Consider the following 115,343-nt stretch of genomic DNA (forward strand, 5'->3'; position numbering starts at 1 on the left):
TGTCGCCTGCGCTAGGCGCCTGGCGCGTCAGTTCGGCTTGCGGCATCAAGTCTTGCAGTACCGTGAGGCAACTGAAGCGGAGGCGGATCTTTGGCGGTTTAGAGCTGGTCACTGCGTTGGCGGCAACAACGTCAAGATGCACCCGAGCGTCAAGCCGCTCGAGGGACGACCCTTTGTAGGCGGCCTTGGGGGAGAAGTGGGCCGCGGCTTCCTCTGGCTAAATGCCAGACCTGACACAGTCATAGACGCCAAAGGTCTGGTGGCTAGGTTGAAGTTGTCACGGACCGCCGAGGTGGTAAGCAAGGTGGATAACTGGCTTGCCCCCCTTGCCCATTTCGACGCTTTTTTCATATTGGATCTTGCCTACCTTGAATTGCGGATGAGCACGTGGGGATTTTGCGATTCGTACGTAAAACCAAAGCAACTCGAAATTCACCCCATGATATCCAGAGCAAATTATGTGGACATGCTGTCCCTTCCGCCGGAGGTGAGACGCAAGGGCGACATATATTTCCAGGCCATCGAAGCCCTCTGGAAAGAGGTGTCGGAGGTTCCAATAAACAAATACGGGAACTACAGAGACATGCTACGGCCGGCCAAGGAGGCGATCCGACATCCAAAGCGAGCATCAAGGAAAGTGATGCAGATCGTCGGGGCCTGGAGATCGGGGACGGCTGAAAAGAGCCGGACGTGAACACTGCGGCGTTCATCGCAGGCGGTACTTCGGGTCATTGAGTCAGCGTGAGGCGCGGCTTTCAAAGGTGTGCTGGGGGAAGCGCTCGAGAGTCATTCAACAGGCTGAGCGTCAGAATTGACTCGGCACGGAAAACGCATCCGAACAAACCGAACCGAAGCGCTCTGCCTTCACCGGCAGGTCGGTCTCTCGGCAACCTTCGCTCCGTTTCGTGATTCAAGTTGATGATCCTGTCGAGCCTGGACAGGAACAGATCTTGCTCCCTTGGATCACTTGGTTTTGGCATCCGAGTGCCGGCGAGATCCGCATGACCGCTCAATTTGCTGAACTTGACGCATATAACCAGGCCCGCGGTTATATCCGTCAACCAGATGGCCGTTTCGCGGCCGCTTACGCCATTATAGATCGCTCAGCGCGTCGCCCAACAAGGACGGCAGTTCGACCGTCGATCTCATCCAGCCTGCCCGACCAGCCGCTGTTCAACGCGTCCAAAAGAGGTAGGATCTTGTGACACTTTCCGGCTAGGCCGAATAGAAGGGGTCAGTGAACGCCTGAAGACTGTTTGCAATGACAACTGAATCTCGCCACCAGGCCAACGGGGGGTGCGTAGCATCGGGCAAGAACGCCCAGGCAGTTCGAGAGCACTTTGGAGTCGCTCCTGCCCCATCGTGGATTGGTGCACAGTGCAGCGGTTCCACTCACGAATACTTCAAACCGATATCAGCGTCATCGGAGCAGCTGCTTTCTGCCTAAGTGGAGGCGGCGGCGATCTACTGCCTAATCCTAGGTTTGTGCCTGCGCCACAGCGCTTCGAGCTTGCGATCGCCCTGCACAACACGATAGCGGGCCCGCGGCTTGCGAACATTGCCATTATGAAGTTCTGGTTGCTGGCTGCGGCTGCAATCGAGAATCCACACACCGGAGCCGACTAGGAAGAAAAACCAAACGTATGCGGCCACCCAGAAATGCACGGTTGAGCCAACGAAGACAAGGGCTACCATGCAAATGAGATAGGACGTCCTGCAAACATCAATATCAGGATCGACATCTGTTTTCTTCGCGACAGAGAGCCAGATAGAAAGCAGGGATAGCACCATGAACAGGAAACCAGGCAGGCCATGCCGCATAGCCATCAATAGCCAGAAGTTGTCAACACTGTCTCCTGGCATCCATAGTGGCCGCGCCCAATCACCCAGCCCAATTCCAAAAATTGGATGATTTGCGACCGATGCAGACCCATACTCCCAGATCCAAAGCCGATACCATCCCGTCTGCTGATCAAACGTGAAATGCGAAATATAGAACTGCGCCGGTGTTTGATTGGAGCCAAGCTCAACAATGAGATAACCGACAAATGCGACTGCCCAAAGCAGCTTCCAGCGAGCGGTGAAGCCGCCAAGAACCTTGTTCCACTGCAGCAAGGCAATTTGGAAAACCACCCCGGCCAGCGGCGCAGAAGACATCGACAGGAACGCGGAAAATCCCACCAAAACGGTTAAAACGCCGCGCGAAATACCCGACACCTTTCCCTTCGTCGCTAGGTATGTCAACGCGAGCATGCTTCCGCAGAAGGTACCAAATAATATCGAATGGTTAAAAGGTCCCTGGACGCGCGAAAAGCCCATCCGGGGCGCCATCCATGTTATTGCCTCCGTCCGGAATACTGATCCAAATGCGAGAAGCAGCAAGTTGGTCCCCGTCACCCATTCATAAACGGTGAATGGCAGCAGGCATATGATCAGTTTGGCGACAAACACCACCATATTGCGGAAGTCGTCAGCATTGCGAATGCAAACCCGAGCCAGGAGGTACGAACCGATCGTTTCTATGAAAAGAATGCCCGAGGGCTCAATGGCCTGGTCGCTACCCTGCACGACCACAAAGGAAATTGCTGCCCACAAACAAAAAAGAATGAGGCCGAAATCGGCCACTCTTTTTTTCCCCGCTTTCCCCTGCGACCACTTGACGATGCACGGCAGGAGCGCGAGCAGGAGGATAATCCGATAGACAGAAAGATTGAGCGGCCCAATTGGAAGTACCCACGGGACCAGCAGGCCCGCAAGGAAAACCTTGACCGGCCACGCCAAGCGCGTCTCGTCTGCTTGGTCGGAAGCTAATTTCCGGGTCGCGGCGATGAGATTGCCTGGCCGCCGTGCGCCTTGATCGATTGTCGAGCTGCGTAGGTTTGTCTGCCCTGAGCGAGGTCCGTGGTCGTTGCTTGCTATCATTTTCTGCCCGGTCTCACTCGCGCTCGACAGCCATTTGGAAATCAATCAATGACCAGGCCAAATAATAGTCACTATTACCTCCGACCGCGATTAATACTTCTGATATTTGCGTCGTCCAAATTGACTAACGTATAGTGATTTCGACAGCCAGTCTCCGAGAGCTCTGCTGCCGCTCTCCAACCCGAGCGTAGCCGTTCAACTCCGCACTCGGCCATCGTTCATAAGATCGGCATAAATTGAGTCCATGCGGTCAAGTTTGGAGGACCACAAAGCAGTTTGCGTCGCGTGGGCGTAAGATGCAGCACCCATACGCGCACGCAACTCGTGGCTTACGACAAGCCTGCGTACGGCATCGGCAATGTCGACCGCAAGTGCGTCCGGCGTAGAGATGCCAAGCTTAATTGCACAGAGATCCGACGTCGCACTCCCGGGACCGCCGCGATCAACCACGACCAGCGGCAGTGAAAAACTCATGGCTTCGAGTGCAACGTTTCCGCCCGGCTCACGGTAGCTTGGGAAGACAAAAACATCTGCATTTCGATAGAATCCGGGAAGCTCATTTTTGGGACGCCACCCCAAGAGGGAAACCCGCTCGGAAAGACCCAGAGACGCTATCAATGCCTCGCATGCTCCGCGATCGGGTCCATCTCCGACAATAGCAAGCTCTACGGGCAAATCACGCAACAGCGCCATGGCGTTAATAATGTCTCGCGCGCCCTTCGTCCGGATTAGACGCCCCGCGTATAACAGCTTCACCGGACCTGATTGTCCGGATTTGACTATCGCGGGAGGCATCGCGTCGATACCCGTCTCACTCATGACTTCGAAACGCCGAACGGGAACGGCAGACAACTGCTCCTCAACATATCCAGCGATGCCGAGAACGCAGTCGGCGCTTCCGTACGTTCGCCTTAGGAGTGGGTCCCAGCGAAGACGATGGCGATCGAGATTGCGCAACCGAGTGTACCACGGTGCCGAGCTATCCTCGCCAACAAATCCCGGGGGGGTATTGAGGCCACCTCCAACCGGCCCAATGACCAGTGGCAAACCGAGATTTGCCGCTGGCGAGGGATACCGCATGGCGACTGGCACGGGCTGATGCACAATATCGAACCTCATGCCGTCGGTAAGTGCTTGGCGTATCCAACGTCGCGCACGGTAGTAAAATGGGATGTAACCAGGCTTCAGAATGCTGTTCAGCCGCTCTGCCCGACCAAGGACCGGTGGCTCGCTCCACTCCACGATTTTCATGTTACTAAGTTGGCGAGCGGCAGGCGTTGCACCTTTCTTATGATAGGTCAGCAACGTCACATCGTGACGCTCACCGAGCCGCCGAGCCCACTGATATGCGACCCATGCCTCGCCAACATCTTCACCATTGCATGTGGGTGCCACCAGCAGCAACCTTGCCATCTCAGTCTCTCCGACCTTCCAAACCCTGATGCGCTGATTCTTACACTCGAAACTTCGTCCGCGCGGCGTTACGAAGCTTTCTCCAGAAAGGGATCTTTCCTGACAGAACATCGTCTAGCCAGCTGTCAGCGGTCTCTGATCGCACCGAGTTTCGAGGCTTGAGGAAGCCCTCCACTTTAGCGCTCCCTCCCCCGCTTGAGTAAGCCGCCCTGTATCCCGCATTTCGTATCTGCTTCAGAACAGCGCCATTGTACCATCCAAACGGCATCGAAGCTGTGTTGACGGGACAACCACATATCTCTTCCAGCTGCGCTTTTGACGCTTCGAGTTCGTAGTGAAGTTCGCCGGTCGTCAGTCGTGTCCAGTCGCGATGACCAATGCCGTGGCTACCGATACGCATTCCCAGAGCAATAAGGGTACGGATGTCATCTGCGCTAAGAGAACCCGCCTGTCCTATGCGCCCGGTCAAGACAAAAAACTCCGCGCGAAGACCGCGCCGTCGAAGTTCGGGTGCTGCGATCAAGAGATCGGAGGCATTTCCGTCATCGAACGTGATGTATATTCGTTGGCGCGCGGGATGACCTGCGATGCGATCGAGGATCGCCAGAAAGCGATCACGGCTAAGCCAGTAGTCGGCTTCGCCGGGCTCAAGCTCACGCAGTGGCGCTCCAATCCCATGAAAATTAACGATACGGTACTCGCCTCCCCTCGCCATCTTAGCCCCGCGTACTTTCCACAAATGCAGCAGCAGATCGAAGGGGAGAAACTGCGCTCATCAGTGCGGCGCGATGGGTTGCTCCGCGCCAGGATCTGACCGCATGTCCGAGGATCACGCCGAACTTGAAAACCGAGGTTCGCAGCGCGCCGTGGTGACGGGCGTAATAGCGAATTCTGTTGGCGGTCAACAACGCGAACAGACGAGGTCCTCCGCCACTGCCGCCGCCGGCATGCATCACCTTGGATCGCGGTTCATAGACGATGTCAAACCCGGCTTGGCGAATCCTTCGCTGATAGTCTACCTCTTCACTGTACAGAAAAAACGTTTCATCCCACGTACCGACAACTTTTCGGGCTCTGGCCGCAACAAGGAGCGCGGATCCGGTTGCCCATTGCACGCACTGTCGCCGATCGTAGTGACGTAGCTCGCCCACGATCTCCCCCAGCCCAAGCCGCGCGGCAAGATTGCCGCCTAGAATAGCATCAGCCCAGGCGGTGATGATGGACGGCTCGCGTCGTAAGGTGGGGTCGATGCTTCCGTCTTCCTTGTAATTGATAGGAACGACTACCCCTACTGTCGACGTTGCGAGTTGTTCGACGAGTGGCCCGACCGCACCTGGAAAGAGCCGAAGATCGGGATTCAAAATCAGCAGATGGGCTCCGATATCAGCTCGGCGGGCAGCAATATTGATTGCCGCTGCATAACCGGCGTTGCGACCCGTGCGTATGACGGTAGGGCGCAACGGATGCGTCTCAGCGATTTCAGCCGATCCATCTTTTGAATCGTTATCGACAACAATGATCTCGAAACGATCCACGCCCTGCAAACCATCAACAAGGGAATCCAATAACGGCGGCAGGGCACCGGCACTGTTGAACGTGACGATGACGACAGCGACGCTCGTCCCGGTTTCCCTGGTGCGGAGCGGAAGAACATTGTCTGCTAGTGCTGTCATTGTTTCCCTCGCCTACTTTAGTTCGCCTCATTCGATGGAGCCAAAAGCCATCGCGAATTCCTCTGCTTGGCGCTTGTCTTCCTGAGGTCGCTAGCCGACTGCGATCCCCGCCTTCGGACGATGCCGGTCTACGAAGGACGCAAGCGATCCGACCGTTTCGAAGAGTTCAGCGCTGAAATCATCGTCGTCGATGTGAATCCCAAACCGCGATTCGAGAGCTGCCGCCAGGCTGAGCACGGCGAATGAATCAAGTTCCGGCAAATTGCCGAACAGCGGGGTTGATGGGTCCGCGATGCGGGCCCTATCCTCGATGCCGAGGGTCTCGGCGATGACGTCTTTCACAGATTCGAGTGTTGAAGAACTCATGATGCCTCACAATGAAAGTGGATAGTGGTAACGACGTTTCAGACGAGCACCTCCGGCGGCATGGGATGCCCAAGAAATGCGGTAGGACTAGCGGTCAGGCCATAGGCACCGGCTTGGAAGATAACGACGAGATCGCCCACGTCTGCGGGTGGTAAACAGACGTTGTCACCGAGCAGATCGAGTGGGGTGCAAAGGCAACCGACTACCGAAACTGTCTCCCGCTCAAGCCTATTCATCTTGTTGCCGATGACGATGGGATAGTTGCGGCGGATCACCTGGCCAAAATTGCCCGATGCGGCCAATTGATGGTGAAGCCCTCCGTCGACCACCAGATAGACCCGGCCCCGCGACACCTTCCGGTCAACCACTCTCGTAACATAGACGCCAGACTCGCCGACAAGGTAGCGGCCGAGCTCAATGACAATTTTCGCACTAGGCAATACAGGGCGGATTGTGTTTTCAACCAGCTCGGAAAGCCTTTTCCCTACAGGAACGAGATCGAGAGAGCGGTCCTTTTCAAAGTACGGGATCCCGAAACCGCCACCGAGATTGAGGTAGCGAACGGACTGCCCATACTTTCCGGAAAGCTCCAGCAGCAGTTCGACATTGCGAGAGAGAGCTTCGCAAAGAATATCCGAGTGAAGATTTTGGGAACCTGCGAATACGTGGAATCCGAGGAAATCCAGATCTGCACTTGCCAGTTTTCCAAGCAGAGACGGCACCTCTTCGGCATCAACGCCGAACTGTTGCGGCCCCCCTCCCATCTTCATCCCGGAACCCTTGACCTGGAAATTTGGGTTTACTCGCAAAGCCACCCTTGGTCGGATGCCGAGGCGGTTTCCAGCTTCGATAATGCGGGACGCCTCTGACTCCGATTCCATCTCGATCGTCACGCCAGCGGCGATGGCCTGAGCTAATTCGATCGACGTTTTCCCGGGACCTGCAAAACTGATGTTGGAGGGAGGCACCACGGTGTCTAGCGCGGTCTTCATTTCGAATGCGGAAGCAACGTCGAACGCATCGACAAGCCCGGCCATATGCTGGACCACTGCCGGCATCGGGTTGGCCTTGACGGCATAGCTCAACTTGACGTCCTTTGGCAGAACTGAGCGGAGATAGGCCACTCTGGCGGTTATCAATCGGCGATCATAGGCGAAGAAGGGTGTCGTTCCGACGCGATCCGCGAGACGATCCAGGCGAACTCCGCCGACAGCCAGGCAGTCTTCAGCGACGTCGAACATGTCAATGGAAGGATGTTCACTCACTGTCCAATTGCTCCCTCAAGAGAACGCGGTCGAACTTGCCGTTTGGGTTGGTTGGAATGGACGCCATCTCGATGACCTTCGAGGGCACCATGTATTGCGGCAACCGATGTCTGAATGCTGTCAGCAAGGCGCCAACATCCAGCGTTTCGGCAACCGGACTTGCAACAAGAACGATACGCTGCCCAAGGGCGTTGTCATCTATCCCCATGGCAACGGCGTCGCGCGCCAGACCCGTGGCATAGGCCACTTCCTCGATTTCGGTTGGACTGACACGATACCCAGACGTCTTGATCATTTCGTCGCGCCGGCCGACGAAGTACAAGAACCCCTCTTCGTCCCGGACCACCGTATCTCCGGAAAACACGGCCAATTCGGGTTGCCGCCATGCGGCGCCGGTTCCTGGCCACGGCCGAAAGCGTTCGCTGGTGCGGGCGGGATCGTTCCAATACCCCAGCGCCACAAGCGGACCTCTGTGGACCAACTCCCCCGGCTCGCCCGGACCACAGAGCGTTCCGTCGGGCCGCACGACAAGGATTTCTGCATTGGGGATCGCCTTGCCGATCGAATCCGGCCGCCGGTCGATCTCCGACGGGTCGAGATAGGTCGATCGAAAAGCCTCTGTCAGTCCATACATCAGATAGGGAAGCGCATCGGGAAATGAAGCGCGCAGTCGGTCGAGTGTTGCCTTGGGCATCCTCCCGCCTGTATTTGCAAAGTAGCGCAGCCGAGCGCCGACTTCGGTTGGCCAGCTAAGGCCAGCGACCTGAATCCAAAAAGGTGGAACGCCGGTAATCCCCGTCACCTTGTGCTTCTCGCATAGTCGCACAACGTCAAGAGGCAGGAGGTAATTCATAAGCACGACATGGGCGCCGGAATTGAACGCCGTCGTCAACTGGCTCAACCCCGCGTCGAAACTCAGTGGCAGCACCGACAGGATCGTGTCGTGCGGACCGTTTCCGAGATAGTGACTTACGCTCTCAGCGCCCACGATCATGTTGCGATGACTGAGGACCACGCCCTTTGGCTTTCCCGTACTTCCGGAGGTGTAGAGGATCGCCGCAACATCACAGTCGACGCCTGCACAGGGAGGTTCGTCTGCTTCTGTTGGAACCAATTCGACCCACGAATGGGTGGCCGGAGATTGTTTATCATTCTCAATCTCTGATCCCGGCCCGTCGACAAGGACGACATGTTCCAGCGATGGAATGTCAGCGAGGTGGCCCTGGAGTTGGGCCAGGCGATCTGCCGATGTAACCAATATCCTGACATCGCAGTCGGCCAGTATGTAGGCGACTTGCTGTGACCTCAGTACGGGATTGATGGGCACCGTCACGCAACGTGCCGCCGCCGTTCCGAATATCGAAACGATGGTCTCCAACCGCTTATCGAGGAGAACCGCCACGCGGTCGCCTGGTCTCGTTTCGAGGGAGCCAAGGACTGAAGCAAATCCGCAGGCGTTTTGCCATAGCTCAGCGTAGCTATTGGTGATGTTCTTGTAGGTCAGCGCAGGAGAATTGCCGAACGAAGCTGCCCCGTGGCGAAGCAGATCGGAAATATTGCTCTTGATCGGCGGCTGCATTGATGTCCAAACTCCTCACTACCAAGGTACGCAGGTAAGTTCGCTGTAGAGATAATCGACCTCGCTCGGAGACACTCGATCGCTCAAGAACATCTTTGGGCGCGGCGATCGAAGCGAGATGGACAGTTTTGGGTGCACGTCGGCAAAGCGGTCTTCGACAAAGGTCGCGACAACACCAAAGCGCGTTAGCAGGTAGCTGTAGATGTGGTGAGCAGTCTCCGCGAAAAGGCCGCGGTCCCCTACATGCAAGATCGACGCAAACACCCGCAGCCTTTTGCGCGTATCCTTGCGGAATATGACGTAGCAGCAGCGATCGCGCTTTATCACAGCGAGATGATGTGCGGCGGGGGCAAGGGCATGGTCCTTGTAGATACCGAGGTTGCGTTCGTCGAGATGACGCTCGATTAGACGTGGATCGGTGACAATCGAAACGCCGCTTCCCCAACTCGGCCGAGGAAGGTTTATTACCAGGGCAGCGGCTGTGTCGATTTGCTGGAACTTGAGCCGACGATTGAGCGGAACGACATTCCCGCTTGGCGACAGATCGGTGAACGTGTAGCCACCCTGATCAAGGAGTGCCTTTAAGAGTCGCAGGCCATGCGCTCGATAGCCATCCAGGACGCACCAGGCACTCAAGTTGCAGAACTTCTCGACACTTTCTCCGACGCGTCGCGCCGAATAAAAGGCAACATACACACCGACTATGCGCTCTCCACTGACCAGCATGTAGCCGTGATTGGGAGACGTTGCCTGCCATGATGGCCGTATTGCAGATGCCCATGTCGCTGGTGACAGCCGCCCATTCAGCTCTGCATGAAGGAAGTCTGCCACTCGCTGCACGTCGCCAGAAGAAATCGGACGAAGCAATGTACTTCCATCTCTTTCTCGGGAAATTTCCTCCGGCACCGACGTGTTTTCCTTTTGCTACTCATGTAAACAAGCAAATCTCAAAATATCTTTACATACAATACTATCCAGATTCATAGATACCCATATGGTTGAACCACGGATCAACCAAAAGCCACCCTTTTTAACCGGTTTGATAACTAGAGTGGCGTGGCGGCAGGACCGTATCATCGAGCCTTGATGTGTTTTCAACACACGGGAGGCTGTCATTCCTAGCAACCATCACATTCTGATCCTGGTCGAGAATCTGCCGGTCCCGTTCGATCGTAGGGTCTGGCAGGAAGCGAAAGCGCTAATTGAGGCCGGCTATGAGGTGTCGGTGATATGCCCCAAGGGAAAGGGACACGAAAAGAGCTACGAAGTCCTGGAGGGTGTCCATATATACCGGCACGCTCTTCGCGAGGCCTCTAGTGCAGCTGGATACTTGAGAGAGTATTGCCTTGCGCTTTTTCACCAGACCTGTCTCTCTTTCCGCGTTCGCCGGCGCCAGTCAATCGACGCCATTCAGGCGTGCAATCCCCCCGACCTGATGTTCCTGGTGGCGCTGATCCACAAATTGCTATTCGGCACACGCTTTGTATTCGACCACCACGATCTCAGCCCGGAACTCTATGTTACCAAGTTTGGGCGCAAGGACATATTTCACCGGTTGCTCTGCTTCTTTGAACGGCAGACATTCCGGATGGCGGATGCCAGCATTGCGACGAACGAGACCTTCCGTGACATTGCCGTCGCACGAGGCGGCATGGCTCCCGATCGCGTCGTCGTTGTCAAGAGTTATCCGGAAGCATCGCGGTTCCGGCGCACCCTTGCTGATCAGTCGCTCATTGTCCCAGGCAAGCACCTGATTGGCTATCTCGGTATCATGGGTGAGCAGGATGGCGTGGAGACCATGGTGCGCGCCCTCGCCGAGATTATCCACGTGCGCAAGCGAAGCGACGTCCATGGCCTCATCATTGGCGATGGTCCCGAACTTGGTCGGTTGAAAAAGCTCGCAGCCGACCTGAACCTTGGCGATTCCTTAAGCTTCAGCGGCTACCTGAGCGGTCAGCCACTCATGGCGCATCTGTCTGCGCTCAACATCGGTGTCATTCCCGATCCGCCCAACGAATTCAACGACAAGCTCTCAATGAACAAGGTCTTTGAATACATGATGCTGGGCCTCCCCATCGTTCAGTTCAACCTTCGGCAAGCGACGCGCGATGCTGCAGAAGCGGCCCTTGTGGTTCCGGAGCATTCGCCAGAAGGCCTCGCGGACGGAATTCTTGCGCTTGTGGATGATCCGCAGCGGTGCATGGAGATGTCAGCTGTGGGACGAGCCGTCGCCGAGCGTGAGTTCCAGTGGGCAAACGAAGCTCGCCGCTATTTGACTGCCTACCGCACGGTGTTTCGCAGGAGGTTGGACGTCAATGATAAGCGTCATTATCCCGCATCTTGACCAGTCCGAAATGCTCCGAAGGTGCTTGGCTTCGCTGACACGCGAGGTTAACCCGAGGCTCTCGGTGGAGATAATCGTGGTGGATAACGGGTCGAAACAGATGCCCGTGGAGGTCTGCGCGTCCTTTCCAAATGTCAAGCTTCTGTCCCAATCGGTGCCCGGTCCAGGTCCGGCCCGTAATCTCGGTGTAGCAAACGCGGCCGGAGACACCCTTGCTTTCATCGATGCTGACTGTGTTGCCGCAGATGGGTGGTTAGATGAAATCGAGCACCAGTTTTCCTCGGATCCAAGTAAGTCCATCCTTGGCGGAGACGTGCGGATCGGTTGCGAAAATCCAAGCCACCCGACGCTTTTGGAAGCCTATGAAAGCGTGTTCGCCTATCGCATGAAGGAGTACATAGCAAAGCAGGGATTTACGGGAACCGGCAACCTGGCAGTGCGCGCGGAGGTCTTCGCCTCGGTCGGTGAATTTGGGGGCATCGATATCGCCGAAGATCGTGATTGGGGTCAGCGAGCTTTAAAAGGAGGCTATCGAACGCATTATTGCGAGAAAATGATTGCCTACCATCCCGCTCGCAAGAGTTTTTCGGAATTGGCCTTAAAGTGGCAGCGACACACTGCCCATGATCTTGCCCGTGTAAAGGGCAGGCGCGGCTGGAGGTTGCGCTGGATCGTGCGGGCCGCCGCTGTTGCTCTTTCACCCGTTGCAGAAGTGACACGGATTTGCAGCTCAGCGCGCCTGAGCGGTTGGAGGGCGCGTGGACTGGCTTTTGTTGGCCTCGTACTTATCCGCGGCTACAGAACCGCTATCATGGTTTTACTTGCCTGCGGCGCGACTGATGCAACGACGCTCAGCCGTCGCTGGAACCCGCGGTCCATAGCTGGAACTCCTTCAAAGAATAGGTGAGCCATCGTTCATCGCGCCGAACATCGCAGATGACATCCAGAAGACGCGAAAATCCGGCCAAGTTGACGCCGCTCGAAAGGGTGAAAAACCTGCAAAAGCAGACTGAAGCAGTGATTGCGTTGCTTTGCCTGTCGGTTCTGACCGTCAGTAGCAGCGCGCAGGCAATCGACCTTAGCCCGTTTCCTGGCCCGAACCATACCGGCGTGCCGAAGGGCACTGAGCTTACGCCCTACACGGGTCCATTGCGGAATTACCGAACCGAACGATTGCGCGGATTACGGGCCAACCACGTCGTTCGACGCTGGGGGTGAAGTCATGTCCCACGCTCCGTGCTGGACGCCCAGAATATCGCAGTCGGTGCCGCGACCGCTCATCCAGACAATGTGCAAATTGCCCTCCTCATTCAATGTGCAGCCCTCACGCGCCGCGACCGCGTCAGCGATCCCGCCGCGAGGCCCTTTCAAATTGCCGCATTGAGATTTATGGAAGTCTCCCATACTGACGTCGTGTCAGGGAGAATGAGGTTGAGAGCCAGGCAAGCGAAAATCACGCAATGGATGGTACGCATGACCTGCGCCATCGCGCTGCTGCTTGTCGGCTTCGCTCATCAAGCGCCATCCTTTGCCAAGGGCGCCCTCGTTCCCGCCGAATTTGCTGAATACGTTCTGCCGGACGGCACGCTTCCCGTTATCTGCGTAGCTGGCAAAGCTGGTGGGATGCACAAGCATGAAAAGGCACAAATGCATGGCTGCGAGGCCTGCCGGATCGGCGCCTCGGTCTTGCTGCCTGTTCCTGAGAACTCTGGCACGAAGCATATTTGGCCCTCAACCGCTGCAAGGCCGGTCTACGACACCGGGATATCTCCACGGCGAACACTCCCGCCAAATACCGGCCCGCGGGCACCTCCCCGCAATTGGGCATTTGCTTGACAGCGCATCCCGCAATGCTTGCGGTTAAGGTGGTCGCCCCTCTGGGATCCGTTTAACCCCGAAGCAGAGCGTTTCCACATCGCATTTTCATTTCGCAAGGGAGCTCGTTGACGCCGCGGTTTTTCGTGCCGTTCAGGAGCCTGTCCTGTTGGAGAACATTATGAAGCAGCTTTTGAGACTCGTCATAGCCCTATTGTTTGCCGGCTTGTTCGCCGCAATCGCCAATGCCCATGACTTCAAGGCCGGGGACATCACAATTGGCCACCCGCATGCACGCGCCATGGTGCCAAGCGCCAAGGTCGGCGGCGGATACCTCAAACTTACCAACACCGGTTCGACCGACGACAAGCTTATCAGCATCACGTCCAAGCGGGCAGCAAAGACGGAAGTCCATCAGATGAGCGTCAACAACGGCGTGATGACAATGCGCCCCGTCGCCGGTGGGCTCGTCATTCCAGCCGGTCAAACCGTCGAGCTGAAGCCAGGCGGCTTCCACATCATGTTCATGGACGTGACAGAACCCTTCAAGGAGGGCGAGATGATCAAGGCGACGCTGACATTCGAAAAGGCGGGCTCCGTCGACGTCGAATTTGAAGTTGGTAGCGCTGGCGGAACCGGTGCCAAGGACCACCACTCCGACATGGACGGCATGGATATGTCCAAACCGCAATAGGCTCCTGCCCCTTACGAAACCATCGCCTGAATTTAGAAAGTAAGATCATGCCGACACTTTCCCGCCTTGTCGCATTGTCCACCGTTGTGATCCTCAGCGTTGCCGGGCAGGCCCTCGCCCATGCACAGCTGACGAAAAGCGTGCCTGCCGACAAGGCAACGGTCGCGACTTCCCCTGCCGAACTCGACCTGCACTTCTCCGAAGAACTCGACATCAAGTTCTCCGGCGTGAAAATCACCGGTCCGGACAAGGTTATGGTGAAACCCGGCGACGCAATGCTGATGGATGAAGGCAAAACCTTGATGGTCCCTCTTCCCGAAGGGCTTGGCCCCGGCGCCTACGCCGTGGAATGGCACGTCCTTTCAACGGACGGCCACAAGACCAATGGTGCTTACGGTTTCACGGTCAAGCCGTGACACCAGATGCCGCACTCATCCTGTGCCGCTTCCTGTTTGATGCCGCCGCCGTGTTTCTATGGGGCGCATCGGCCTATCTCTGCTGGGTCGTGCCTGCAGACCTGGCGGCACAGGTGAGCCGACGGCTCCGCAACTGGTACATCCTCGCTCTTCTTCTCGTCATCGGCACGACCGCATCGCTGCTCCCGTTGCGGGCGGCAACGATCGGGGAAGGCTGGAGCGATGCGCTCGTGCCCGAGATGATGCGAACCATTCTTTCAGGAACAACCGTCGGGCAGGCCTGGATTGCCCAGGCTGGTGCCACCGTTCTCCTGGCAATTTCGCGCCTTGCGCCACTCCCGTTCAGAGACCGCGCCCGGGCGATCATCGCCGGATTGCTGTTGCTCAGTCTGACGATCAGTGGTCATGCAGCGATGAACAGTGGTGCGTTGCGGGCACCGCAGCGCCTTAACGACGGCCTTCACCTCCTGTCCGGTGGCGCCTGGCTCGGGGCCCTGGTGCCTGTCATCGTCATCTTGGCGATGCTGCGCGACGCACGATGGCAGAATGATGCGCGGGCAGCGCTGATGCGGTTTTCGACTGCGGGCCATGTTGCGGTCGCAGTCGTGATCGCGACTGGTATCATCAATACGTTCCTGATCATCGGATCGCCTCCGCTGAATTGGCGGCTCGATTATCAGTTCCTGCTCAGCGTCAAGATCGTGATCGTGTTTGTCTTGGTCGCGCTTGCGATCACCAATCGCTACATTCTTGTCCCGCGGCTCGCCCGCAGCCCATCGCTGCAGCTGCTGAAATGGGCAACTGGCGCAGAAATGGTCTTGGGCTTGGCGGTGCTAGGCCTTGTTTCGGTGTTTGGCACGATGCCGCCAACCTGAGGGGCACGACGCTTCGCAAGCGATCTACGTCAAATGCCGGTGTCGACCGATTTTTTGCTTTATCCTCCTGATCCGGCATGCCATTTTTCGGCGTCAACATTGCACACAAACGGGGGCATCCATGTTTTCAAAGAGCATCAAATTTAACATCCTGCTCGCGGCTGGCGCCCTTGCTCCGTCGCTCGCCTTCGCCCACACCGGCGTTGGACAAACGGTTGGCTTCCTCCATGGCTTCAGCCATCCGGTTTCGGGTCTCGATCACATGCTCGCCATGGTTCTGGTCGGCCTTATCGCCTGGCAGATTGGCGGCCGTGCACTTTGGCTGGTTCCTTTGACCTTCGTCTTGGTGATGGCGATCGGCGGCGCCCTCGGTATGATGGGGATCGCAGTGCCCTTTGTCGAAGCCGGAATTGCTCTTTCCGTGATCGTCCTGGGCGCTGTCGTTGCGCTAGGCATCCAGGCTCCGGTCGCCATCGCGGCAGGTCTCGTCGGCCTGTTTGCGATCTTTCATGGACACGCGCACGGCTCTGAGATGCCGGCAGCGGCAGGCGGCGTCGCTTATGCGGCGGGTTTCATGCTGGCGACCGCAGCACTGCACCTTGCCGGCATTGGCCTTGGCTATCTGATCGGCAAAGTGAGCGAACGGCGGGGCGCAGTTATCGCACGCTCGGCCGGCGGCATTGCCGCGCTGGCCGGCGTAGCCTTCCTCACCGGTCTTGTCTGACGTTTGGTGGCGTGCAGCTAGGGACCGGGGCCAACGCAAGGGGATTTTGAAAATAGGCTTCAACGCACGCCAATACCGGCCGTCAACCCGCCATCGATCCGGTGATCCGATCCGGTAATGAAGGCAGCCTTGTCCGAAGCGAGGAAGGCAGCAAGCGCGGCCACCTCCTCGGGCTCGCCAATGCGGCCAAGCGGATGCGCTTTTCCGAAACGCCGAAAGACGGCATCGACATCGGGATCGGCTCCTTCGAACGTGCGCGCGGCGAGTTCCAGGATCGGTGTGCGCACCGAACCCGGGCTGATCGATACGACGCGAATCTTGTCTGCGGCGAAGTCGATCGCCATCGCTCGCGTCAACGCATGGATCGCGCCCTTCGAGGCGACGTAGGCTGAGACGCCGGGCTGGCAGGCGAAGCCTTGCACGCTCGAGATATTGATGATGACGCCGCCGCAGCGCTTGCGCATTTCTGGCACGCCATGCTCCGCCGTCAGATGGATCGAGCCGACGTTCACCGCCATGCAGCGCATGAAGGTCTCGAAGGGTGTATCCGTGGCATTGCCATAGGGATGCACTGCCGCTGAATTGACGATGATATCGAGGCCTCCGTACACAGCGATGGTCTGGGCAAAGGCATCACGCACGCTGGCGGGAATGGAGACATCCGTATGGATGACGCGCAGGGCCAGTCCGTCTGCAGCAGCGATCTCGGCAAGCTCAGCATTGGCCTTTTCATCGATGCCGAGGGCGGCAACGGCGGCGCCTTCTCGCGCCAAATGCAATGCGATCGCGCGTCCGATCCCGGTCGTGCCCGTGACAACTGCGGTCTTTCCAGCGAATTCTCCCATCAGTCTTCTCCACCTGTTGCCGCATTCATTCAGAAATGAATTCAAGACCGGCGCTCAGATGCCGATCCATGTGATAGATGAAAGCAATCCGGTTGCGATCGCGCAGCGCTTGAAGAATGTCGCTGTGCTCGCTCACAACCGTCTGCAGCGTCAATCGTTGCGATTTACCCGCAAGCATCAAGCGCTGAATGACCGGCTTCAGCATGCCATAGGTTTCCGACAATGTGCGATTGCCCGCGCCATCCACCAGCATGCGGTGAAACTGGAAGTCGAGTTCGGAGGCACGCTCGGCGCTTTGCGCTGTCAGAATGGTCGCATTGACCGCCTCCATTTCGGCAAGAGCCTGTTCCGTAAGGCGCTCAGCAAGCACATCGAACAGGTTCATTTCCGTCAGCCGCCGATACCCCTGTATGTCGCGGAAAGCATCGACGGAAATCTCCATGGCAAAAGAAAAGAGATCGCGCATCGCGTCTTGATGCTGGTCTGTCAGGACGGCGCCGACCTTTTGCCTGGATTCAGCGACACCATACGCCTTCAACGTGCGGAAGGCCTCACGCACCGTATTCCGACTGGACTCGAACATCGTCGCCAGTTCGACCTCGCTCGGCAAGACGTCACCTACGCCAAGCCCACGCTCGCGGATCAGAAGGCGGATTTGGCGCACGACGTCATCGACTGCCGAAGCGCGATTGCCTGACTCCACTCCAATCACCTCCGTTTCCATACTATCAGCCTAATATGTTGGGTTTAATTTCACAATGATCGATTTCTTCTTGCCTCAAGGCGATGAGATTGCGATGAATTGTCCAACATTTCGAGGAGATGTCCTATGTTGGAAAGTTGGCGCTGGTTCGGGCCTCAGGACCCGGTTACATTGTCCCATGCCCGTCAGGCGGGCGCACAGGGTATCGTGACGGCCCTCCACCATATCTATGACGGCCGCGTCTGGAGGCCGGAGGACGTGGCCGAACGAATGGCACTCGTGAGAGATGCCGGCATGGTCTGGTCGGTCTGCGAGTCCATTCCCGTCAATTCGGCGATCAAACTGCGAAACGAAAACTGGCGGGGTTATGTCGACGCATGGAAGCAGAGCCTCGCCAATCTCGGCAAAGGCGGCGTGCCTATTGTCTGCTACAACTTCATGCCGGTCGTGGACTGGACGCGCACAAACCTCCTTTACCCAACCCCCGTCGGCGGTCTGGCGCTGCGCTTCGACATGATCGACTTCATCGCCTATGACGTCTTTGTCTTGAAGCGTGTGGCAGCCGAAGACAGCTACGACGCCGCACTCGTCGAGGCGGCGCGAAAGCGATTGGCGTCCATGAGCGAGGAGGATGTGCAAACCCTCGAAAAAAATATTATCGCCGGCCTGCCCGGCGGCGAGGACAGCCACACGCGCGAAACCATCCGCACGCACATTGCAGCGTTCGACGAGCTCTCAGACGACGACATGCGCAGCAATCTGGTCGACTTTCTCAAGGAGGTCGTGCCGGTGGCCGTCGAAAACAATGTCCGTCTTGCAATTCACCCCGACGACCCTCCGTTCTCGTTGTTCGGGTTGCCGCGCGTCGTATCAAGGGCGGAAGATATCGAGACCATTTTCGCGGCGGTCGATCACACCGCCAATGGTATAACCCTTTGCGCCGGGTCCTACGGCTCGCGTCACGGAAACGACGTCGTCGACCTGGCGAGCCGCTTTGCCGAGCGCATCCACTTCGCGCACCTGCGAAATGTGAGCAAGGAACCAGATGGTTCCTTCGTCGAAGCCGAGCACCTTGGTGGAGACGTCAACATGGTTTCACTGATTTCGGTCCTGCGCCGAGAAGAACGTCGCCGGGCCGCAGTCGGCAGGACCGACAGCATTATTCCAATGCGTCCCGACCACGGCCATCTCCTGATCGACGACCAGACGAAGACGGTCAATCCAGGCTATTCCTGCATCGGCCGGCTGAAGGGACTGGCGGAGCTCAGAGGCGTGATCGCAGCGGTAGATCAGCTGGACGTTCGAGCAGCCTGACGATGACCACGTCGTGACGTTGACGGTTGGTGCACCGGTCATGCGGGAATTCACATCGCAGCGTCAGGCGCTCCGGCGCACATCGAGCGCATGGCGCAAAGAGGTCTGCACAATCGATGGCGAGGCCGGCTTGCTGAGGATGTCCAGCGCGCCCTCAACACGCCCGACGACCGCTTCAGGATTGCCCGTCATGAAAACCACGGTTACGCCAAATTCCTCGACGAGACGTTCTCCAATCTCTGGCCCCGTTGCACCGTCGGCCAGGTTGACATCCACAAATGCAATGTCAGCCAGCGGCGCCAGCGTCAGCGCCTGCTCCTTGTCGCGGGCAACACCGGCCACGTCGAGCCCCATTTCCTTGATGGTCGATTCAAGGTCGAGGGCAATCAGGAATTCATCCTCAACGATCAAGACGCTTTGACGCGCAACGCCGTGTGTCGGCCGCTTGGTTTCGACATCGCTGGCCATGAAATGTCCCTTGCTTTACTCATTTTACAACTACGCTCAACATGTTGGTTGGCGCCGGGGTAACGAATGCCAGGACGATATGTTCCGGGTTGGGGCGGAATAACTTACAGCCAAAATACTGTTAACATTGACAAATCGTTAACAACGCAACCACAGTGCATGTAAGATGCCAGGTTTTATTCGGGGATATCAACCCTTTGCCTTGAGAACGAGGACAGGTCGGCTGCGAAAGTTGCGCGGAAACACCGACCTCAGGTTTTCGATTTTCGGCAAGTCGTTGATGACGATGTACGGATTTGTCGGATGGAGAGCGAGAAAATCCTGATGGTAGCGCTCAGCCGGGTAGAAGCCCTCCAGATTGTCGACGTCGGTCACGATCGGGTCCGGAAAGATGCCGGCCCGGCCGAGTTGCGCAATGTAGCTCTCCGCGATCCGACGCTGCTGCGCGCTCGCCACAAACAATGCCGATCGGTACTGTGTGCCTGTATCGGGACCCTGGTGGTTTAGCTCTGTCGGATTGTGGGCGACCGAAAAGAAAATCTGCAACAGCGTCCCGTAGCTGACCTCGGACGGATCGAAGATCACCTCTACCGACTCGGCGTGGCCTGTCGTTCCGGTGCTGACCGTCTCGTAGATCGCCGTATTGCTTGTTCCTCCTGCGTAGCCAGAGACAGCCGATTTCACGCCCTTCACGTGCTGGAAGACACCTTGAATGCCCCAAAAGCATCCGCCTGCGAACACAGCGGTTTCCGCGTTTGCCTTGATGGGCTCGTCGATCACCGGCGGCGGGAGGACAACAGCTCTCTCGGCGGCCGAGACGGGTGATCCCAACAACGTCACGACAGCCAGAATGAACCGAAAATCAAACCTTCGGAGAAGAAAAGCGGAACACATCGAAGTCTCCCCATTTCATGACGCAACGATGGTGCACGGCGCTCTATCAAGCAAATCAAAACCCAGCACCTCACGCCGATGTGACAGCGCTGCGGCAGCACCTGGCTCATTGCGAAACAGCGCATTTGTTCGAGTTGACAACCGGACGTGGAGTGCGGAGAGTGCAGCCGGATCAGCGCCAGCATCTCGGGGGGACCTATGTCTGTACGCGCGTTTTTCGCTATCGTCGCCGTTGCTGTCGCGTCAATCATCGCAAGCCTTCCTGCCCTGGCGGCGGATACGAAGCGCCAGATCCAGACGATCCAGGACGCCGATTATTTCGGCTTCGATCTGCGCACCGAACAGAATGTCACGTTGGATCAGTGTAAAACGTCCTGCATCGGCGACAAATCCTGCAAGGCGTTCACCTACAATCCGAAGGTGAAGTGGTGCTTCCTGAAGTCCGATTTCAAGACGATGAATGCCTTCCCGGGCGCCATTGCCGGCAGGATCGTCGAGACAGCCATGCAGCAGGAGCCGGACATCGGCGCAGCCCCTCGCCTCACCTTCCTCTCCGGCGACGTGATCCAGCAGGCGCGCGACGACAAGGCCAATCTTGACGTGGCCGATGATCAGCAGGGCCAGAGCGCTGACAGTCTGATTGCCGATGCCCGCCTCGACCTGACGGCGGGCAATGTCATCGACGCGATGAAGTCCTTCCGCAGTGCGCTTGCTCTTTCGCCGGAGAATGCGGATCTCTGGCTGGAAGCGGCACGTGCCGGGGACAGCTTTGTCAAGACCGACGACAATAACGGCAGCGAGATCTACGGACAGGCTGTTCTTGCCGCTGTGAACGGCTACGAGTTGACCCGGACGACGTCGAGCCGTGCCGAGGCGCTCTCCGTGCTGGCCGCCGCACTCGAAAAGAACACCAATTATCGCGCCGCCCTCAACGCCTACAAGGCAAGCCTGGCGCTCGTGAACGCCAAGGACGTTCAGGCGGCGTTCTTGCAGCTCAAATCGACGCAAGGATTTCGCATTACCGAACATACGGTCGACGCAGACAGTGCAAATCCGCGCACCTGCGCGACATTTTCGGAGTCCCTGGTCAAGACTGTGGACTATACGCCTTTCGTGACGCTGAACGGTGCCGCCCCCAAAGCGCTCGAAACCAAAGACAAGCAGATCTGCGTCGAGGGGCTGACGCATGGCGAAAATTACAAGATCACCTTCCGTACGGGCTTGCCTTCTTCCGTCGATGAAGTCCTGGAGGCTCCGGTCAGCCTCGATATCTACGTCAAGGATCGCACCGCCAGCGTGCGCTTCACCGGCGACAGCTTCGTGCTGCCGTCGACCGCGCGTCGCGGAATTCCGATCGTTTCCGTCAACATGGCCTCCGCCAATCTCAAGCTCTACCGTATCGGTGATCGCGGCATCGCGCCGCTGTTGACGAGCTCGCAATTCCTGACCCAGCTCGATGGTTACAGCGCACAACGGATCGAAGACGAAAGCGGTGAACTCGTCTGGCAAGGATCTATCGACGTCGCGAGCGATCTCAACAAGGACGTCGTCACCAGTTTTCCGGTGGATGAGGCACTGCCCGAGCGCAAGCCGGGCGTCTATGTGTTAACGGCAACCGCCCCGAACGCCCCGGACCAGGACTGGAATGCCCAGGCGACGCAATGGTTTGTCGTCTCCGATATTGGTGTCACCACCTACGCAGGCACCGATGGCCTCAACGTGTTCACCCGCTCGCTTGCATCGGCAAAACCGATCGCCGGCGTCGAGCTGCAGCTTCTCGCGAAGAACAATGAGGTGCTGGGAACCGCTACGACCGACGAGAATGGTCGGGCGACCTTTACCGCCGGTCTGATGCGTGCCACGGCAGCGCTCACGCCCGCGGTCATCACCGCTAAGCGAGGCACCGCCGACTACGTCTTCCTCGACATGACCCGTGCTGGTTTCGACCTGTCCGATCGCGGCGTAACGGGACGCGCTTCGCCAGGTGCGATCGATGTTTTGACCTGGACGGAGCGCGGCATCTACCGCGCCGGTGAGACGGTGCATGCTGCGGCACTCGCCCGCGATACCGATGGGAACGCCCTCGAGAACCTGCCACTCACCTTCATCTTTCTGCGTCCCGATGGTGTCGAGGACCGCCGAATCGTCAGTCAGACCATCAATGTTGGCGGCTACTCCGTCGATCTTCCTGTTCAGGAAAGCGCCATGCGCGGCACCTGGACGATGAACATTCACACCGATCCGAAAGGCTCACCAATTGCGACGAAGACATTCCTTGTCGATGACTTCGTGCCGGATCGCACCGACATGGAGCTCAAGACCGAAGCGAAGGTTATCGGTCCGGACACTCCGGCAACCATCAACATCAGCGGCAAGTATCTGTACGGCGCGCCAGCCGCAGGGCTTTCGCTCGAAGGCGATGTCGTCATCAAGCCGACACGGCAGGCGGAGGCATTCCCTGGCTACGTCTTCGGCCTCGCCGATGAGGAAGCCAGTGAAGACACACGCCAGACCATTGAAGGACTTCCCGAACTCGATGAGAACGGCGAGGGCATCACGCAGTTGACTGTCGGCGATCTGCCGGCGACGACGCAGCTTCTCAACGCGACGGTCTACATCCGGATGCAGGAAGCCGGCGGTCGCGCGATCGAGCGCTCGCTCGCCCTTCCGGTCAAAAACCAAGGCCCGATGATCGGCATCAAACCGGAATTCTCCGGCGACCTTGGGGAGAATTCGATCGCCAACTTCGCCGTCATCGGCGTTGGAGCGGACGGCGAGAAGCAGGCGATGAGCGGACTGCGCTGGAAGCTCTACAAGCTCAACCGCGGCTACCAATGGTATCGCGACGGTACTGCCTGGAAATACGAGCCGATCTTCACAGCGGAGCAGGTTGGCACGGGCAGTGTCAGCGCGACCGAGGACGGGGCGAGAATTTCCTCTGCAGTCGCTTGGGGGCGCTACCGCCTTGAAGTGGAAAGCACCGAGACCGACGGCCCGGCGTCCAGCGTCGAGTTCGACGCCGGCTGGTTTGTCCAGGCGACGTCGACGGAGACCCCTGACGGGCTTGAGATCGCATTGGACAAGGACAGCTACAAGGTCGGCGAAACAGCCAAGCTCAAGGTCTCTTCGCGCTATGCCGGTGAGTTGATGATCGCGGCCGGCACGGAAAACCTCGTTGCCATCCAGAACGCTACGGTTGGTGAGAACGGCGGCGAAGTCGACATCCCGGTCACCGCTGATTGGGGCGCTGGCGCCTATGTGACTGCGACCTTGTTCCGCCCCGGCGACGCACGAGAGAGCCATATGCCAATGCGCGCCATTGGCGTCAAATGGCTGAAGGTCGACCCCGCCGACCGCGCACTGCAGGTCAAGATCGACGCGCCGGAAAAGATGCTGCCGCGCGCACCGCTTCCGATTACGCTGGCCGTTGCAGGTGCAGGTGTTACCGAGGATGCTTATGTCACCGTTGCTGCCGTCGATGTCGGCATTCTCAATCTCACCCGATACGAGCCGCCGAACCCGGAAGATTGGTACTTCGGCCAGCGACAGCTCGGTCTCGAGATCCGCGACCTTTACGGACGGCTGATCGACGGTTCGCTCGGCGCTACCGGCAAGCTCAGGACAGGCGGTGATGGCGGTAGCGCGGCGCTTGAGGGAAGCCCACCGACGCAAAAGCTCGTCGCCTTCTTCTCCGGTCCGGTAAAGCTCGATGCTAAGGGCAAGGCAACCGTCAGCTTCGACATCCCGCAGTTCAACGGCACAGCCCGCGTGATGGCGGTTGCCTGGTCGAAGGCCGGCGTTGGTCATGGCACGAAGGATGTCATCATCCGCGATCCTGTCGTCGTGACGGCGAGCCTGCCACGCTTCCTCGCGCCCGGTGATGCGTCCGAGCTTCGCCTCGATATTGCCAACACCGACGCCCCAGCAGGCGATTATAAGCTGACCGTTACCGGCAACGACGCGGTGAGTTTGAACCAGGCTTCGCAGACGATCCGCCTTGAATCCGGCGCCAAATCCGCCCTGACACTTGCAGTAACGGCAAAGCAGCCGGGCACCGGCGGCGTTTCGATCAATCTCTCGGACGCGGGAGGCCTGTCGCTGGATCAAACGGTTGACGTTCCTGTCCGACCGGCTGTTTTGCCGATGACCGAACGCCGCGTGCTGGCGCTTAATCCAGGCGCCAAGCTGACAGTCGACAAGGCGCTATTGGCAGACAGTGTGCTGCCAGGTGCCTCCGTGAGTGTCAGCGTCACGCGCTCGGCGGCCTTTGACATTCCGGCCCTGTTGATGTCCCTCGATCGCTACCCGTTCGGCTGCGCCGAGCAGACGACGAGCCGTGCCCTGCCGCTGCTCTATCTGAGCGAGCTTGCCAGGCAAGCTGGCCTTGAAGATGACACCGATGTGAAGAAACGCGTTCAGGACGCAATCTACCGGGTGCTTTCCTACCAGGCCTCGGCCGGAAGCTTCGGCCTCTGGGGACCTGACAGTGGTGATCTCTGGCTTGATTCTTATGTCACCGATTTCCTGACCCGCGCTCGCGAGCAGAAATACGACGTACCGGATCGCGCCTTCGCGCAAGCGCTCGAGAACCTGCAGAACGCCTTGAGCTATGACGTCAATGTCAAGGAGCAGGGCGATCAGATTGCCTATGCGCTTTACGTTCTCGCCCGCAATAAGAAGGCCGCGATCAGCGACCTTCGATATTATGCCGATACGATGATCAACGACTTTCCAACGCCGCTTGCCAAGGCCCATATCGCGGCGGCACTGGCGCTCTATGGCGATGCGATCCGCTCGAAGAACATCTTCGTCGACGCCTTGCAGATGTCCGAGCAATCGATGGTCACGAGGGTCAATCTTTCGAGGACTGACTACGGCTCGGTCCTGCGGGATGGCGCCGCGATCCTTGCCCTCGCAGCCGAAAGCCGTCCGGTCCCGCCAGTGGTTCAGGAGCTGGCGAAGGCTGTCGCCAAGGAATGGAACCGCAGCAAATATACCAGCACCCAGGAACAGGCATGGATGCTGCTTGCCGCACGCGCCATTCAGGGCGGCGACGACTCGATCAAGATCGACGTCAACGGCGCGCTGCACAACGGCGCCTATATGGCGAAAATGACTGGAGACGCCTTGATCGGCAATGCGCTTGCCCTCACCAACCAGACAAACGATCCGGTCTCGGCTGTCGTGACGACGGTCGCCGCTCCCGTTGTGCCGCCGCCGGCAGGCGGCGACGGTTTTGCCATCGAGCGTACCTACTACACGATGGATGGCGAGCAGACGAATGTGACCGAGGCAAAGCAGAACGAGCGTTATGTCGTCGTTTTGCACATCACGGAAAGCAACAGCTGGCCGTCGCGCATCGTCGTGACGGATCTGCTGCCGGCCGGCTTCCAGATCGACAATCCAAGCCTTGTAGACAGCGCTCAACTGACCAACTTCGAGTGGATCGGCGAGGTCACGGCCGCCCATACAGAATTCCGCAATGACCGCTTCGTGGCCGCGTTCAACCGCTCGGCGGACGACAACCGCGAAATCAATGTCGCCTATGTCGTGCGCGCCGTCACACCCGGCACTTATGATCATCCCGCCGCCGTCGTTGAGGACATGTATCGCCCACAGCTTTCTGCCCGCACGGCGACCGGCAAGATGGAGGTCACTGCAGCACCGAAATGAGACTGACAAGGAAGCTCGCGATTGGAAGCGTTGCCGGCATCATCCTTGCCGGTGCTGGGCTGGTCTTGCTCCACGCCGCCGACCGGGCCTATCCGCCACCGCTCGACAAGGCCGATATGGTGTCTGCGGAAATGCTCGATGCGGACGGTCAGTTGCTGCGGGCCTTTGCAACACCGGACGGTCTCTGGCGTCTCAAGACCACTGGCGCCGATGTCGATCCACAATTCCTCAAGATGCTTGTCGCCTACGAGGATCGGCGGTTTTACACCCATGGCGGCATCGATCTACGAGCGATCGCACGTGCCGCCGTCCAGCTCGTCACCAATGGCCGCATCGTCTCCGGCGCATCGACGCTGTCGATGCAGGTCGCGCGGCTGATTGAACCACGCCAAGGCCGCTCTCTATCGGCGAAGCTCTTGCAGATGGCACGTGCGATCCAGATCGAGCGGCGGCTATCGAAGGATGAGATCCTAGATCTCTATTTGACGCATGCACCCTATGGCGGCAATCTCGAGGGCGCGCGGGCTGCAAGCCTTGCGTATTTCGGCAAAGAGCCGCGGCGGCTGACGGTCGCTGAGGCCGCCCTCCTCGTCGCGCTGCCGCAGCTGCCGGAGAAGCGCCGCCCGGACCGCAATCTTGCGGCCGCGGAGACGGCTCGCAAACGGGTGCTGGAGCGTGTCGCCGTCGCCGAGGCTGTTGGAGAGGGTGAGGCGGCACGCGCTGAAGTCGTTCCGGTGCCGGCACGACGCATGCAGCTCCCGGCGCTCGCCGCCCATGTGGCCGAGGCGGCCCGCCGCAAGGATTTGAAAGCGCTGCAATACCAGACGACCCTGAAGAAGACGGTACAGACGGGATTGGAAGCCGTTGCCCGCGCCGCCGCATTGAAACTCGGTCCGAAGCTGTCGATCGCTATGGTGATGGCGGATGCGCAGACGGGCGATATCGTCGGCGAAGTCGGTTCAGCCGATTACTTCGATGCCAGCCGCTCTGGCTGGATTGACATGACGCGCGCCAGCCGCTCGCCGGGCTCGACGCTGAAACCGTTCATCTACGGTCTCGCATTCGAGGAAGGTCTCGTCAGCCAGGAGACGATCATCGAGGATCGCCCCGCCGATTTCTTCGGCTACCGCCCACGGAATTTCGACATGAGCTATCAGGGCGACGTCACGGTGCGCGAGGCACTGCAGTTGTCCCTGAACGTGCCGGCCGTAAAGCTGCTTGATGCCGTCAATCCGGCAAAGCTGCTGATCCGCTTTCGCCGCGCCGAGGTGCGGCCTCTTTTGCCAGCGAACGAAACGCCGGGTCTCGCAATCGGTCTCGGGGGCCTCGGCATCACGCTGAAGGATCTCGTCCAGCTCTACACCGCGCTCGCCAATCGTGGCCGGCCTGTGCGCATCGGCGATGACGTCAACGAGCGGCCAGGCAAGATCGATGGTGAGGGCCTGCTTGACCCGGTGGCCGTCTGGAATGTCGCCGACATCCTCTCCGGTGTCATTCCACCGCCCGGCGCTCCCAAACGAGGGATCGCTTACAAGACCGGTACGAGCTACGGCTACCGCGATGCGTGGTCGGTTGGTTATGACGGGCGCTATGTTCTTGGTGTCTGGGTCGGTCGCCCTGACAACGGCGCTGTGCCGGGATTGACGGGGTACGGGACTGCGGCCCCTATCCTCTTTGAGGGCTTTGCAAAATCGGGGATCGCAACCACGCCCCTCCCCCGCCCGCCATCAGGAGCAATGCGGATCGCACAGGCCGATCTGGCGATCAGTCAACGTCGCTTCGCCATCAATCCAAGTGGCCTGTTGACAACCTCCGGCCGCGAGCCGGCACCGCAGATCGTCTATCCGCCTGAGGGCGCGCATGTCGATCTTGGCGCAAGACGTGGCGACCTATCGCCATTGATGCTGAAGTTGCAAGGCGGACGGGCCCCTTTCCGATGGCTTGCCAACGGCAAGCCATTGCCCGACGTCTCTCGGCGGCGCACCAATCAGTGGATGCCGGATGGCAGCGGTTACTCGAAGCTCACAGTGATTGACGCCATGGGCCGGGCCGCAAGCGTCGGTGTCTTCGTCGATTGATCACCTGAAAGGAAATCGCCAAGGCTGTCTCCAGATGTGTTTTTCGGCGTCCAGGAAATTTCCTGCCCTCAGCCTCAAAAGCAATTGGCCCCAGTTGGGCTGCCCGATCGAAACCCAGGCCCCTGGAGATGGTTCTTCCGCATGGAGGCAAAAGCACGCCTTGACGGAAGGCACGACCAGATCACGAGAGAAGGTGTTATTCCGAGCCGCTCAAAAACGACCTGGATTCGATCCATAACGAGTTGACCAGCCATCTGAAATGGTTCGGCCGGAAATTTGACTGACCTTTGCAGCAGACTAGCTCGATCGCGGCCGACGGATCCAGTTTGCTGCAAACCCCAGAGCCACGCCGATTGTTGCACCGACAGCTTTTACAGAAGCGTCCTCAAGCCGCGCATGGCGGGTTGGTGAGAAATACTGGAGGAGTTCTATTGTGGCCGCTCCGAGTATGACCAGGATAGCGCAAGCCCAGAAGTGACGGGGATAGGCTAACACGAACAGGAGAGCCATTGCTGTGAAGGCGAGTGCTCGGTCATAGCGCACGGACATGACGTCGTGCGGTCGTATACCGATCGGCGAGACGGTCACGAACAGGATCGCGGCAAGCGACAACCACGCGGCGATCTTCAGGAGTCGGTCAAGAACCATGTGCGAAGGATAGCTAATCGTAGTGTTTGTATCCAGTCGGTTGTTTGGTTCGGTGATGCACTTCATTGTAGCGAAGGGGTACCCCCGCCGGGGTTGCGAGCCGGCGCCGTGGCCAGGAGAACAAGACCCGCGGCTTGCTGGCAATTCGGTGGAGGACTGGTCATCGCATCGAACCAGGCAACATCTATGAACCAGCTTCTTCCCGCCCGCAACGCGTCCTGCCACCCGATCTCCGCCGTACCTGCACTCAGCGGGGTAACTGTTGACCTGAGCTGCACGAGTACAGTCCCAACCACCATATTACGATGCTTGAATATACAACTTTTGAGCGATGAAACCGGCCAATTGGGGAAATAGCAGCTTCGACTGCCCTCGTTCAAAATGACAGATGTCGAAAAATGGGGATTGTCGATGGCCGAAGAATATCGTCTCCGTATGGAAGGCTCAGGTTGGTCTATCATTGATCAAGCAACGCATGAGCCAGCGCGCCTGGATGGCGTTCCTCTTGCCGCGATGGAAGCTGAGGAAGCGAAGCATATGTTAGCCATTCTCAGGAGCATCGATCGCGTGCGGACTGCTTCGAAACGATTGGCATCCGCGAACAGGAAGCGCTCCGATACGACGCAAATTGCGGCCAATCCTCAGATCGATGCCGCTTTTGAAGCGCTGAGACCATTCAAAACCGGCTGCGCGCGCTGCGGCAGCTGCACGGGAATATGCAGAAAAGCACCGGCTGAAGCCGATGCAGCAATTGGCTGAAGCGTCGATGGCGCGTCAGGGGGCGTGGAACTGTTGTGGCGTTTCCCGTAAGCATGCGGGCAGCGGCTGGAAATCGGACCAAGAAATGTGCGGACCGGAAGGTTCACCTTTCGGACCCCACGCTACCTGCTCGCGGGGGTCGCCTTGGCAGGTCAAGAGGTCCCCTGGACTGACGGGGGACATCGCCCGGTAACCTGCCGAGCATTCTGCTATGGGCACCACAGAGGCAATCTGCGACTTGGCCTGAATGCATTGGTTTAAAGGGCTCGAAACCTCGTTGGTCCTTTGCCGCCATCCTTCACAAGGTCTCAAAAAGCGACGGAGATCTGTGACGATACGACTTCCGTTTGCCGAGTTTCTCCTGCAAAGGCACCCAGCCTGCGCCGGTTCCGGCCTCTATTCGGCTAAGTTTTCATCGATTGGTTCGCGTCTCACTTTGGCCGAAAAATTCGAAGACTATGCACGACGATCACAAGGAGATGCGGCGACCCGACCTCCACTGGTCCCTTGTTGATCGGCAAATACTGGCCGGGGCACCATGCCCCGGCCAGCGCACCTTTCGCTCGCAGACATGACTCGAGTCCGACCAACCGCACACGTTGGCGTCATGGACAGGCTGTGGCGGCTGCACGACCGTGCTTTCCGCGATGAATTCGTCGATTAAAAGATCGAGCATCTTTGGAGATCAGTTCCAAGGTGGCTACGTCCAAGTGAGTACGTGCCATCAAAGAGAAGTTGCGACAATATTGGCCATCCTAAATCGAACGGTTGTGTCGAATAGGGCCATCAATCATCGTCGGCTTTCTCTTGTTTTGCGTCGTCGGCAATCCGCGACTGCATCTTGCACGATGCGATCACCAAGAGGCGAGCATGACCAACAGCGGGGAACCTCAGTGGGAACTCGACGACGAGTTTAAGACCTTGACGATCACGTTTCCGACTGACCCGCCGGTCGCGTTCGTGCTTGACGCAACTTCTGTCTCAAATCTGATCGAAGGCGCCGGCCAGATCAGGGCTGAGATGCCGCCGCCTCATGACGAGAATTGGGAAGGTGGGCAAATGGTCGACGCCGTGCTTGATCCACGTTGGTACTCAGAATCCGACGCACTGCTTGGAGACTCGCTTCTTCACATTCGCGATCCTCGCTTTGGGTGGCTGCACTATGCCTTGACGCGAGAGTCTGCCAGAGCGCTCGGAACCCTTCTCATCCTGCAGGCTGATGACCTGCCCGCCGATAAAGAAGGACACCATCGCAAGAACTGAGCTTCGTCATGGACCAAAAGCCCAAGTTACCGCTTTTTCCTAACGTGCGAGCGGCAGGCGGATGTGCTTTCATACCTGCAAGGTGCGGAATTTGTCGTAATTAGTATTTCAGTATCTGCCAGTAACAATGCAACCTGCTAAAGGCCTGCCCCGGCGGGCCCTTTGTTTCAGTGCGCCACTCCTTAAGCGTCAGGCGAGCGCGCTCACCGCTGCCTCAACCATGCAACCGTCGTTGCCGCCTGACGCCGCTTTGTGCCCCAGGGCGCCGTCTCCTGTCCGATTGCCGATTTGGCCGAACATCTTCAGAGGATCCGAACCTGCCTTCTCGCCTGAAGACATGCTGTTTCAGCCTCGTCCAGCGATCTGGCGTGACAAGGCGTGGAGATCCTTTCGAAAAAGCAGTCGCAAGTTACGTTGCACTATTCCACCCGCCTTACATGATGCCGAACTTTTCCCCTTGACCTTCCAGGTGCTGGAAGGTTCATAAGAGTCTCCGCTGCCCTATTAGGCAAAGGAGGCACGGATGGATAGAACGCACAACCATCACAACCACGAAGAACACGGTCATGACCAGGCTGGGGCTGCCGACGACGTCGTGCGTGATCCTGTCTGCGCAATGACGGTCGATCCCAAGGCCGGCAAGCCTTCGCTCCAGTATGCCGGGCATGTCTATCATTTCTGCTCGGATGGCTGCCGGCGAAAGTTCGAAGCTGCGCCACAGGACTATCTGACGGCGACGGATCCGGTCTGCGGCATGGCCGTCGATCGCGCGACTGCCAAGCACTTCCTAAAGCGCGAGGGCGAAAAATTCTACTTCTGCTCGGCCGGCTGCAAGGCGAAGTTCGAGGCCGATCCCGCCGCCTATCGCGACGGAAATAGACCTGCCCCAAAGCCGATGCCGAAAGGGACCCTTTATACCTGCCCGATGCATCCCGAGGTCGTCAGCGATCATCCGGGCGACTGCCCGAAATGCGGCATGGCGCTGGAACCGATGGGCATTCCACCGGCAGATGCAGGTCCGAATCCGGAACTGGTGGATTTCACCCGCCGGCTCTGGGTGAGCGCTGCACTCTCAATCCCGCTGCTTGTAATCAGTATGGGACCGATGATCGGTCTGCCGCTGCGTGACTGGATTGGCGAAGCGCAAGCCATGTGGATAGAGCTGCTCCTTGCCACGCCGGTCGTCCTTTGGGCCGCCCTGCCTTTCTTCCGCCGCGCCTTTGCTTCCGTTGTCAACCGCAGCCCGAACATGTGGACGCTGATTGGACTGGGCGTTGGCACGGCCTATCTTTATAGCGTCGTCGCAGCGATGGCGCCCGGCCTCTTCCCGCATACCTTCCGCGGCCATGGTGATGCCGTTCCTGTGTATTTCGAAGCGGCGGCCGTCATTGTCGCTCTCGTATTCGTCGGCCAGGTTCTGGAACTGAAGGCAAGAGAAAGAACCGGCTCGGCCATACGCGCATTGCTTGACCTTGCGCCGAAGAGCGCACGGCGCATCAATGCAGACGGCTCGGAGACCGACGTCGCCATTGATGAGATACGGGTCGGCGAGCGTGTGCGGGTTCGTCCGGGCGAGCGCATCCCGATTGACGGTTCCGTCAGCGAAGGGCAATCGACTGTCGACGAGTCCATGATAACAGGCGAACCGATTCCGGTCGAAAAGCGGACGGGCGACGCGGTCACCGGCGGCACGATCAACAAGAACGGAATGCTGGTCATGATCGCCGAGAAGGTCGGCGCCGACACGACTTTGTCGCGCATCGTCGACTTGGTCGCAAGAGCGCAGCGTTCGCGCGCGCCCATCCAGGGCGCCGTCGACCGCGTTTCGGCAATATTCGTTCCCGCCGTCATTGCTGCTGCTGTCATGGCCTTCGTCGTCTGGAGCTTTGTCGGCCCGGAGCCCCGCATGGCGCATGCGTTGCTTGCCGCCGTTGCCGTACTCATTATCGCATGCCCTTGCGCACTCGGCCTGGCGACACCAATGTCGATCATGATCGCGACCGGCCGCGGCGCTCATGAAGGCGTTCTGATCAAGGACGCGGAAGCGCTTGAACGCTTCGCTCGCGTCGACACGCTGATCGTCGACAAGACGGGCACCCTGACTGAAGGAAAGCCCAGACTTACAGATGTAGTTCCCCTTGCCGGCATCGAGGACACTCGCCTGCTGAAGCTGGCCGCGAGCCTTGAGCGCGCATCCGAGCATCCGCTTGCCGAGGCAATCGTATCCGGCGCGCAGGGGCGCGGCATCGATCCGAGCGATGTCAGCGACTTCGAAGCAAGAACCGGCAAAGGCGTCCTGGGCAAGGCCGATGGGACAATTGTCGCGCTCGGCAACGCCGCAATGATGGATGATCTCGGTATCGACGTTACCCCCCTTGCCGAACAGGTTCGGTCGCTGCGTGACGACGGCAAGACGGTCATGTTCGTGGTCATCGATGGCCGTCTCGCCGGTTTCGTGGCGGTTGCCGATCAGATCAAGCAGACGACGGCGGCTGCCATCAAGGCGCTGCACGACAACGGGCTGACGATCATCATGGCCACGGGCGACAATGAACGCACCGCGCGCGCTGTGGCAAAGAGCCTCGGCATCGACGAGGTACGCGCCGACATCCTGCCCGAAGGCAAGAAGACCTTGGTCGATGAGCTGCGTGCCAAGGGTGCGGTCGTCGCCATGGCAGGCGATGGCGTCAACGATGCGCCCGCGCTCGCCGCAGCCGACGTGGGTATCGCGATGGGCACGGGCGCTGATGTTGCCATGGAAAGTGCCGGCCTGACGCTGGTGAAAGGTGATCTGAATGGGATCGTTCGCGCGAGGCGGCTGGCGATGGCCACGATGCTCAACATCCGACAGAACCTCACCTTTGCTTTCGGCTATAACGCGCTTGGCGTGCCGCTGGCGGCCGGTGTGCTCTATCCCGTGTTCGGATTGTTGCTGTCGCCGATGATTGCTGCCGCCGCCATGAGCCTGTCGTCCGTCTCGGTCATCGCCAATGCGCTGCGACTGCGGTTCGTCAAGCTATCGGAGATCGGATGAATATCGGGCAAGCCTCGCAACGCTCCGGATTGGCGCCGAAGACGATCCGCTACTATGAGGATATCGGCTTGATCCGCCCCGAGAGGAGCGGAAATGGCTACCGTGACTATGCCGAAACCGATGTCCACAAACTGCGCTTTCTGCAGAGATCGCGCGGCCTCGGCTTTTCTGTCGAAGAATGTCGCCAGCTGCTGGCCCTCTACGAAGACAAGAGCCGGGCAAGTGCGGATGTCAAAGAACTGACGCAGGCGAAGTTGACGGAAATCGATCGCAAGATCCAGGAACTCACCGGACTGCGTCGCACACTGGAGCATCTGATCCACGCATGCCACGGCAACGACAGACCCGATTGTCCCATCCTTGAGGAGCTGTCGGACGGTCGACCTGAATAAGCCTGCGCATCGTTCCCGCGGTTTTGCCGCCGGTATCGTCCCGATGTCAGCCTGTCGGCTTCCCATCTATGACCGAACGCTCACTCGAATTTTTTGCTGACCGCTGGAATAACTCTTCGCTCAAATCCGTATACTCAATCATGGAACGCAAAGAACGCCCATTCGACGTCATAGGCCAGCTGGCAGCGCTTCGGCGCTATGCGCGTTCGCTGGTGCGCAATTCGGATGATGCGGAAGATCTCGTTCATGACGCCCTGCTGCGGGCCTACGAGAAGAAGCAGAGCTTCCGCCGCGGTGGCAACCTGCGCACCTGGCTGCTCTCGATCCTGCACAATGCTCACATCGATCGCGTACGCCAGGATCGATCCTTGGCGCGGCGACACGAAGAAGCCGCCGTCGAGACGGAACAGTCGCTGCAGGCCGGCCAGGAGCATGCCGTTCGCCTCCAGCAGGTACGAGACGCGTTCTTCCATCTTCCGGAGGAACAGCGCGAGGCACTGCATCTGGTTGCGATCGAGGATCTTTCCTACCAGGAAGCGGCAACGGCGCTCGGCATTCCGATGGGCACCTTGATGTCGCGCATTTCGCGCGCCCGCACGCAGCTTCGCGAGTTCGAGGAGAAGACGCCGCGCGCATCGCGTCTGAGACTAATCGGAGGCAACGGCAATGAAGGCAATTGATCCTATCATCGACGCTGATCTCGATGCTTATGTCGACGGCGAACTCGACGTGGCGCGTCGCATTCAGGTCGAATCCTTCCTGTCAGAGAACCCCGCTATTGCGGCGAAAGTCATGGCTGATCTCAGCATGAGGGGTGAATTGCGCCTAGCGCTCGCCGGCGAAAGCGCGTTCGGCCGTCCAGATACGCGCGACGCTGCGCGACGTTTGGAACGCGGCCTCGCCTATGGCCGAATCCTTCATTCGGTGCAGCGCATCGCAGCCGTCGGCGTTCTTGTCGCTGCAGGCTGGGTCGCCCATACTTCCTTCGGCGCATTTACGGCGACTGAAGTTGCCGCCTCTGTGCCTGCCCCGGCCTATGTCGAGGATGCGGTGCGCGCCTATCATACCGCGCTGCTGCGCCAGTCCGTGCCATCTCAATCCGTCGCAATCTACAAGGCGGAGGATATTCGCGCGGCGACCGCGATCGTCATGCCGCAATTGCCAGAAGACTGGAAGATAGCCGATGTGCAGATATTCCCGTCCGAGTTCGGCCCGAGCGTCGAAATGGCGATCAAGACATCGCAAGACAAACAGATCTCGCTCTTTGCCGTGCGGCCGGGCGCATTCGCGGTGCGGTCCGTAAACCATGTCGTGCTCGACACGGCAGAAGCGGCCTACTGGCAGATTGGCGATGTGGCCTATGCGCTCGTCGCTGGCGATCGCGAGATAAACCTGGACGCGGAAGCCGATCGGCTCGCCCGCACCCTTTATTAGTTCAACCGAGGAGATCAGTATGAACCCGACCAATCCGCGTTTTGGCTACGGCTCGGCCGCAGGCTCGCAAGCGCTGTTCGACGAGGGACTGCGCCAGCATATGCTGCGCGTCTATAACTATATGGGCGTCGGCCTCGTTATCACGGGCATCGTCGCCTTTATCGTCGGCAGCACGCCAGCACTCTATGTGCCGATCTTCCAGTCCCCGCTCAAGTGGGTGGTGATGCTTGCGCCGCTCGCCTTCGTCTTCTTCTTCTCCTTCAAGATCCAGACAATGTCCGCTAGTACGGCACAGATGACCTTCTGGGCATTCTGCGCGGTCATGGGCCTGTCGCTTGCCTCCGTCTTTCTTGTATTTACGGGCACGAGCATCGCACGCACCTTCTTCATCGCAGCGAGCATGTTTGGTACCACCAGCCTTTACGGCTATGTGACGAAGAAGGATCTTTCCCGCTTCGGCTCGTTCCTGATGATGGGTCTGATCGGTGTCATCATCGCGAGCATCGTCAACATTTTCCTTGGCTCGAGCGCGCTGCAGTTTGCCATCTCGGTCATCGGCATCCTCGTCTTTGTCGGCCTGACGGCCTACGACACGCAGAACATCAAGGAGCAGTATTCCGAGAACTACGATCAGGAATCGAACCAGAAGCTTGCTGTCTTCGGCGCGCTGTCGCTCTACCTGAACTTCGTCAACATCTTCCAGCTTCTGCTCAATTTCACGGGTGAGCGGGAGTAAGGATCAGCGCTTCTGGGGGCAATGGAAGCGCTAGAGCGCCCGGTCCGCACTCTGTGACAGGATGCGCGGATCGGGTGTTCACCCAAAAAAAGCGGTCGGGTCTCCACGCCCGGCCGCTTTCTTTTTGCTCTCAGATCAGATTATGCCCCAGGCACGATAGCGCCCTCGCCCGGTGATTTCACGGATGCCAATGTCGTTCAGCAGATTGAGCGCGCCGCGGCTGGTCACCTGCAACTCGCGCGCCACCATTGCCGACGAGACCATCGGCCGCGACAGGACGAAGTCCGCAAGCCGCGGCAGGCTGCTGTTTGATCGGCGATCCCTGAAGCGGATTTCCATCTGCGTGCGCGCCAGCGAAAGACGGTCCATTTCCTTTAGTCCCGCGGCAGCGCTTTCCACCATGCCCTCGAGAAAAGCCTGCAGTCGCGTCAGCCGGTCGCGCGCACGTCGCCGCTCATGGCGTATCGTCTTGAGGCCCGCATAGAAGGCAAAAAGATGGGACGTGACCTTGCCGCGTGCGCGCAAATAGCTGGCGACCAGGAGGCCTCCGAGCCAATGCTGCCGACGAAGTGGCTCGATCCTCTCCCAGGCATCAAATATCAGAGCTGCGCCGAGCGTCGCGGGCAATGCATCGGCGATGGCAATCGTCTTGCGCCATGCCCCGAGGCGCGCAACCTCGTCCCATTCCTCGTCATCGAACAAGCCGAGGGGATCGTCGATGCGCTTCTCGCGCGTGCGCTCGCTCGTGTCGTGTGGCTCGGACCTGCCGAGATGGCTATGGCTATCCAACAAACGCTGCGATCTTTCCAGGATCGCATCGATCGCGGCCAGTTCAGCGGAGAGAAGAGCATCCACCTCGCCTTCTGCATCCTCGTCGACCAACGGTTTTGTACTCTTGATCTCGAGGGCCCCCTCCCCTTCCATGCCACCGGCCAGCATCGACAATCCTGAGGGGCTCAGCGCCCAATCGGGTGCGGCAGTCCAGATGCGCCTTCGCATTCGCAAAATAGAATGGGCGATCGTCAGTTCGTGGCTTGGCGTGCGTGTATCCATACGGGCGTCGTGCAAGACGAGGTCTTCAACGTGAACCAGTTCACCGGCGACCCACAAGGCACCGATAGCGTCAAAGAAATGTCGGCGCTCGGCAAAGCCTTCCGCGACCGTGACGCGTGTCGTCCTTTCGTCCAGTCTCGCCAACCCATCCTCGGCCTGGACGATCGTCGGCAACAGGCTGATCAGCAATGGACTGTCGATCTCATAGCGCATTGTTAGCTATCTTAGTTTTTCCGCAACGGAATCCAAATCATGCTTAACTTCCGTCATGTATGACATGGATCGTCGGTGCACTCAAATCGCCGCACGGTGAATTTCGAGCAACGCACTGGGGAGCCGGTCTTAAAGGCAGACTGAGCGCGCGCCGGCCGCAGCGCTACTTTCCAGCCTTGAACGCCTCATAGAGTTCATCGAGGCGGCGCGCGATGTAGCCGCCAAAATCCGCCGCATCGCCTGTCTTTAGCGCGATGGTGAAGGAATCGCCCGCGCTGCGGATGCGACCCTTGATCTTACCGTCTCGCTTCGGAAACCATTCATACTCCGTGGCCTCCTGTCTCTCCGGCTTTTTTTCCAGTTCGGCGACAACGAGGTCGAAGCGACGATCGCTCCCTTGGGCGGCAAAGTCCTCCGAGCCAAGCAGCCCCCGCAACCGGGAGGTCGTTGCGCTGGTCCAACCCTGCGCAAGCGCGATCCATTTGCGACGTCCAGCTGCCGGCGCAGCCCCGATCGCCATGATGGCTTCCATTGGAATGCTCTTGGCAACCGAGATCAGTTTCGACAATTCCGTCTTGTCGGTCGAAAGGGCCTTCATGATAACCGGCCGCTCGAAACCCTTGCTCTCGAGATTGAAGGCAAAAACGGCTCGTTCAATATAGGAGAGGTTACGCCTTGCGGAATTCTCGATGCCTTGCGCGATGACGACATCGACATCATCCAGTTTCCGGATGATCGCCTGCACCTTGCGCCCGAGCAGTCGCAGCGCCTGAAGCCGCCGGTGTCCGTAAACCACCTGGTAACGCGTATCGTGCTGCGGATGCCGTCGAACGAGAATAGGCACTTCCTGTCCATCTTCCTCGATCGACCGTACCAGCTCGTCGGCAACATCCTGGGGCAGCTCCGCCAGCCGATCTCTGACGAAGGACATGTCGATGAGTTCTGGATCGAGTTCAACGACGCGCTCGCCAGATAGCAGTGCCTCCTGCATCGCCCTGCTTTCTTCCTCCATCCGCCCAAGCGTCAGCGCCATCGAACGGACCGGGCCGGCCGGGCCGCGCATCGGCGTTTCATCCTCCGAGTTGGCCGCGGCCAACTCCTGCGCGGTGTCGTCGAACAGTCCCTTCAGTCGATCCCGTCTGCTCATGTCCGGCCCCATGCTTTGTGAATTCCCGCCAGCACTTCACCATTCGCAGCGTTGACCGACTCCAACGCGCGGTCGTAGGTCGAACGCCGAACTTGACCCCTTTCGATCTCGTAAAGCGACTGCTTCGTCAGCCCGGCATCGGCGATCGCCGTGGACTTTAGGATGGTCGCCGTCAAGACGTCGTCGCTGAAAAGGTTGCGCAGCAGCGCCACGATCTGCGACTGCGGCGCATCGAACGGTTCGTGGCGCGTGACCACATATTTGATGAAGTCATGTTGCAGATCGCCACCGGCCTTGCGCACGACAGACAGCAGATCCGACGTCATCAACAAAAATTGCGACATCGACGCAACGTCGACCATCTGCGGGTGGATGGTGATCAGAAGCGACGTTGCCGCGCAGACGGCGCCGAGCGTCAGATAACCAAGCTGCGGCGGGCAATCGATGACGACGACATCGTAGTTGGCCTCGACCTCTGAAATAGCAACACCGACACGCCGAAAGAACACCTCCCCCGTCCGCTGGCGATCCCCGAGCGCGCGCGGCGTTTCGTGCTCGAACTCCATCAGCTCGAGATTTCCTGGCACGAGGTCAAGCCCGTCGAAATAGGTCTTGCGTACGACGTCCTTGAGAGAGCGGCGGCTCGCGTCATAGCGGATCGCGCCGTAAAGCGTATCGCCGTCAGCCAGATCGAACTCCGGTTGGACCCCGAGCATGGACGACAGCGATGCCTGCGGATCGAGATCGATTGCTAGCACGCGGTAGCCATTCAGCGCCAGGTACTGGGCGAGGTAAAGGGTTGTGGTGGTCTTTGCCGAACCGCCCTTGAAATTCGTCACCGCGACCGTCTGCAGCTTTTCGCCGGGCCGACGCCACGGAAGATAGGAGAGCGCATCCTTCGGCTTGATCCGCGCCATATGGTGGCGCAGCTCGTTGATTTGGGCAAGCGTATAGGACCGTCGGCCGTTGACGGAGACGTCCGGCTGCGGCCCCTTGCCGTCGAGCGAGAGCTGGCGCAGGTATCCGTCGGACACACCGATCATTTGCGCCGCCTCCCCGGACGTGAACGTCCGCAGCGTCTTCTGGGACAACGGCGGAAAGAGCTTTTCACGAAGAAGCTTCAGCTGACGCGAAAGTTGGTTGGCGTGCCGCTCGATGCGGACATCCGTCGTCGATACGCTAATGTTGTCCAAAACACTCGATCCCTATCAATGCGCTTTTCTGTCAACATCGCGCTAAAAAGCGTATCAAGAATGCCATGATTCGCGAATCGCGACAAGAATGGCCAAGGCTGGCAGGCACTCGCAAAGTTGGCCGCGGCCAACTGCGCCTTACCCTCTTGCGGCGACGGGTTGGTTGCGCCACAAACGAGCCGAGCTGAAAAGGTAAGAAGGCGTGCCTCATATCCACATCATCGGCATCGGGACAGGAAATCCCGAGCACGTCACCATTCAGGCGATCAACGCCATGAATGCCTCCGACGCCATCTTCATCCCGACCAAAGGCCCAGAAAAAGACGGTCTGGCTGCTGTTCGTCGCGAAATCTGCAGCCGCTACGTCACGAACAGCAAGACTGAGATCATCGAATTTGCCGTGCCCAAGCGCGCCACAGCCGACCGGACCTATCTCGAAAGTGTGGATGTGTGGCATGCCTCCATTGCCAAGACCTATGTCAGGCTCATCGAAGGCCTGCCAGAAGCAGGTAGGGGTGCCTTCCTGATCTGGGGCGACCCCAGCCTCTACGACAGCACAATCCGCATTCTCGAACGCGCACAGGTAGCCAGCAGTTTCGCCTTCGAGTTCAGCGTCATTCCCGGAATTACGAGTGTACAAGCCCTCGCTGCAAGCCATCGCATTCCGATCAACCTTGTCGGAAAGCCGCTCGAACTCACCACCGGTCGGCGTCTCGTCGAAAAAGGCAATCGGGCCGAAAGCACTGTCGTCATGCTCGATGGCGAGCTCGCCTTTTCGAAGATCGATGACCCCGACGCGGAGATCTTCTGGGGTGCCTATCTTGGCACGCCCGACGAGATCACGCGCGCCGGACGACTGGCTGACGTCGCAGACGAGATCGTCAGAGTGCGGGCTGAAGCGCGTGCGCGCCACGGCTGGATCATGGACATCTATCTGCTCCGCAAAGGGCATGATTTCGATGATCTTTGACGAAGATCATGGTTTTGCGCTGATTGTCCCAATCATATAAGGACATGAGCGAAGGAACTGGCGACAATGGCATCTGGCGAACAGACGGCGCGCGATAGCCGGGAGGAGGTCCCCACGTCCGGTATGCGCCGTGGCGCCTGTCCGACGCTGCTGGAGCCGATGCAAACGGGCGATGGTCTGTTGGCGCGGCTGCGGCCCGCCGGCGGCATTCTTTCGATCCAGCAATTCATCCAGTTGGCAGAGGCAGCGCAGAGGCACGGTAACGGAATACTCGAGATCACCGCGCGCGGCAGCTTGCAAATACGCGGCCTTGGACCAGAGACCGTCCAACCGCTCGCAGCAGATCTCCACGCCGCAGGTATCTCGGTTCCCGCCGGTCCCGTGATTGAACTCTCGCCGTTGCATGGCATCGCGCCTGACGAGATCGGGAACCCCACCGAGATTGAAGCCGTGCTGCGCGAGAAACTCGCCGCGGAGCTCCTTTCCCCGATGCTTGCGCCGAAACTCTCAATTCTGATCGACGGCGGGGGCAACTGCGGGCTTGCTGCCGTTACCGCTGACATTCGTGTTGCCGCCGTTTCCGCCGGTGTCTGGCAAATCGCCATCAACGGCGACGGACGAACCGCACTGCCATTGCTGACAGGAAGCGCCGATCAGGCTGTTCGAGCAGTTGGGGATCTGCTTCGCCTGCTCATTTCGCTTGGCCGGCACAAACGATGCCGCGATGTCGAACGCGCGCGCCTCCTCTCGGCCTTCCCTGCGATGGAGCTGGTGAAGCTCGCAAGAGCGCCCGAGTTCCAAGATCCCTTGGTCGGCACCCTCACCCTTGCGGATGGCCTCGCAGTTCTCGGACTGAGGCCTCGCTTCGGGCAAATGCGCGCCGGCGACCTCATCGCGTTCCTCGGCTCAGCCAAGGCTTTCGGCGCAACGCAAGTGCGGCCGAGTCCCGGACACATTCTCTTACTGGCTGAGCTCACACCTCGATCCGCGATGCTCATTGCGCAAATGGCGCCGAGCTATGGCCTGTCTGCCGACCGTCACGATCCCTCGGCACACATTGCCACCTGTGCAGGCGCCGGCGCCTGCACCTCAGGCCACTATCAGACCAAGGCCCATGCGGAAAGATTTGGTTCCATCGCTCCCGAATTGCTGGACGGCTCCATGGTTGTTCATCTCTCAGGCTGCGCCAAGGGGTGCGCCCATCCGCAGCCGGCCCTTTCCATTGTCGGGGCGCAGGACGGCTACCATCTCATCCTCAACGGGAAGGCTTCGGATGCTCCCGATGCACAGATTGCTAGCGGCGACATCGATTCCGCTATAGAGGAACTCGCTCGCCTCATCAAAAACGAGAGACACGCTGGCGAATCAGCTGCTGCCTGCCTTAGACGGGTCGGCAAAGGCGACGTCACAAGGCCGCTGCGACAGGGATAGGAATGCCTGATTACGATTACATTCACAGCGGCGACGCGATCTACGAGCGATCTTTTGCGATCATTCGCAGCGAAGCTGACCTTTCACGGTTTTCTGCGGAGGAAGCCGATATTGCCGTACGCATGATCCATGCATGTGGTCTCGTTGAAGCGGCAGAGTATTTCGTGTTCTCGCCCGACTTCGTCAGTGCCGCACGCGTAGCCTTGCATGATGGGGCACCGATCTTTTGCGACGCAGAAATGGTGGCGCACGGCGTCACACGTACGCGCCTGCCAGCACACAACGAGGTACTTTGCACGCTGCACGATCCGCGCACGGCGGAACTGGCAAGGAAAGCCGGCAATACCCGCTCGGCTGCAGCGCTTCAGCTTTGGCTGGAGCGGCTTGGCGGCAGCGTCGTCGCCATCGGCAATGCCCCGACGGCCCTCTTCCATCTTCTTGAATTGTTGCGCGACGGCGCACCGAAACCGGCAGCGATCATCGGTATGCCGGTCGGCTTTGTTGGCGCAGCTGAATCCAAGGACGCACTTGCCGAAAACTCCTACGGCGTACCGTTTGCAATCGTGCGTGGCCGCCTCGGTGGCAGCGCGATGACAGCAGCCGCCGTAAACGCTCTGGCGAGGCCCGGCCTATGAAGAACCCTGGCCGCCTTATCGGCGTCGGCACCGGCCCCGGCGATCCGGAACTCCTGACCGTCAAAGCCGTCAAGGCGATCGAAGCAGCACATGTCGTCGCCTATTTTGCCAAACAGGGCAGGGGCGGCAACGGCAAGGCGATCGTCGAGCATCTCTTGAGCGCAGAAAAGACGTTGTTGCCGCTCTACTATCCGGTGACGACCGAGATCGAGAAGAGGGAGGAGGCTTACCGCAATCAGATTGCCACCTTCTACGATCAATCGGCAGACGCGGTCGCCAGTCATCTGGAGAAGGGCCGCATCGTTGCCGTGTTGAGCGAAGGCGATCCGCTGTTCTACGGCTCCTATATGCATCTGCATATACGGCTGGCGAACCGCTATCCAACGGAGGTCATTCCCGGCATCAGCGCCATGTCCGGATGCTGGTCGCTTGCCGGTATTCCGATTGTCCAGGGAGACGACGTCCTTTCCGTACTGCCCGGTACGATGGCTGAAGCCGAGTTGCAGCGGAGGCTCTCGGATACGCATGCCGCCGTTATCATGAAGGTTGGACGCAACCTTCCCAAGATTCGCCGCGCGCTGGAAGCGTCGGGCCGCCTTGCAGAAGCCGTTTATGTGGAGCGGGGTACGATGGCCAATGCGGCAATGACAAAGCTTGTCGACCGCCTTGATGGCGACGCCCCGTACTTTTCCCTGGTGCTCGTGCCCGGCTGGGAGGCCAACCGGTGACCGGGACGCTCTTCGTGATCGGGACGGGCCCGGGCAATGCGCACCAGATGACGCCGGAAGCTTTAGCCGCCGTGTCCCAGTCAACCGACTTCTACGGATACGGACCCTATCTCGACCGGCTAAACCTGCGATCCGATCAGCGGCGACAGGCATCTGATAACCGCGAGGAGCTCGATCGGGCATCGGCAGCTCTGCGCGCGGCGGCGGCCGGGGCGTGCGTCTGCGTCGTTTCCGGGGGAGATCCAGGAGTCTTCGCGATGGCGGCGGCCGTCTGCGAGGCCATCGACAACGGTCCGCAAGAATGGCGCGCGGTTGATCTGATCGTGCTGCCGGGAATTACCGCCATGCTCGCGGTCGCCGCCCGCGTCGGCGCCCCGCTTGGCCATGATTTTTGCGCGATATCGCTATCGGATAATCTAAAGCCTTGGAATGTCATAGAAAATCGCCTGTTGATGGCGGCCAGAGCAGGCTTTGTCATCGCTATTTACAATCCGATCAGCAAGGCACGACCCTGGCAATTGGGTAGAGCGTTCGACTTGCTGCGCGCCGACCTTCCCGCCGCGACGCCGGTGATTTTCGGCAGGGCGGCAGGACGTGCCGACGAACGTATCACCGTCCAGCGCCTTGCCGGCGCCGAGGCAGCAGCCGCTGACATGGCAACCTGTGTCATCATTGGCTCGCCTGAAACGAAGGTGATCTCGCGAGACGGCAAGCCTGATCTCGTCTACACTCCGCGCTCCATCGCAAAGGGAAACAGGTGATCGATCGCCGCCAGCATCGCTTCGATCGTGGCGACCGTCTGCATGGCGGCGGCGGGGGCGCGCGCGATCATAATCACCTCGATGCCGAGGTGGCGTGCTGCCGCGATCTTTGCATAGGTCGCCGAACCACCACTGTTCTTGGTCACCAAGGCGTCGATTCGATGGGCGCGAAACAGCGCGGTTTCACGTTCGACATCATAGGGGCCTCGATCGAGAACGAGGCAGACGTCAGGAAGGACAAGCGGCGGCTCAACAGGATCGACGCTTCTCACGAGGTAGAAGTGCTGAGGAGCCGCTTCGGCGCGATGCGCTTCCTGGCGACCGATCGCCAGGAAGACCCTGCGGGGAGAGGGGCCAAGCGAGGCGATTGCTTCCGGAACAGTCGCGACATGTGTCCACCGGTCTTCCGGTTCAGCTTTCCATTCGGGTCGGCGCAGCGCCAATGCGGGAGTGCCGCTAGCCGCCGACGCCACGCCGGCGTTCCTCGAAATGCGAGCCGCGAAGGGATGAGTGGCGTCGATTATGAGATCGAACTGCCCTTCCTGCAGGAACGCCGCAAGCCCGTCGGCTCCGCCAAAGCCGCCGATGCGAACCGGAACCGGCTGCGGGGACGGTTTGTCAGTCCTGCCAGCAAGGGAAAGAAGAACGTCATACCGGCCTGTATCAGCGAGCGATTGGGCGAGGGCGCGCGCTTCGCCAGTCCCCCCAAGCATCAGGATGCGGATTTTGCCCATGTCTGATATGCCTTCTGCCTCCAGCCGACGCTGGTTGACTATTATCGGCATCGGAGAAGACGGTCCAGCCGGGCTGGGCGATGAGGCAAAGCAGCTGCTCGCGGCCGCACCTGTCGTCTTCGGCGGGAGGCGGCATCATGAGTTGGTGGCCGCGCTCGTCACCGGCGAGAGGCTCTCTTGGGAAAGTCCGTTTGATCGGTCCATCGAGGCAGTCGCTGCGCGCCGCGGTCAGCCAGTCATCGTCCTCGGTTCGGGCGATCCATTTCTTTATGGAATCGGGGCTACTTTATCCCGGCGCATCAGCGCCGAGGAAATGCGGGTCATTCCAGCTCCATCCTCGTTCAGCCTGGCCGCCTCGCGTCTCGGCTGGCCGCTGCAAGAGATGGCGACGATTTCTCTGCACGGCCGTCCGCTGGATCTGATCCGACCGCACCTGCATCACGGCCGGCGGATTGCCGCACTGACCTCAGGCGCCGAGACGCCGAGCCAGCTTGCAGAACTTCTCTGCGCCTCCGGTTTTAGCCAGTCTCAATTGCACGTCCTTGAGGCGCTTGGCGGGCAGCGCGAGCGGCGACGCCAGGCACGCGCAGATAGCTTCGATCTCGGTCAGATCGATCCACTCAACGTCTGCGCCATTGAGGTCGTGGCAGGGGAGGGGGCGCAGACAATTGCGTTCACGCCGGGACTCGATGATGCGCTCTTCGAGCACGACGGCCAGTTAACCAAACAGGACGTCCGTGCGATCACGCTCGCAGCGCTTGCTCCCCGCCACAAAGAACTGCTCTGGGATATTGGAGCTGGCTCCGGTTCGATCGGCATCGAATGGATGCTCGCCGATCCGTCGCTGCGGGCGATTGCAATCGAGCAATCAAGCGAGCGAGCGGCACGGATCGCGCGCAATGCGCTTGCCCTTGGTGTCCCCGGGCTTGCCATGGTCGAAGGCAAGGCGCCCGAGGCGCTGGCGAACCTTCCTGACCCTGATGCGATCTTCGTCGGCGGTGGCGGCAGCGAGCCAGGCGTGCTCGAAATGGCGCTTCAGGCGCTGAGAAGGGGAGGGCGCCTTGTAGCCAACGCCGTCACGCTTGAGATGGAGGCGCTGCTGCTGTCAATGCACCGGCAGCACGGCGGCACGCTAACACGCATTGAAATATCGCGCGCTGCACCCATCGGCGGCATGAACGGTTGGCGGCCAGCCATGCCAGTGATGCAATGGCGCTATATAAAGAAGTGAGAAAAAGATGACGACTGTGCATTTCATCGGCGCGGGACCGGGTGCGGCGGACCTGATCACGGTGCGCGGCCGTGACCTCATCGCCCGGTGTCCCGTCTGTCTCCATGCGGGCTCGATTGTGTCGCCGGAAATATTGCGTTACTGCCCGCCTGGGGCGCGTATTGTTGATACCGCGCCGATGTCGCTCGACGAGATCGAGGCCGAGTACCTGCGCGCGGCGGCCGCCGGCGAGGATGTCGCGCGACTGCATTCGGGCGACCTTTCGGTTTGGAGTGCTGTCGCCGAGCAAATCCGCCGGCTCGAAAAGCATGGCATCGACTACACGATGACACCTGGCGTGCCTGCTTTTGCGGCGGCGGCCGCCGCCCTTGGTCGGGAACTGACCATCCCGGCAGTAGCACAAAGCCTGGTGCTCACGCGCGTTTCCGGTCGTGCATCGCCCATGCCGAACGACGAAACGCTGGCGAAGTTCGGCGCGACGGGGTCAACTTTGGCCATCCACCTTGCCATTCATGCGCTGGGGCAGGTTGTTGCCGAACTAACGCCGCTCTACGGCGCTGATTGCCCGGTTGCGATCGTCGCCAAGGCATCTTGGCCAGATGAACGGGTCGTGCGCGGAACGCTTGGCAACATCGAGACAAAGCTGACCGCCGCACCCATCGAGCGCACGGCGATCATCTTCATCGGTCCATCGCTCTTGGCCACCGACTTTCGCGAAAGCTCGCTTTATGACGCCACCTACCAGCGACGCTTTCGCAGTCGAGAGTAGGGGGAAGGGCTCACTCGGGCTCAGACCTGCGTCGAGAGGTAATCCATGCTCGCCCGCAGCGCCTTTGCCGGATCCTTCAGATCGTGTACTTCGGCTGCGAAGGGCTCGAACGAGAACGGTCCCGTATAGCCCGCTTCCATCAGCGCCCTGATCTGCCCGGCGTTGTCCAGACGATCATTTGCCGCCACCAGGACGCGGTGCGGATCGCGCATATCCGCGACAGAAACGGTGGGATCGTCGACGCCCGAGATATGGACCAGCCCGGTCAGGTCGGGAAACAGTTGTTCCTCGCCGGCAAGGTGATGATGGAACGTGTCATGAACGAGCTTGAAGGTCGATCGGGCCGCCAGGGCATCAATTGCTGCGGCGGCCTCCGCCTTGGAACGAAGGGAGCAAATTTCAAAGCCCAGTGGCTCCACAAGCCCGACGATCCCGGCAGCCTCAAGCATGGGCTTCAGTGCAACCAGCGACTGGCGCAGATTCTCCTGGCGCTCGCCATCCGCTTGACCGGTACCATCGTTTTTCGGGACAAGAACCAGCGCCTGCGCGCCGCATGCCTTCGCATATTCGATAAGTTCCCGCGCTTCATCGGCACGCGTGGCATTCCACTCGTTGAAGCGCTGCAGCGCATTGATCGAAACAATCGTCGTCCCGTGACGCTGCGCGGCCTCGGCGACGGTCTCCGGCGAGGTTCCATCGATGATCGCATTGCCTGTGAGATCGTTGCGAATCTCGACTGCATCGATGCCAAGCGAGGTGGCCAAGCCGAAGAAGTCTTCAATCGGCAGCGACGGCGCCGCCATATGGTTGAGGGCGAAACGAAGTGTTGGCATTTCAGGTCTTCTCCTATGCCTTAGTATTCGGGCAAGCCCATGGGGCCAAGCAACTCTCTATCCCAACCGGAAGCGTGGGCGCATCTACTTCGAGTGCCGTCGATCTCTCATTCATGACAGAAAATGGAACGATCTTGAGAGGCGCCCTCATAAGGATGGTCCGCCGACCGCATCAGAATAATATTTATTGGGCGCCCCGCAGAAAACGCCAAATACAAATCACAAACTCGCGTTGTATATCTGTTACATCCCAGGAAACTGAACAGTTACTACAGTTGCAATCTACAGAATTAACCATACACAAATGCGATCTTTAGGCGTAGTTCTGGTGAAAATACGCTGACGCCGTAACATTAATCAGGATTTTTATTCCAACAAATATCACCGCGGTCGAGGGCATCATGTTACTTTTACCGCGTCCTGAAACTACATTTCAGGATTCGCCAAAGAGTGGTATATTTTTGTATATTCAGTTTTTTCCCGTTAACTTTCAGAAATATTTTTGTATTGCTTATTAGCAGGCATGTATGTATTTTCTTAATAAAGTAGAAATCCAACATTCAACAAAAACGTGGTTGAGCAAAAGTTGGAGATCTACTTTACCTGCATACTAAAGGGGATCATCACTGCGTTCAGGGGACCTTCGCAAAGTATTGCGTATACTTCGTGCGAACCATCCCCAGCACTATAGGGTATGAGGCTAGTATGAATTACGTACCTTCGGAATTTGAAAGTGCAAGAATACCATTGAACAGGCTCCGGCCTGCAACGACGCTATCCAAGGCAACCATAGATTTCGATCATTCTGACGAGACACACGGCGATGACCAGTGCCTGCTGATTGTCGACGCCAGAACACTCGAACGCGAATGCCTTGCGACGACATTGAGGGCGAATGGCCTTGGCATGAGTGCTGTTGCCGTTGGCTCGATCGCAGAATGGCGGAAAAAGAAGGATACTTGCCAACCGGTTGGCGCGGTTCTCCTCAATATCGCTGGCGGCAAGGCAAATGACGCAGCGCTGTCTGAAGAGATCGCGAATATCACCTCGGAACTTGCACCGGCTCCGGTGATTATTCTGGCCGATGGTGATGACCTTAGTCAAATGTTGAGAGTACTCGAATACGGCGCGCGCGGCTTCATTCCGACCTCCGTCGGAATCGAGGTTTGCGTCGAGGCAATTGCCCTGGCGGTTGCAGGCGGCACCTTTATTGTCGCGGGCAACAGCTTTTCTGCGGCGGCAGCAGCAACCGTGAAGGGAAGCCAGCAACAACAGCGGCCGAACGAGCTCGCGCGCATCTTCACGCTAAGGCAAGCCGAGGTCGTGCAGGCGCTTCGCAAGGGAAAGGCGAACAAGATCATCGCCTACGAACTCAATCTGCGCGAAAGCACGGTCAAGGTTCACATCCGCAATATCATGAAGAAGCTAAAGGCAACGAACCGGACGGAAGTTGCTTACAAGCTCAATGATATTTTCCAAAGCGATGCAAGGTGGGCGACGTCTGCCGAGTAAGTTTTTCCGGCTCGCATTTCCGTACATCGACATATCTCCACAGACGGCGCCCAGCAAATGGCTGAGCGCCATCTGCGGTTAGGCGTCCCCACCTCTTTCACAGCCGCTTGAACCGGGTGTGCCGGCGGATATCACTATGTGCGACCTGCTCCTCTGCAGACAAGGGGCGCATTTGCGGCTCACGCCGACGTCCTAGGATCTGCTTGAACCCTTTGGCCGAAAACGGTTGGACAAGCTGGGCGACAAAGCCGTCGGCAATCCGTCCACTGATGCCGATTTCGGCAGGCGGCCTGCGCGCCGGATTGAAATATGTGCCAAATAGCTGATCCCACAGCACAAGATTCTCGCCATAGTTAGTATTTCCTTCGGCAAGCACCTTGGAATGATGCCAACGATGCAAGCGGGGTGTGCTAAAAACCAGGTCGAGCGGGCCTGTGCGAACATCCATGTTGCAGTGGGTGAGAAGGCCGATGAAGGCTGTAACGGCGCTTATCCAGAGAAAGACGGGCAGGGGCGCTCCCAGGAGATAGAGGGGAATCTGACTGAGCGCGATCTTGAAGAGCGAATCGACCACGTGAAAACGACCGGTATTGACAACCCACAGGCGCTCGACGCTGTGATGCAGGGCATGAAACCGCCACAACGACAGGATCTCGTGCGCGGCGCGGTGGGCGACGTAAAGACCGAATTCGGCAATGATCAAGCCCAGCACGACTTGCAAGACGAGAGGCCATTGGTCCGGCCATATCGCGCTCGGCGACGTAAGCGCCGGCTGCACGACGGTCGCGACCGCCATTGGGACAGATGCTCCGATGGCCGCTGCAATCTGCACGCCACCCTTGGTCAGGAGCGTATGGGCGATGTCGTTGAAGGTTTCGCCATCATGCGTCAGCCAGTCTTGCTCATAGGGCATCAGCCGCTCGAAGCCTGCGATTGCAGCCACGACCGTCAGATAAACCAGATTGAACCACATTAGGGGTGCCTCTGTGTGGAAGGCCCACCCCGCCCCGACCAATCCCGCCGCGAAGAGCGCTGGCCACAGCGCCCACGACGTCGCCATGTAAAGCGCCGACTTGCCCTCATTCATTACGCGCACCCGCTGCTTGCCCTAAGACGGCTCATGATACACCTCAGTTGCGTCCGCGAGGCAAGGCCCCGAAGCGAGGATCTGCCATAAGGTCGCACCCATGAAGTAACGGGTAGGCGTACCAATCAAAACAGGGCCGAGAACGTCCCTGGCCACCCGACGGCAGCTTTGCGGTATTGATTTCTCGCGATTGTCACGGGGCGAGCTTCTTGATAGGCGTCATCCACAAGATGTAACCCGCCGCAGGCCAATGCTCTCACCAACCCACGACCACACCCCGAGCCCGCTCGTCGGAATTGCGCTCGCTTGTTCCGGCTATTCGCTGTTTGCCATCCAGGACGCGGTGGTGAAGTGGCTCGTGGCCGATTACGCGGTCCCGCAGATCCTCTTCATGCGCAGCATCATGATTGTTATTGTCGCCGGCGTCATGGTCCGGCGGCTGCGGCATCCTTCAATACTGAAAAGCCCGCACCGGAAGTCTCTGCTATTGCGTGCCGGACTCATGCTTGCTGCATGGATGGCCTATTACTCGGCTGCGCGCGATCTCGGTCTTGCCGAGATTACCACGATGTATTTCTCAGCACCCATCATGGTCGTGATGCTATCGATCCTCGTCCTCAAGGAAAATGTCGGGCCGATGCGCTGGTTGGCATGCATCGGCGGGTTCGCGGGCGTAGTGCTGGCAGCCAATCCTGCAGAAGCACCGAGCCTTGTACCGGCCGGAATGGTCATCTTCGCCGGTTTCTGCTGGGCGTGGAGCACGGTGCTTGTTCGCCTTGTCAGCCGCACCGAAAGCACGCTGAACCAGATGATGGCAACAAGCTTTCTGTTCGTGGTCGCGTGCGGTGTCATGCTGCCATGGTTGTGGAAGACGCCGGATCTTTTCGGCTGGGTCCTTATGATCGGCCTCGGCTTCGTAGCCGCGGCCGGCCAGTATCTGCTCTATGAGGGCTTCCGCTACGCACCCGCCTCAACACTGGCGCCAATGGAATATAGCGGCCTCGTCTGGGCGTTTCTCTACGGCTATCTCATCTGGTCGGAAGTCCCGACACCGCATGTGGTGGCCGGTGCTGTGCTGATCGTTGCCTCCAGCCTCACACTTGTCTGGTGCGAGCGTCGACAGATGCTTTTGACCCGCCGCCTGACTGCATAGTGCTCGTCATGCTGTCCGTTGTGGGCTCGTCGGCAATTGCATGAACAGTATAATACCAGTATAGCTCCAGATAACGATTTCCATAAATCTTTTGGCGATCGGTCCATCGCGAGGGAGCCATGCAAACTACCAGCTTGATAGAACGTGTCCGCAAGGAATTCAGCCTGACGGCGCCTGATGTGCCCCTTTACAAACGGCTCAAGTCGGCCATTGAAGCTGCCATTCGTTCAAACGTCGTGAAAGCCGGCGCTGTTTTGCCGGGAGAGCGGGTTCTTGCCGAGAGCCTGTCGCTGTCGCGTGTGACGGTGCGCAAGGCGCTGGCATTGCTTGAGGAAGAGGGGCTCCTCAATCGCCGCCACGGTTTCAAGACGGAGGTCGGATCGCGTGTCGAAAAGTCGCTGTCGACGTTAACGAGTTTCTCGGAGGATATCCGCGCCCGTGGCATGGTGGCCGGATGCATATGGATTTCCAAGCAGATAAGCCGCCCATCGCCAGCGGAGATGATGGCGCTCGGCGTGTCCGCGAACGCAAATGTTATCCGCATGAAGCGCGTTCGCACCGCGGACGGCGCACCGATCGCGGTCGAAACGTCAACCGTTCCGACCCGCTTTCTTCCAACGCCTGATCTCATTCGAGATTCGCTCTACGAGGCCCTTGAGGCGCGTGGCTTCATGCCCCAGCGTGCAATCCAGCGCATGCGTTCGAGAGCGGCATCCAGCGAAGATGCGCAGCATCTGCACTGCGAGGTTGGCGCTCCCCTCTTGATGACTGAAAGACGCTGCTTCCTGCCTGACGAACAGATCGTGGAATACTGTGAGACACGCTACAAAGGCGACGTCTACGATTTCGTTTTCGAACTGCAGCGATAAGACCAGTTACAAACTGGTTGTAATCTGGTATTTTCTATCTATCGTGATGCCGAAATGGAGAGTCACGAGTGCGACGGGAAGACATCAGGAATAGTCTTATCGTATCCTGCCAGCCGGTTCCCGGCGGGCCGATGGATCACGCGGATTTCGTCGCCGGCTTTGCGAAGGCCGCCCTTAAGGCTGGCGCCAAGGCGTTGAGGATCGAGTCGGTCGACTATGTCAAAGCAGTGCGCCGCGTCGTCGCCGCTCCGATTGTCGGCATCGTCAAGCGAGATCTTCCCGACAGTCCGGTTCGCATCACACCTTTCGTCGCCGATGCCGAAGCGCTGGCCGATGCCGGTGCCGATATCATCGCCTTTGATGCGACCGACCGCTCCCGCCCGGCTTCGGTGGAGGAGCTTGTCCGCACTGCCAAGGCAAGGGGCAAGCTGACGATGGCAGACTGCTCCTCCATCGCCGATGCGCAGCGAGCCCTTGCCGTAGGCGTCGATTTCGTCGGCACCACACTCTCCGGCTACGTCAACGGGCCGGAACCGGTGGACCCGGATATCGAACTCATCGTGGCGATGCGAAAACTGACACCCTATGTCATCGCCGAGGGTCGCATCCGTTCGCCTGAGCAAGCTGTCGCGGCAGCGCAAGCCGGGGCGTTTGCCGTCGTCGTCGGCTCTGCCATAACCCGCACCGAGCACGTGACCTCATGGTTCAATGAGGCAATCGGCAACGCATATCAGCGCCCGCACGACACGAACCGGGAAACCGTGCTTTCCATCGACATCGGCGGCACCAAGACGATGGCGGCGCTCATCAGCGGCGCTGCGGTTCTGGAAGAGATCGTCGTTCCCACTGAACGCGACGCCGGGCCGGATGCCTGGCTCGCGACGGTGTGCGAGAGCACGGCAAGCTGGCGGAACCGATATACACGCATCGGCATTGCCGTGACCGGCCTTATCCAAGGCGGGAACTGGTCGGCGCTCAATCCGGCGACCCTCCTCATTCCCGATCGCTATCCTCTTCAAAACCGGGTCAGCGATCTGCTTGGCAGACCGGCTTATGCCGTCAACGACGCGCAGGCTGCGGCGTGGGGCGAATACAAGTTCGGGGCAGGGGCAGGTGGCGACCTTGTGTTTCTGACGATCTCGACCGGCATTGGAGGCGGGATCGTCATCAATGGGAAGCTGCTTAAAGGGCTTGCCGGCCACTTTGGCTTGATCCGGTCGCCATCGCAGGGGCAGGCTCCATTTGAAGATCAGACGTCAGGCAGATGGATTGCCCGCGAGGCGTTGGCGGCGGGCCATACAATCGATGCGGTCGAGGTTTTCGACCGCGCGGGAAACGGCGAAAGCTGGGCGGCCGACATCGTGTCCCGTTCGGCCCATCGTGCTGCGATGCTCTGCCAGGATATCCAGTTGATGCTCGATCCGGACGTGATCGTCATCGGCGGCGGCATCGGCCTGGCGCAGGGGTATCTCGATCTCATGGGCAGCCACCTGTCGGGTCTGCCGCAAAGGCTTGCGCCGCGTCTTGTGACGGCAAAGCTCGGCCGCCGCGCAGGCATCATTGGCGCCGCTGACCTTGCTGGAGAGGGCAAGTAGCGGCGAGCGAATGGCATGAAACCCAACAAAAGAAAGGGAACGACGATGAAATTCAACACTGGGTCTCTTCCGGCACTGGCTGCGCTTCTTGCGAGCGTCACGCTGCCGGGCATGGCGAACGCGACTGTAACGGTGCTCGGCTGGCCGGGTGGCTCGGAGGAAACCGCGCTCAGAGCCACGGTCGAAGCCTACAATGCCCAGGCCGGCATCAGCGACGCCGACAAGGTGCAACTGCTGTTCTTCAACCGCGATGGCTTCTTCGACAAGCTCCAGGCCGACATGGCCGCCGGCTCCGACGCTTTCGATGTCAATCTGGTCGCCACCTATTCGATCGGCCGTTACGCGCCATACATGGAAGCGGTTGAACTGGGTCCTGAGGCCGCCAAGGTGTTTGGTGACGCCGTGCTCAAGACGATGCAGTTCAATGGCAAGCAATATGGCGTGCCAACGGATCTATCGCTGCACTTCATGTACTACCGAAAGGATCTGGTTGACGCCCTGATGAAGGATGAGGCGGCAAAGAAGACCTACGGGGAAATTGCCCTCAAATACCTCGGCAAGGAGCTGCAGCCGAAGGATCCCGACAGTTGGACCTGGGACGATTGGGCAGCAACCTCACTCTATTTCAGCAAGCAGGTGAATTCGGCGAGCCCGGTGCGCTACGGCACTGTCCTTCAGATGAAGAACCTGCTTTTCAACATGATGGTCTTTCAATCCCTGCCGCGGTCCTATGGTGGCGATTGGATGGACAAGGATGGCAAGATTACGGTTGATTCCGATGCGTACAAGACCGGCCTCGAGCTTTACAAGAAGCTCTATGATGCAGGCGCGTCGCCGAAGGATTCGCTCAGTTACGAGTACGCTGAGACCAACGCGGCGTATGGCTCGGGCCAGGCTGCAACCGCGCTGCAATGGAATGCCGCTGCGGCCGATCTGACCAATGCCGAAAAGTCGCCGGCCGTGGCCGCAGTGACCGGCATCGTCGCGCCGCCCGCCGGCCCCGACGGGCGCGCGGATCACATTCATGGTCTCGGTCTCGGCCTCAACAAGAATGCCAAGAACAAGGAAGGAGCGACCAAGTTCCTGAAATGGCTGGCAACGGAAGATGCAGCACTCCTCTACGCCAAGAGCGGTGGCTCTCCGGCACTTTCGCCCGATGTCGTTGCCAAGGTTTCCAGCGATCGTCCCGACCTCGTCAAACTTGGTGAATTCGCCAGCAAATACGGCTACGTGATGAACGGCGCCACCTCCGCAAGCGCCCTGTCGGTTTACGAGCTTCAGGCCAAGGAATTCACGGGCTTCTGGTCCGGCCAGCAAGGCCTCGACGATGCGCTTGCTCATGTCAAGACGGGCATGCAGGATCTGTTGAAGAAGTAAGACGAACCCGGCGTCAGGTTTCGCCTGGCGCCGGCACATCCGGCGGACCATAATGGCTATTATAAACCGTGCCGAAGGCAGAGCCTATCTGACGCCGCTTGTGGCGTTCCTGCTTCTCTTCCTGGGCTTTCCTTCCCTCGTCAACCTCGTCTATTCTGTCTCGACCGTCAGCTTTGAGAGCCTGCGCAGTCCAAGCCTCAGCGGGCTCGGCAACTACGCTGCGGTCCTCGCCGACCGGGAATTCTGGCAGGCCGTATCTTTCTCGATGCACTTTGGAATCCTGACCGCACTTGCCGAATGCCTGATCGGCCTGTTCCTCGCGATCTTTCTTGCGCCACTCATGGCAAGACGATCGTTTCTGATGGCGCCGTTGATGCTACCCTTGATGGTCGCCCCGGCAATGATCGGCCTGATGTACCGGCTCGTCCTGCACGAGTTCGCCGGGCCGGTGCCCTATTATCTCTTCTCTTGGTTCGGTGACAGCCCAGCCTTCCTCGACATCAACAATGCTTTTCGCACGCTCGTCGTTGTCGAGACGCTGCAGTGGACGCCGTTCGCCTTCCTGCTGTTTTACATGGCCTATGTCGCGATACCGCTGGATGTGCGCGAGGCGGCCTCGCTCGACGGCGCACCATGGTACAAGGTGCTCTGGTGGATCGAGCTTCCGCTGATGCTGCCCACGCTCGTCATTGCTTTCTTCATCCGCTTCATCGACGGCTTTCGCGTGTTCGACAACGTCTATGCGCTGACCGGCAGTGGTGCTGGCGGATCGACAACATCGCTTTCGATCTACATCTACCAGGCCTTTTTCAAACAAGGCGCGATCGGCAAAGCCGTTGCCGCCTCCGTCGTGCTGTTCGTAGCATCGCTTGGCGTGCTCCATGCCCTCAACTGGCTCGCCGGGCGCAGGAGGACATAGCGATGCTGAACGTCGCCCGTTGGGTCGTTTTTGCGGCTGCGGCCCTGGCGATGAACTTTCCGGTCATCGTCACATTGGTCACCTCGCTGAAGAGTGCGAGAGAATTATCGGTCAACGCCGGCCTCTGGGTCAGCCAGCCGACACTGGAGAATTATCTTCGCGTTCTTACGCAGACGGACCGGTTCAACATCTACTCCTACCTTTTCAATAGCACGATCGCTTCGCTCATCGGCACGAGCCTGGCGATCATTCTCACCTTCCCGGCCGCCTATGTCATTGCGCGAAGCGAGACAGGCAAGCGTACCCTGTTGCCGATCATCATCAACCTGCGGGCGGTACCGCTGATCATCTTCGCAATCCCGCTCTACATGATGTATCAATGGCTTGGTCTCTTGGATACGCAGCTCGGGCTGGGGCTCATCCTGACGATCGTGAATACACCACTTGCGCTTGTCATCATGGTCAACGCCATTTCCGATGTGCCCCTGGAACTCGACGAGGCAGCAAAAGTCGATGGCGCCAGTTCGTGGCAGGTAATGGTGATGATCATCAGGCCTGTCGTTAGGCCAGCATTGGTGACAACCTTCATCTTCGGCTTTATCACTGCCTGGAACGAGTTCCTGTTTGGTCTCATGCTGACGACCAGCCAGGCAGTCCCGATGACCGTCGGCGCTTCCTTCTTCTTTGCCGCCAGCGGAGGCGGGGTGCAGTGGGGAACCGCATCGGCCGTCATGATGCTCGGCGCGCTGCCGCCCGCCGTGCTCGGTCTCGTCATGTATCGACAGATTTCCGGCTCGCTGACCGCAGGCGCTGTGAAGGGGTGACCATCCGGCCGCCCCCTGGAGCTTTTAAATCCCGCACCGCTTTGTCCTGACGCACTCCATTTTGCCGATGTCCCGGGCACGGTGAAGCACGGTTCACAGAAGCATTACGGCAAAATAACAATAAATACTTCTCATGAAAGTATTGGCGACCATGCGCGCAATCTTGTGAAGTCCCAGAATGAAATAAACTCATTTACGCTGATTTCAGCGCAAAACAGCTGGTGGCTAACGATGGAAAGCAAGAGACTTTGGCGCGGACACTGCGCTGCGCGCCTTTAAACACTACCCATAATCATTTGATTTATTTTACTTATTTAAATCTCAAGAAGCAGAGTCGAAATCTATATTAGTTTTAGCTAATTTTTATCTATTGCATACATCGTTATTTGCGCTTAGCATAATTTCACCGCGACAACAAAGACGGTTAACAAACTACGTCTGGTGGGGGTTTCCTTAGACTGTAAGCAAGTGTTTCGGCGAAGTAATTCTCCGGAGAGTTTAACTGTGCGCAGACGGGGTTAAACATGGAACTTGAGCTGAATTCTGTCCGCCTTGCCTCCAAAGAAAAAGTCGCTGTTCTAGACAATTACTATCCGAGCGCCGAGGTCCGTCACTATCGAGTGAGTATCTTTGGCGCCGGCTATGTTGGTTGTGTTTCCTCCGCATGCCTCAGCAAGGACGGATTCGCCGTCGTGGCTGTCGATCCCGACCGGTTTAAAGTCGAGCGTCTTGCCGGAGGTCTGGCTCCGATCGTCGAGCCCGGCCTGGACGAGCTGCTGCACCAAGCGCACGCAAACGACCTTCTGAGCGCAACCCACTCCGCGGTGGACGCCATCAACGATACCGATATCTCGTTTTGCTGCGTCGGAACACCGAGCCAGTCGGATGGCACTTTGAACACCGATCACGTTCGTCAGGTTTGCGAAGACATCGGCAAAGCGCTGCGGCATAAAGCCGACTTTCATATCATTGTCATGCGTTCGACGATCCTGCCCGGCACGATGGAAGAGCTCGTCATTCCAACGCTGGAGAAGGCTTCGGGAAAGATCGCCGGACGTGATTTCGGCGTTGCCTACTACCCCGAATTCCTTCGCGAGAGCACGGCAATCGCCGACTACTACAAGCCCGGTGCGATCGTGTTCGGGCAGTATGCGGACGATACGCGCTCCATTGATGCCCTGAAGGCTCTCGTCGGCCACATTGGCGTCACACCGCATGTCATTCCGATGGGCTGCGCGGAGATCGTCAAATACGCCAGCAACTGCTGGCATGCCGTCAAGATCAGCTTCTCGAACGAGATCGGCAACATCTGCAAGGCCAAGAACATCGACAGCCACGTCGTCATGGACGTGGTATGCTCCGATACGCGCCTCAATATATCCCGGGCCTATATGAAGCCGGGCTTCGCCTATGGCGGCTCCTGCCTTCCCAAGGATCTGCGAGCGTTGACGGCACTCGGCCGCGCTATGAACGTGCCGACGCCGGTCCTGGACGCCGCGCGGCTCGCCAATGCTGTTCAGATTGATCACGCGCGTTCGCTTGTCGACGCAGCCTCACATGAGACAATCGGCTTCATCGGTGTGACCTTCAAGGCCGATACAGACGACCTCAGGGAGAGCCCATTACTCGAACTCGTCGAGGGCTTTCTTGGCAAGGGCAAGAATGTGTTGATCTACGATCCCCATGTTGCCAGGGATCCGAGCCAGGGCCGCAATTTCCTCAAGCATATAGCGCCGCTCCTCCACGACAGCATCAAGGACGTTATCGCTGCATCCGAAGTGATTGTCGTCGGCAACAAGTATCCCGGTCTGAAGGATGCGATCGAAACCGCCGGCAAGCTGGTAACCGTCATCGATCTGGCGCGCATCGAAAAACCGGAAAACAGAAACGTCATCTATCACGGCCTGTGCTGGTGACATGCACGTCGCCGGCCGCTCGACGGGGCCGGCGTATCTGTTCAGATATACAAGGGAGGAGGCCCGCGCTTCTCGAGAAGCAGCATGGCATGATCATCGAGGCAAGGAGTGATGGCAAAAACGCAGCATGCCGATGGCTATGGAGCAGTTGCCGCGCCAGTAGATCGTCTACTGGCAAAGGTGCCCGACGGTCGTGACCCCAAATCCGCTTCACGGCTCGTCGCCTGGAGCGAAACGCTGGAAGCCCATCTCGTCTATATCGCTCTGATCCTTTGCATCGCCTGCGTGACACCGCTCGATAGTCTTGCAAGTGCCCATTCCGGTGCGCTTTTCGGCCTCGGCTTCCTCGCCGTCTGGCGATATGGCTGGGGCCTGGCGCATTTTGTGCGATCCAACATCTACCGCTCGATCGTCTTTCCAAAAATGCGCGCCGAGGCCGAAGATGCGATGCGTGAAAGCGCTGACATCGAGGGCAACCAACATGTTTTTCTTCTCGTCACCAGTTTCCGCATCGACGGCGATACGACTTCAGCCGTCTACCGCGCCGCGTTTGAAGCCGCAAAGCAGGCACCAGGTGGCGCAACCGTGGTCGCCTCCATCGTCGAGATGGGAGACCAGCGTCTGATCAAACTGCTTTACCGCCTGATCTGCGGCGAAGACACCAACGTTCGACTTGTCATCACACGCATCGCTGGGACCGGCAAGCGCGATGCGCTGGCTTATGCTTTCCGTGCGATTTCTCGGCAGGAGCCTAAGGCAGACGATGTGGTGGCCGTCATTGACGGCGACTCGATCGTACCTCCCGATTTCGTCAGCAAATGTATCGGCTTTTTCCGGGCCGATCGCAGCGTCGGCGCGCTTACGACCGATGAGATCTCCCATGTGCACGGCAAGGCAAAGTTCCATATCTGGTACAGCTTGCGATTTGCCCAGCGCCATATCCTCATGTCATCAAACGGCTTGTCACGCAAAGTGCTGACGCTGACGGGGCGGATGTCGATGTTCAGGGCGTCGATTGTCTGCAACCCCGATTTCGTAAGGCAGGTCGAATCCGACTACGTCGATCACTGGCGGCTCGGCCGGCTGAAGTTCCTGACCGGAGACGACAAGTCGAGCTGGTTCTGGCTCCTGCGCAAGCGTTACAAGATGCTCTACATTCCAGACGTTATCGTCGCGACCGTCGAGGAACCTCCGTCCAAACACTTCCTGCCAGCGGCGACACAATTGATGGTGCGCTGGTTCGGCAACATGCTGCGCACGAATTCACGGGCGCTGGCACTCGGACCATCGAAAATCGGCTTCTTCACCTGGTGGACGATCTTTGATCAACGCGTCTCGATGTGGACCTCGCTTGCCGGACTGGCAATGGTTCTCCTCGTCGGGCTATTCGAAGCACCGTTCGCCTTCCTCATCTACCTTCTGTGGGTGCTCGCAACGCGCTATTTGCTGACGCTGATGCTGTTCAACTCGCGCCGCCGCGTTTCGGCCTTCTACCCCTTCTTCATTTATTTCAATCAGATCTACGGATCGATCGTCAAAACCTACATCTTCTTCCACCTGAACAAGCAAAAGTGGACGCGTCAGAAGACGACGCTTGGCGACAACCGGACACGCTTCGAAAGCCGTGTTCGCGAAGCCTCGTCAACACTTGTTCATGTCATCGCGCTCACCGTTTTCGTGACGATCGTCGCCGTCGTCCTCGGACAACTGGCTATTCCGGAAGCACCCATATTTGCAATGGCCTACGGGCTCGACCCGATAAATTGAGGGAGTGGATATGAACGTCGTAAAGTTCGAAGCGGATGTACAACGCCAGCATGCGCGTTACAAACTTCCCTTAAAATGCGTCATCGACGGATACCGCTACACCTGTCTCGACTGGTCGGTTGGTGGTGTGGGGGTTGCGACCGGCAAGACAGTGCTGCCCGAATTCAAAACATTTCCAGTTGACCTTGAATTCCCCTTCGACGGCTTTGTTTTCACGCTGAGGGTGGATGCACAGGTTCGCTACTGCGACCCGACGAAGGGACGCACAGGTTTCCAGTACATGTCGCTGACGGAGGAAAAGCTCCGCTTTCTGCGCTACGTGCGTGATGCTCATCTGAGTGGCGAGGTCGTCACCCTTAACGACGTCCTGGATCTGTCCAGCCGATCCGTCGATCCCCGTGGTCGGAAGAAGGATGCCAGCTCGGAGGAACCGGCCTTTGGCGGGTGGTACGAGGCGGTGGCCAGGCGGTGGCTGCGCATTGCCGTAACGTCGATCCTCGGCATCGGAGTACTGCTTTTCTTATGGGGTGCGCTTTATCAGCGGCTCTGGACCTTCCGCGCCGACCAGTCGCTCGTGACGATCGATTCGGCAGCCGTGATCGCGCCGTCAGACGGCGTCGTCACCAACATCGTGACGCAAGGAGCGGTGAAGGCCGGCGATCCCGTGGCGACCATCCTGCCCACGGCCAACAACCGCAGTGTCACCGTACTGGCGCGCTGTGACTGCATCATTCAGGATGTTCAGGTCGGACTGGACAGCCAGGTCCGAGCCGGACAACGGCTTCTGTCACTGAGCATGCAGAATGCAAAGCCGCACGTGGTGGCGATGGTGGACTATTCCCAAGCCCTGCGTCTCTACAAGGGCGCGCGTGTTCTGGTCGAACTTCCTGATGGGAAGAGGATTTCGAATGCTGCCATCCGCGATCTGCCGAAGCTGACAAGCACCGATCTTGCCTCTGGCAACAAGATCCCGATCAACATTGACGTCGGCGACGCAGATCTCGCCTCGATCGTTGGAACGCCGGTGACGGTGCGATTCGTGCACTCGCCGTGGACGACCAGGGCCTTGCCGCAAATGCTGAAGAGCTACGTCGACACAACCGGGACCGAGAGCCGACCAGCAGCGGAAACCAAGGGATAAGAGGAGCGCTCCAGCCAACCAGGTGGGTGAGAGCAAATCGTATCAGACGCGTTCGATAGCCAGGAATGACGAGGGAGTTAATGCGTATGACATGCACAAAACGAGACCTCGCTAAATTGACCGCCTCAGCTCTGGCTGCCGCCGCTCTGCTTTGGGCAACCGGGGTTTGCCCGGCATTGGCTCAGACATCGGACAGTGTTCAACAGATCGTCGAGAAAATCCGGCAATCCGTTCTTGACGTGGATAAATCAAGGACGCCCACTGAGCGGATCAAGGCCTATGACCGCGCCCGCGACCAGTTGGCCACGCTTGCGGTAACCGCGGACGGTGGTGATGAGTCTGCCAGAACCAGCATTGCCGATCTCGAGGCGGACGGCATTACGCCCGACGTCGTCACCACAGGTACCCTGAGCGCCACGTTCGCAAGCCTGACCGACAAGGGGGCCGACCCGGACGCGCGCGTTGCGACACGACTGAGGATCGACGATCTTATCGACGCCCTGTCGGCGCCGGAACTCAAAGTATCGGCTCTGGCCGACTATGCGCAACAGATCGCGAGCGACCACGATGCCGCCTTAACGCTGTTGGAAAGGGCAATCGATGTCAGTGCACAGCTTGCCTCGGCGGATGAGAAGAATGCCGCGCTCAACAACATCGCCCAGGTCGGAGCCTATGTCGAACCGAAGCTGACCTCCAACATCATCAATAGGGCCGTCGGTGGCATGTGGCCGGCTCGCATGCGTGGATTTGCCCGCTACGATATCGCCCTGCGCCTGCTCGGCGACAAGAAACTCGGCAAGAAGGACATCAAAGACGCCAAATTCGAGGACATCTCGGCAACAGTGAAAACCGAACTCAAGGCCAAGCGGCTAGAGCAGGCCCTGCTGTTGGCGCTCGCCGTCGATCCTGAATCGTCCGAACATCGCGCCGACATGGTCAACGAGGTCTTGAGCGCAGCGCTCAAAGCAAATGCGGTGAACCTGTTCCCGGTTTTCGCCACGAGCCTCGCCGATCGGAGTGATCAGGAAGACCTGATCGTCCGCATCGTCAAGGACCGCGTCGATGCCGACCGTCTGATCGACGCGATGGCAATGACCAATGCGATGGAACGTGGCCCGGGGCTCGCAGAGATCGACTTCACCCTCGCCTCCGAACTCAGCGATCGTGGACTGGCGAAGATGGCCACGCAGCAGTACGATCGGGGCACGGAGATCGTCAAAACGTTAAGCGGCGATGCCAAGGAAGCCGCCCTGATTGCAGCCATAGGTGGGGCAACCGACCTCAAGCGCTTCGATGACGCCCAGGCCTTCGCAGATCAGCTGACTGACATGCAGGGTGCATCCAATGCCCTGGGCAATCTTGCCAAGGCGTTTGCAGACAGCGACGATTTGAAGAAGGCCGAAGCGCTTCTCCCGAAAATCACCACACTCAAGGACCGGGAGCAGGCGCTTTCGGGCATCGGTCGCGCCAAGGCGAGAGAGGGAGACCTCGATGCCGCAACGAAGATCGCCGACGAGATAGCAAACGACGAAGACAAGGGCCGCGTGCAATCGGAAATTGTCCGGGTCTTAGCGCGCAACGGCAAAATCGACGACGCAATGGGCCTTGCAACCTCCATCAAGGAACCGGAATACCGCGTCGAAGCGCTCCTGCGGCTTGCCAAGGAGATATCTGGAACGGACGATGCCGAAAAGGCGCAACATGTCGTCAGCCAGGCGATCGCTTATGCAGGCGGGGTGGACAAGGCAGAGAAGCGCGACGACTTGTTCTTCGACATTATCGATTACTTGTCGAAGTCCAACCAGATCGAGCTTGCGAAGAAGCTTGTCAGTAAGATTTCCGATGAGAAGCTGAAGGCAAAAGCAGCAGGGCGCATTGCGAGCCGGGCTGCATTGTCTGGCGACACCAAGAACGCCATCGCCTATTTCGAAAGCCAGCCCGCCGCCCGCGATGAGATGCTCAAAGCCGAGGTGATGATCGCCGCCGCCAACGATCCGGCCTATGTCGAGACGGCCATTTTTGCCACCAGGGATTTCCACGATCCGATGCTGCGGGTGCGCACGTTTCGCGCCATTGCGCAAGCGCAGTTGCGTCACCTCGACCGGCTTGGTTGGGGAATGGGGAAGGGCGACCCCTCAGAGTATAAGGACTGGCTGAAGAAGGCGGCATTGGCGGCGGTGGACGAAGACCCGGCCCAACCTTCGACGGCAGTCTTCAGCGATGGCCGAATGTCTCTGCGCACGACATCCGTCATGAGCGCCTCGCTCACCAAATACGGATACCCCGACATAAGCAAGACAGCCGCGACGACCCGCTCGATGGTACCGCTGCCGACACCGGGACGGATCTCGATAACGCTTGGAAACCTCAGTCCCTATGAAAGCAAATTCATGGAGGATCTCGCAGCCGGATTTACCGGTCTCTCCCACGCTGCGCGCGCACAAGGGCTTCTCTATCCGCGGATCATCGTCATTCAGAGCGGCGTTTACACGCTCGGCAGCCTGGCAATGCAGCTCGATAGCATGGCCGGCGAGCCGCTGGTCGAGCGGGACGGCGACATCGTGACGCTTCGCGCTCCGTTGCTCGTCGGCGAGAAGGCAGGCCTGATCTTGTCCGGTCAGGAGGCGTCTACCTATCGCTTGTCGGCCACCGCCGGTGCCTTTCTGGCGGTCGGCGGCAGGCTCTACATTCAGGACACGAAGGTAACCTCATGGGATGAAGCGCTCTTGAAGCCGCGCAATTCCAGCAAGGACACGCGCGGGATATTCCGGCCCTTCATCGTCGGCTGGAGCAATTCCGAAATGTATATTGGCGGATCGGTCTTGGATTCGCTGGGGTACGCAGCCTCAAAGTCTTTCGGCCTGACGTTTTCGGCCGGACCGAAGACAATTGCCAAGGCTCGCGAGCAGTTGCGAAATCCGACAGGCATCGTCGTCGAGAATTATTTTCACAACTTCGAGTACGGCTTCTATTCCTATGAGGCCGATGACATCTCGCTTATCGGAAACGAATATGCAAACAACGTCCTCTATGGCGTTGATCCCCACGACCGCTCGCAGCGGCTGCTGATTGCGCTCAACACCGCGCACGACACGATGGTCAAGCATGGGATCATCATCTCCCGCGGTGTCGATGCCAGTTGGCAAATCGGCAACGTGGTGTTCCACAACAAGGGCTCCGGCCTGATGCTCGACCGCGACAGCGTCGACAATCTCGTTTACGGCAACCTTTCCTTTAAGAACGACCAGGATGGCCTGACATTCTTCGAGAGCAGTTGCAATCTCGCGGTCGCCAACGCGTTCGTCGAGAATGGCCGCTCCGGCGTGCGCATGCGCAACAGCTGGGACATCGGTGTCCATGACAACGCCATCGTTCGCAACAAGCTCGAGGCGATCAGCGGCTACATCAGCGACCTGTCGCTCGCAGAGGATGAGCACAAGCGCGATCTGGTGATGGATCCTTATGTGCCACTGACGACCTTTACCGCCTCCGACAACCTGATCTCTGCAAACGGCAAGGGGATAAAGGCCGCCGGCGTCTCGGGACTTACATTGGCACAGAACGAATTCCGCAATCAGGAAGGCCGTCTCCTCGACGGCGACACACGTCCGTTCGAGGGCCACGTGCTGCGCTTCAACGGGCACCAGGACGTGGCGATCGCATCTACATGCCGTCCGCAGCGGCCGGAAAACTACGAATGCGCGTTCAGGAAGGCGGGGTTCCTGGGCGAGAACGACGCACTTTTCTTTGACAGCAAAACTTCCGGCAATTGCACCGACGCTCGCGGCTCCGTGCAGTTCGAAAGTTTCCATGGAAAAGGAGACAGCAGTTGAAAAATGCGGCTCACTCTTTTCTTTCGGCACGCAGCGGGATCGCCCTGCTGGCGGCCGTCCTCAGTGCGAGCGCGCTGCCGGGCGCATCACAGGCATCCGTGGCGCAGGCAGCAAACGGCGGCTATCAGGGCCTCTTTGACGTGAAGGCACGCAAGGATTTTCTCGCGCAGAACCCATCATCTGATGCTCGCAAGGCGTGCCTTGCGGTCGACGCCGACGCCAAATGGCTGAACATCGAGGTCATCAAGGGTCTGACGACCACACAGGGATACGGCACGGACCGGTCCGGCAATCAGTACGCCTGGGCGGTCATGGTCCTGTCCGGCCGCGCGCTTGCCGGTGACAAACGGGCCGAGGAGATGCTCACGGCCTTTCTGCTGAAATGGGCGGACGCCGGCGCATTCTCTGAAACCGAAAAGGTTCACGACGCCTACTACGCCCTGAAACGTCTGATGCTGCCGACTGTCGTGGCCTATTCGATCATCCGCGACGGGCTCGGTGACGAAGAGAAGCAGAGGCTGATCGCCTGGATCGATCCGCTGGTCCGACGAACCGATCAGATCTTCGAGGGAAGCGTTGACTACAACAACCACCGCTATCTGGCCGACAGCGTGCTGATGGCCTGGGGCAGCCTGACGGGTGATCAAGAGCTTTACCAGAAGGGGCTCGACCGCTTTGGCGTCATCCTCAACGACGCCCGTGCGGACGGCAGCCTTCCTCTCGAAACCCGCCGCGGTGCGCGCGCACTCTGGTACATGCGCCAGTCGCTGACAAGCATGACCGTCATGGCCGAAATCGCCGCCGGCGGGCAGGACGCCCTGTTCGACGCGACGGCGGTCGTCGATGGAAGGAAGAAATCCATGTGGACGGTCCTGTCCTACTGGATGAATGGCATGACCAACCCGATCCTGGTCAAAGCCTACTCCGCCGAGAACTACATTCCCGGACCGGAACAGGACTTCATGAAACCGGATTTCGGCTTCCTCGAAAACAGGGGCAACGGACGCCACTACCTGGCGTTCCTCGAGGCGCTGGCCACTCATGAACCACCGAACTTCATTCAACGGCGTGCAAGCGCCCTCCTCGAACGAGAAGGAGCAAACGAACGTCCTCTCATCGACGAATTCGCCGGCGGCAATGCCACCTGCTTCTGGAGGCAAGGATGAGACTGCGCCAGTGGGACTTCTTTATCTTGCTTGCAGCCGGCTATCTCGTCGTCTCAGGGCCGACGGTGGTATGCGCCGCCCCGACGGCAACGCCGGCCGAGCAGGTCGATCTACTGATCCAGCAGAGCGATGATGAGGGGCTTTTGAAAGTCGCCAAGCAGTTGCGGGGCGGACTGGCAGTCTCGGCCGACAATCCGTTGAGGGTGCCAAACTTCCCGAAAGCACGCCAAGCTCTTGAGACCGCCGTGACATTGCCCGGCCCCAGACAGGCGGAAGCAAAACTTCTGCTCGCCAAGATGATGCTGGCAGGCGAGGGAGGACCGGTTGACGTCGATCGTGCGCTGGCACTACTCGACGACGTCATCAAGGCGGGCAATGCCGAGGCGGCCTATATCCGCGGGCAGAAACTGGCATCCCTTCCAAACCGCGATCAGGAAGCGCGCGACAACCTCAATCTTGCCCTTCGCCTCGGCGACGGCGCTGCGGCATTCGAGCTTGCAAAGCTTTCCGGCGCAAAACCGGCACAGGCCGCGATGACGGGCTTCGGCCTCAACCTTTTGCGTCAGCGCGTTGCGCGAGGGGATGCAGGCGCGGCCTTCGATCTCGGCGGATACTATCGAAAGCTGTCGGACAAGCCCGAGGATCAGAAGGAGGCCTTGGCTTGGTATCGAAAGGCGGCACAATTGGGCCAAACGGCAGCCGTCGTCTGGGTGGCACGTCTGCTCAGCAATCCCGACACGCCGCTCTTCGATCCCACAGCCGCAATCGAACAGTACCAAACAGCCGCACGCGACGGATCGATCGAAGCCGCGCAGGAATTGGTGCGGGACTTTGCTGATGCCGGTCCGCTGAAAGTTCCACCCGACGTATACGACGTTTGGATTGCCAAACTGATCGACGCCAAGGACGCGACGGCGGTCCTTTATTATTCCCAGGCATTGCAGGAAACGGCCGAGCAGCGCAGGCAGTCGTCGGACCAGCTCTATGAGGCGACAATGGCCGGCGACGTGGCTAACGTCGACGACCTGATCCGGATCGGCGAGAGCTTTCGCGACGGAGCGGGTGTCGTCATCGACCAGACGCGCGCCGCAAGCATTTTCCGCCTTGGCGTGAGGAATGGCTCCAACGCCGCCCTCACGAGATTTGCGCATCTGGTTATCGATGCCCCGTCTCTGAGAAGCCAAGAAAACGTCGCCCTTGCTCTTGAAAAGCTGAGCGGGCTGGCCGCGAAAGGAAGCGTCACCGGCCAGCTGCTGCTCGGCGACATGTACGCCAAAGGCGTCATGGGACAGGTGGACGAGACGAAAGCCATCGACCTTTATCGCAGAGCCCTTGCAGCAGCCGAGTCGGTCGAGGTGCTCAATCGCTTGGCCGACGTCTACCTCTCATCCGCCGATATGGACAAGCGCAGGAAAGCCTTCCCCTATATCGAGCGCGCCTCTCGAGCCGGCAGCGAGAGCGCCATGCTAAAGGAGGCCGAGGCCTATGCCGATGGAGAAATCGTCGGCCAGGATTTCGATAGGGCCGTCGCGCTCTACAAGAAAGCAATTTCGCTTGGCGCCACCGATGCCTTGGTCAGTTTGGCGAACCTTTATCTTTCGCGTGGCGGGGAGACCGCATTTCGCGATGCACATAAGGCCTTCTCCGATGCGATCGCGGCAGGGAACCGGGAAGCGCCGGTCGAAATGGCACGATTCCTCAAAGCAAATGGCAAGCTGGACGAAGCGATCGATCGACTGACCGCTGCCGCTCGAAAGAACAACAGCTCGGCTGCTGTAGAGCTCTATGAATATGCGTCAGAACGGGCGCAGGATCCGAATGTAGGGGCGCAATGGCTGCGACTGGCCCTGAAGACGATGAGCGATGTTCCGCGTGAGAAAGTGCATCTGGCAAGCGTCATGCTGATGCCGTCGGATATACGACTCAATCTCCAGGGAGCCGCGATGCTGCGCGAGCTGGCCGGCGCAAAAATTCCCGGTGCTGCCGTCGCCCTGTCCAGCGTCTATATCGAGGGGAAAGGAGATGTCAAAGATGTCCCGGCTGGCCTGGAACTATTGGAGCAGGCGTCCCAGAAAGGCGACGTCGATGCCATCTTGAAACTTGGCGACCTCTACATGGACGGCAAGTTTGTCGAAGGCGACGGCGAGAAGGCCGTCAACTATTACCGCGCCGTGATCACACTCCATCCGGACGATCCGGTCGCCAACATGCGCATGGCGCGCGCCTATCGGGAAGGGCGAGGCGTTGAACGCAATCTGGCTGTTGCGGCGACCTACCTGAAGATTTCCTCTGATGCGGGAAGCCGGATGGCGACGCGGGATCTTGGCCTCGCCTACATCTGGGGCAGCGGCGTCGAAAGGCAGGAAGACACGGCCGTTCAGCTGCTGCGCTCTGCGGCCGAGCACGGCTTTGCCTTTGCCTGGCACGATCTTGCCGAGACATATGGCTCTGCCATCGGCCCCGAGGTCGACGCGTCCCAGAACTTCAGACTTAACATGCGCGGCGCCAGGGAAGGTCACGTATCGGCGATGATCGGAGCGGGCGTCGCGCTTCTATCCGGCTTCGGCACCCAGCGCGATCCGGAGGCGGGCATCCTGTGGCTGGAACGGGCGTCGGCCAGCAGCGGCTGGGATGCTCCCGATGCGATGCACAGGCTGGCGGAGGTCTACAAATTCGGCATCGGCGTTGACAAGGATCCCAAGAAGGCGCGCGAATGGGAGCTGCGAGCGGCAAATGCGGGCAGCGCCACTGCAATGTTCCATCTTGCCCTGGATCTTGAAGCCGCGAATACGGACGCCAGCAAGGCCGAAGCAATCAAGTGGCTGCAGCGCGCGCGCGCCCTCCAGCATGTTCAAGCCGCAAAGAAGCTCAAAAGAATGGGTGCGGAAGACCTGTCTTCCGTATCGCTGCAGGGGGTCGAAGACAATGATGTGGAAGAGTGAGCGCCAACGCAGCGTCACATTTCGCAAGCGAATACCGCGCCCGCCGCTCGGAGGTCTGAATCTGGAGAAAAACCGAGGGCGCAATTCACGTGTCCTCGCCTGCACAGCGCTGATCGTGCCGCCCCGGAGCGATTGTGGAGTTTGGCCGACCCACAACTGGGTCGTCCTGGTAAAAAACGAGATTATCGCGCGGGCAAGCCAGCGGGTGCTCGAGAAAATGAGAGCAGCACGGCACGAGAGTGACGACGGTCGCAAACAATGAGGTAGCGTTTAAATGGCGAACGGAAACGAGATTTGGAGTGCGGCCGTCGGCCGCCGGCTTGGGAGTTTCCGAAAGACCGCGCTCGCAGCGACGCTTGCCTTTTGCGCGCCAGGTCTTGCAACGAACACCCTTGCCGCCACCGCCACTGAGACATTGATTCCACTGAGCCCGGATTTCGACTATTCGCAGATCTGTGTCGCGCCGCCTGCGGTGCCTGCGCCGCGCAACTGGAGCCGTTGGGACGGCAAGAGCCAAAGCACGATCTCGCCCGACGACATGCTGCGGGACGCGCAAACGCTCTTCAACCCCTACAGTCGATATCAGACAAGCCCGGCGACCGCTGAACGCATGGCCCTTTACCTGAGCCAGGTGCCTTTTGCCGGAGCAGGTCGCGCACTCCATCTCTACGGTCGCATTCTGGCGGATGACGACGATGCCTCTTTGCGCGCCGATGAAATCGTCAGGGCCGAGGCCGCGGCAATCAAACGCGGGACGATCGAGGCGGGAACCTTTCTCGGCCGGCTCTATCGCGAAGGCGAGGTCGTGCCGGCCGACCTCAAGACGTCACAAGCATACCTGACTGCGGCAGCAAATGCCGGCGATCCGAACGCCGAGCTTGAGCTTGCGCGCCTCTACTACCGCAATCCTCAACTTGCAGAGACCGCCGACACCAGCCGGGTTTATCTGAACCGTGCGATCTCGAAGATGTCCGAAAGGCTAGGCACCGGCGATTGTAGCGTCCTGACCGGTTTTGCCGACATCCTGGTCGATCCCGATTTGGGGCTCGATGACAAACAGACCTCGGCAGAATGGCTGCAAGCTGCCGTGAAGCTCGGTGATGTCAGGGCAATGTCAACATTGGCGCGCCGCTACCTGCAAGACAATGGCGTCGCTGCCAATCATGAGCGGGCAATCGGGCTGCTGAGGCAAGCGTCGGCGCTTGGACATGCAGCAAGCCGGCTGACCCTTGCTGATCTTCTGCTTTCGACCTCACAACAAGGTAGCGGCAAGGACGAAGCATTCAAACTGCTGGCTCAGGAAGCAGAGCGCAACAACCCGCGCGCATATGAAATGAAAGCCGCCTACTATCGTGGTGCTTACGGGGCCGGAACAGATCCCGGTCTCGAGCTGCAAAGCCTACAGAAGGCGGCTGTGCTGCCGGACGCCAGCCTTCGCACACTGGAGCAACTCGGCATCATCTATGCGCGCGGCAGCGCTGGCGCACCAAATTTCGAGCTCGCCAAGCAAACGCTGACCAAGGCCGCCGATCTTGGCTCGTCGCGTTCCGCATTCGAGCTCTACAACCTTGCCTCAGGTGAAAAGCCATCGATAAGGCTGGACAAGGATCCACTGGACTATTTGAAAGCTGCCGCCGACCACGGCCTCGGCGTTGCAATGAGCGAGCTGTCATCTCTCTATTCCTGTGGAACGGGTGTCGAGAAGGACCGTGCCAAGGCACGCGTCTGGCTTGAAAAGGCGGCAGCCGCAGGCAACGCGGCAAGCCTCTTGACGCTTGCAGACGAGGCTTTTGCCAAACGCACACCCGATGGTGATGCGGCAGCGGTCGACTATCTCGTGCAAGCGGCGAAGCAAGGCGATGTCGAAGCCATGATGCGTGTCAGCCGCTCTTACCGTGACGGCCGGGGAACACCGAAGGATGCGGCCGCGGCCAAGACCTGGCACCAGCGCGCCATGACAGCTGATCCTGGAGTTGCGACGCTGACCGAGGCGCGAGCCCTTCTGTGGCCGGATGCCTTAGAGGAGCGCGACGCTATCACGGCAAGAGCGATGCTGGAGGCATCGGCCCCGACCGGAAATCCGGACGTGCTCTTCGAACTGGCAAGGCTTTACATCGACCCCGATCCAACACTCGAGCCAGATCCCAAGAGGGCCACATCCCTCTTCGTCGAGGCGGCGTCCAGGGGCAGCATCGCGGCCATGCTGCGGCTGGTGGACATGAAGGTAGCGGCCGCCGACGGCGGCGGAGCGGATTGGCAGCGATGGCTCGCCCGCGCCAACGCGTCTGGCGATTTGCGCGCGCTCCTCAAGCGAGCCGAACTTGAAGGCGACACCGAGCGCCAGGCAACCGTTTTGAAAACCGCCCTCAGCCGGCCGCTTTGCCTGGAGAAGGAAAAGATACAGGTTGCCTTGGCGATGCGAACCATGCCGCAATTCAGGCAGGACTATCTCGGTCTGTTCGATCAAGTGATGGCCGAGCCAACGAAGGATCCAAGTACGCAGTACCAGGTTGCCCGTTTTCTGCTGAATGAGCGGCCGGCCGAAAAGGCACGGGCAATCGAGCTCATGAAGGACGCTGCCGAGGGCGGAAAGCGCGAGGCCATGCGCGAGATCGGCCGAATGTATGGCACCGGCGAGGGTCTGCCGGTGGATGACAAGAACAGCTACATGTGGCTGCTGAAAAGCGCGCGGCTCGGCGACGAGGGGGCCCTGGAAAGCCTGGTGACGGAGATCCTGTCGCAGCAGACCACGCTCGCCGACCCGACAAGCGGCGACGAGAAGGTGGAAGCGCTGCTGCGCGATCTCGCAGCGCAGAATTCACCGCAGGTCGCAACCCTTCTGTCCAAGCTTTATCTGCGGCTTTCCGAAGGCAGCCCCGCGTTCACGCAAGCGGCCAAAACTTGGACCCTGAAGGCAGCAACGCTCGGGAATGGAGCCGCCATGCTCAACGTTTCCGATTTCTACGCGGCTGGCACCCACGGGTTCGAGCACTCCGATGCCAAGAGCACTGAATGGCTCTCGAAGGCGGCGCATGCGGGCTACCGCGGCGCTTTTGAGAAATATGCAATCGCGCTGCAGATCGGCTTCGGCACAAAAGCTGATACCGAAGAAGCGCAACGCTGGCTGAGCAAGTCGGTCGACTTGGCAAACTGAAACGTCAATGCAGGAGTAGGCATCATGAAGAGGATGCTACGCATATTGCTGACCGCTCTGATGGCAACGTCAACGCTTGCGACCGCTGAAGCGGCGAAGATCGTGAAGCCGACGCCAAGGCCCGTTATCGAGACATACGCGAATTGGGAGGAGCTGCGGATCGCGAAGGGCTGGCCCGAAGTCGATGCGGCGGTCAAGCTTCCCTTGCCCAAACGTCTGTTGATCGCCACAGCGGCACTTACCACACCCGACCGAAAGGTACGCGATCCCAATTATGGCTTCGCCCTTCTGCTTTCAGGTCCAACGTCGCGGGACGCCACACGGCTTCTCGCCAAGGGCGTCCTGATGAACGAGTATGCCTTTGGGGACAGAACCCCGGCCGTCCTGCGCTCGCTTGCGGCGGAGGCCATGCGTGGGTGCAAGAGCTGCGTGGCGGCCTACGGGTTGATCCAGTACGCCGGGTTGGATGTCCCGCAAAATGACGTGGTCGCCTATAAGTGGTATCGATGGGCAGCTGTTGTCGGGAATGCCAAGGGCATCGAGGCGACAGCGCTCGCTCTTGCCGAAGGCCGCGGCACCCCCAAGAACATCACCGAGGCGAAGAAATGGGCGAACCGACTTGAACGGGCACGCCGAGCAAAGCTCTATACCGAGATTGCCAAGCGCATCGTGCTCAGCAAGACGCCGGACGATGTCGCGGTGAGTTCAGACTTGCTCCTGCAATCGATAGCGCTCAATCCGCTGGACGCCGGCAGACCCGCCAAGCAATTGCTCAATCTCGATTACCCACCATCGGTACAGGACGAAGCGATGGCTGCCATCCGGGCGGAGGGACGGGCGGCCGATCCAAATGCGCTGAAGGTGATGGCACAGGTCCTGTGGAAGAAAGACAAGCCGGAGGCAGTCGACGAGGCAATTTCGATATTCCAGACCCTGGCGGAACGCGGCAACGCTGATGCCATCGATTATCTGTCACGGGCTCTGTCGCGTTCCGACGTCGACAAGAGCCGGAAGGACCGGATCATCGGCAGTCTTCAGACGGCTGCAGCCAGCGGATACGCGAAAGCCTCAAAGGTGCTTGGCAATGCCTATTACTACGGCACCGGCGTCGATGCCTCGCTTGAGAAGGCACAGACCTATCGCGAAAGCGCAGCCAAACAGAATGATCCGGAGGCGCAATATCTTCTGGGCATGATGATGCTTCAGTCGACCGACAACCAGCAGGACGACGCGACAGGTCGGCAGTGGTTGGAGAAGTCAGCAGCGGGCGGATATCCCCTGGCGCAGGCCGCGCTTCAGAAGCTGTCATCCAATTGAGAAGCGGGCCGAGACACCTGGCTGCCGGCGGCAGCAACCGTCAGCATTTGGCGAGTGGTTCGACCGGTACCTTGCCCTTCTTCTTTTCCTTCCTTTCGGAATTGCTCTGCGAGGTGTTGCCGCACACCTTGCCCTGTGGACCGCGCTCTGCGCGCACGACCGCTACTCCGACTTTGCGAAACGTATTGCCATAGACATCGTTGTTGAGGCCGTCCTTGTCGCTATCACCACCCAGACGCACGCCAGCGCCTCGCACATTGCTAACCGTGTTGTAGCGGAAGACGTTGTTGTTGCCGCGAGAATCGAAGCCACCCGAGTTCTTGTCTTTCTGGCCGGAACATTGATTGTGCTCGACGATGTTACGGCTTGACCCCTCCTTGATATCAACGCACTCGTTGCCCTTGGTGTCGATCACATTGTGATGAACGTGATTGGCGTCTGAGGCGTCGACGGATCGGTCCGGAGCTCCATGAGCGCCCCGCTGCTCCGGCGCCGTGCCAATGTAGATGCCCTCGCCGTTCTTGCCTCCATCGTTGAAGGCGAAGTCGTAGCGGCCGCAATTGTTGATCTGCGAATAGGCAATCTCGTTTCGACGCGTCTGGTAGCGCAGCCTGATGCATTCACCACCGGCATTTTTGACGGACATGTTCAATATTCGCAAACCGGTTACGCCGTCTCCACGCGCCTTGCCGATGACATAGATGAGCTTATCGCGATAACTCCTCTTGTTGTTACCGGCGCCGACCTTTCCATCGACGGTGAATCCGCGCAGCACGGTATAATCGTGGTTGATTTCGATCACCCGCGGCGCGCCGGATCCTTTGACGATTGCCGACCGAGGACCGGTGATCACGATCGGTTTGCCGGGCTTGCCGTTTCGGACCGTCTTGAAATCTTCATAGTACACCCCGGGTTTGAGCCGGATCACATCACCTGGCTCTGCTTTATTGAGGGCAGCCTGAATGCTGTGCCGTGGCGATGGAGAAACATCAATTGTCGCCGCGAAACTCGCACCGGCGAACGCCGCGCAGCTGCAGAAAACCGACATGCGTGCGACAAGAAAAGACGCCAAAAATCCATGAGCCATTGTGAACCTCTTCGCATTCGCCAAAGGATTTAGCTGTCGGTGAAAGCAGTGTCTCCCGAAGGAAAGTTCAAAGTACATCCATGCCCACTGGCACATAGAAAGAATTTCTCACAAGACTATGTCAAATCATTGATAGGAGCTCGGATAATCTCTCGTTTTTCTTTTTGAAATTCGAAAAAATCTTGTCGATTAACTTGCGTTAATATAGCTTTACATTGTTGACAACGAAGGAGCTGAACCATGTTGAGATTATCCCTTGTCGTCTCCGCCCTACTGTCATTGTCGGTGCCCTACGCTTTCGCCGACAGCCCTTGGTACCAGATTATTCCGGTACCAAACGCGCCAGGCTGCAAGGTCCTTGCCGACCCGAATGGCAGGCCAATTCAACAACGATACGAAAAAGGCGGGGCACGCATCTATGCCATCGGTGGCAAGGCATGTCCGGAAAAATTCCCGGGAGAAAGCTACGCCACGATTTCGACCGCGCGGTCGATCACGACGGATGGAAACTTCGCGCGTATCATAACCAAGACGCGCAAATTGGTGGTCAGCCGCGGGGGCACGGGCAACCACTATCAGTTCGCAATCAACAAGCTTGATGCGGTGAGATAGCCGCGCCCGGCTGGAAACGGCGCTGGAGCGAAGACGTTGGTCCGTTCGCACAAGTCCGATTGCCATCAGCAAGCGGGCTCCGGCGCCAACCAGTCGTCGAGCGCCTAGGCGTCAAATGCGAACGCGGTTTGGGCCGCTGTCGCGGGCGACGAGCCCCAAAAAAAATCATCCAGTTTCGCGGGCGACCGGAGGATGTTTCAAGACGCGCTCATGCGTGTGGCAAATAGCGTTCTTGAGGACGCCCCAGTCGTTATTGCCAGTCGTGGCTTGAGCCATCGGCATCGTTTGGAATTCTGTGTCGTTGTCGATTGCGATGAGGCGCAAATGGCGCGCAACAGCTGTCCGCCCATACCTTAAAAGACCTGCCTGACGACCAACCTTGGTCGCTGTGTACGCAAGTGGAACCCGGTGCGAGCGTTTACTCGAGAGGGCGATAATGCGTATCTCGTCGATAGCTTCGGCGTCATCTAACTGGTTGAATCGACTAACTTATATCGAGCGGCGTGGTGAAAGAGGACACCGCACGCGCAGCTTGACGTCAGCAGCAGACAATAGATTCCTTCGTTTCCTACAAGTATCCAGAATATATTTAAAGTATAACATAAGTAAAATTTTCTTTTTAAAAGGCATCTCTCGTTACGCAATAAGGCGTATTCGAGGATAATTGTTGCGTACGTTCAACTCATGTTAACTATTAGGCAGGGTTGAGGGTGTGAAACATGACCATTCCAGTCGAGCATAACTGGGACCCGCACCTTTCCGTCAAGAGCGACCGGAGATGGTTCGGTTTCAATAGCTTTGCGATCACCGGCATTGCGGCGACGTTCGATTTTATTCTTCTCCTCGCGGCAAGCGCCGCGGGCCATCTGTGTTACGAACGGATTGTCTTTGGTGGTCTTGCTGACCCGTCACTTTACGTTGGGATCGGCCTGCTCGTTGCCACGATTTTTGTGCTGGCCATGTTTGGCGTCCATGCCTATCGGCCCGGCGAGATGCTCTCGTTCCGCCGCCAGTTGGTGTTGATTTCCGCACTTCTGCCCGCGGTGCTTTTGTTCCTTCTGGCCGTGATCCTGTTCCTAAAACTCGACACGACAGTATCTCGGGGTGCAATCATAATGACGTCGGTTCTCTCCATGGGTGGACTGATCACTTTGCGCCTGTTCTGGCACCACCATCTCCACAGCGCCGTTGCACGCGCTGCCTTTCCCACCCGTCGCGTCCTTTTGATTTGCCCAGGCACGATGCCGACCGAACCTGTCGTTCAACGTGCCGCTCTTAGCGGTCTTTCCGTCAAGTACACGATGCGGATCGCCGAGGCCGATCTCGCCCTTGCGTCAACCAGCGACGCCTATGAGAAACATGGCATAGCCGAGGTCGATGAGGTGCTGGTTGCCTGGAGTGACTATGCGAATTTGCGTGCCCTGGAAGAGTGCCTGATCACCCTGCGCCAATTCTGTGTGCCGGTGAGCGTCATGTTCGGCGGCATCGTTGGCGACGTCGTCGAAGGCTTCGCGCAGACCGTCGGCGAACGGCGTGTATTTCAGACACACCGCCCGCCACTCGACGTTTACGAGCGCGGGCTGAAAAGAGCGTTCGATATCGTCTTTTCGATTGCCGCCCTGGTGCTCATGTTTCCGATCTGCACCGTGGTCGCGGTCGCCATAAAGCTCGACAGTCCCGGACCGGTCTTTTTCGCGCAATCTCGAAAGGGCTACAGCGGCCGCGCATTTCGCATCCTCAAGTTTCGCAGCATGTCCGTAATGGAGGATTCCACTGACGTGCGCCAGGCGACACGCAACGATCCTCGCGTCACTCGAGTTGGCAGCTTCATTCGATCAACCAGCCTGGACGAACTGCCTCAATTCTGGAATGTCCTTCGAGGCGACATGTCGGTGGTCGGGCCGCGCCCACATGCGTTGGTTCACGATGATCTCTACGGAGCCCTTATCGCTCACTATGCCTCACGTCGGCATGTCAAACCGGGACTAACGGGCTGGGCTCAGATCAACGGATGCCGAGGCGAAACTCCGACTGTGGATCGGATGGCTGATCGTGTTCGCCATGACATCTGGTACATCAATAACTGGTCGCTGTGGCTCGATCTGAAAATAGTCTTTTTGACAATGGTCTGCATGGTTGACCGCCGCAACGTCTACTAGGTAGTCATCGTTGGCGAGTATTTGCGTTCGTGTGAAGGGTGTGTAAGCGATGATTTTGGTGACTGGCGGCGCCGGTTTTATCGGCTCGAACTTCATTCTTGACTGGCTGGCTCAGAGCGACGAGCCGGTTCTTAACCTCGACGCGCTGACCTATGCTGGCAATCGTGAGAATTTAGCCTCGCTCACGGGAGACGCCAGATACACATTCGTCCATGGAAGCATTGGAGACGGTCCGCTCGTAGCCAACCTGATGACGCGATACCAACCGCGCGCAATCGTGAACTTCGCTGCCGAAAGTCATGTCGACCGCTCGATCCACGGGCCCGAGGACTTCATTCAGACCAACATCGTGGGTGCATTCCGCTTGCTGGAAGCAGCCCGAGCCTATTGGGTCGGGTTAAGGGATCGCCAGGAGTTTCGTTTCCTACACATCTCGACCGATGAGGTTTTCGGCACACTGCAGGCCGGTGATCCTGCCTTCGACGAGCAAAATCAGTACCAGCCCAACAGCCCTTACTCCGCCAGCAAAGCTGCTGCGGACCATCTGATGCGAGCCTACCATCACACCTATGGCCTGCCCGTGTTGACCACCAATTGCTCCAACAACTACGGTCCATTTCACTTTCCGGAAAAGCTCATTCCTCTCGTCATTCACAACGCCATTTCAGGTCGCCCATTGCCGCTCTACGGCGATGGGCGGCAAATTCGCGACTGGCTCTATGTAAAGGATCACTGCAGCGCAATTCGGCGAGTGTTGGATGCAGGCCTGCCGGGGCAGACCTACAATATCGGCGGCTGGAACGAGCGGACGAATCTTGAGGTCGTGATGATGCTGTGCGACGTGCTTGACGAACTTGAGCCAAAAGCCGATGGCAGCTCCTATCAGGAACAGATCACATTCGTGACCGATCGTCCAGGTCACGACCGGCGCTATGCGATCAACGCGCGCAAGATTGAAGCAGAGTTGGGTTGGCGGCCAGCCGAGACGTTCGAGACCGGCATCAGGAAGACCGTTCGCTGGTATCTGGATCATCCGGACTGGGTACGCAATGTCACCTTGGGCAGCTACCGCAACTGGATCGCAAAGCAATACGCATGAACATCCTGCTGCTTGGCAAGAACGGCCAGGTGGGCCGCGAACTTCATCGAACGCTTCTTCCGCTCGGTGCGGTGACGGCGCTGGAACGGCGAGACGTCGACATGGCGGCGACTGACACCCTGCCTGCGATCTTGGAAGCTTATGCGCCCGATCTCATCGTCAACGCAGCCGCCTGGACTCAGGTTGATCGCGCAGAATCGACGCCGGATGCCGCTTTTCGGGTCAATGCCGATGCGCCAAAGATTATCGCTCGGTTTGCCCGCGACCGCCGTGCGACGCTCATTCATTACTCGACAGACTACGTATTCGACGGCCGCAAAGACGGGCCATACGTCGAAAGTGACGACACCAATCCGCTGAACGTCTACGGGCAATCAAAGCGAGCAGGCGAGCAAGCGATCAAGGCATCAGGCTGCAGGTTCGTTATACTGCGGACGAGCTGGGTTTTCTCGGCGACGGGTGCCAATTTCATCAACACCATCCTTCGCTTGGCGCGAGAACGGCCGACGCTGCGTATTGTTGCCGACCAGTTTGGCGCGCCGACATCAGCCGAACTTATCGCCGACGTTACGGCGCTGGCGGTGGCAGCTCATCGCCAAGGGCAATTTGACAGCGGCATTTATCATCTGACGGCGCAGGGCCAAACCAGCTGGCATGAACTTGCATCCTATGCCGTTCGACGTGCCCGTGAACTGGGGTTCACCCTGCGGACTGAGGTTGGCGACATCGAGCCCATCGCGACGAAGGAATACCCGCTGCCTGCAGCGCGGCCGCGGAACTCTTTGCTCAACAGCGATGCACTCGCCAGTCGCCTAGGATTGGATCTGCCGCACTGGACCGTGCACGTAGACAGGATGCTTGATCAACTCAAAGAACGGGAGCCGCACACGTGACTCGAAAAGGCATCATCCTCGCCGGCGGTTCCGGCACCCGCCTGCATCCCGCAACGTTGGCGATCAGCAAGCAGTTGCTGCCGGTCTTCGACAAACCGATGATCTACTATCCGCTGAGCACGCTGATGCTCGCGGGAATTCGAGACATACTCGTCATATCGACCCCGCAGGATACCCCGCGCTTTGAGGCGTTGCTGGGGACCGGCGAGCAATGGGGCATCAACTTCTCCTATGCCGTACAGCCGTCGCCCGATGGCCTGGCCCAGGCCTTCGTCATCGGCGAGGACTTTCTCGAAGGATCACCGAGCGCCCTTGTACTCGGCGATAATATTTTCTACGGACATGACCTGCCGCTTCTGCTTGCCAGCGGTATGTCGCGCACAAGCGGCGCAACCGTCTTCGCCTACCATGTGCTCGATCCCGAACGCTACGGTGTCGTCGAGTTCGACGGAGCAAACAGGGCCCTATCAATCGAGGAAAAGCCGTCTCGAGCGAAATCGAACTATGCCGTAACAGGGCTTTATTTCTATGACGAGAGGGCTGTCGAGTATGCCAGGCAGCTCAAGCCCTCGGCGCGGGGCGAGCTAGAGATTACCGACCTTAACAGCCGCTACCTGAATGACGGCAGCCTGACCGTGGAAATCATGGGTCGAGGCTATGCCTGGCTCGATACGGGTACTCACGACTCTTTGCTTGACGCCGGCCAGTTCATTTCGACGCTGGAACACCGCCAAGGTCTGAAGGTCTCCTGCCCAGAGGAGATTGCCTTCCGAAACGGCTGGATCGACGGTGGGCATCTCGAGCGCCTTGCTGCACCGCTTGCCAAAAGCGGCTATGGCAAATACCTGCTGCGGCTTGTGGCGGAGGCCGGCAATCAATGAAGGTAACATCGCTGGCGATCGCTGACGTGTTGCTGATCGAGCCGACGGTCTATGGCGACGATCGCGGCTTTTTCTTCGAGAGCTTCAATCAGGCGCAGTTTAATGCGCTTGTCGGTCAAGACCTCACCTTCGTGCAGGACAACCACTCCAAATCGGCAAGGGGCGTGCTGCGAGGACTGCACTACCAGATCAAACAACCGCAGGGAAAACTGGTGCGCGTCGTCGACGGAGAGGTGTTTGACGTTGCCGTCGACCTGCGTAAGGCGTCGCCGACCTTCGGCCAATGGGTCGGGGAAACCCTGTCGGCTGACAACAAACGGCAACTCTGGATTCCGGCCGGTTTCGCCCATGGCTTTCTTGTGCTCTCCCAGTCGGCGCAGTTCCTCTACAAGACCACGGATTTCTATTCGCCGGAGAACGAGCGGGCGATTATTTGGAATGACCCCACGCTGAACATTCGCTGGCCGATCGATACGATGCCCATTCTTTCGAGGAAGGATGCGGTGGCGCAGGCGTTCCCAGATGCGGAAGTCTTCACCGATTCACTGGATTCTTGAATTCGCTTTCGTCGCATAGTTGAAACCTTGCTAGCGCTTCTGCATGTTCCTGCAAAGTGGCGACAAGAGGATGTCTTTCGTGTCCGACCAAATTCTCAGTGGGTTGCACCTGGTCGTCGTTGCGCAAGCAATCGCATGGGCGCTGCTTGCCTTCATTCTCGTCGTGACGATTGCCCCCATCAGCTTGCGCCCGCGAACGATCACCCGCGTCAACCTCGACAGAAGCCTCGCTTTCGCGGCCATGGCGTTCTTCTTCGTCCTCGGCTATTCACACTCGGCGGCACTGGTCGGTGTCACCTGTGTGATCGGCGCGGGCATTTCGGAATTGCTGCAGCTCTTGTCGCCGTCGCGCCATGCACGACTGCCAGACGCAATGGCGAAATCGACCGGAGCGGCGGCCGGCGCCCTCGTGGCGATGGTGGCGCTGGCGACATCCGGCGCAATGGCAATTTGAATACCGGGCGCCGCATCGCTCTCGCAAGGACGCTTTCCGGAAACGTTTTAGTATGGCAGATAGGAAGACAAAACGTTCCATCGGGGAGGAAGATTGCCGCAGATGAAGGGTATTCGCCAACTCGCCAAGCATCTCGACATTTCAATCGGGACGGTTTCGCGTGCGCTAAACGACAGGCCCGACGTCAACGAGGAGACGCGCAAGCGCGTGCTCGCAGCCGCCGAAGAGCTTGGATATGTGGCGAACCAGTCCGGACGCAGCCTGCGTCAGGGCACGACAAACGTCATCGGCCTGATGATCGAATCCAGCAAGGAGACGGTCGAAAACAGCGACAACTTCTTCCTTGGCGTCACCGGCGGCTTGCAGAGCGTCCTGTCCCGTCACAAGCTTGACCTGCTCATGCTGCCGTGCCCGAATGATGAAGACCCCCACGAATATCTGAAGCGGATGGTCGCGCGGCGGATCGTCGATGCCATGATCATCTCGGCCACGCAGCGCGTCGACAAACGCATCGACCTGCTGGTGAAGGCCAAGATCCCGTTCGTCGCGCTGGGCCGCAGTACATCCGGCGGCAACCACACCTGGATCGATCTTGACTTCGAGGGCGTTGCTGCCTGCGCCGTCGATCGCCTGGTGTCGAAGGGACACCGTCGTATCGCCATCGCCGCGCCATCCAACGATATCAACCTCGGCTACATCTTCGTCGATACCTATCGGCAAGCGCTTGAGCGCCACGGCATCGCCTTCGATCCGTCGCTGGTCATCCGCGTCAAATCGAGTGAGCAGGGCGGCTATCAGGCCGGCCACGAGATGCTGCGGCTCGACAGCAAGCCGACGGCGATCATCCTTATCTATGAGCTCATGGCGATCGGTCTCTACCGGCGTCTGAATGAGGCAGGTATCATTCCCGGCCGCGATCTGGCGGTCATCGGCTTCCGCGAAGAACCGCGCGGCAAATTCCTGCAGCCATCACTCACCTGCTTTCGCATGTCACTGCGCGATCTCGGCGTCGAGCTTGCCGAAACCTTGCTTGCGACAATGCCGGCCTATGCGGCGCATTACCCGAAAGGCGCACGCAACACGATCTGGCCTCTCGAACTCGTCCCCGGAGAAAGCGACGCTTTTTCTCTCAAGGCATAAGCTCGGATGTCTTGCCAGTCTGCTCACTGCAGCGCCCACGGGGCGCAAGTCAGCGTCCTCGTTGCCGACCGACGACCCCGGCGCCGATGATGTCATCTGTTTCAACCATCCAGCCGCAACGCTCGCGAACCGGTGAGCCTTCGAAATCGTTGGGATATTTTTCCATGCTGCGGCGCAATATCGATTTGCCTAAGGGCCCGCATTTGCAGGTGTTTTCCGCAGCATTCTTGCAAGAATCACATGGTATTGACACCGGGAAACGTTTCCGCTTAGTATCGTAAACGTTTACGGGATGCGTTTTGGGGGGAAAAACCGGAAACGATCCACCGGAGGAAATCGTGATTTTGAATGCCGTTCTATGCGGGTGCGGAGCCATGTCCAAGGGTTGGTTGCGCGCTATCAAGGAAAGCCCGGCCCTTAAAGCCGCCATCGAGGTCAGGGGCCTCGTCGACGTCAATCCGGCAGCAGCCGAGGCGCTCGCCGCCGAGTTCGGCCTCGAAGGGGCTGTGATCGGCACAGATCTTGCCGACGTCATTGCAAGGTCCAAGGCCGACATCGTGTTCGACGTCGTCATCCCGACGGCACGTTTCGACGTCGTCTCCACCGCGCTGAAGGCCGGCTGCCACGTCCTCAGCGAAAAGCCGATGGCAACCTCGCTTGCCGAAGGAGCGGCTCTGATCGATCTGGCGGCTGAAACGGGCAAGATCCACGCCATCATCCAGAACCGTCGCTTCATCTCGGGCGTGCGCCGCATGCGCCGCTTTATCGAGAGCGGATCAATCGGTGACCTGACCGCCATCCATTGCGATTTCTTCCTCGGACCGCATTTCGGGGGCTTCCGCGAAGAGATGGACAATGTCCTGCTCCTCGACATGGCGATCCACACTTTCGATGCCGCCCGCTATGTCGCCGACAAGAAGCCGCTCGCCGTCTATTGCGTTGAACGCAACCCCAAAGGCTCCTGGTACAAGCACGGCGCATCTGCCAATGCGACCTTCGAATTTGCCGATGATGTCGTCTTCACCTATCGTGGCTCCTGGTGTGCGGAAGGCGAGCGCACCAGTTGGGAAAGCGAGTGGCGTCTCGTCGGCTCCAAGGGCATGCTGACCTGGGATGGCGCCGATACGTTTAGCGCCGCCGTTGCCGGCGATGAGCCTGGTCTCTTGCATGGCTTTGCGCCCGTAAACGTTCCCGAACCCGCTCACGAGGAAGAAACGCATGGCCATGCCAGCGTCATTTCGAGTTTCGTGGAGGCGATCAACACCGGCAAGCGGCCTGAGACGGCAAGTTCCGACAATATCAGAAGCCTCGCCATGGTCTTCGGCGCGGTCGAGAGCGCCAAGACCGGCAAGCGCATTGAGATTTCAGCATGAGGAAAGAGATTGTGAGCAACCCTGCCAAGTCCATTCGTATCGGCACCATGGTCAGCGCCTCCAAGGGCGACGCCGACAAGCGTATCGGCCAGATTGCCGATATGGGCTTCGAAAGCTTCGAGCCCTTCTTCTGGCAGACGACGAACGGCCAGGATCTTGCCGAACTTGGCAAGCGCTGCGTCGATGCTATCGGCGATCGTGACATCACCATTTCGACGCTTGGCATGTTCGGCAATCCGCTTGAGACCGCCGACATCGACCTTCAGACACTGCAGGGCTGGAAGGATTGCATCGACAACGCCCACCATTTCGGGGCAACCTGTGTTGCCGGCTTTACCGGCCGCATCCGCAACAAGCCGCTGACCGACAGCCTTCCGCGTTACAAGGAAATCTTCAGTGAGCTTGCCAAGCGTGCAGCCGACAAGGGCATTAAGATCGCCTTCGAAAACTGCGCCATGGACGGCAACTGGGCGACCGGTGACTGGAACATCGCGCACAACCCGGATGCCTGGGAATTGATCTTCAACGAAACGCCGGACGATCATATCGGTCTGGAATGGGAGCCCTGCCATCAGATGGTCTATCTGATCGAGCCGCTGCCGCAGATCCGCAAGTGGGCAAAAAAGATCTTCCACGTGCACGGCAAGGACGCGACGATCCGCTGGGATGTCATCAAGGAGCACGGCATCTTCGGCAGGGAAAAGTTCGTCTTCATGCGCACGCCGGGCTTTGGCGACAGCAACTGGACGGACGTTATTTCCGAACTGCGGCTTGCCGGCTGGTCCGGCTCGATCGACATCGAAGGCTGGCACGACCCGGTCTACCGCGACGATCTGGAACTGACCGGTCAGGTCTACGCATTGAACCATCTCAAGCATGCCCGGGGCGGCGACTTCGTCGTCGATCCGGTCTGATGACATCGTGGCCGGCGAGGAGGAATCGCCGGCTTCCGACAGGATAACCACAAAGGAGGAGAACTATGGGTATCCGCAAGTTTGCAGTAATCGGCGCTTTGGCGCTGGCAGGCGTTTCTCTCTTCGGCCTGGCCGCCAAGGCCGAGGATGTCACCATCACGGTCTGGTCGCTGGACAAGGATGTCCAGCCGGCGCCGAACCTGGTGAAGGAATTCAACGCGCTGAACAACGGCATCAAGATCGAATATCGCGAGATCCAGTTCGACGATGTTGTCAGTGAGGCGATGCGCGCTTATTCCACCGGTCAGGCGCCAGATATCATCGCTGTCGACAATCCGGAACATGCAATGTTCGCCTCGCATGGCGCGTTCCTCGATCTCACCGACATGATCGCCAAGTCCTCGGTGATCAAGAAGGAAAACTATTTCCCTGGTCCGCTGAACTCGGTCACCTGGGACAGCAAGCTCTTCGGCGTGCCGAAAGCAACCAATACGATTGCGCTCTACTACAATGTCGACATGTTCAAGGCCAAGGGCCTCGATCCCGACAAGCCGCCGCACACCTGGGATGAACTGGTGGATACGGCCCGCAAGCTGAACGATCCGGCGAAGAACGTTTATGGTCTGGCTTTCTCGGCCAAGGCGAACGAGGAAGGCACTTTCCAGTTCCTGCCTTGGGCGCAGATGGGAGGGGGTGGCTATGACCACATCAATACAGCTGGCGCCGTCAAGGCGCTGGAAACCTGGAAGACCATCCTCGACGAGAAGCTTGCTTCGCCTGACACGCTGACCCGCGGACAGTGGGACTCGACCGGTACCTTCAATTCCGGCAATGCGGCGATGGTGATTTCCGGCCCGTGGGAACTCGACCGCATGTCGCAGGAAGCCAAGTTCGACTGGCGCGTGACGCTGATGCCCGTGCCGAAGGACGGCGTCGAGCCGTCTTCCGCGATGGGCGACTTCAACTGGGCGATCTTCGCCAGTACCAAGCATCCGGCCGAGGCCTTCAAGGCGCTCGAATACTTCGCCTCGCAGGATGACAAGATGTTCAAAAACTATGGCCAGCTGCCGGCCCGTTCGGACATCGCCATTCCGCCGACCGGCAATGAGAAGAAGGATGCAGCACTCAAGGTATTCCTCGAGCAGCTGAAATACGCCAAGCCGCGCGGTCCGCATCCGCAGTGGCCGAAGATATCTAAGGCGATCCAGGACGCCATCCAGTCCGCGCTTACGGGGCAGGCCACGCCGCAGGCTGCTCTCGACCAGGCAGCCCAGACCATCAAGGGTATCCTCGGCGAAGGCTGAGATCGGCCTGACGTGCCGCCGGATTGTCGTCCGGCGGCACCGCCAAGGACACGGATTGTCGTGTTATTGTTCTTCGGACATCTTCCTCTCAAGGGAGAGGGTGGAGACTGTGGTGGCGCTCCCTCCCGGCACTCTCTGCTCTTGCTTGCGCGGCACGGATCTTGACGTCGCGGTTCGGCAAGCATCTGCTCTCTTCCTTGAGAGGAAGGTGCCCGGAGGGGCATTCAGAAAATATGGACATTCGAAGCATATCGCGTCGAATGTATGGGTCAGGAGCCTTGGAGTATGAGGACTGTTGCCAGCGGAATAAGAGACGGAAAGGGGTTTGACGTCACACTTGCGGCCATTCCCTTTGCATTTCTGTTTTTCCTGTCGTTCCTGCCGCTTGTCTACAACGTGCTGATGAGCCTGCAACAGGTTGATATGTTCAGTCTCGCGCAGGTGTTCCGCCCCTTTGTCGGCTTGAAGAACTATCAGGAAGTGTTCGCACGGCCGGAAGCCTGGCTGGTTATGAAGAACACAGTGGTCTTCGTCGTCGCGTCGATCGCCGGACAGTTCCTTATCGGCTTCGGGCTGGCGCTGTTCTTCTGGATCGGTTTTCCCGGATCGTCCTGGCTGCGCGGCCTGTTTCTTGTTTCGTGGGTGATGCCCGGCCTCGTGGTCGGCGCGATCTGGAATCTGATCCTGTCGGGCGATTTCGGCGTGCTGAACTACCTGCTCAAGAGCCTGTCGATCACAAATGCCAACATCTTCTGGCGCTCAGATCCGGCCTATTCGCTGTGGGCGGTGATTATCGCCAATATCTGGCTCGGCGTGTCCTTCAACATGATCCTGCTTTCGGTTGGTCTCTCCTCCATTCCCGGCGACCTCTACGAGGCGGCCGAACTCGACGGCGCCAATGGCTGGCAGCGCTTCTGGACCATCACGCTGCCGATGATGCGTTCGACGATCGGTGCCGTCATCTCGCTCGGCATGATCTTCACATTGCAGCAATTCGATCTATTTGCGGTTATCACATCAGGCGGCCCAAACAATTCCTCCAACGTGGCGCAATACTGGGCGTGGCTTTGGTCCTTCAAGGAGTATGATTTCGCCAAGGGCGCGACGATTTCAGTGGTGATGATCATCGTCGTGATGATCGCCTCGGTCATCTATGTACGTTCGACCCGGCATGAGGTGCGCGGATGAGCGAGACCATGAAGTACCGTCTGCTTTTCGTGATCGCCGTGGTGCTGGCAATCATCTACCTCTTCCCGCTCTACTGGATGTATCTGAGCAGCCTCAAGACCACGTCGGACATGTTCGCGACGCCGCCGACTTTCCGCGCCAGCAATCCGCAATGGCATGTCTATGGTGACGTCTGGTTGGGCCTGAAGATGGGCCACTACATCTGGAATTCGGTGGTGATCGCAACCGGCAGCGTCGCGCTGGTGACGATACTGGGCACCGGGCTTGCTTATGTGCTGGCGCGCTACCGAAACATCTGGATCGATATCGGTCTTTTCCTCGTCCTGATGCTGCAGGTGTTACCCGCCTCGCTGATGATTACGCCGATTTTCGTCGGGTTTTCGCAGATTGGCGTTCTCGACTTCCCACGCTTTGCTGTAATTTTGGCGACAGCGGCGAAAACCATGCCCTTCTTCGTGGTGCTTGTGCGAGCCACTTTCATGAGCGTGCCCCAGGAACTCGAGGAGGCGGCACTGGTCGACGGGAATTCGCGTGTCGGCGCCTTCTTCAACATCGTCCTGCCACTGGCGCGCAACGGCATCCTGGTCGCCGCGATCCTGATCTTCATGCAGGCCTTCGGCGAATTCGTCTATTCGAAGTCGATGATCCAGAACATCGAGCTCCAGCCGTCGAGTGTCGGCCTTTATTCCTTCATCGGCCCAAACACCAGCGAATGGAACAAGATCATGGCTTTCGCCGCGATGTATGTGACGCCGATCCTTGCCATCTTCGTTCTTCTACAGCGCCGGATCGTCTCCGGCCTGACTTCCGGAGCTTTGAAATGACCACACAGATCGAATTGACCGGCGTCAACAAGCATTACGGTGCCTACCATGCGCTGAGGGATATCAACCTTACGATCTCAAAAGGCAGTTTCGTGGCACTTGTCGGCCCGTCGGGCTGCGGCAAATCCACGTTGCTCCGGTCGCTGGCGGGGCTAGAGAAGATTTCCGAAGGCACCTTGCAGATCGCCGGCGAGGTAATGAACGACATGCCGCCGCGCAAGCGTGACATCGCCATGGTGTTCCAGTCCTATGCGCTTTATCCGCATATGACAGTGGCCGAAAACCTGACCTATTCGTTGCGCATGCGTGGCGTATCGAAGGATGAAGCGAGAAAGAAGGCGAACGAGGTGGCGCAGATAACCGGTCTTACCGGACTGCTCGACCGCTATCCACGTCAGCTTTCCGGCGGCCAGCGCCAGCGCGTCGCCATGGGCCGTGCAATCATCCGGCATCCCAAGGCCTTCCTGTTTGACGAGCCGTTATCCAATCTCGATGCGGCACTGCGCGTGTCGATGCGCAAGGAAATCCGCGCGCTGCACGACCGGCTCGGCGCGACGTCCGTCTATGTCACCCACGACCAGATCGAGGCGATGACCATGGCCGACCATGTCGTCGTCATGCGCGAAGGTATCATCGAGCAGCAGGGCAAGCCCCTCGACCTTTATGACAAGCCCGCTAACAAGTTTGTCGCAGGTTTCATCGGTTCGCCCGCCATGAACTTCATTCCGGCTGTGGTCGCAGAGGACGGCAAGAGCCTGACGATCGATCTCGGCAGTGTGAAGCACAAGATCGCGATCGACCATCAAGTCCAAGCCGGCCGCAAGGTCACCGTTGGCCTTCGTCCGGAGCATATCGGGATCACGGCAGCAGGGCAGGGCACATTCGACGTGCCCGTGGCCGTGGTGGAATCGACCGGTTCATCCACCTTCGTCACGGCGGCGACCACACCCGAACTGACGATCGTCGAGACGGGCCGAGGCATCGCGCGGGCACGCGAGAAGATTGGCGTGACCGTCGATCCGTCGCAGCTACATCTTTTCGACGAGACAAGCGGCATCCGACTCTGAACCATTGGCGACCGACCAGACCCGGCCGCCTCGACTGGTCTTCAGCGTCCGCCTTCGATCTTGCGATGACGCTGATTGGTGCCGCCGGCGCCATAGGGGTAGTCGGCCACATGGGGCTGGCTGACTTCGCTCAGCTTCGTCATCTCCTCTTCGGAAAGCGAAAGCTCTGCCGCAGCGAGATTGTCAGCGAGCTGTTTGCTCGTTCTCGCCCCCAGGATAACAGACGTCACGGCCGGTCGTGACGCCGTCCAGGCGAGTGCAACCTGCGCCATGCTGACGCCGCGGCCCTTGGCAATCTCCTCCACCATGTCGATGATCGCCCAGGTGCGCTCCTGCGCATTGCGCAGGGCGTAGGATTCCATACCCCTGTTCGGGTTCTCGCCGAGACGGGTCGCACCCGTCGGCATCTGGTCACGCCGGTATTTGCCCGTCAGCCAGCCGCCGCCGAGCGGTGACCATGGCAGCAAACCCATGCCGGCATCCTGGCATGCCGCGACGATCTCCAGCTCGATGTCGCGCACCAGAAGGTTATATTGCGGCTGCAGCGTTACGGGTCGCGTGTAGCCGCGCGCCTTGGCGATTTCCACGGCTTTGGCGATCTGCCATCCCACATAGTTGGAGAAGCCGTAATAACCGATCTTGCCGGCCGAAACGGCATCATCGAGAAAGCGCAGCGTCTCCTCGATCGGGGTCAGCGCGTCCCATGCATGCATCTGATAGAGATCGATGTGCTCGACGCCAAGACGCGAGAGCGATGCGTCGAGCGCCTGGTTCAGGTGGCGGCGCGAAAGGCCGATGTCGTTTGGACCGGGGCCCATCGGAAAGCGCCCCTTGGTTGCGATCACAGCCTGTTTTGCCTCGGTCGGCCGCGTCTTTAGCCACTGGCCGATGATCTCTTCGGACTTGCCGGCGCTGTAGACATCGGCGGTATCGACGAAATTGCCGCCCCAGGCGAAATAGTCGTCAAGAAGCCTGTGCGATGCCGCTTCATCAGCTTCGGCACCGAATGTCATGGTGCCGAGGCAGTAGGCGGTGACGACCGCTCCACTTTGGCCAAGCCTGCGATAATCCATAGAAGATCCTCCTCTTCGAATAGGGACGTTGCTTGTAAAGTCATGCGTTCAGGTGGCTGAACCGTTCGCCGCCGTTTCTTCCAGAACCGTGTCGGGAATATCGTCGAAGGACGCATAGTTCAGATTGTAGAGCCGCGAATAGAGCTTGCGGTTTTTCATCAGCTGTTGATGGTTACCCGTCTCGATCAGTTCGCCGTTCTGCAAGACGATGATGCGATCCGCCTCCCGGATGGTGGCGAGGCGGTGGGCGATGACAAGTCCCGTGCGGTTTTCGAGGAGCTTGACCAGCGCCTTCTGGATCAGCATTTCCGTGTAGCTGTCGATGTTGGCGGTCGCCTCATCGAGGACCAGGATTTTCGCGTCAGCCACCAGCGCGCGGGCAAAGCTTAAAAGCTGACGCTGCCCGAGCGATAGATTGCCGCCACGCTCGCCGAGCACGCTGTCATAGCCCTGTGGCAAACGCATGATGAAGTCATGGGCGCCCACAGCCTTGGCCGCCTCGACGACCTGTTCGCGGGTCGCCTCAGCCTTGTGGTAGCGAATATTGTCGAACACCGTGCCGGTGAACAGGAATGGTTCCTGAAGAACCATGGCGATCTGGTTGCCAAGGGAATCCTGAGTCAGATCGCGCACGTCGTGCCCGCCGACCAGCACTTGGCCCTGCTGAACGTCGTAGAAGCGATGGATCAGCGACATGCAGCTCGATTTTCCCGAACCTGTCGGGCCGACAAGGGCAACCGTTTCTCCCGGGTTTACCTTGAAGCTGACATGCTTGAGAACCGGGAGCTTGGGATTGTAGCCGAAGACGACGTCGCGAAACTCAACCGATCCGTCCATGTCGGCAGAAAGCTGCTTGGCATTTGGTGCGTCCCTGATGTCGACCGGCACATCGAGAACTTCCGTCAGTCGCTGACCGGAGGCCATGGCGCGCTGCATCACCGAATACTGCAGCGTCAGTGACCGGATTGGATCGAAGAACCGCTGGATATAGAACAGGAAAGCGACAAGGACGCCGACATCGAGCGCCTGGTTGAGCACGCGTGCACCACCGACGACAATGACAAGCGCCATGGCAACACCGGTCAGCGAATCCACGATCGGCACCATCACCTGGGCGTAGCGCGCCGCCGTCAGGTGCGTCTTCAGGTTCGCCTTCGCCTTGTCGTCATAGAGCATGAAGTTGACGCCTTGGCGGTCCATGCTCTGGACCGCCCGCACGCCATGGATCGCTTCGGCCAATGCCCCGTTGGCCACGGAATTTGTCTCATGCGCGGCCATGAAGGACTTGCGCGCCAGCGGCAGCCAGAAGAGGCGCACGACAAAAAGGATTGGCAGGACGGAAAGCGTCAAAAGGCCGAGCTTGAAGTCGAGATAAAGCATGACAAAGACGATGCCGAACAGGAGCGCGATATCACCAACCGACAGGACGGAGGTTTCCAGAAATTCCTGCATCGAATTGACGTCGCCCTGAAGGCGCGACATCAGGCGCCCGACCTCGGTTTTATCCATGAATGAGAGCGAAACCCGCTGCAGGTGCGAAAACATCGCCTTGCGGATATCGAAGAGCACTTCCTCGGCAACGTTGCCGACCAGCGTCTCCTGTGCATAGCTGGCGGCGTAGTTGATCAAGATCGCGATCAGAAAGGCGACCATCGACCACGTCAGCGCTGAATGGCTACCTCCAGGCCGCATGCCGTGATCGATCGCATAGCGGATGATCAGCGGGATCAGCAACTGCATGGCCGTGAACGTCAGAACGGCGCCCACCGACAGCAGCACCTGCCGGCGGTACGGATGCACGAACGACCAGATGCGTTTGACGATATTGCCGTCGAAGGCCTTGCCGAACATCTCCTCCTCGACGCGGTGGGAGCCGACAACCGCGCGCGGCGGGCGGCGTCCATCCTCGCGGACGTCGGAGCGTTCGGTTTCCAGTTCCTCGGCCATTATGTTCCTCCCTAGGCGCTGAGGGCCTCGTCGCCCGGCCGCACCTGTAGATCGAAAAGCGCCTTGTAGCGTCCGCCCGCGGCCAGCAACTCTTCGTGTGTGCCCCGCTCGACGATTTCTCCATGCTCGACAAACAGGATCTGGTCGGCATGCATCAAAGAGCTCAAGCGATGCGCCACAATGATCGTCACGCGATCGGCTGCATATTTGCGCATTGCCGCGCGGATGCGCTGCTCGGTTGCGGCATCGATTGCAGCCGTCGAATCATCGAAGACCATCACGGCAGGCTTCAGCATCAGCGCGCGGGCGATCGACAGACGCTGGCGCTGCCCGCCCGACAACGACACGCCGCGTTCGCCGACGACGGTTCCATAGCCGGTCGGCAGGCCGAGCACGTAGTTGTGCAGCTGTGCGCTTTCGCTCGCCCGCCCGATCCGGCTTTCCTTTGCCCAAGGGTCTCCATAGGCAATGTTGTTTTCGATTGAGGTCGTGAACAGGAAGGAATCCTGCTGCACGACGGCGACGGCGCGACGCAGCGACTGCAGCGTCGCCTGGCTAATGTCCTGTCCGTCGATGGTAATCGTACCCTTCGTGACGTCGTAGAAGCGCGGGATGAGGTGGGCAAGCGTCGACTTACCGCTGCCGGGCGGACCCACGATGCCGATCGTCTCGCCGCGCTTTGCCTCGAAGGAAACATTGCGCAACACCTCGTGCATCGGCGAACTCGGATAGGTGAAGCTTACATTCTCGAAGCGAAGCGTACCGTCACTCAGCGCCAGATCCTTTGCATCCGGCGCATCGCGCACGGCGATCTCGAGGTCGAGCAGGTTGAAGAGGCGGGTGCCGCAGGTCGAAGCACGTGCGAAGGCATTGACCATGAGACCAAGCTGGCGAACCGGCATCTGCAGGATCGTCATGAAGGTCAGGAACGAGGCGAGCGTGCCGACTGTGATCTCGCCGGACATCACCTTGCCGCCGCCAATCCACAGCACGAGGCCCATGGCCGCGAAGAAGGAAAAGGTCATAGCGCTCGTGTTGACAACGCGGATACCGACGCGCTGGTGGGCGAGTGTGAGAGCGTTCTTCGAGGCCTTCTCGAACTTGCTCATCTCGTGCGCCTGCGCGGCAAAGGCGCGTACCACGCGGATGCCCCCGAGATTTTCCTCCATGATGCGGGTCAGCACCGATAGCCGCTCCTGCAGCTCGAGCCAGGTTGCACGCAACCGCAATTGGGTGACCGAGGAGCGCCAGCCGACGAATGGCACGAAGCTTAAGGCAAGCAAGCCGAGAACGACGTCTGTGGAAAGCAGCATATAGGCGCCGATGCCAATCAGCATCGTCAACAGCACCATGCGCACCAGCGCCGTCGAAAAGTACATGCGCACACCTTCGAGGTCGAGCAACCCGATGGTGATCAGGTCGCCCGAATGGACGCTGTCGTGAAAGCTGAAGGAGAGCCGTTGGATCTTCTCGTAGCAGGCAAGGCGTAGCTCGTAACCGATATGGTGGCCGACGCTTTCGCTGTAATAGTTCTGGATCATCGTAAAGATGCCGCGCAGGACGCTCGCACCGAGCAGCATCAGCGCGGTCGTCAAAAGCGCATCCTGTGCGAGTTGCCCTGCCTGACCGCCTTCCATCGCGATCTGCGTGTGGTCGACGGCCTGGCCGAGCAGGCGAGGGATCATCAGCTGGAAGGTGGAGGCCACAAGGGTCGCGCCAATGGCGAAACCGGATTGCCAGGGATGGCGAAACGCCATGACGGTGATGCGCACGAGCGTGAAGAGGCCTTTGCCCCAGCCCGCCGCAATCGCCTTCGCCATCGAAGCCGAGGGCTTCGTCGCGCGTGTTAAAGCATCGCTGCTCACGGTAATGTTCCAAAACATAAGGTGTGGTCGGACGCTGGTCCGGAAAGGCGGCGAATCCATGAAGGATTGATTAGCGCCCTTACCTTTGCCGATTCCTCTCGGTCCTTCAAGTCAAGAATTCACCGGTTGGTTATTTTATCGTGAGCTTGGCAAAGGCGAAGGTGCGGACACCACGACGGAACGTTTCCCCAGAAATATCCAAATATTTCCGGCACTTATCATCTCCGGACAATAAGACGTCGAATAAAGGGCTTGCCTAAATCGTCTTTTGGAGCTTTCATACACGACCAGTTTGATAGACTATAGGCGGTTCAAAACCGCGTGAACCTTCTCAACGCGCGAGCGATTTTTCCCGCGTTGAAACCAAATCGAGACACGATGCGCAAGGGTCGCAGGGGAGTTGAGATGACGGTTCAAGGCCTGTTTTCTTCGAAGTCAGCGGCGGCAGCACAGATCTCCGCCATGCCGCGTTTTGCCATTGTCGGCCGCGGCTTTTCCGGAATGATGACGGCAATCGCCCTGATGAAGACGGTGCGTCTGCCTTTTCATCTGCAGCTTTTCGATCCCAATTCGTCGGTCAGCGGTGGACAGGCACTCTCCTCAACGCGTACCTCAACGATCCTGAATACGCGCGTGCGGGATCTTTCTGTTTGCGCCGGCGATAGCGACGATTTCAACGACTGGCTCTGTAGCAACGCGGAATTCCGCGCCGCCGTACCTGCGGCGATCCCGGGATTTCGCCAGATCTTCGTGCCGAAAGAGATTTTTAGCGACTACGTCTACCAACGCTTCTCGGAAGCCTTGTCCGCCCGCAAGGACATCACCGTTCAGGTCTGCCACGAACCGGTTGTGGCGATCCGCAGGAGCCACGGCAACCGGTTCCTGCTCGAAAGCGCCAATCCTGCCAATCCGCTATTCGATACAGTCATCCTCGCCACAGGCTACGGCTTGCCAGAGATCGAAGAACCGCAGCAGGAGCCGTCGCCAGTCAGAGCCCAGCGCCTGATTGCACGACCGCACACGGTCCTGCTCGGCAGCGGCATCAGGGTCGTCGATCAACTTCTGCAGTTGCGCGATGCCGGCTATGCGGGGCAGGTTACCATTCTTTCCCGGCGCGGTTTCCTGCCGCAGAGCCATACGCCGCACTCTGCCGATCCGGTTTTTCCTGCAGACGCTCTGCCATCAAACCTTCCCGACATCCTGCACTTTATCCGCAGCGCCTGCCGCCAGGCGGAGGAGGAAGGCCGAAGCTGGCAATCCGTCATGAACGGATTGCGCAAGCACGCCCGCTCTTTGTGGCGCGCGCTGCCGGCTCATCAGAAGCACCAGTTCAACCGGCATCTGAGAGCCATCTACGACAGCCATCGCAACCGACTGCCGGAGGCCATTTACGCCCGTCTTCAGAGCGAGCTGGCCAGTGGTAACACGGTTCTTCGCCGCGGCGTCGTGGGACGCCAGGGCCTGAGCGGCCTCTTCTTCCGGCCAGCCGGCTCGCAGTCCGACGAGATCGTCAATGCCGAGCGCATCCTGGATTGCCGCTGCCGCGGACCGCAATTGGGCGCACCACTGCTCGCAAGCCTTGTAAGCGAAGGCTTGGCTCTGCCGGACGAACTATCACTGGGTCTGGCCGTCAATCAGCGCGGCCAGCCTTGCCTTGAGGATGGGTCAACGGCCGATGGACTGTTTGCCGTCGGCCCACTTGGCCTTGGCAGTCTGCCTGACATCGATCTCGTTCCCGAGATCGTCAGTCAGGCATTTGCGGTGGGAGAGCATGTCGCCCAGCGCTTCTACCCGCAGAGCAAGGCTGTCTGATCAGGCCCGACGGGCGCGCAACTCGCTGCGGGCAACGAAGGCAAGCAGCCCGGCAGCCATGATCGCCAGCACGAACCAGGTCAGCGCATAGACCAGATGGTTGTTGGGAAAGACGATCTGCGTCAACCCGCCGACCGGCAGGCCGCCGGGATTGGGCGTCGCATCGGCATCGATGAAATAGGGGGCGACGTCAGCGACGTGGCGGTGTTCGGCGATGGCGGCCACATCGCGTGAATACCAGCGATCGCTGGCCGGGTCGTTGGACTTGATCATCGTGCCCTTCGGCTCGGTGATCCTCAGCAGCCCAGTGATCTTCACCGGCGTCGGTTTTTCCCCTTCGCTGCGTGTTGAAGGATCGCGCTTGTCCGCTGGTACGAAGCCGCGGTTGATCAGGATAGACGTCCCGTCGGCAAGATAAAGCGGCGTGATCACCCAATAGCCGGGGCCGAGCGTCGTCGACGCGTAGATCAGCGTTTCCTTGTCGTTCTGCAAGACGCCTTCGGCCCTCACATGGCGATATTCGTCCTTGGCGCGGCTGACCTGTCCCCACGCTGCGTGTGCCGGCGCTTGAACCGGTTCGGCATGAACACGCTGATCGACGCGGGCAATCAGGCCCTCTTTCCACGAAAGCCGTTCGACCTGCCAGACACCGAGCGCAACCAGCGCGGCAATCAGCAGCACCATCAGGCCGCAGAACGTCGCCAGCCCAGCGGCGGTATGCTGTCTGTGTGCTTTTTTGGAGAAAACGTCGGCCATGGCCAGAAACCTTGCGGGCGGCGTGACCGCCACCCGCTCCTGCCCTTAGGGCATGTTCTTCATCATTTCCGGGCTCATCGGCATCATGTTTGTGTTCAGATGATGCATGACCCAGAGGGAGCCGGCGAGCGCGATCGCGACAAGCAAGAGCGTGAAGATCAGCGCCATCATCGTCCAGCCGCCTTCCGAGCGCGGGTTCATATGCAGGAAGAAGATCATATGAACGACGATCTGCACGGCGGCGAGCCCCATGACCCAGGCGGCCGTGACGGCTGAACTCTCGAACACGCCGGCCATGACCAGCCAGAACGGGATCGCCGTCAGGATGACCGACAGCACGAAGCCGATCATGTAGCTCTTGAAGGTGCCGTGGGCCGCCTCGTGTCCGTGGCTGTGACCGTGATGGGCTTCGTGAGCGTCTTCGGTTGCGGGTGCGTTGGAGGTCATCCGAGAACTCCCATAAGATAGACGAAGGAGAAGACGCCGATCCAGACGACGTCGAGGAAGTGCCAGAACATCGACAGGCACATCAGGCGGCGACGATTTTCCGGGATCAGGCCGCGCATCGATACCTGTACCATCAGCGTCACCAGCCAGACGATGCCGAAGGTGACGTGCAGACCGTGCGTGCCGACCAGCGTGAAGAAGCACGACAGGAAGGCGCTGCGGGTCGGGCCGGCGCCTTCGTGGATCAGGTGCGCAAACTCGTAGAGCTCGAGACCGAGGAAGGCCAGGCCGAAGATGCCGGTAATGGCGAGCCAGAAGAGCGTGGCGCCCTTCTCCTTCCGCTCCATCTGCAGCATCGCAAAGCCGTAGGTGATGGAAGACAGAAGCAGCATCGAGGTGTTGATCGCCACCAGCGGCAGATCGAAAAGATCGGCCGGCGACGGCCCGGCCGCATAGTTGCGGCCGAGGACGGCATAGGTTGCAAACAGCACCGCAAAGATGAGGCAGTCGCTCATCAGATAAAGCCAGAAGCCCAGCATGGTGCTGCCTTCCGGATGGTGATCCTCGGTCAGGTAGAATTCAGGCTTGTCGGCCTTGTCGATCACAGTATCGCTCATGGTCTTACACCTGCTCGGCAAGCAGTGCCGTACGCTTGCCTTCCGTTTCCGTGACTTCCTTCGCGGGGATATAGAAGTCGCGCTTGTAGTTGAAGGTATGGCCGATCGCGACGGCAATCATGGCTGCGAACGACAGAACGGCGAGCCACCACATGTACCAGATGAGGGCAAAGGCCAGCACGACGCTGATCGCACCGAGGATGACGCCGGTTCCGGTGTTCTTCGGCATGTGGATCGGCTTGAAGCCTTCCAGCGGGCGGGCATAGCCGCGCGCCTTCATGTCGTAAAAGGAATCATGGTCGTGGACGACCGGCGTGAAGGCGAAGTTGTAGGCAGGAGGAGGCGACGAGGTCGACCATTCCAGCGTCCGGGCATCCCACGGATCACCCGTCGTGTCACGCAGCTCTTCGCGCTTGAAGAAGCTGACCACCAGCTGGATGATGAAGGAGGCGATGCCGATCGCGATCAGGACGGCACCGAATGCGGCGATGATGAACCAGATCTGCAACGACGGATCCTCGAACTGCGACACGCGGCGGGTCACGCCCATCAGGCCGAGCACGTAAAGCGGCATGAAGGCGAAGTAGAAGCCGACGAGCCAGAACCAGAAGGACATCTTGCCCCAGAACGGATCGAGCTTGTAGCCGAACGCCTTCGGGAACCAATAGGTGACGCCCGCCATCAGACCGAACACCACGCCGCCGATGATGACGTTGTGGAAGTGAGCGATCAGGAAGAGCGAGTTGTGCAGCACGAAATCTGCCGGCGGAACGGCGAGCAGGACGCCGGTCATGCCGCCGATGACGAAGGTCACCATGAAGCCGATCGTCCAGAGCATCGGCACTTCGTAGCGAATGCGGCCGCGATACATCGTAAACAGCCAGTTAAACATCTTCGCCCCTGTCGGGATTGAGATGATCATCGTCGTGATGCCGAAGAACGAGTTGACGCTGGCGCCCGAACCCATCGTGAAGAAATGGTGCAGCCAGACGAGGTAGGACAGGATCATGATCACGCAGGTGGCATAGACCATCGAGGCGTAACCAAAGAGACGCTTGCCGCAGAAGGTGGCAACGACTTCCGAGAAGATACCGAAGGCCGGCAGCACCAGGATGTAGACTTCCGGGTGGCCCCAGATCCAGATGAGGTTGACGTACATCATCGGATTGCCGCCGAGGTCATTCGTAAAGAAGTTCGTACCGGCGTAACGGTCCAGCGAGAGAAGCGCCAGCGTCGCTGTCAGGATCGGGAAGGTCGCCACGATCAGGATGTTGGTGCACAGCGACGTCCAGGTGAAGACCGGCATCTTCATGAAGCTCATACCGGGTGCGCGCATCTTCACGATGGTTGCAATCAGGTTGATACCCGATAGCGTCGTGCCGACACCGGCCACCTGCAGACCCCAGATGTAATAGTCGACACCAACACCCGGGCTGTAGTCGGACCCCGACAGCGGCGGATAGGCCAGCCATCCGGTCTGGGCGAATTCGCCGACAAAGAGCGAGAGCATGATGATGATCGCGCCCGCCGTCGTCATCCAGAACGAGAAATTGTTCAAGAAAGGGAAGGAGACGTCGCGTGCGCCGATCTGCAGCGGCACGACAAAGTTCATCAGGCCCGTGACGAACGGCATCGCCATGAAAAAGATCATGATGACGCCATGGGCAGTGAAGACCTGGTCGTAGTGATGCGGCGGCAGATAGCCACCCGATCCGTTGAAGGCGATTGCTTGCTGCAGGCGCATCATGATCGCGTCGGAGAAGCCACGCAGCAGCATGATGAGCGCAAGGATGACGTACATGACGCCGATCTTCTTGTGATCGACGCTCGTCAGCCATTCACGCCAGAGATAACCCCAGAGCTTGAAGTAGGTAACAACGCCCAGAAGCGCGATGCCGCCAAGCGCGACGACCGCAAAGGTCACGACCAGGATCGGCTCGTGATATGGGATCGATTCTAGGGTCAACCGACCGAAGATGAACTTCAGGAGGTCAGGATTGGAAAACATGGATAAACCCGTTTATTGATGTCGTATCGACGCAAAGCGCCAGGTCTAGTTGCTGTTTGGTTGCGCAGGCGTCGTATCGCCGGTTTTCTGGTCCATGCCGGGCATGGTGTGCCCATCATGCTGCATTCCCGGCATGGTCTGCATGTCGTCGGTCTGGCCGGCGCCGTTTACAGCGTCTGCCGGCTTGGTTTCGGTGGCATCGTGGCTTTCACCCGCTGAAGCCCCGTGGCCGGCCTCATCTGCGTGGCGGTTGTCGTAGCTAAGCTTCTCGCGGTTTTCGCCGCTTTCCTTGCCGCCGCCGCCCATCATGTCGATGTGCATCATTTCGTTCATGCACATCTTGCCGGGTGCTGCGCACATGTTGAGGATTGCATTGAAGAGATCGTTGTCGACCGACGCGAAGTAACGCACCGGCTCCCTCTCACTTGGCCGCTCGAGCTTGAGATAGGTATCCCGATTAAGCGCCGTCCCCTTCTCCTTGACCTGCGCCACCCACTGATCGAAGCCCTCTTGGTTCACGCCATGGAACTTGAAGCGCATGTGCGAGAAGCCGGCACCACTGTAATTGGCCGAAAACCCGTCATAGACGCCTTCCTGGTTGATGACCGCGTGCAGCTTGGTCTGCATGCCGGGCATCGCATAGATCTGCCCCGCGAGCGCCGGGACGTAAAAGGAGTTCATGACCGACGATGCGGTGATCTCGAAATTGATCGGAACATCGACAGGGGCCGCCATCTCGTTGACGGTCGCGATACCGAGTTCGGGATAGAAGAACAGCCATTTCCAGTCGAGCGCGACGACCTGTACCGTCAGCGGCTTTGCATCAGCAGGGATGCTGCGTTCGGCATCGAGCCGGTCCAGCGGCCGAAACGGGTCGAGCTTGTGGGTGCTGATCCAGGTAACGGCGCCGAGCGCAATGATGATTGCCAGCGGTGCCGACCAGATGACCACTTCGAGACGTGTGGAATGGTGCCATTCCGGATCATAGGTGGCTGCCGTGTTGGATCGGCGGTAACGCCAGGCAAACAGCAGCGTCAGGAAGATCACCGGAACGATGATCAGCAGCATCAAAACCGTCGACACAATGATCAGGTCGCGTTGCTGCACAGCGATATCGCCCGAAGGCGACATGACCACCAAATTGCATCCTGCCAGCGTCAAAAGCAGTGGCAGAATGAGGAGATGGCGGGAAAACTTTGGCAGTTTTTGCACGTCTCTATGCTCTTGTTGTTTCGTCCAAACCGCGACTAAAGCACTGTACCTGATAGCAACATGAGGTGTTTGGTCGCAGTGCAGCAGAAATGCCGCACTGCGGGATAAGGCACGTGGCGCAGGATGTCAAAATCCTGATAAAAATTCGAAGGATTTTTGCGCGCAACCCTTTTCGAAGGGCTAATATATCCGGGAAGCCTGATCATGCCAGCCTTTTTGCAAGCCGATTTCGCGGCACGGAACGCGATTTTTCATCCACATCTAATTTTCGGAGCAGGAAGATGAACTATTTACGTCGATCGGACTTGATAAGCGCAGTGGTTTGATCAAGATCGCTGCTGAGGCGCTTTGCCACAGGGTGCCTCGACAGGGAGGCGTTTAATGGCGAATACTACACATTACGGACCATCATCCACATCGATGGAACAGGATGCGCGGCGAATTCATGCCGACAAGCCGGTATCACCCGGCAGCATCGCGCTCGGCGTCGTCATCGGGCGCATGTCGGAATTCTTCGATTTCTTCGTCTACGGCCTGGCATCCGTTCTGGTCTTCCCTCAGCTTGTCTTTCCTTTCGCACCCGATCGACTGACGGCAACACTCTATTCCTTTGCGATCTTTTCGCTCGCCTTTCTGGCGCGCCCGGTCGGATCGGTCGTGTTCATGACCATCGACCGTATCTACGGCCGCGGCGCCAAGCTGACGATCGCATTGTTTCTGCTCGGCGGCTCGACGGCGTCGATCGCGTTCCTGCCGGGCTACAACGAGATCGGCGCCTGGTCGATCGCGTTGCTGGCCCTGTTCCGGCTCGGCCAGGGCTTTGCACTCGGCGGCGCATGGGATGGTCTGGCCTCGCTGCTTGCACTCAACGCACCGCCAAACCACCGCGGCTGGTATGCAATGATCCCACAGATCGGGGCCCCGATCGGCTTTGCGCTGGCAAGCGTGCTGTTTGGCTATTTCATCGCCAATCTGTCCAATGAAGACTTCCTGAGCTGGGGCTGGCGCTATCCGTTCTTCGTCGCCTTTGCGATCAACGTGGTTGCGCTGTTTGCGCGTTTGCGTCTCGTCATGACGCCGGATTTCGGCCAGGCGCTGGAACAGCACGAACTCGAAGCAGCACCGATCCGTGATGTGCTGCGCGTCCATGGACGCGACATTCTGCTCGGGGCATTCGTTCCGCTCGCAAGCTTCGCGATGTTCCACCTCGTGACGATCTTCCCGCTTACCTGGATGTACCTTTACGGAACCCAGCCGATCGGCACGTTCATGGTCGTGCAGATCGTCGGCGCCATGGTCGGGCTCGTCGCGATCGTCGTCTCCGGCATGATCGCAGACCGCATCGGCCGGCGCGCCCAGCTTGCCATCTGTGCCGTGCTGATCGCGATCTTCAGCTTCATTGGGCCGTTCCTGATCGCGGCCGGCTCCGAAGGGCAGGATGCCTTTGTCATCATCGGCTTTGGCGTCCTTGGCCTGTCCTTCGGCCAGGCGACCGGTTCGATCTCATCGCGCTTCGGCAGAGGCTACCGCTATACGGGCGCCGCCTTCACCTCCGACCTTGCCTGGCTCGTCGGCGCCGGTTTTGCGCCGCTGGTCGCACTGACACTGTCCAGTCGTTTCGGCCTGCCTTTCGTTGGCTACTACCTGCTGTCGGGCGCTGTGTGCACACTCGCTGCTCTGGCCTTCAGCAGGGCGCTCGAACAGCGCGACTGAATGCGCGAAAACAGCAAAAGGCCTGCCTCACGATCTGAGGCAGGCCTTTTGCTTTCAAAGACGGTGAAATCGCTACATCGCGACCTGCGGCTGCTTTGCCGCACGGGCTGCAGTCAGCTCTGCCGTTGTATGGTTCAGGCGGTCTGCCAGCACTCGCATGATCTCGACGGCCATTTCGGGGAAATCGCTGAGCAATTTTAGGAAGTGTTCCTTGCTGATGCGCAGGACTTCCAAAGGCGAAGTGGCGCGAACCGTCGCGGTGCGCGAGACGTCACATAGAATGGCGATTTCGCCGACGATGGAATTGGGTTCCACATCGGCAACCTTGATGTCGCCGGCAGGCGAATGGACTAGAATGTCGGCAGTTCCCGACAGAACGACATAAGCGGCATCGCCCGGATCGCCCTGATGGAAGAGGTCCTGCCCGGCGTTGTATGTCATGCGATCGGAAGTGAAGGCCAACAATTTGAGTTTCGCGGGTGCTATCCGCGAGAAGATTGGCACCCGCCGCAGCATTTCGACTTCGTCTCTCAACAGCATAAACGTATTATCCCTGTCGCGCTGTTCGGTGCCCGACGTTTGACCGTGGCACCTCGCAAGGGGCGCCATCTTTATTGTCCCCTCACTAGAATATTACGATAACAGTTCCTTGAACATACCGTTTTGTTCGGAAAGCTCCGGAAAGTTGCCTGCTTCGGCCAGCGCGCCGCGGTCAAACAACAGGATTCGATCAAACATTTCCGCGAGTTTTGCGTTCGAAAGCACCCAGATGATGGCCGGCCGTTCGCCTTCCTTGTGCAATCCTTCGACAATGTTGCGCGTGATATGGTCCTGAACACGCTGGTCGAGCGCTGACATCGGCCGGTTGAAGACGAAATAGTCAGATCGTTTGAGAAGCGCACGGGCAAGATTGAGCTTCTGCCGCTGCACCATTGTCAGGCGTTTGCCGCCTGAGCCAACGTCAAATTCAAGCCCGATCGACAGGACGTCGTCGAACAGGTCGAGCTTGTCGAACAGGTCACCCATGATGGCCCGGATACGGTCGGACGCGTCGGCCTGCTGGTAGGCGATACGTCCGAACAGGACGTTGTCCATCAGGCTTGCCGAGGAGATGAAGCGCTCCGGATCGTATCGTTCGATGACGGCGGCGAGATCTTCTGGAATGTTCTCGTGGAACTGCTTGCGGGCATTGACGATCTTTTCCATCAGCTCGTCTGTCAGCAGACCAAAACGATGCCGCGGCTCGATATAGGCAAAGCTTAGCCGAATAATGGCCGACCGCTCGTCGGGAGTGGCATCATCAAACCGTCGGCTCTGCAGTTTCTGCAGCAGAGCCTGATAGGTCGGGATATCGTCTGCCGTCATGAAGGTCAGCTGCTGGAAGAACGGGTGATCCGGCGGCAGGTCGTGAAAGAGTTCGACGGCGTTCTCCGCGATCTCAAGCCCCATGGCATAGAGATCGTTGCTGAGACCGGTCTCGCGAAACAGCGCCTGGAAATAGGGATGCGCCGCCAACCGGCGATTGTTCATCATCGGCCGCTTCATCGAACCGAAGAGCAGGTTCTCGCCGACCGTGGCCTGCGGATTGAAGGCGTCGAAATCAAACGGCACGACAATGTTGCCGAGTTCGGTTTCCTGCATGCGCTGGCGCAGTGCCGATCGCAGATCGACGATGTGATCGGCGAGCACCACATGCACGCTTGTATTGACCGTCGATCGAAGCGCGAGATCGAGAATGTCCTGCGAAATGAGTACGGCATCGAGCACCGGCCGGATCGCCGTTAGGATGTCGTCTGGTCCTGTCGCACCGGCGGCCTGATAGTCCACCCAGTCGCTGTTGATATCCATCGTGGAATTGCCGGCCTTGACGGCCTCCTCAGCATGCCACTTGGCCTCCAGAGCCTCCTTGCCGTCATATTGTGGCTCGCGCAATGGGGCGTGCTTCAAGCCGTAAAGGAGATTGTCCCGCAGCGTCCCGTGGAAGAAGTAGGTGTCGGCGGATGCGTAGGAAATGCGCCGACCGGTAATGGACTCGGGCAGATCGAGAAGGTCCTTGCCGTCGATGGTCACGCGGCCGGAGTCCGGCCATACCAGCCGACCGAGAGCTTCCGCGAAGGCTTCCGCGCCGCTGGAGTTCGGGCCGACCACCGCGACCGTTTCGTTCGGCTTGATCTCGACCGAGACGTGGTCGACTAGCCGCGCGCCGCTATCGTCACTCACAGTCAGGTTGGTGATCACGAGCGGGGCCGACAATGCCCCCATCGCCGCAGCCGAAATCTCCTGGATCTTGCCATCGATCAACGGCTCCACATTGAACTGCTCGTAGACCTGCTGGTACTTGACCTGCACGTCCTGGCGCATCTGATCCCAGTCGATCAGCTCCTTCAGCGGACCAGGCAGGTCCTTGTAGGCGCTGATGACGGCCACAAGCTGACCGATATCCAAACGCCCCTGCAGCGCGAGATAGCCGCCGATCGCATAAAACAGGAATGGCGTCACCTGGGCCAGGAAGTTGTTCAGGAACTTGACCAGAAACTTCCACTGATAGAGATCATATCGGATCGAGAAGATCAGCCCGAGCCGCGTGGCAATGTCGGCGCGCTCGAAATTCGACGTGTCGTTGCCATGAATTGTGCCTATGCCATCGACGATCTCGCCGACGCGGCCAGAGAGTTCGCGCGCTGTGAGCTGACGCTGGCGGCCAAGCTCAAGCAGCCGCTTTCTCATGCGCGGGATCACGACCGCCTGGACACCGACGATCGCCGCAGCGATCATCCCGAGCCAGAAGTTCTGAATGATGATAAAGGCGAGTGCCGTCAGCGCCTGACCGCCGAGCAGGGCCGGCGAGACGAAGGCATCGCCCGTGAAGCCGCCCATCGGCTCCACTTCATCCTTGATCATTGTCGCGATCTCAGCCGACTTGACGCGCTTGAAATGCGACGGCGGGAACCGCAGAACCCGGTCTATCAGCTCGAAGCGAATGCGGCGCAGCATCCGCTCGCCAAGCCGCCCCTTGTAGGTGTTGATGTAGAATTTGAAGAGGCCGTTCAGAACAACGAGCGCGAGGAAGACGAGGCTCAGCCCCATCAGCATCTGCAGCCGGTCAAGCTGGACACCCTTGAAGAACTCGACTTCGCCAATGACGGGCAACGTGTAGACGAGCCGCATGAAGGTTTGCGTTGCGCCCTGGCCCTCGAAGCCCGAACCCTGAATCGGTCCGTTGACGATCTGCTTCGGCAGGTCGAAGGACAGGAAATAGGGGATCATCGAAACTGCAACGACTGTCAAAATCCAGAGCTGCTGCAGCCGCGTGTTCGACCAGATGTAACGCGCGAGGCTTTTTTCCATTCTTAACCGTCAGTTGCCTGGGAAATCTGGGGGCAGTGAACCTGCGGCAAGACAAAGGGGAATGCCGAAAACAGGATCATGCAACCGGACCGCCGGATCTCATAATGAAAACAAGGCGAATCGGCTTGCCGTCGTCATGCCGATTCTCGCCGGGACGTTGTTTATATCACATGACTTTCGCAAAATGCGAGGGTTTCAGCCAATCATTGACCGAATGATTGCCGCTGTTTTGTGAGCACCGCTAAGATCCAGCGACACCGGTGCCGCGCGCCGGGTCGCAAGTGCAGTCCTGATGGCATCGGCAACGATTTCGGGCGTCAGACCGGCCTCCGGCAGGACATCTGCAAGCCCGAGTGCGTGCAGCCGTTGCGCACGAACCGTCTGCTCCGTTTCTCCGCCGGCAACGAAGGGAATGAGGATCGCCCTGCAATCGGTCTGCAGCAGATCACCAATGGTGTTGTAACCCGCCTGCGAGATGGAAACACGCGCGCCGCGCAGCAGCGAAGGAAAATCCTTGCGAAACCGGACGAGGGTAACATTTGGCGGCCTCGCATCTGCCAAGCTGACGAAATCGGCCTCCGGAAGGTTCGGCCCGCCGACAAGCAGCCACCGCAGGTTCGCTGGCAACATGGCGGCGGCTTTGTTGGCGGCACGAAGCAGATCAAGGCCGACCGCTCCGCCCCCGGCGGATGCAATAATGTCAAAGGTCTCCTTGGGATCGGCCGAGCGTGCGGCCGCCACCATGCCGGTATAGCGAATTTTGGATGCGATCTCGGACGTTAAGGGAAACGTATCTTCCAAACGCACGAAGTCGGGATCCCCGTGCACCAGGACGCCGTCAAAATGGTCCCTGACAAGCCCGACGGTCTCCTGGTCGCGCCCCGGCTTGCGGTTTTGCTGCAGGATATCGCGCACGGAGCTGAAGAGCTTCGGTCGAGGATGCGCCGTCTCGATGGCGTCAAGAAGCGGAAGCAGTTCGAACCGCATCTGCCGGCGACCAAAGGGAAAAGCTTCGATGATGACGACATCCGGCGCCGAATCACAAAAGGCGGCAAGCAGCAGATCGCGCCGCCGGCTCAGGAACGCCTCTTCGGCGGCAACGCCATTGCCGTCCGCAAGTCCGGAAAAACCCGTATTGCTCGCCACGACCGGCGGAAGCGCCACCGTCTTGATGCCGTCTCCGGGGAAACCCGGAACCGGCAGACCGCCGGTCACAACGGTGACGTCGAACCCATCGCTGACGAGCGCGCTGGCGATGCGGCTTGCCCGAGCAATGTGGCCGATGCCAAGCAGGTGTTGGACATAGAAAAAGACCCGGGGCGTCTTCATGAGGCTTTCTGCCATTCGTCTTCAAACAGCCGGCCAAGCTGATCGATACTCGCCTCGTGATCAAAGTGCTCGCGCACGCGCTTTTCCGCGGCGTCTCCCAACCGCGACCGCAAGGCGGGATGGCGGATCATTTTCTCAAGTGCCACCGCAAACGCTGCTGGGTTATCCGGTGGCACCACCATCCCGTTTTCGCCATCGACGAGAAGCTCTGGCACGCCGGATACCGACGTCGAAATGCAAGGCAGACGCTGGCTGGACGCCTCCACCAGCACGTTCGGCAAACCGTCGCGATCACCATTGGAAGCAATCCGGCAGGCAAGCGCAAAAACATCGGCCCGGCGATAATGGTCGAGCACATCTTCCTGGGCAAGTGCACCCTTCCAGGTGATCCGATCCGCTAGATTAAGGTCCGCAGCTAGTACCTTCAGCTTCGACAGATTGTCGCCACCGCCGATATGTTCGAAACGCCAGTTCAAGTCGCCGGGCAGAAGGGCCAGTGCCTTCAGCAGCGTTTCATATCCCTTCTTCTCCACAGCGCGGCCAACGCTGAGAATGAAGGTCGGATCGGCCGGGTCGCTGCCGTCGCGCTGCGATCGTTTGCCGCCGAAATGCCCGAAACGTGCCAGATCGAGCCCGTGATAGCTCAGATGTACAGCCTCCTTGCGCGGTGTCAGCGTGCGCATGTGCTCGTATCCGCTTCGCGTGCAGGTCACGGTCCAGCGGGCACTGCCAAGCTTCTCATGCAGTTCCCAATCGGGCGATGTCCAGATGTCCTTGGCATGGGCAGAGCACGTCCACGGCACGCCGGTAAGAATGCTCGTATATTCGGTCACGGAGGCGGGCGTATGGATGAAATGCGCGTGCAGCCATTCGCCATTGTCCGGCCACTCGCGGGCGAGCACCATCGCCTGCCCAAGCCGTCTGAAGCGGTTTCGGGAGAGGTCACGCGACAGGTCCTTGAAGAAGCGTTTCCAGAGCGCCGTGATGCCGGCCTTGCGAAAGCTCGCCATCATTCCCTTCAGCACGCGCAGCGGCTCCTCGTGGAGATACTCCGGCAGATAGACGACGCGTGCCCTGATCTCGTCATGCACCGGATGACGCTTCTTGTCGGTGGGACGGCGCATCGAGATCAAGGTCAGGTCGAAGCCAGCCTTCTCCAGACCGCGCAGTTCCTGGGCGATAAAGGTTTCCGAAAGGCGCGGATAGCCCTTCAGCACGACAAGGATCTTACGACGTTGCGACAAGGTCTTGGTCTTCACTCGGCCCCGACGACGGACAGGTGGCGGCCGCGGCCATCCAGCCAATGTCCGACCGTCTGCGAGATATGATCCAAGCCTTGCAGTTGCAAGGTACAGCCACTCTTTGACGGCGGTACGCGTTCGGGCAGTCGTTTCAACGCTTCCGACATCACCGTCGGATCTGCGGACTGATCCGGCAGCAACACATCAACGAGCCCGAGCGCGCTTGCCCGCTTGGCGCGCAGCAACTGCTCTTGGCGCGGCTTGACGCGAGGAACAATAAGGGCAGGCTTGTCGAACGAGAGGATTTCGCAATAGGTGTTGTAACCACCCATGGCCACGACGCCCGTGGCACCCACCATCAACTCTTCCATGTGGTTATCGAACTCGATCACCTCGATGTAGGGGATGCGGGACCCTTTGGCCACCAGCTTGGAGCGCTCGGCCGCTGGCATGTAGGGGCCCAGCACGACGAGGGCCTTTTGTTGCAAGGTCGGATCGTTCTCATAGGCATTCATGACATCGTGCACCAGATCTGACCCATCGCCGCCACCGCCGGTCGTGACCAGAATGTAGTTGTCCGAGCGTGCATTGATCGAGGTCTTGCTCGTGGAGACACTGCGCTGCAAGAATCCTACGAAATCCATCTTTCTGCGCACACTTGCCGGAACGTCCAGGCCGACGAGCGGATCGTAGAAATCCGGCGGCCCGTAAACCCAGACGGAATCGTAATAGTGGTCGATCTTTTGCATGATGCCGTTTCGCTTCCATTCGGCATCGAGCAGGTGTGGCGCATCCATGATTTCGCGCAGCCCAAGCACCAAAACGGTGCCGCGCGCCTTTAGATACCCCAACGTCTCCTCGACCTCACCCTTCAGCCCCATCGGCTCCTTGTCGACGATGAAGATGTCGGGTTGGAACGTTTCGGCCGTGTGGCGAATGCTCGCCTCACGCATCTTCAGCGTTTCATGCAGGTCGATGTGGCCCGCCATCGAGGTATATTCGCCGTTGCGAAGCTTGATTACGCTCGGGATCTTCACGAAGTCGACGCGCGCTCGATAGTCGAACGCGCCGGCGATCGTGGCACCGGAGATAATCAGAATGTTGAGGCCGCGATAATCCTCGACCAAAGCATGCGCGATCGCGCGGCAGCGGCGCAAATGGCCGAGTCCGAACGTGTCGTGGCTATACATGAGGATACGGGCATCTTCCAGGCGCCGTGCCATGGGCAATCCTTCTGCGCTGTAGATCATACTAGCACCGTCGGTTTCTGCTGGCCGTCAGAAGACAGAGCAGCGCTCCGCCGGGCTGGCCGCTATTTGTAGGGATCTGCCGCATCGCGCAAGCCGTCTCCCAGAAAGTTGAACGCCAAAATCACCAGAACGACCGGTATAATCGGAAAAAGCAACCATGGATAGAATGCGATGACGCTTACGCTCTTTGCTTCTGTCAGCAGAATGCCCCAACTGGTGATCGGCGGACGCAGACCCAGGCCAAGAAAGCTGAGTGCCGTCTCGCCAAGAATCATCCCAGGGATCGAAATCGTGGCAGAGGCGATCAGATGGGACATGAAGCCGGGCACAAGGTGTCGGCCAATGACGCGCGGTGTGCTGGCGCCCATCAACTGGGCGGCCTGCACATAATCTTCTTCACGCAGAGCCAAGAGTTTCGAGCGCACCGCTCGCGCCAGCCCGGTCCAATCGATGATCCCCAGGATGACCGTGATCCCGAAATAGATGACGATCGGGCTCCAGGTGACCGGCATGATCGCCGCCAGCGCCATCCAGAGCGGCAGGCTCGGCAACGACTGCAACACTTCGATCACGCGCTGAACAATCAAATCGAAGACGCCGCCCCAATAGCCGGCAAGGCCGCCGATCACGATGCCGAGGCAGAAGCTGATTGTGATGCCGATCAGGCCGATCGTCAGCGAAATGCGCGCGCCGTAGAGAATGCGGGAAAGCACATCGCGACCGAGGCGGTCAGTACCGAGCAGAAACATCTGTCCGCCGATTGCCGGGCAGACCAGATGCAGGTCCGAACTTACCAACCCCCAGAACTTGTAGGGATCGCCGCGGCAGAAGAAACGGATCGGCTGCACATCGTTTGGCTTGTCGGTGTAGATCCGGTGCAGCGTGTCGAGATCAAGCGACATGCTTCGCCCGTGGACGAAGGGGCCGACAAACTTCCCATCGTTGAAGAAATGGACGCGCTGTGGCGGCGAGTGGATGAAATCGACATTCCTGGTGTGCAGCCCGTAGGGCGCAATGAATTCGACGACGACAATCATGAGGTAAATGGCAAGCAGGAAGATGCCGGAGGCAAGGGCCAGCCGGTGCTGCTTGAATTTCCACCACATCAACTGCTTCTGCGAGGCGACATGGATGCGCGATTGCGCAGACGTCATCCCTTCGGTCGCCATGGGATCGAAGGGTGCGGTCGAAACATAGTGCGGCAGCGGCGCGCCGGGCGGTGGCAAGGGCGACATCTATTTGGTGCTCCTGCCTTGCAGGCGGATACGCGGATCGAGGAAACCAAGCGCGATGTCGGAGACAAGAACACCGATCACGTTGAGAAAGGCGAGGAACATGAGGAAGGAACCTGCGAGATACATATCCTGGCTCTGAAGAGCCTTGATGAGCATTGGCCCGGTCGTCTCCAGCGAAAGCACGATCGCAACGATTTCCGCGCCTGAGATGATTGAAGGCAGGATCGATCCGATATCGGCAACGAAGAAGTTGAGAGCCATGCGCAGCGGGTATTTCACGAGCGCGCGAAGCGGGTGAAGCCCTTTGGCGCGGGCGGTCACGACATACTGTTTCTGCATCTCGTCGAGCAGGTTGGCGCGAAGCCGCCGGATCATGCCGGCCGTCCCTGCCGATCCCACGATGATCACCGGTATCCAGAGATGCGAGAGGATCGAACGCGCCTTTTCCCAGCTCATCGGCTCGTTGAGAAACCTTTGATCCATCAAATGCCCGATCGAAACCCCGAACCAGATATTGGCGAAGTACATCAGGATCAAGGCCAGCATGAAGTTCGGGATGGCGATGCCCAGAAGACCGAGAAAGGTCAGCCCGTAGTCTCCCCAACTGTACTGATGGGTCGCCGAATAGATCCCGATCGGAAATGCGATGAGCCAGGTCAAAAGGATGGTGGAAAAGGAGACGAGCATCGTCAACCAAAGGCGATCACCGACGACATCGGAAACCGGCAGCTGGTACTCGAACGAATAGCCGAAGTCCCCATGAAGCATGCCGCCAACCCAATAGAAGTAGCGGACGATCTCGGATCTGTCGAAACCGTACTGCTTGCGAAGCTCTTCGATCTCTTCAAGGTTGGCGCTTTCCCCCTGGGCGCGCAGTTCGGCGATCTGGCTTTCGAAGAAGTCACCTGGCGGCAGTTCGATGATCGTGAAGACCAGTGCCGAGATGATGAACAGCGTCGGCACCATCGCTGCGATGCGCCAAAGGATGTATTTCAGCATCCCTCAAGCCTCCTTGAACCAGAAGGCATCCGGCATATAGAGGCCGAGATAGGACGTTGGATCGAAACCATAAAGGGCCTGCTCAGGCACATTCTGCAGCTTGGCGGATCTGAGGATCGGCTGCAGGGTGCCGTTGATGAGGCCGATCGAGAAGACCTGTTGGGTATAAAGCGCCAGCATCTGATGCCAGATCACTTCGCGCTCTTCGAACCTCGCGGTCTCGCCCCACTGTTGGAGAAGATCGACCAGCTGCTTCACTTCCGGCAGATCGGGGGCGCTGCCCTCCTGCCCAGCAGACAGGTGGTACATTCCCCAAAGCGGCCATTGCAGCTGATCGTCAAGCGTTGGTGCAAGCTGCCCGGGAGGCATGTCGGCGGTTGCGACGCCGTTCTCGATGCCGAACCAGATCGACATCATGATCGTGCCGCTCATGGCGCGGCTGCGAAAGACATCACGCTGCGAGGTGCGGGTATAAAGGGCGAGACCGACCGCTCGCCAATGGTCCCGCACCAGTTCCAGCACGTCAGTGTCGAGATTGCTTTCCCCAGCCGTTTCCACGGTGATTTCGGCGCGGCGCCCGTCAGACAGCAGACGAATGCCGTCGTCGGCACGGTTCGTCAGTCCGAGCTCGTCCAGGAGCTGGTTTGCCTGATTCGGATCGTGGGCAATAAAGGCTTCGGCATACTCCGGCTTAAAAAGGGGACTATCGGGCAGAACGGTATCAGCACTTGCCCTGCCAAGGCCGTAGAAGGCGACCATGTTGATCTCATGCCGGTCGATCGCCATCGACAGCGCGCGGCGGAATCGGGCTTCGCGAAACAGGTTACGCCAGACCTCGTCGGCGCAGTTGAGGTTTGGCAGTAGCGCCACGCGCGATCCGCGCACCTGCTTCCACAGGTTGACCTTCACCGGAAATCGCTTTTCGGCATCCTTAAGGAACGTGTAGTCGTTGAAGTCGACGCCCGTCGCCTGCAGGTCGGATTCACCGGCGCCGGCCTTGGCGGCGATGATCGAGGACGAAGAGACGTTAAGGATGAACTTGTCGATATAGGGGAGTTGCACCCCGTTCTCGTCGACCCGGTGGAAAAACGGGTTTCGCACGAACACGAACTGGTCGGCCGGCAGCGGCGTCGTGTTGCGCCATGGATCGAGCGTCGGCAGGTTCGGATTTTCAGGGCGTGAGGAGCGCGACATCTTGATGTGCAAGTCCGCCCATTTCTTGACGCGGTTTTCCTTCATCAGCGCCGACAGGCGGAAGTCGTCCTGATACTTCTTGTGGAACTGCTTGAGATAGTGCCCTGGCCCGAAGATCACCAACGGCAGTGGGCCGGCGAGCGCCGGCATGAACATCGGATTGGGTCGTTCCCAAGTGTAGCGAACCCTCAAAGCGTCGAGCACTTCAAATTTCGGCAGCTTTCCGTGCGGTCGCAACTCGAGCGCGCCTCCCCCAGGCGTCAGCTCCTTGTTGAGGATCACATCGTCCCACCAGTAGCGGAAATCGTCCACCGTAAAGGGTGCGCCATCCGACCAGCGGTGACCCTCGCGCAGATAGAAGGTGAAGACCGTGTCATCCTTGGATTCGAAACCCATGAGAATGTCCGGCTGGAACATCAGACGCTTGTCATAACCGACCAGGCGCGAATAGCCGTAGACGGTCATGTAGCGGATATCCTTCTGGCTGCCGATGATCGTGCGAACCGTGCCGCCATAGACGCCGGGTCGCCGCCCCGCTTCCTTCATGTTGATGATGCGCGGATGCGTCGGCAGGCGATCCACCATGGGAGGAATGCGGCCCGCGCGCAACCAATCCCTGAGGAATTCCGGCTCGATGTCACGATCCGCCGCGGCCTTGACGAGGGAAGGCGCTATTGCCGAACCGATAACACCACCAAGAAATGTGCGCCGCGTTACCATGAGCGAAGCTCCTTTGCGTCTGCACCCTTGCGGGCCCGCACAAGATGGCCATTGCCGAGATCGGCGTAGTCGAGCTCGGAAGCATCATCATGCTCGGCCGTAAAGGTAATGCCCCAGTTCTGCTTGTCTGCGGCGCCATTTTTTCTCAGCGCCTCGAAATCGAGCGGCCGGTTGAGGTCGGGGAAGGGAACTGCCGCCAACAGCGACTTCGTGTAGGGATGCACTGGATCACGCAAGATAATCTCGCGTGGCGCGATCTCGACGATGCGCCCCTTGCACATCACTGCGATGCGGTCGGCCATGTAGTCGACGACCGCCAGATTGTGCGAAATGAACAGATAGGTTAGCCCAAGATCCTTCTGCAGATCCTTGAGCAGGTTCAGGATCTGTGCCTGGACGGAAACGTCGAGCGCCGATACCGGCTCGTC

The 115,343-nt window shown here is 59.1% G+C and carries 95 protein-coding genes (2 of these 95 cut by a window edge); 58 read left to right on the forward strand and 37 right to left on the reverse strand.

Going from position 1 to position 115,343, the window contains the following annotated elements; all coding sequences use genetic code 11:
- Window positions 1-694, forward strand: partial view of a hypothetical protein gene (locus BSG20_RS08840; RefSeq protein ID WP_072373671.1) — the 3' portion only. 803 nt of this gene lie to the left of the window's left edge; only the last 694 of its 1,497 coding nucleotides appear in the window; its start codon lies off the left edge, out of view; it ends in the stop codon at window positions 692-694.
- A 770-nt stretch (window positions 695-1,464) separates the two neighbouring features.
- Here BSG20_RS08840 and BSG20_RS08845 read toward each other — a convergent pair.
- From BSG20_RS08845 to BSG20_RS08880, 8 genes are all read right to left on the reverse strand, one after another.
- Window positions 1,465-2,781, reverse strand: a complete 1,317-nt coding sequence (locus BSG20_RS08845) for an O-antigen ligase family protein (RefSeq protein ID WP_244541296.1) — start codon at window positions 2,779-2,781, stop codon at window positions 1,465-1,467.
- Between the two features lie 336 nt (window positions 2,782-3,117).
- On the reverse strand, window positions 3,118-4,335 hold the full coding sequence (locus BSG20_RS08850; protein WP_072373677.1) for a glycosyltransferase family 4 protein: 1,218 nt from the start codon (window positions 4,333-4,335) through the stop codon (window positions 3,118-3,120).
- Between the two features lie 40 nt (window positions 4,336-4,375).
- Window positions 4,376-5,050 carry a polysaccharide deacetylase family protein gene (locus BSG20_RS08855; RefSeq protein WP_072373680.1) on the reverse strand — a complete coding sequence of 225 codons (675 nt, stop codon included), beginning with the start codon at window positions 5,048-5,050 and terminating at the stop codon, window positions 4,376-4,378.
- A gap of 1 nt (window position 5,051) precedes the next feature.
- Window positions 5,052-6,008: a glycosyltransferase gene (locus BSG20_RS08860; RefSeq protein ID WP_072373683.1), complete on the reverse strand. Its 957-nt coding sequence runs from the start codon at window positions 6,006-6,008 to the stop codon at window positions 5,052-5,054.
- A gap of 90 nt (window positions 6,009-6,098) precedes the next feature.
- The gene (locus BSG20_RS08865) at window positions 6,099-6,374 is read right to left on the reverse strand and encodes an acyl carrier protein (RefSeq protein WP_072373686.1); all 276 of its coding nucleotides are present in this window, start codon (window positions 6,372-6,374) and stop codon (window positions 6,099-6,101) included.
- A 38-nt stretch (window positions 6,375-6,412) separates the two neighbouring features.
- Window positions 6,413-7,639 carry a pyridoxal-dependent decarboxylase, exosortase A system-associated gene (locus BSG20_RS08870; protein ID WP_072373689.1) on the reverse strand — a complete coding sequence of 409 codons (1,227 nt, stop codon included), beginning with the start codon at window positions 7,637-7,639 and terminating at the stop codon, window positions 6,413-6,415.
- Window positions 7,632-9,218 (reverse strand): acyl-CoA ligase (AMP-forming), exosortase A system-associated, encoded by a 1,587-nt coding sequence (locus tag BSG20_RS08875; RefSeq protein ID WP_072373692.1) that lies wholly within the window; start codon window positions 9,216-9,218, stop codon window positions 7,632-7,634. Before BSG20_RS08875 ends, BSG20_RS08870 begins: the two co-directional genes overlap by 8 nt.
- Window positions 9,219-9,236: 18 nt before the next feature.
- The gene (locus BSG20_RS08880; protein WP_244541297.1) at window positions 9,237-9,854 is read right to left on the reverse strand and encodes a hypothetical protein; all 618 of its coding nucleotides are present in this window, start codon (window positions 9,852-9,854) and stop codon (window positions 9,237-9,239) included.
- Window positions 9,855-9,973: 119 nt separating this feature from the next.
- Here BSG20_RS08880 and BSG20_RS36375 point away from each other — a divergent pair, with 119 nt between their 5' ends.
- From BSG20_RS36375 to BSG20_RS08920, 9 genes are all read left to right on the forward strand, one after another.
- Complete coding sequence (locus BSG20_RS36375) at window positions 9,974-10,204, forward strand: hypothetical protein (protein ID WP_167371552.1); 231 nt, start codon at window positions 9,974-9,976, stop codon at window positions 10,202-10,204.
- 167 nt (window positions 10,205-10,371) lie between these two features.
- The gene (locus tag BSG20_RS08885; RefSeq protein WP_244541304.1) at window positions 10,372-11,562 is read left to right on the forward strand and encodes a glycosyltransferase family 4 protein; all 1,191 of its coding nucleotides are present in this window, start codon (window positions 10,372-10,374) and stop codon (window positions 11,560-11,562) included.
- Window positions 11,534-12,469: a glycosyltransferase family 2 protein gene (locus BSG20_RS08890; protein ID WP_072373697.1), complete on the forward strand. Its 936-nt coding sequence runs from the start codon at window positions 11,534-11,536 to the stop codon at window positions 12,467-12,469. Before BSG20_RS08885 ends, BSG20_RS08890 begins: the two co-directional genes overlap by 29 nt.
- Window positions 12,470-12,498: 29 nt before the next feature.
- Window positions 12,499-12,780 (forward strand): hypothetical protein, encoded by a 282-nt coding sequence (locus BSG20_RS35540; RefSeq protein ID WP_143147469.1) that lies wholly within the window; start codon window positions 12,499-12,501, stop codon window positions 12,778-12,780.
- A gap of 255 nt (window positions 12,781-13,035) precedes the next feature.
- Window positions 13,036-13,398 carry a hypothetical protein gene (locus tag BSG20_RS08900; protein WP_244541298.1) on the forward strand — a complete coding sequence of 121 codons (363 nt, stop codon included), beginning with the start codon at window positions 13,036-13,038 and terminating at the stop codon, window positions 13,396-13,398.
- A 160-nt stretch (window positions 13,399-13,558) separates the two neighbouring features.
- Entirely contained in the window at window positions 13,559-14,071 is a 513-nt protein-coding gene (locus tag BSG20_RS08905) for a copper chaperone PCu(A)C (protein ID WP_072373705.1), read from the forward strand.
- Between the two features lie 47 nt (window positions 14,072-14,118).
- Entirely contained in the window at window positions 14,119-14,487 is a 369-nt protein-coding gene (gene copC / locus BSG20_RS08910; protein WP_072373708.1) for a copper homeostasis periplasmic binding protein CopC, read from the forward strand.
- Window positions 14,484-15,362 (forward strand): copper homeostasis membrane protein CopD, encoded by an 879-nt coding sequence (gene copD, locus BSG20_RS08915; RefSeq protein WP_072373711.1) that lies wholly within the window; start codon window positions 14,484-14,486, stop codon window positions 15,360-15,362. The genes copC and copD overlap by 4 nt, the downstream gene beginning before the upstream one ends.
- A gap of 121 nt (window positions 15,363-15,483) precedes the next feature.
- Window positions 15,484-16,086, forward strand: coding sequence for a HupE/UreJ family protein (locus BSG20_RS08920; protein WP_072373714.1), 603 nt, complete (start codon window positions 15,484-15,486; stop codon window positions 16,084-16,086).
- Between the two features lie 59 nt (window positions 16,087-16,145).
- Here the strand turns inward: BSG20_RS08920 and BSG20_RS08925 are convergent, their stop codons facing one another.
- Entirely contained in the window at window positions 16,146-16,931 is a 786-nt protein-coding gene (locus BSG20_RS08925; RefSeq protein WP_072373717.1) for an SDR family NAD(P)-dependent oxidoreductase, read from the reverse strand.
- Window positions 16,932-16,956: 25 nt separating this feature from the next.
- A complete protein-coding gene (locus BSG20_RS08930) occupies window positions 16,957-17,634 on the reverse strand; it encodes a FadR/GntR family transcriptional regulator (protein ID WP_177309821.1) in 678 nt (225 codons plus the stop codon).
- Between the two features lie 126 nt (window positions 17,635-17,760).
- Here BSG20_RS08930 and uxuA point away from each other — a divergent pair, with 126 nt between their 5' ends.
- A complete protein-coding gene (gene uxuA / locus BSG20_RS08935) occupies window positions 17,761-18,948 on the forward strand; it encodes a mannonate dehydratase (RefSeq protein ID WP_072373723.1) in 1,188 nt (395 codons plus the stop codon).
- A gap of 63 nt (window positions 18,949-19,011) precedes the next feature.
- Here uxuA and BSG20_RS08940 read toward each other — a convergent pair whose 3' ends face one another.
- Both BSG20_RS08940 and msrA read right to left on the reverse strand, forming a co-directional pair.
- On the reverse strand, window positions 19,012-19,416 hold the full coding sequence (locus BSG20_RS08940; RefSeq protein WP_072373726.1) for a response regulator: 405 nt from the start codon (window positions 19,414-19,416) through the stop codon (window positions 19,012-19,014).
- A gap of 189 nt (window positions 19,417-19,605) precedes the next feature.
- On the reverse strand, window positions 19,606-20,310 hold the full coding sequence (gene msrA, locus BSG20_RS08945) for a peptide-methionine (S)-S-oxide reductase MsrA (RefSeq protein ID WP_083539891.1): 705 nt from the start codon (window positions 20,308-20,310) through the stop codon (window positions 19,606-19,608).
- A 198-nt stretch (window positions 20,311-20,508) separates the two neighbouring features.
- Here msrA and BSG20_RS08950 point away from each other — a divergent pair, with 198 nt between their 5' ends.
- A complete protein-coding gene (locus BSG20_RS08950; protein ID WP_072373729.1) occupies window positions 20,509-25,983 on the forward strand; it encodes an alpha-2-macroglobulin family protein in 5,475 nt (1,824 codons plus the stop codon).
- Window positions 25,980-28,061 carry a penicillin-binding protein 1C gene (gene pbpC / locus BSG20_RS08955; RefSeq protein WP_072373732.1) on the forward strand — a complete coding sequence of 694 codons (2,082 nt, stop codon included), beginning with the start codon at window positions 25,980-25,982 and terminating at the stop codon, window positions 28,059-28,061. Before BSG20_RS08950 ends, pbpC begins: the two co-directional genes overlap by 4 nt.
- Window positions 28,062-28,358: 297 nt before the next feature.
- Here the strand turns inward: pbpC and BSG20_RS08960 are convergent, their stop codons facing one another.
- Window positions 28,359-28,709 carry a VanZ family protein gene (locus BSG20_RS08960; protein ID WP_072374005.1) on the reverse strand — a complete coding sequence of 117 codons (351 nt, stop codon included), beginning with the start codon at window positions 28,707-28,709 and terminating at the stop codon, window positions 28,359-28,361.
- 411 nt (window positions 28,710-29,120) lie between these two features.
- Between BSG20_RS08960 and BSG20_RS08965 the strand changes: the two genes are divergently transcribed.
- The 7 genes from BSG20_RS08965 to BSG20_RS08995 all read left to right on the forward strand — a co-directional run bounded on the left by BSG20_RS08965 (window position 29,121) and on the right by BSG20_RS08995 (window position 36,327).
- On the forward strand, window positions 29,121-29,468 hold the full coding sequence (locus tag BSG20_RS08965) for a hypothetical protein (protein ID WP_072374008.1): 348 nt from the start codon (window positions 29,121-29,123) through the stop codon (window positions 29,466-29,468).
- 870 nt (window positions 29,469-30,338) lie between these two features.
- Window positions 30,339-30,731 (forward strand): hypothetical protein, encoded by a 393-nt coding sequence (locus BSG20_RS08970; RefSeq protein WP_072373735.1) that lies wholly within the window; start codon window positions 30,339-30,341, stop codon window positions 30,729-30,731.
- Window positions 30,732-31,254: 523 nt separating this feature from the next.
- Window positions 31,255-33,765 carry a heavy metal translocating P-type ATPase gene (locus tag BSG20_RS08975; protein ID WP_072373738.1) on the forward strand — a complete coding sequence of 837 codons (2,511 nt, stop codon included), beginning with the start codon at window positions 31,255-31,257 and terminating at the stop codon, window positions 33,763-33,765.
- A complete protein-coding gene (gene cueR, locus BSG20_RS08980) occupies window positions 33,762-34,157 on the forward strand; it encodes a Cu(I)-responsive transcriptional regulator (protein ID WP_072373741.1) in 396 nt (131 codons plus the stop codon). The genes BSG20_RS08975 and cueR overlap by 4 nt, the downstream gene beginning before the upstream one ends.
- A 140-nt stretch (window positions 34,158-34,297) precedes the next feature.
- On the forward strand, window positions 34,298-34,837 hold the full coding sequence (locus BSG20_RS08985) for a sigma-70 family RNA polymerase sigma factor (protein WP_072374011.1): 540 nt from the start codon (window positions 34,298-34,300) through the stop codon (window positions 34,835-34,837).
- Window positions 34,824-35,591: an anti-sigma factor family protein gene (locus BSG20_RS08990; RefSeq protein ID WP_072373745.1), complete on the forward strand. Its 768-nt coding sequence runs from the start codon at window positions 34,824-34,826 to the stop codon at window positions 35,589-35,591. The genes BSG20_RS08985 and BSG20_RS08990 overlap by 14 nt, the downstream gene beginning before the upstream one ends.
- A 19-nt stretch (window positions 35,592-35,610) precedes the next feature.
- Entirely contained in the window at window positions 35,611-36,327 is a 717-nt protein-coding gene (locus tag BSG20_RS08995; RefSeq protein ID WP_072373748.1) for a Bax inhibitor-1/YccA family protein, read from the forward strand.
- 135 nt (window positions 36,328-36,462) lie between these two features.
- Here BSG20_RS08995 and BSG20_RS09000 read toward each other — a convergent pair whose 3' ends face one another.
- The 3 genes from BSG20_RS09000 to repA form a co-directional block, all read right to left on the reverse strand.
- Window positions 36,463-37,593 (reverse strand): RHE_PE00001 family protein, encoded by a 1,131-nt coding sequence (locus tag BSG20_RS09000; RefSeq protein WP_072373751.1) that lies wholly within the window; start codon window positions 37,591-37,593, stop codon window positions 36,463-36,465.
- A gap of 163 nt (window positions 37,594-37,756) precedes the next feature.
- On the reverse strand, window positions 37,757-38,740 hold the full coding sequence (gene repB / locus BSG20_RS09005; RefSeq protein ID WP_072374014.1) for a plasmid partitioning protein RepB: 984 nt from the start codon (window positions 38,738-38,740) through the stop codon (window positions 37,757-37,759).
- Entirely contained in the window at window positions 38,737-39,933 is a 1,197-nt protein-coding gene (repA, locus tag BSG20_RS09010; protein ID WP_072373754.1) for a plasmid partitioning protein RepA, read from the reverse strand. Before repA ends, repB begins: the two co-directional genes overlap by 4 nt.
- Before the next feature lie 202 nt (window positions 39,934-40,135).
- On the opposite strand from repA, the gene cobF reads away from it, so the two are divergent.
- From cobF to BSG20_RS09035, 5 genes are all read left to right on the forward strand, one after another.
- Complete coding sequence (cobF, locus tag BSG20_RS09015; RefSeq protein ID WP_072373757.1) at window positions 40,136-40,903, forward strand: precorrin-6A synthase (deacetylating); 768 nt, start codon at window positions 40,136-40,138, stop codon at window positions 40,901-40,903.
- Between the two features lie 66 nt (window positions 40,904-40,969).
- Window positions 40,970-42,334 carry a precorrin-3B synthase gene (cobG, locus tag BSG20_RS09020; protein ID WP_072373760.1) on the forward strand — a complete coding sequence of 455 codons (1,365 nt, stop codon included), beginning with the start codon at window positions 40,970-40,972 and terminating at the stop codon, window positions 42,332-42,334.
- Window positions 42,335-42,336: 2 nt separating this feature from the next.
- Window positions 42,337-42,969, forward strand: a complete 633-nt coding sequence (locus BSG20_RS09025) for a precorrin-8X methylmutase (RefSeq protein WP_072373763.1) — start codon at window positions 42,337-42,339, stop codon at window positions 42,967-42,969.
- Window positions 42,966-43,697, forward strand: a complete 732-nt coding sequence (locus BSG20_RS09030) for a precorrin-2 C(20)-methyltransferase (RefSeq protein WP_072373766.1) — start codon at window positions 42,966-42,968, stop codon at window positions 43,695-43,697. Before BSG20_RS09025 ends, BSG20_RS09030 begins: the two co-directional genes overlap by 4 nt.
- Window positions 43,694-44,458 (forward strand): precorrin-3B C(17)-methyltransferase, encoded by a 765-nt coding sequence (locus BSG20_RS09035; protein WP_072373769.1) that lies wholly within the window; start codon window positions 43,694-43,696, stop codon window positions 44,456-44,458. The genes BSG20_RS09030 and BSG20_RS09035 overlap by 4 nt, the downstream gene beginning before the upstream one ends.
- On the opposite strand, the gene BSG20_RS09040 is transcribed toward BSG20_RS09035, so the two are convergent.
- The gene (locus BSG20_RS09040) at window positions 44,422-45,192 is read right to left on the reverse strand and encodes a cobalt-precorrin-6A reductase (protein ID WP_072373771.1); all 771 of its coding nucleotides are present in this window, start codon (window positions 45,190-45,192) and stop codon (window positions 44,422-44,424) included. The two genes, BSG20_RS09035 and BSG20_RS09040, sit on opposite strands and share 37 nt — an antisense overlap.
- On the opposite strand from BSG20_RS09040, the gene cbiE reads away from it, so the two are divergent.
- Together cbiE and cobM are read left to right on the forward strand one after the other, a co-directional pair.
- The gene (cbiE, locus tag BSG20_RS09045) at window positions 45,191-46,423 is read left to right on the forward strand and encodes a precorrin-6y C5,15-methyltransferase (decarboxylating) subunit CbiE (protein WP_072373774.1); all 1,233 of its coding nucleotides are present in this window, start codon (window positions 45,191-45,193) and stop codon (window positions 46,421-46,423) included. The two genes, BSG20_RS09040 and cbiE, sit on opposite strands and share 2 nt — an antisense overlap.
- A 7-nt stretch (window positions 46,424-46,430) precedes the next feature.
- A complete protein-coding gene (cobM, locus tag BSG20_RS09050) occupies window positions 46,431-47,192 on the forward strand; it encodes a precorrin-4 C(11)-methyltransferase (protein WP_072373777.1) in 762 nt (253 codons plus the stop codon).
- A 20-nt stretch (window positions 47,193-47,212) separates the two neighbouring features.
- Here cobM and BSG20_RS09055 read toward each other — a convergent pair whose 3' ends face one another.
- Window positions 47,213-48,025, reverse strand: a complete 813-nt coding sequence (locus tag BSG20_RS09055; RefSeq protein WP_072373780.1) for a TIM barrel protein — start codon at window positions 48,023-48,025, stop codon at window positions 47,213-47,215.
- A gap of 705 nt (window positions 48,026-48,730) precedes the next feature.
- On the opposite strand from BSG20_RS09055, the gene BSG20_RS09060 reads away from it, so the two are divergent.
- On the forward strand, window positions 48,731-49,537 hold the full coding sequence (locus BSG20_RS09060) for a response regulator transcription factor (protein WP_072373783.1): 807 nt from the start codon (window positions 48,731-48,733) through the stop codon (window positions 49,535-49,537).
- A 97-nt stretch (window positions 49,538-49,634) separates the two neighbouring features.
- Here the strand turns inward: BSG20_RS09060 and olsE are convergent, their stop codons facing one another.
- A complete protein-coding gene (gene olsE, locus BSG20_RS09065; protein WP_072373786.1) occupies window positions 49,635-50,624 on the reverse strand; it encodes an ornithine lipid hydroxylase OlsE in 990 nt (329 codons plus the stop codon).
- A gap of 250 nt (window positions 50,625-50,874) precedes the next feature.
- On the opposite strand from olsE, the gene BSG20_RS09070 reads away from it, so the two are divergent.
- From BSG20_RS09070 to BSG20_RS09135, 14 genes are all read left to right on the forward strand, one after another.
- Window positions 50,875-51,777: a DMT family transporter gene (locus BSG20_RS09070; protein ID WP_072373788.1), complete on the forward strand. Its 903-nt coding sequence runs from the start codon at window positions 50,875-50,877 to the stop codon at window positions 51,775-51,777.
- Between the two features lie 119 nt (window positions 51,778-51,896).
- On the forward strand, window positions 51,897-52,646 hold the full coding sequence (locus tag BSG20_RS09075) for a GntR family transcriptional regulator (RefSeq protein WP_083539892.1): 750 nt from the start codon (window positions 51,897-51,899) through the stop codon (window positions 52,644-52,646).
- Window positions 52,647-52,714: 68 nt separating this feature from the next.
- Window positions 52,715-54,241: a putative N-acetylmannosamine-6-phosphate 2-epimerase gene (locus tag BSG20_RS09080; RefSeq protein ID WP_072373791.1), complete on the forward strand. Its 1,527-nt coding sequence runs from the start codon at window positions 52,715-52,717 to the stop codon at window positions 54,239-54,241.
- A gap of 45 nt (window positions 54,242-54,286) precedes the next feature.
- A complete protein-coding gene (locus BSG20_RS09085) occupies window positions 54,287-55,618 on the forward strand; it encodes an extracellular solute-binding protein (RefSeq protein WP_072374020.1) in 1,332 nt (443 codons plus the stop codon).
- Window positions 55,619-55,670: 52 nt separating this feature from the next.
- The gene (locus tag BSG20_RS09090) at window positions 55,671-56,537 is read left to right on the forward strand and encodes a carbohydrate ABC transporter permease (RefSeq protein WP_072373793.1); all 867 of its coding nucleotides are present in this window, start codon (window positions 55,671-55,673) and stop codon (window positions 56,535-56,537) included.
- A gap of 2 nt (window positions 56,538-56,539) precedes the next feature.
- Window positions 56,540-57,361: a carbohydrate ABC transporter permease gene (locus tag BSG20_RS09095; protein ID WP_072373796.1), complete on the forward strand. Its 822-nt coding sequence runs from the start codon at window positions 56,540-56,542 to the stop codon at window positions 57,359-57,361.
- Between the two features lie 524 nt (window positions 57,362-57,885).
- Window positions 57,886-59,277 carry a nucleotide sugar dehydrogenase gene (locus BSG20_RS09100; protein ID WP_072373799.1) on the forward strand — a complete coding sequence of 464 codons (1,392 nt, stop codon included), beginning with the start codon at window positions 57,886-57,888 and terminating at the stop codon, window positions 59,275-59,277.
- A 111-nt stretch (window positions 59,278-59,388) separates the two neighbouring features.
- The gene (locus BSG20_RS09105; RefSeq protein WP_072373802.1) at window positions 59,389-61,044 is read left to right on the forward strand and encodes a glycosyltransferase; all 1,656 of its coding nucleotides are present in this window, start codon (window positions 59,389-59,391) and stop codon (window positions 61,042-61,044) included.
- A 10-nt stretch (window positions 61,045-61,054) separates the two neighbouring features.
- Window positions 61,055-62,185 (forward strand): PilZ domain-containing protein, encoded by a 1,131-nt coding sequence (locus BSG20_RS09110; protein WP_072373805.1) that lies wholly within the window; start codon window positions 61,055-61,057, stop codon window positions 62,183-62,185.
- 116 nt (window positions 62,186-62,301) lie between these two features.
- Window positions 62,302-66,018: a NosD domain-containing protein gene (locus tag BSG20_RS09115; protein WP_244541299.1), complete on the forward strand. Its 3,717-nt coding sequence runs from the start codon at window positions 62,302-62,304 to the stop codon at window positions 66,016-66,018.
- Entirely contained in the window at window positions 66,015-67,184 is a 1,170-nt protein-coding gene (locus BSG20_RS09120) for an alginate lyase family protein (RefSeq protein WP_072373811.1), read from the forward strand. The genes BSG20_RS09115 and BSG20_RS09120 overlap by 4 nt, the downstream gene beginning before the upstream one ends.
- On the forward strand, window positions 67,181-70,126 hold the full coding sequence (locus BSG20_RS09125; protein ID WP_072373814.1) for a tetratricopeptide repeat protein: 2,946 nt from the start codon (window positions 67,181-67,183) through the stop codon (window positions 70,124-70,126). Before BSG20_RS09120 ends, BSG20_RS09125 begins: the two co-directional genes overlap by 4 nt.
- A 274-nt stretch (window positions 70,127-70,400) precedes the next feature.
- Window positions 70,401-73,280: a tetratricopeptide repeat protein gene (locus tag BSG20_RS09130; protein ID WP_072373817.1), complete on the forward strand. Its 2,880-nt coding sequence runs from the start codon at window positions 70,401-70,403 to the stop codon at window positions 73,278-73,280.
- Window positions 73,281-73,304: 24 nt separating this feature from the next.
- Window positions 73,305-74,597 (forward strand): tetratricopeptide repeat protein, encoded by a 1,293-nt coding sequence (locus BSG20_RS09135; RefSeq protein ID WP_072373820.1) that lies wholly within the window; start codon window positions 73,305-73,307, stop codon window positions 74,595-74,597.
- A 40-nt stretch (window positions 74,598-74,637) separates the two neighbouring features.
- On the opposite strand, the gene BSG20_RS09140 is transcribed toward BSG20_RS09135, so the two are convergent.
- Window positions 74,638-75,525 carry a right-handed parallel beta-helix repeat-containing protein gene (locus tag BSG20_RS09140; protein WP_244541300.1) on the reverse strand — a complete coding sequence of 296 codons (888 nt, stop codon included), beginning with the start codon at window positions 75,523-75,525 and terminating at the stop codon, window positions 74,638-74,640.
- Between the two features lie 399 nt (window positions 75,526-75,924).
- Between BSG20_RS09140 and BSG20_RS09145 the strand changes: the two genes are divergently transcribed.
- The 14 genes from BSG20_RS09145 (at window position 75,925) to BSG20_RS09210 (ending at window position 90,149) form a co-directional block, all read left to right on the forward strand.
- Window positions 75,925-76,296: a hypothetical protein gene (locus BSG20_RS09145; RefSeq protein ID WP_072373825.1), complete on the forward strand. Its 372-nt coding sequence runs from the start codon at window positions 75,925-75,927 to the stop codon at window positions 76,294-76,296.
- Window positions 76,297-77,015: 719 nt separating this feature from the next.
- Window positions 77,016-78,455, forward strand: a complete 1,440-nt coding sequence (locus BSG20_RS09150; RefSeq protein WP_072373828.1) for an exopolysaccharide biosynthesis polyprenyl glycosylphosphotransferase — start codon at window positions 77,016-77,018, stop codon at window positions 78,453-78,455.
- A gap of 49 nt (window positions 78,456-78,504) precedes the next feature.
- On the forward strand, window positions 78,505-79,554 hold the full coding sequence (gene rfbB / locus BSG20_RS09155) for a dTDP-glucose 4,6-dehydratase (protein ID WP_072373831.1): 1,050 nt from the start codon (window positions 78,505-78,507) through the stop codon (window positions 79,552-79,554).
- Window positions 79,551-80,447 (forward strand): dTDP-4-dehydrorhamnose reductase, encoded by an 897-nt coding sequence (gene rfbD, locus BSG20_RS09160; RefSeq protein ID WP_072373834.1) that lies wholly within the window; start codon window positions 79,551-79,553, stop codon window positions 80,445-80,447. Before rfbB ends, rfbD begins: the two co-directional genes overlap by 4 nt.
- Entirely contained in the window at window positions 80,444-81,328 is an 885-nt protein-coding gene (gene rfbA, locus BSG20_RS09165) for a glucose-1-phosphate thymidylyltransferase RfbA (RefSeq protein WP_024314411.1), read from the forward strand. Before rfbD ends, rfbA begins: the two co-directional genes overlap by 4 nt.
- Window positions 81,325-81,885 carry a dTDP-4-dehydrorhamnose 3,5-epimerase gene (gene rfbC / locus BSG20_RS09170; RefSeq protein WP_072373837.1) on the forward strand — a complete coding sequence of 187 codons (561 nt, stop codon included), beginning with the start codon at window positions 81,325-81,327 and terminating at the stop codon, window positions 81,883-81,885. The genes rfbA and rfbC overlap by 4 nt, the downstream gene beginning before the upstream one ends.
- 70 nt (window positions 81,886-81,955) lie before the next feature.
- Window positions 81,956-82,339: a VanZ family protein gene (locus BSG20_RS09175; RefSeq protein ID WP_072374023.1), complete on the forward strand. Its 384-nt coding sequence runs from the start codon at window positions 81,956-81,958 to the stop codon at window positions 82,337-82,339.
- Between the two features lie 102 nt (window positions 82,340-82,441).
- A complete protein-coding gene (locus BSG20_RS09180) occupies window positions 82,442-83,479 on the forward strand; it encodes a LacI family DNA-binding transcriptional regulator (protein ID WP_037118704.1) in 1,038 nt (345 codons plus the stop codon).
- A gap of 338 nt (window positions 83,480-83,817) precedes the next feature.
- Window positions 83,818-84,852, forward strand: a complete 1,035-nt coding sequence (locus tag BSG20_RS09185) for a Gfo/Idh/MocA family protein (RefSeq protein WP_072373840.1) — start codon at window positions 83,818-83,820, stop codon at window positions 84,850-84,852.
- An 11-nt stretch (window positions 84,853-84,863) separates the two neighbouring features.
- A complete protein-coding gene (locus tag BSG20_RS09190) occupies window positions 84,864-85,766 on the forward strand; it encodes a sugar phosphate isomerase/epimerase family protein (RefSeq protein WP_072374025.1) in 903 nt (300 codons plus the stop codon).
- A gap of 65 nt (window positions 85,767-85,831) precedes the next feature.
- Window positions 85,832-87,070, forward strand: a complete 1,239-nt coding sequence (locus BSG20_RS09195) for an ABC transporter substrate-binding protein (protein ID WP_072373843.1) — start codon at window positions 85,832-85,834, stop codon at window positions 87,068-87,070.
- A 285-nt stretch (window positions 87,071-87,355) separates the two neighbouring features.
- Entirely contained in the window at window positions 87,356-88,258 is a 903-nt protein-coding gene (locus BSG20_RS09200; RefSeq protein ID WP_072373846.1) for a carbohydrate ABC transporter permease, read from the forward strand.
- Window positions 88,255-89,082: a carbohydrate ABC transporter permease gene (locus tag BSG20_RS09205; protein ID WP_072373849.1), complete on the forward strand. Its 828-nt coding sequence runs from the start codon at window positions 88,255-88,257 to the stop codon at window positions 89,080-89,082. The genes BSG20_RS09200 and BSG20_RS09205 overlap by 4 nt, the downstream gene beginning before the upstream one ends.
- On the forward strand, window positions 89,079-90,149 hold the full coding sequence (locus tag BSG20_RS09210; RefSeq protein ID WP_072373852.1) for an ABC transporter ATP-binding protein: 1,071 nt from the start codon (window positions 89,079-89,081) through the stop codon (window positions 90,147-90,149). Before BSG20_RS09205 ends, BSG20_RS09210 begins: the two co-directional genes overlap by 4 nt.
- 41 nt (window positions 90,150-90,190) lie before the next feature.
- Here BSG20_RS09210 and BSG20_RS09215 read toward each other — a convergent pair whose 3' ends face one another.
- From BSG20_RS09215 to BSG20_RS09225, 3 genes are read right to left on the reverse strand one after another with little or no spacing between them, the layout of a single operon-like run.
- Window positions 90,191-91,222 carry an aldo/keto reductase gene (locus BSG20_RS09215; protein WP_072373855.1) on the reverse strand — a complete coding sequence of 344 codons (1,032 nt, stop codon included), beginning with the start codon at window positions 91,220-91,222 and terminating at the stop codon, window positions 90,191-90,193.
- Between the two features lie 48 nt (window positions 91,223-91,270).
- The gene (locus BSG20_RS09220) at window positions 91,271-93,169 is read right to left on the reverse strand and encodes an ABC transporter ATP-binding protein (RefSeq protein WP_072373858.1); all 1,899 of its coding nucleotides are present in this window, start codon (window positions 93,167-93,169) and stop codon (window positions 91,271-91,273) included.
- A gap of 11 nt (window positions 93,170-93,180) precedes the next feature.
- On the reverse strand, window positions 93,181-94,989 hold the full coding sequence (locus tag BSG20_RS09225; protein ID WP_072374028.1) for an ABC transporter ATP-binding protein: 1,809 nt from the start codon (window positions 94,987-94,989) through the stop codon (window positions 93,181-93,183).
- A gap of 450 nt (window positions 94,990-95,439) precedes the next feature.
- Here BSG20_RS09225 and BSG20_RS09230 point away from each other — a divergent pair, with 450 nt between their 5' ends.
- A complete protein-coding gene (locus tag BSG20_RS09230; protein ID WP_072373861.1) occupies window positions 95,440-96,846 on the forward strand; it encodes an FAD/NAD(P)-binding protein in 1,407 nt (468 codons plus the stop codon).
- On the opposite strand, the gene BSG20_RS09235 is transcribed toward BSG20_RS09230, so the two are convergent.
- The 5 genes from BSG20_RS09235 to cyoA are packed head-to-tail and all read right to left on the reverse strand — an operon-like array spanning window position 96,847 to window position 101,886.
- The gene (locus BSG20_RS09235; protein ID WP_072374031.1) at window positions 96,847-97,602 is read right to left on the reverse strand and encodes an SURF1 family protein; all 756 of its coding nucleotides are present in this window, start codon (window positions 97,600-97,602) and stop codon (window positions 96,847-96,849) included.
- Window positions 97,603-97,647: 45 nt separating this feature from the next.
- Entirely contained in the window at window positions 97,648-98,049 is a 402-nt protein-coding gene (gene cyoD, locus BSG20_RS09240; RefSeq protein WP_072373864.1) for a cytochrome o ubiquinol oxidase subunit IV, read from the reverse strand.
- Complete coding sequence (gene cyoC, locus BSG20_RS09245; RefSeq protein ID WP_072373866.1) at window positions 98,046-98,666, reverse strand: cytochrome o ubiquinol oxidase subunit III; 621 nt, start codon at window positions 98,664-98,666, stop codon at window positions 98,046-98,048. Before cyoC ends, cyoD begins: the two co-directional genes overlap by 4 nt.
- A gap of 4 nt (window positions 98,667-98,670) precedes the next feature.
- A complete protein-coding gene (gene cyoB, locus BSG20_RS09250) occupies window positions 98,671-100,674 on the reverse strand; it encodes a cytochrome o ubiquinol oxidase subunit I (protein ID WP_072373869.1) in 2,004 nt (667 codons plus the stop codon).
- Window positions 100,675-100,719: 45 nt separating this feature from the next.
- A complete protein-coding gene (cyoA, locus tag BSG20_RS09255; RefSeq protein WP_072373872.1) occupies window positions 100,720-101,886 on the reverse strand; it encodes a ubiquinol oxidase subunit II in 1,167 nt (388 codons plus the stop codon).
- A 381-nt stretch (window positions 101,887-102,267) separates the two neighbouring features.
- Between cyoA and BSG20_RS09260 the strand changes: the two genes are divergently transcribed.
- Complete coding sequence (locus BSG20_RS09260) at window positions 102,268-103,599, forward strand: MFS transporter (protein WP_072373875.1); 1,332 nt, start codon at window positions 102,268-102,270, stop codon at window positions 103,597-103,599.
- Between the two features lie 72 nt (window positions 103,600-103,671).
- Here BSG20_RS09260 and BSG20_RS09265 read toward each other — a convergent pair whose 3' ends face one another.
- From BSG20_RS09265 to BSG20_RS09305, 9 genes are all read right to left on the reverse strand, one after another.
- Entirely contained in the window at window positions 103,672-104,139 is a 468-nt protein-coding gene (locus BSG20_RS09265) for a cyclic nucleotide-binding domain-containing protein (protein ID WP_072373878.1), read from the reverse strand.
- Window positions 104,140-104,232: 93 nt separating this feature from the next.
- The gene (locus BSG20_RS09270; RefSeq protein ID WP_072373881.1) at window positions 104,233-106,947 is read right to left on the reverse strand and encodes an ABC transporter transmembrane domain-containing protein; all 2,715 of its coding nucleotides are present in this window, start codon (window positions 106,945-106,947) and stop codon (window positions 104,233-104,235) included.
- Window positions 106,948-107,142: 195 nt separating this feature from the next.
- Window positions 107,143-108,291: a glycosyltransferase family protein gene (locus BSG20_RS09275; RefSeq protein ID WP_072373884.1), complete on the reverse strand. Its 1,149-nt coding sequence runs from the start codon at window positions 108,289-108,291 to the stop codon at window positions 107,143-107,145.
- Window positions 108,273-109,520, reverse strand: coding sequence for a glycosyltransferase (locus BSG20_RS09280; RefSeq protein ID WP_093041087.1), 1,248 nt, complete (start codon window positions 109,518-109,520; stop codon window positions 108,273-108,275). Before BSG20_RS09280 ends, BSG20_RS09275 begins: the two co-directional genes overlap by 19 nt.
- Window positions 109,521-109,531: 11 nt before the next feature.
- The gene (locus BSG20_RS09285; protein WP_072374034.1) at window positions 109,532-110,740 is read right to left on the reverse strand and encodes a glycosyltransferase family protein; all 1,209 of its coding nucleotides are present in this window, start codon (window positions 110,738-110,740) and stop codon (window positions 109,532-109,534) included.
- An 89-nt stretch (window positions 110,741-110,829) separates the two neighbouring features.
- On the reverse strand, window positions 110,830-112,002 hold the full coding sequence (locus BSG20_RS09290) for an ABC transporter permease (RefSeq protein WP_072373890.1): 1,173 nt from the start codon (window positions 112,000-112,002) through the stop codon (window positions 110,830-110,832).
- Window positions 112,003-113,001, reverse strand: a complete 999-nt coding sequence (locus BSG20_RS09295) for an ABC transporter permease (RefSeq protein WP_072373893.1) — start codon at window positions 112,999-113,001, stop codon at window positions 112,003-112,005.
- Between the two features lie 3 nt (window positions 113,002-113,004).
- Window positions 113,005-114,915, reverse strand: a complete 1,911-nt coding sequence (locus tag BSG20_RS09300; RefSeq protein WP_072373896.1) for an ABC transporter substrate-binding protein — start codon at window positions 114,913-114,915, stop codon at window positions 113,005-113,007.
- Window positions 114,909-115,343 carry the final stretch of an ABC transporter ATP-binding protein gene (locus tag BSG20_RS09305; RefSeq protein WP_072373899.1) on the reverse strand. The gene runs 1,458 nt beyond the window's last position, so only the last 435 of its 1,893 coding nucleotides appear in the window; its start codon lies beyond the right edge, outside the window — the gene reads right to left on this strand; its stop codon occupies window positions 114,909-114,911. The genes BSG20_RS09300 and BSG20_RS09305 overlap by 7 nt, the downstream gene beginning before the upstream one ends.

The organism is Rhizobium tibeticum (genome assembly GCF_900110205.1).
Classification (GTDB): domain Bacteria; phylum Pseudomonadota; class Alphaproteobacteria; order Rhizobiales; family Rhizobiaceae; genus Rhizobium; species Rhizobium tibeticum.

Coding starts and splice junctions, on each gene's coding strand:
- BSG20_RS09000 (WP_072373751.1), bottom strand. CDS start 37,593: ATGCGCTATGAGATCGACAGTCCATTGCTGATCAGCCTGTTGCCGACG.
- BSG20_RS08995 (WP_072373748.1), top strand. CDS start 35,611: ATGAACCCGACCAATCCGCGTTTTGGCTACGGCTCGGCCGCAGGCTCG.
- BSG20_RS08860 (WP_072373683.1), bottom strand. CDS start 6,008: ATGACAGCACTAGCAGACAATGTTCTTCCGCTCCGCACCAGGGAAACC.
- BSG20_RS09055 (WP_072373780.1), bottom strand. CDS start 48,025: ATGCCAACACTTCGTTTCGCCCTCAACCATATGGCGGCGCCGTCGCTG.
- BSG20_RS09180 (WP_037118704.1), top strand. CDS start 82,442: ATGAAGGGTATTCGCCAACTCGCCAAGCATCTCGACATTTCAATCGGG.
- BSG20_RS09235 (WP_072374031.1), bottom strand. CDS start 97,602: ATGGCCGACGTTTTCTCCAAAAAAGCACACAGACAGCATACCGCCGCT.
- olsE (WP_072373786.1), bottom strand. CDS start 50,624: ATGAATGAGGGCAAGTCGGCGCTTTACATGGCGACGTCGTGGGCGCTG.
- BSG20_RS09260 (WP_072373875.1), top strand. CDS start 102,268: ATGGCGAATACTACACATTACGGACCATCATCCACATCGATGGAACAG.
- BSG20_RS08940 (WP_072373726.1), bottom strand. CDS start 19,416: ATGGCCAGCGATGTCGAAACCAAGCGGCCGACACACGGCGTTGCGCGT.
- BSG20_RS09300 (WP_072373896.1), bottom strand. CDS start 114,915: ATGGTAACGCGGCGCACATTTCTTGGTGGTGTTATCGGTTCGGCAATA.
- BSG20_RS35540 (WP_143147469.1), top strand. CDS start 12,499: ATGACATCCAGAAGACGCGAAAATCCGGCCAAGTTGACGCCGCTCGAA.
- cueR (WP_072373741.1), top strand. CDS start 33,762: ATGAATATCGGGCAAGCCTCGCAACGCTCCGGATTGGCGCCGAAGACG.
- BSG20_RS09025 (WP_072373763.1), top strand. CDS start 42,337: ATGCCTGATTACGATTACATTCACAGCGGCGACGCGATCTACGAGCGA.
- BSG20_RS09125 (WP_072373814.1), top strand. CDS start 67,181: ATGAGACTGCGCCAGTGGGACTTCTTTATCTTGCTTGCAGCCGGCTAT.
- BSG20_RS09085 (WP_072374020.1), top strand. CDS start 54,287: ATGAAATTCAACACTGGGTCTCTTCCGGCACTGGCTGCGCTTCTTGCG.
- cyoC (WP_072373866.1), bottom strand. CDS start 98,666: ATGAGCGATACTGTGATCGACAAGGCCGACAAGCCTGAATTCTACCTG.
- BSG20_RS08925 (WP_072373717.1), bottom strand. CDS start 16,931: ATGGGAGAATTCGCTGGAAAGACCGCAGTTGTCACGGGCACGACCGGG.
- BSG20_RS09095 (WP_072373796.1), top strand. CDS start 56,540: ATGCTGAACGTCGCCCGTTGGGTCGTTTTTGCGGCTGCGGCCCTGGCG.
- BSG20_RS08965 (WP_072374008.1), top strand. CDS start 29,121: ATGGCCGAAGAATATCGTCTCCGTATGGAAGGCTCAGGTTGGTCTATC.
- BSG20_RS36375 (WP_167371552.1), top strand. CDS start 9,974: ATGATGGCCGTATTGCAGATGCCCATGTCGCTGGTGACAGCCGCCCAT.
- cyoD (WP_072373864.1), bottom strand. CDS start 98,049: ATGACCTCCAACGCACCCGCAACCGAAGACGCTCACGAAGCCCATCAC.
- BSG20_RS08865 (WP_072373686.1), bottom strand. CDS start 6,374: ATGAGTTCTTCAACACTCGAATCTGTGAAAGACGTCATCGCCGAGACC.
- BSG20_RS08890 (WP_072373697.1), top strand. CDS start 11,534: ATGATAAGCGTCATTATCCCGCATCTTGACCAGTCCGAAATGCTCCGA.
- BSG20_RS09225 (WP_072374028.1), bottom strand. CDS start 94,989: ATGGCGAAGGCGATTGCGGCGGGCTGGGGCAAAGGCCTCTTCACGCTC.
- BSG20_RS09205 (WP_072373849.1), top strand. CDS start 88,255: ATGAGCGAGACCATGAAGTACCGTCTGCTTTTCGTGATCGCCGTGGTG.
- pbpC (WP_072373732.1), top strand. CDS start 25,980: ATGAGACTGACAAGGAAGCTCGCGATTGGAAGCGTTGCCGGCATCATC.
- BSG20_RS08855 (WP_072373680.1), bottom strand. CDS start 5,050: ATGGCGAGGGGAGGCGAGTACCGTATCGTTAATTTTCATGGGATTGGA.
- uxuA (WP_072373723.1), top strand. CDS start 17,761: ATGTTGGAAAGTTGGCGCTGGTTCGGGCCTCAGGACCCGGTTACATTG.
- BSG20_RS09220 (WP_072373858.1), bottom strand. CDS start 93,169: ATGGCCGAGGAACTGGAAACCGAACGCTCCGACGTCCGCGAGGATGGA.
- BSG20_RS09285 (WP_072374034.1), bottom strand. CDS start 110,740: ATGGCACGGCGCCTGGAAGATGCCCGTATCCTCATGTATAGCCACGAC.
- BSG20_RS09110 (WP_072373805.1), top strand. CDS start 61,055: ATGAACGTCGTAAAGTTCGAAGCGGATGTACAACGCCAGCATGCGCGT.
- BSG20_RS08975 (WP_072373738.1), top strand. CDS start 31,255: ATGGATAGAACGCACAACCATCACAACCACGAAGAACACGGTCATGAC.
- BSG20_RS09070 (WP_072373788.1), top strand. CDS start 50,875: ATGCTCTCACCAACCCACGACCACACCCCGAGCCCGCTCGTCGGAATT.
- BSG20_RS09105 (WP_072373802.1), top strand. CDS start 59,389: ATGGCAAAAACGCAGCATGCCGATGGCTATGGAGCAGTTGCCGCGCCA.
- BSG20_RS08985 (WP_072374011.1), top strand. CDS start 34,298: ATGGAACGCAAAGAACGCCCATTCGACGTCATAGGCCAGCTGGCAGCG.
- BSG20_RS09230 (WP_072373861.1), top strand. CDS start 95,440: ATGACGGTTCAAGGCCTGTTTTCTTCGAAGTCAGCGGCGGCAGCACAG.
- BSG20_RS09275 (WP_072373884.1), bottom strand. CDS start 108,291: ATGGCAGAAAGCCTCATGAAGACGCCCCGGGTCTTTTTCTATGTCCAA.
- BSG20_RS09060 (WP_072373783.1), top strand. CDS start 48,731: ATGAATTACGTACCTTCGGAATTTGAAAGTGCAAGAATACCATTGAAC.
- rfbC (WP_072373837.1), top strand. CDS start 81,325: ATGAAGGTAACATCGCTGGCGATCGCTGACGTGTTGCTGATCGAGCCG.
- BSG20_RS09200 (WP_072373846.1), top strand. CDS start 87,356: ATGAGGACTGTTGCCAGCGGAATAAGAGACGGAAAGGGGTTTGACGTC.
- BSG20_RS08920 (WP_072373714.1), top strand. CDS start 15,484: ATGTTTTCAAAGAGCATCAAATTTAACATCCTGCTCGCGGCTGGCGCC.
- BSG20_RS09270 (WP_072373881.1), bottom strand. CDS start 106,947: ATGGAAAAAAGCCTCGCGCGTTACATCTGGTCGAACACGCGGCTGCAG.
- cyoB (WP_072373869.1), bottom strand. CDS start 100,674: ATGTTTTCCAATCCTGACCTCCTGAAGTTCATCTTCGGTCGGTTGACC.
- rfbD (WP_072373834.1), top strand. CDS start 79,551: ATGAACATCCTGCTGCTTGGCAAGAACGGCCAGGTGGGCCGCGAACTT.
- BSG20_RS08850 (WP_072373677.1), bottom strand. CDS start 4,335: ATGGCAAGGTTGCTGCTGGTGGCACCCACATGCAATGGTGAAGATGTT.
- BSG20_RS09175 (WP_072374023.1), top strand. CDS start 81,956: ATGTCTTTCGTGTCCGACCAAATTCTCAGTGGGTTGCACCTGGTCGTC.
- BSG20_RS09135 (WP_072373820.1), top strand. CDS start 73,305: ATGAAGAGGATGCTACGCATATTGCTGACCGCTCTGATGGCAACGTCA.
- BSG20_RS08950 (WP_072373729.1), top strand. CDS start 20,509: ATGTCTGTACGCGCGTTTTTCGCTATCGTCGCCGTTGCTGTCGCGTCA.
- BSG20_RS09090 (WP_072373793.1), top strand. CDS start 55,671: ATGGCTATTATAAACCGTGCCGAAGGCAGAGCCTATCTGACGCCGCTT.
- BSG20_RS09145 (WP_072373825.1), top strand. CDS start 75,925: ATGTTGAGATTATCCCTTGTCGTCTCCGCCCTACTGTCATTGTCGGTG.
- BSG20_RS09215 (WP_072373855.1), bottom strand. CDS start 91,222: ATGGATTATCGCAGGCTTGGCCAAAGTGGAGCGGTCGTCACCGCCTAC.
- cbiE (WP_072373774.1), top strand. CDS start 45,191: ATGTCTGATATGCCTTCTGCCTCCAGCCGACGCTGGTTGACTATTATC.
- copC (WP_072373708.1), top strand. CDS start 14,119: ATGCCGACACTTTCCCGCCTTGTCGCATTGTCCACCGTTGTGATCCTC.
- BSG20_RS09150 (WP_072373828.1), top strand. CDS start 77,016: ATGACCATTCCAGTCGAGCATAACTGGGACCCGCACCTTTCCGTCAAG.
- BSG20_RS09130 (WP_072373817.1), top strand. CDS start 70,401: ATGGCGAACGGAAACGAGATTTGGAGTGCGGCCGTCGGCCGCCGGCTT.
- BSG20_RS09030 (WP_072373766.1), top strand. CDS start 42,966: ATGAAGAACCCTGGCCGCCTTATCGGCGTCGGCACCGGCCCCGGCGAT.
- repB (WP_072374014.1), bottom strand. CDS start 38,740: ATGAGCAGACGGGATCGACTGAAGGGACTGTTCGACGACACCGCGCAG.
- BSG20_RS08905 (WP_072373705.1), top strand. CDS start 13,559: ATGAAGCAGCTTTTGAGACTCGTCATAGCCCTATTGTTTGCCGGCTTG.
- BSG20_RS08970 (WP_072373735.1), top strand. CDS start 30,339: ATGACCAACAGCGGGGAACCTCAGTGGGAACTCGACGACGAGTTTAAG.
- BSG20_RS09295 (WP_072373893.1), bottom strand. CDS start 113,001: ATGCTGAAATACATCCTTTGGCGCATCGCAGCGATGGTGCCGACGCTG.
- BSG20_RS09210 (WP_072373852.1), top strand. CDS start 89,079: ATGACCACACAGATCGAATTGACCGGCGTCAACAAGCATTACGGTGCC.
- msrA (WP_083539891.1), bottom strand. CDS start 20,310: ATGTGTTCCGCTTTTCTTCTCCGAAGGTTTGATTTTCGGTTCATTCTG.
- BSG20_RS08990 (WP_072373745.1), top strand. CDS start 34,824: ATGAAGGCAATTGATCCTATCATCGACGCTGATCTCGATGCTTATGTC.
- cobM (WP_072373777.1), top strand. CDS start 46,431: ATGACGACTGTGCATTTCATCGGCGCGGGACCGGGTGCGGCGGACCTG.
- BSG20_RS08875 (WP_072373692.1), bottom strand. CDS start 9,218: ATGCAGCCGCCGATCAAGAGCAATATTTCCGATCTGCTTCGCCACGGG.
- BSG20_RS08960 (WP_072374005.1), bottom strand. CDS start 28,709: ATGGTTCTTGACCGACTCCTGAAGATCGCCGCGTGGTTGTCGCTTGCC.
- BSG20_RS09100 (WP_072373799.1), top strand. CDS start 57,886: ATGGAACTTGAGCTGAATTCTGTCCGCCTTGCCTCCAAAGAAAAAGTC.
- BSG20_RS09265 (WP_072373878.1), bottom strand. CDS start 104,139: ATGCTGTTGAGAGACGAAGTCGAAATGCTGCGGCGGGTGCCAATCTTC.
- rfbB (WP_072373831.1), top strand. CDS start 78,505: ATGATTTTGGTGACTGGCGGCGCCGGTTTTATCGGCTCGAACTTCATT.
- BSG20_RS09075 (WP_083539892.1), top strand. CDS start 51,897: ATGCAAACTACCAGCTTGATAGAACGTGTCCGCAAGGAATTCAGCCTG.
- BSG20_RS08900 (WP_244541298.1), top strand. CDS start 13,036: ATGACCTGCGCCATCGCGCTGCTGCTTGTCGGCTTCGCTCATCAAGCG.
- BSG20_RS09195 (WP_072373843.1), top strand. CDS start 85,832: ATGGGTATCCGCAAGTTTGCAGTAATCGGCGCTTTGGCGCTGGCAGGC.
- BSG20_RS09040 (WP_072373771.1), bottom strand. CDS start 45,192: ATGGGCAAAATCCGCATCCTGATGCTTGGGGGGACTGGCGAAGCGCGC.
- BSG20_RS09290 (WP_072373890.1), bottom strand. CDS start 112,002: ATGTCGCCCTTGCCACCGCCCGGCGCGCCGCTGCCGCACTATGTTTCG.
- cobG (WP_072373760.1), top strand. CDS start 40,970: ATGGCATCTGGCGAACAGACGGCGCGCGATAGCCGGGAGGAGGTCCCC.